This is a genomic window from Allobosea sp. Root670, assembly GCF_001429415.1.
GTDB lineage: Bacteria > Pseudomonadota > Alphaproteobacteria > Rhizobiales > Beijerinckiaceae > Allobosea > Allobosea robiniae.
This window is the reverse complement of the sequence record NZ_LMJU01000018.1, coordinates 167,977-270,779: the sequence shown is the minus strand read 5'-3', so window position 1 is coordinate 270,779 and position 102,803 is coordinate 167,977. Positions and strand designations below refer to the sequence as shown.

Sequence of the window (102,803 nt, the reverse complement as noted above, 5' to 3'; positions counted from 1 at the left end):
GACCGCAGATGAGGGCCGCGTGAAGGGCAAACGCCCCCGCAGGTAAATCACAGCTCGTGATCGCCTCGCTCGCAGGCCGACTTTTTCAACGGTATCGGCGCGGCGCGGCCGCATTGGCGCGCATGATCCGCCATTCGGCGGAGCGCGATGATGTAACGGACCTGCTCTCATGTGAGCCCGAGCTGCCGCCGCGGGCGCCCGTGTGAGCTTCCTGTCGACATTCATGGCTCCAACGGCCGAATGTTGGCGCCATCTGCTCGTCACTTTCGAGAAGCTCGCTACCGCGTACCGCCCTTGGATGGTGCAGCGCCCTACCCCGGCGGAGGCAGAAGCGGCTTATGTAGTAAATATAAAAAATTAGACCTTCCATCGCGACTATGCGATTGTGCTGCGCCAAATTCTGTAATTATTCTACATGGGACGAAAGAGGGTTTCGCGCCCTGCGTCTTGACGCAACGACTCTAGACGCAGCGAAATTCGAACAAACAAGGGAGGGGACAAATGCGTTTGACGAGACGGCATTTCTTCGCCGGGGCGGCGGCCGCCTATGCCGTGCCTTATGCGGCGGGTCAGGCGTTCGCGCAGGGCAAGCAACTGAATGTGTTTGCCCATCGCGTCCTGCAGAATGTGTCCAATGGCACCGCAGGCGGCGATGTCACGGCAGGTTTCACGGCGGCTAACGGTGTCGGCATCAATTGGGCCACGTTCGAGACCGGGCCGCTGCACGATCGCGTGTTTCGCGAAGCCTCGCTCGATCAGTCGACGATCGATGTCGCCTTCCTGCTCAACACCTATGCGACGCCGCGCGTCACGACCTTGTTCGAACCGCTCGACGCCTACATGAAGAGCGACCCGATCGAGAAATTCGACGACATCTTTCCCGGCCTTGTGAAGGCGGTGACTTTCGACGGGCAGCTTTTTGCCGTGCCGTTTCGCCATGCTTCGACCGGACTGCACTACAACGAGGAAATCTTCGCCGAATGCGGGGTTTCCGGCCCACCCAAGTCGATCGAGGAATTCATCGACATAGCCAAGAAGTGCACCAGGAAGCGGCCCGACGGCACGCCTGCCGTGGGCTTCATCCTGCCCGGTGTCGCCTATCCCGAGGTGATCGCCTTTGCCCGCGCCTGGGACGCCGACTTCATCACCCCCGACATGAAGGTCGTCGCCAATTCCGAGCCGATGGTAAAGGCGCTGACCGCCATTCGACAGCTCTTCGAGGCGGGCGCCGTGCCGCGCAATCTCACCGGCATGAAAGCGGAGGACGCGAACACCTGGATGCAGACCGGCCGTGCCGCAATGGCCATGAGTTCGATGAGCCGCAACGGGCTCTACAACGACCCCAAGAAGTCGCAGGCCGCCGGCAAGATCAAGACGACGTTCTTCCCGGTCGCGAAGGCATTGCTGGGAAAGTACGATGTCGCGCCTGCCAAGGTCGAGTTCTGGAGCATGGCGATCCCGAAGAATTCCCAAAATAAGGACCTCGCCTGGAAATTCGTTAAGTGGATGTCGTCTCCACAGGCGGCGCTGGGGGCAGCCCTCAACGGAAACGGGCCGGTCCGCAACTCGACCTATGATGACCCGCGCATCATCGAAGCGCTGCCCTATGCGCAGGACGAGCGGCGGGTCCTCGCCGTCTCGCGCGTGCCGCTGCCTGCCTTCAACGAAGCGGCACGCGCCGCCGACTTCTTCAAGGAAGAAGCCGAAGCTGCGGTGCTGGGCATGAAGACGCCGCAGCGGGCGATGGATGATCTGACCGTTCGCGTACAGGCACTTCTGAAATGAAGCGGAAGGGGAGGCCAAGGCCTCCCCTTCCCTCCCACCTAGGCAACGCCGAGCAGCTCGGCGCGGGTCGTATCCCGGCCAAGATGAAGAAGCACGTCGGCGGCGGAGCACATAGGCGGCACGCGGCGGCATACGACCACTCCATCGTCCGGTATCAGCAACGGCTCGGGCGCGCGGTCGGCGCGCTCGAAGTCCCACAGCCACCCGGCCGTTTCGCCAGTTCGCACCGTCTCGCCCAAAGCATGGGCAGGCTCGAAGGCCCCACGCCCCGGCGCACGCAGGAACCCTTGCGGCTCGATGGCCAGCAGGCGTGCCTTCGCGCGCGGTGTTGCGACAGCATCGATCATGCCGAGATGAGCGAGAACGTTCTCAATGCCGGCTCGCGCGATCTCGACGGTCCGGGGGGTTACGCATCCGCCGCCGCCCAGCTCCGTCGCCATGGCGGGGATGCCTTGCTCCAACGCCGCGGAGACCAGAGTCGCGCTGGCTTCGGGGTGACGCATCACCATCGCATGGGGCGCGCCGAAGGCCAGCATAAGATCCAGGACACGCCTTGCCAGGGCACTGTCTGCGGGCAGGCGCCCAAAAGCGCATGGCAGATAATCGAGCGTCCCGCCGCCGCTATGCAGGTCGACCACGCAATCTGCCAAGTGCAGCAGCAGCCGGAAGATGCCATCCGCGATCTGTTCCGTAGGCAGACCGTCCGGCCGGCCCGGAAAACAGCGAGCCAGATTGACGCCGTCGATGGGGGACGTGCGCTTGGCCGCCGTCGATGCGGCGGGATTGGCCACCGGCAGCAAGATGACACGCCCGCGCAGCCGATCCGGATCGAGTGTCCGGGCCAGACGCGACAGCGCAAACTGCCCTTCGTATTCGTCGCCATGCAGCCCGGCGGTGCACAGCAATGTCGGCCCGTCGCCGCCTTTGACCACGATCACCGGAAGCGTGATACGACCATAGGCGGAGCGGTCGTGCGAGTGCGGGACGAAGAGGGCGCCGACGTGGCGCCCCGGCCGATCGAGTTCGACCTCCAGCCGGGCGGGGCCGCCTGCTCCCGAGACGCCGCGTTTCATTGGCGGGCCGCGCGTTCAAAGGCGGATGCGTGCGTGAACAGCCCCGGCGTGCCACCGGAGTGCAGGAAGGCGATGGAGGACGCCTTGCCGAGCAGACCCTTCTCCGCTGCACCGATCAGGGCGGCCATGCCTTTGCCTGTATAGACGGGATCGAGCACCAGCCCTTCGAGCCGGCCAGCGGTCCTGACTGCGGCGACACTCGCGTCGGAGGGAATGCCGTAGCCCGGGCCGATCTCTCCGTCGACGATGTCGAAATCCTGCCCCGAGAGACGCGCCTCGATGCCCATCCACGCGGCGGCAATGTTGGCGGTCTCGACGATCCACTTGCGCAGTCGCGCCTCCGGTTGCTGGGCGCTGATGCCCATGACCCTGGTTGGAACGCCGAGATGCTTGAAGCCGAGCGCCAGCCCGGCAGCCGTCAGCCCGGAACCGCAAACCGCGACGACGCTGTCGGGGATCCGCCCGATCGCCTTGAAATCCTCGCGGAGCTCAGCGGCACCCGACATCCAGCCTGCGACACCGACATTGGCACTCACGCCCGTAAGCTGCACGACGAAGGGCGACCGGTCCTGCTTGCGGTAACGATCGGCGATCGCCTCGATTTCATCCTTGATGGCGGGGTGCCATGGGTCGGTCTCCTGGGTGAAGGTGACCTCCGCCCCGAAGATGTCGTCCAAGAGCAGATTGCCAACAAGCTCCGTGCCCATCCTGGCGCGCACATGCAGATGGCAACCGAGGCCCAGCTTGGCGGCTGCGCCGGCCAGCGACCGGCAGAAATTGGACTGGCTGCCGGCCGTCGCAATCAGCATGTCGGCTCCGGCTGCGATCGCCTCGGCGAGGATGAAGTCGAGCTGACGAAGCTTGTTGCCGCCGAGCGCATAGCCGGCCATGTCCTCGCGCTTGATGTGGACGGAGGCGACGCCGAGATGCTTGGCCAGCCGCGGTGCCGGCTCGAAAGGCGTCGGCAGGCGAGCCATGGCGAGGCGCGGGCGGCCGGACATCGGATCGATCGAAACAGCAGACGGGCAAGGTACGAGCATCGCGGCGTCCTGCAAGGGCATCGGCGCTCGCCGAGCGCGATGTAGATAAATTACGGAAATGGTCTCGTCAACGCATCCGGAACCGGTGTAGGAAGGGCTGAGGCCGTCAGATGACGGGCCGCTACCATGACGATCATGGCGTGGAGACGGGCGTTCTGGCCAGCATCTCTCGCATCGAAATTCGTTTGATCGGACTGCATGAAGGCACAGGATACTTTTGAATTAAAAGGGAATTATGTATCTGACAGTGTCATCGTAACCTTGCTGTACGGCTCCAGGCAGCTCTGCGTGGTCCCGGACGGGAAGCTACCCGAAGACCATAAAGGCATTTTAGGGAGTAAAGTTACGGAAGCAGGCAGGCATGCTGCGGCGCGCCTCTGCCGGCTGCTGCCCCTCGCCCATGGAAGGCTGGTGCTGGGGTTGTCCGACCGGATCGCGACATGCGTTCGTCGGGCGGCTTCGTCAACGCCGATCCGGACTTCGTCGCGCCCGGGACTGCGATGAGTGGTGCATCCGATATGATAGTGGAAGTCATGGGCGCGTTCGGCCGGCATAGCCGCACCACCATTGGTGTCGAGACCCTCCTGCTGGGAGCCTGCATCGAGGTGGAAGGCTTTCGCGTTCGAATAGGGGAAGGGCATGATGACAGGTGAAGCGCCGGGAAATGGTCACGCGGGAGGCGACGACCGCTTCCTCGACATATTGACCGCCCGCAGGGCCGAGCTTTCGCCATCCGAGCGCCGGGTGGCAGAGTTTGTGCTCGATGCGCCGGACAAGGTCATCCATATGTCGATCGCGACATTGGCCGAAGAGGTGGGCGTCAGCCAGCCGACCGTGCTTCGGTTCGTGCGTACGATGGGGTTGGCCAGCTATCCTGAACTCAAGCTGCGCACCGGACAGAGCATCGTCGCCGGGACGCCTTATGTTCACAGCGAAGTCACCTCCAGCGACCCGCTCGACCAGATCGTCGACAAGCTTGTCGATTCCTCGATCTACGCGTTGACGACGCTGCGACGTTCCATCGACCAGGCGGTGCTTGCGCGGGTCGTCGACATCCTCGCCGACGCGACCCGCATCGATTGCTACGGTGCCGGTGCGGCACGCATCCTGGCCATGGAGGCCCAGCACAAGCTGATGCGCTTCGGCATCCCGGTCGTGGCGTATGACGACACGCACTTGCAGCGCCTTGCCGCCGCCACGCTGCGTAAGGGCAACGTGGCGCTCTGCTTTTCCCATACCGGCATGGTGCGCGACATCGAGGCGATGGCGCTGAAGGCCCGCCAATGCGGCGCCACGGTCATCGCCATCACCCGGCCGGATACCGCGCTGTCGGCTGCGGCCGACATCGTCCTCGAGATCGACGCGCATGAGAACACCGAAATCTACACGCCGATGACGTCGCGCGTGGCCCATGCCGTGCTGATCGACATTATCGCGACAGCAATGGCTCTCCGTGGCGGGCCGGCGCTTTTCGAGCGCCTGCGCGAGGCGAAGAACAGCCTCGCCGATCTGCGCATTCCGCTGGCGGCGCCGGCAGGCCGCAGAAAGAGCAAGTCATGAGGGTCTTTGTCGCTTCGCTGGCGACTGAAACGAACACGTTCTCGCCAATTCGCATCGACCGCGGCGCCTTCGAAGATGCGTTCTACGCCCCGCCGGGCGAGCACCCCGAGATGCCCACTCTCTGTTCCGCCCCCCTTGTCGCGGCCCGCAAACGCGCCAGTGAGCAGGGGTTCACCTTGATCGAGGGGACGGCGGCCTGGGCCGAGCCTGCCGGCCTGGTTTCCCGGGAGGCCTATGAGGGGTTGCGGGACGAAATCCTGGACCAGCTTCACGCCGCGATGCCCGTCGACGTGGTGCTTCTCGGCCTGCATGGCGCGATGATCGCCGAGGGTTACGACGATTGCGAGGGCGATCTGCTTACTCAGGCCCGCGCCATCGCAGGAGGGGATGCGGTCATCGGGGTCGAACTCGATCCCCATTGCCATCTCACACAGGCGATGATCGACGCGGTCACGATCCTGGTCACCTTCAAGGAGGTGCCGCACAGCGATTTCTACGAGCGCGCGGAAGATATGGTGGATATTTCCTTGCGCGCCGCCCGCAAGGAAATCACGCCGGTTGTGAGTGTCCTCGACTGCCGTGCCATCGCCAACTTCCTGACCAGCCGCGAACCTGGCAGGTCCCTTGTCGACGACATGATCGCCCGTGAAGGCAGGGACGGCGTGCTGAGCATCTCCGTCGTGCACGGGTTTCCGGCGGCGGACGTCCATGACGTCGGCACCAAGGTCGTCGTCATCAGTGACGATGCGCCGGAAATGGGTCGATCCGTGGCGGCCGAATTTGGCGCCCGTATCGTTGCTTTCGGCGCCAACCGCATGCCGTATATGCCCGATCCGGCCGAGGCGATCGACATGGCCCTCGCTGTGGCCGGTCAACCTGTCGTGCTTGCCGACCGCTGGGACAATCCCGGTGGCGGCGTGGCTGGCGACAGCACGTTCCTTGTTCACGCGCTGCGCGAGCGCGCGAACATCGATGCCGCGGTCGGGGCTCTGTGGGATCCGGTCGCTGTCTCGTTCTGCCTGGCGGCGGGGCCCGGTGCGCGCCTACATCTGCGCTTCGGTGGCAAGGCGGCGCCGAGTTCGGGCATGCCCGTCGATGCTGAAATCGAGGTCGTCGCGACCACACGCGATCTTGTCATTCCGTTTCAAGAGAGCCGTGTCTCCCTGGGGGCTGCAGCCTCGGTCCGGCTCGGCAAGCTGGATGTGGTGCTGGCAAGCAAACGCGCCCAAACGTTCCACCCCGCTGTCTTCGAATTGCTCGGGATAGAACTCTCGAAGAAAAAGATCGTCGTGGTGAAATCCGCAAGCCATTTTCACACAGCCTTCGCGCCGATTGCCGCCGATGTGATTTTCGTGAATTGCGGCGGCCCCTATCCGCCCGATGCCGCCGCAATACCCTACCGCCGCATTCGCCGGCCTATCGCTCCACTCGATACGGATGTCTCTCCGGTGTGGATGACGTAAGTCAAACATCCGGCCCTTGCCGCAGCGACCCCGGGAGGCCGCAACGCCAATGTTCCGTCCCGTCGTCGCTGCACCTGGATGCCTGGCCGGATGGGTTCTTTGCGTCATGACGCCGCTCTATGTCCGCTTTCGGGCAAGGAGCCGGACTCTGCTCCCGGCGCCGCGATTGGTTACTGTCGTGCTCGCGCCTGCATGATGAATTCGACCTTCATGTCCGGATTGGTCAGTTCGGCGAAGAAGCAGGCGCGCGAGGGCGGGGTGATGTCGCTCACCCATGCGTCCCAGAGCTCGTTGAATTCAGCGAGATAGCGCTTGTCCGACAAAATGATGGTGACGAACAGGAGGTCGGCCTTGGTCGAGCCGACTTCCGCGAGCCGCTCCTCGACGCGCGCGAAGATCTGGCGCGCCTGCGTGACGACGCTTTCGGAGGTATCGAAGGGACGGTCCGGGGTGGCGGCGAAATAGGCGACGCCATTGTAGATCGAGATCTTGCTGTAGCGCTTCTCGATCAGCTTGCGCTGAATTTCCATTGGGAGTGCTCCTGTCAGAAACGGTGATGGCTGAACATGGCATGCTCCTCGCGGTGCCTGCCATGGAGGATGTCGTCGACGACGCGCGCCGTGCCGGGGGCGCCGCTCATGCCGTAATGGCTGTGCCCGAAAGCCATCACGACATCGCCATCGACGGTGGCCGGGCCGATCACGGGCAGGCTGTCCGGCAGCGACGGGCGGAAGCCCGACCAGAGCAGCGGCTCGTCGTGCTTGATGCCCGGAAAGAGCTCGGCGGCGTGCTTCACCAGCTTTTGCGCGCGCCGCATGTCCGGCGGGGTGTCGAGCCCCGAGAACTCGACCGTGCCGGCGACGCGCAACCCCTGGCGCATCGGCGTGACGGAGAAGCCGCGATCCTTGAAGCCGATCGAATGCTCGAGCCGCACATTGTGGTTCGGCAAGGTCGCGTGATAGCCGCGCTCCGCCTCGAGCGGGATGCGAATCCCGAGCGGGGCCAGGAGCCTGCCCGACCAGATGCCGGCTGCAACGACGACGCGCCGGCATGCGATGGGATGAAGATTGGTGGCGAGTAAGATGCGGCCCGGGGCTTCCCGATGGATACGCTCGACCGAGCGTTGGACGATCCGACCACCCAGGCGCATGAATTCTTCGACGAGATGCGCGGAGATTTCGGCCGGGTCGAGCGTATAGCCGCCGCCACGCACCAGCAGGCCTGTCTTCATCGCCGGCGTGACGTCGGGCACGAGTTCGCGCAGCCTGTCTCCGGACAGCGCCTCCGCTTCGATGCCATAGCGCTTGCGGATCTCGGCGCCGAGCGCCGCCGCCTTGGCGTTGCCCGGGCCCGACCAGAGCTGCAGCCCGCCATGGAAGCGCATGTTGCGGGCCACGAATTCCGAACCGAGCAGATGCTCCCAATCCGCCACGCAGTCGCGGTGCAGATAGTGCATCGCGGCCGCAATGCCGCGCACCCGCGCCGGCCGTCCGGCCATGATGTAGCGCAGCAGCCACGGCAGCGCGCGCGGGAAATGCCGCGGGGACACGAAGAGCGGCCCCAGCGGATCGCTCATCCAGCCCGGCACCTTGCGCAGGACGCCGGGTCCGGACATCGGCATCACGGTGGCGGGGCTGATGATTCCGGCATTGCCGAAGGAGGCCCGCCCTCCGGGCGGCAGCGGATCGAGCACGACCACCTGGGTTCCGGCGCGTGCCAGCCGCACAGCGATGGCCATGCCGACGACGCCTGCGCCGACGACGACCGTTTCGTCACGAAGTTGCATGGATTCTACCTGAAGTATTTCTCGCGGTACTTCTTCTCGAAGTATTCGGCGGCCAGGGTGAGCGGTACGATCGTTACGACGAACAGCACGGCGACGACGGTCAGCAGCTCGAGCGGCCTGAAGGTCCGCACGCTGATCTGCTGGCCCAAATAGAGGAGCTCGGGGACGGCGACGTAACCGGCCAGCGTCGTGTTCTTGAGCACCAGGATGCACTGGTTCACCAGCGGCGGGAAAATCCGTTGGAAAGCGAGCGGCGCGACGATCCGCTGAAAGACCTGTCCGCGGGTCATGCCGACCGACTGCGCGGCTTCGATATGGCCACGGTCGATCGACTGGATGCCGCCGCGGAAAATCTCGGCGAAGAAGGCCGAACTGTAGATGGACAGCGCAATCACCACGGTGGTGAAGCCCTCGAGCTTCAACCCGGTGATGATCGGCAGGCAGTAGTACATCCAGACCAGCAGAACGAGCACGGGCACCGCCCGGACAACCGAGATCATGGTCGAGATCACCGGATAGACGAACGGGACCTTGCTGCCGCGCAGCAGCGCCAGGGCGAGGCCCAGGATCATGCTGGTGACGATCGTGATCGCAGCGAGCATGACGGTGTAGAGCAACCCCCTCAGCAGGACGGCTCGGTAGTCCCAGACGATCGCGAAGTTCCAGTCGTATTCCATCTGTCCCGCCCGTCTTGCGGCCGCGGCAAAGCCGCCGGCGTCGCGTTCAGCCGTAGTAGTTGCGGACGAATTCTTGCGTTCGGGCATTCGCCGTCGCACCGAAGATGTGCGAGGGGGGCCCGATATCCGCGATCCTGCCCTTGTCGAGAAAGACGACAGGGTCGCAGACATCGCGGGCGAAGCGCATCTCGTGCGTCACGATGATCAACGTCATGCCGTCGTCGGCGAGCCCCTGGATCACAGCGAGGACCTCGTTGACGAGTTCCGGATCGAGCGCCGATGTCGGCTCGTCGAACAGGATGATCTGCGGCTCCAACGCCAGCGCGCGGGCGATGCCGACGCGCTGCTGCTGACCGCCCGACAGGCGGCTCGGATAGGAATCCGCCTTGTCCGCGAGGCCGACGCGGGCGAGTGCGGCAAGAGCCTTTGCCTTGGCCTTCTCGCGCTCGATCTTCTGGACGACGACAGGTCCCTCCATCACGTTCTCCAGCGCCGTCTTGTGCGGCCAGAGATTGAAGTGCTGAAACACCATCGCCATCTTGCGGCGCTGCTGACTGAGCTCGGCCGAGGAGCGCGGCACATGCCTGTCGCCGACCTTCTTCACGCCGACGGTCTCGCCCTCGAGCAGGACCTCGCCCCGCGTCGGCGCCTCCATGTGGTTGATGCAGCGCAGAAGCGTCGACTTGCCCGAGCCGCTGGCCCCGATGAAGCCGACGATCTCGCCGGCCTCCACGGTCAGGTCGATGCCCTTGAGAACCTCGAGCGCGCCATAGGACTTGTGAACGTCGCGGATCGCCAGCAGCGTCAAAGACCGATCTCCTCTTCACTGTCCCGGACGGCCGGGAGCAACCTCATTTCGAGGGGTTGAGGAACTTGGCGCGGATGCCGGGGATCGTGCCGTCAGCGATCAGCGCGCCGAGCGAGACGTTGAGCCATTCCTGGAAATCGTGCTCGCCCTTGCGCAGGGCGAATGTCGAGTTCTGGCCGATCTCGGGCTTGGGATAGCCGACATGCACATTCTTGCGGGCCTGGCCGTAGCGCGAGAGGCTCGACTCCGTGCTGGCGAAATAGTCGACCCGACCGCTTTCGAGTTCGAGGATCGCGGCATCTTCCGTCTTCACGGCGACATAGGTCGCCTTGGGGATCAGGCGCTGGACCATGCGCATCGTCGCCGAACCGTCGGCCAACGAGATCCGCACCTCCGGCTTGTTCAGGTCGGCCCAATTCGCGGCCGCGGCCTGTTTCTCGGCCGTCGCCGCCGCGAGTCCGACGCCGACGCGCGCGACCGGGATGGTAAAGCCGACGGCGAGCGCGCGCTCCGGCGTGGCCGAATAGCCGCCGATCAGATCGAACCGGCCGGACTGCAGCCCGGCAGCAGCGGTGCCCCATTCGGTCGGCACATACTCGACCTTGACGCCGATGGCTCCGAACAGAGCCTCGACCGTCTCGGGAAAGATGCCTTCCCATTTGCTGCTCGCCAGGTCCTGCCGATAGGACGGAAACGCCTCGACCGCGCCGACGCGCACGACCTTCTGCGAGAGGATGCGAGCCATGTCCTTGCCGCCATCCTGAGCGGCGGCTGGAAGGGCCAGCATCGAGACGGCCATGGTGGTCGCGACGGCAAGTTTCGTGATGAATCCGAACATTCCATCAATCCCCGATTTTTGCGCCGCCTTTGGCGGTCGATAGAATAGTGTACGGTGCATCGCGTCACCGCAGTGACGCGCCCGGCAGCGTTGCTTCGTTCACCCAGGCCGCAAGGCATGCCAAGGCGATCGCGAAGTCGTCAACTCGCGCACATCAAGGTATTTCCGTTTCCTATCCCGGATAAAACTTGAATTTGCTCGAGAATTTGACCTCAAGATCTCGATGAAACCGCCGAATTTCGATTTCGAGAGCCATGATATTCGATCAAGCGCGGCGCACTTGTCCATCGCGACGTTGGTTATGGATCATGGCCTCTGGTTATGGTCGAGGATCACCGCATCCCCCAAAGATCGCGGGCTGTTGCCTCGAGCTCTGCACAGCTAGGCGCCGCCGCCACCGAAGCGCTGCAACTGAGCGCGCATGGTCGCCCGCATCGCGGCAATAAGCGTCTGGACGTTGCGCCCTTGCGGTGCCCCATCGATCCAGATCGCATGGTACTCAAACCGGATTTCCGGCTCGAACGGGCGCAGCACGAGGCCTTGTCCGAGCCATGGCCGCGCGGAAAAACAGTCGGCAAATGTGATGCCGATGCCGGCCCGCGCCATGGCTGCCGCGCCGATGATCAGCGGCATCTCGGCCACTTCCTTCGGCTTCACGGATGCCGCCGCCAGCACCTGATCGATCTTCTGCTGCTGCCCTTCATGCCGCGAGATCGAAATAAAGCGTTCTCCCTGCAGATCCGCTGGGTTGATGATCGCCTTCGCTGCGAGCGGATGCTCGGCTGATATGGCGCACATAACGCGGCTTCGCGCGATGAGCTGGCTTCGTACGCCCGGCGTCCGGCGAAAGCTCATGGCGAAGCCGACATCGGCATTGCGGGAGGTCACCATGGCGAGAACGCCGCCGGCATCGCGCGTCGTGACGAAGAGCTGGGCATCGACACCCGCGAGCCAGTCGGCTGCGGCGAACGGCAGAATCTCCTGGGCGATCATCGGGATGGCGGCGACGACGGTACGTGGCGGGCCGTCGCTGCGCAGACGCCCCACCAGGCGATTGATTTCTTCCATGCCGACGAACAGCCGTTCCGCTTCCTCGAAAAGGCGGACGGCCCGTTCGGTCGGAACCAGGCGGTTCTGGACGCGGCTGAACAGAGGGAAGCCGCACAATTCCTCTCCCTGTGCGATGAGCTTGCTGGCTCCTGGCTGGGTCAGTCCGAGCAAATGCGCGGCGCCGGTGATGCTCCCGGCGCGCATGACAGCCCTGAACACCTCAAGATGCCGATGTTTCACGCTCCCTCCATCCGTAGACGGCGTGTCTAAGGCATCAACAGGCATATGAATCTACTAAGTTTTGCCGAATCCAGCGCGACAGACTGGAAGTTGTTCGAAACGCCCGTGAGACGCTGTATCTTGAGTTGGATACCCATGGCGCCGCTGACGGTGCCCCCCTGCTGCCTTGACCATCCGGCTTTATGCCGGCCCAGGCGTCGTGAGGGATCTGAACATTCTCTTCGTACCGCCAGCGGCCGCCACCCTGCAGCGGCGCCCTCCAGAGCTGGCTACGTCCGCTCATGGTCGTTCCTCGATCTCTGTCGGCTGAGCGGCGTGAACCTGCCCATCTGCGCCCGAGGTTCTTCTGAATCTCCTTCAACACCCATTCAAGGGTGCGAAAGATTCCATCGTTCCAGACAGTCTCGGAGATGGCGCAAGAAACTCTCGCGAACGGAGGAAGGAGGCTTCATCCGCGGACGCAGCAGTTTGATGTCCAGCACCACCTCGGGCCTGAAGGGTTTGATCACCAGATCACGATTGACGGAGGCCCGAGCCGTCATCGGCGCCACGACCGTCACCGCATTGCTGCATCGCACGAATTCACAGGCCGCCATCCCGAACTGGGTACTCGTCACCATCTTCCGCACGATGTTTTCCTGCTCGAAAGCGCGATCCACCAGCTGTCTCACCCGATCGGTCTCTCCAAGCGAGATGAAGGCCTCGCCTTCGAGATCCCGGGGGACGATCACATCCTTGCCGGCGAGCCGGTGTCCTGATGGCAGGACGCAGACGGCCCGGCACTGCATGAGCGTCTCGGTCTGAACGGCAGGGCTGTCGGAGGCCAGCATGCTGATCGCGATATCCAGTTGCTGGGTGTGAGCGAGATCGAGAAGCTTCGGCGAGGTCTGCACATGCAGATGCACGCTGGTCTCAGGGCTGGTCTTCTGAAAGCTCGCAATGATCTCCGGGAGCAGCGTAAGCCCGAATGTGGCGATAGTCCCGATGGTGAGATGACCGCGGCGGGTGTTCTTGAGGTCCGCGGATACGCGGCGCAGCCGCTCCATGCCGTTGAGGATCGCATCGACCTCCGCCAGGAAGATATGAGCCTCGGCCGTCGGCGAAAGCCGCTTCTTGTCACGCCTGAACAAGGGAAAGCCGACATCGCCCTCCAGCCCCGCGATGAGCTTGCTCACAGCCGGCTGTGAGAGGTGCAGCACCCGGCTCGCACGAGAGATGCCGCCGGCGCGCATGACAGCGGAGAAGGCCTGGAGCTGGCGGGGGTTCATCGACATCGAGCAGTTGCCCCTTTTGGAGACCCGATCTCCGAGCAAAATCATTCCCATTCGTTATCAACTCGGTCAAACAAATAATTTGACGCGATATTTTATCCCGTCCACGCTACAGCCCAACAGGGGATAAAGATGTCGGACACGGGGCCAAGCGCATCGTCGCTCGGATTGGCAGAAAAACTGGAATGGTTGGCGCGACCCGGAGCAACGGCTCTGGTTGTTTCCGGTCTAATTACAGTTTTCGCCCCCCTGATCTTGACGGTTTACGTCAGTTTTTTCGACGATAAGGTCATTATCTTCCCTCCTCAGGGATATTCATTGGCGTGGTATGGATCGAGCATTCCTCAATTCATTTCTCCGCTCCTGACCAGCCTGAAGCTCGCATTGCTGGCGGGCGGGCTGAGCCTGCTGTTCGGGGTCCCAGCCGGCATAGCCCTGTCGCGCTACCGGAATAGAGGCACGCAAGGGATCGGGACGCTGCTTCTGGCGCCGTTGACCATTCCCGGAATCGCGATCGGCCTCGCGATCTACGTGTTCGCGATCACCGTGGAGTTGCGCACGGAATTGCCTCTTGCCGGCAGCATGGCCCTGCTCGTCCTGGCCCATGTTCTGATCACGATCCCATGGGTCATCCGGATCTGCCTTGCCAGCCTGACGAACCATGATCGCGTGACCGAAGAGGCGGCCGCCAGCCTGGGAGCCTCGCCGCCCCGCGTGATCTGGCGCGTGACGCTTCCCGCCATGCGCAACGGCATCGTCGCCTCCGGCTTCTTCGCCTTCATCATCAGTTTCGAAAATCTGGAGATCAGCTTGTTTCTCGTCAGCCCCGGCATGTCGACCTTGCCGATCGCGATCCTGCAATATCTGGAATATCGGCTGGATCCGCTGATCGCGGCGATCTCCGTCCTGCAGATCGTCGGCATCGGTGCCATCCTGTTCACACTTGGCAATTTCGCCAATCTCGGGCGGGTTGCGCGATGAGCACGCTCGACATCGAAAACGTCTCGAAATTCTACGGCACGATGGCAGCCGTCGATCAGTTCTCGCTCAATGTGCGGGCGGGCGAGATGGTTGCGCTTCTGGGCCCGTCCGGGTGCGGCAAGACCACGACGCTGCGGATGATCGCCGGTTTCGTCGCGGCGAGCCGCGGCGACATCAAGGTGTCCGGCAGAAGCATCGTCGATCTGCCGCCGCATAAGCGGAATATGGGCATCGTCTTCCAGAACTACGCGCTGTTCCCGCATCTCACGGCAGCGGCCAATATCGGCTTCGGCCTCGAGATGCGCGGCATCGGGCGGGCGGAAGCGTCCAGGCGCGTCGACGAGATGCTCGCTCTGGTCAAGCTGGACGGGCTCGGCGGCCGCCTGCCGCGGCAATTGTCCGGCGGGCAGCAGCAGCGCGTGGCCCTGGCGCGGGCGCTCGCCATTCGCCCCGACATCGTCCTGCTCGACGAGCCGTTGTCGAACCTCGACGCCTCCCTCAGGTCGGAGGTCGCTCGCGATATCCGCATCCTGCAGCGCGAGCATGGGTTCACCACCATCATGGTCACCCATGATCAGGACGAGGCCATGGCCATGGGCGATCGGCTCGTCGTGATGAAGGACGGTCGCATCCAGCAGACTGGCGATCAGGAGGATCTCTACGAGCGACCGGAAACGGCCTTCGTCGCAAGCTTCATCGGGCGCAGCAACCTGATCGAAGGCCGTGTCGACGGGCAGCGCAACTTCGTCTTCGGAGGGGAAAAGCCGCTCCTCCTCTCGTCCGACCGTCGCTCCGGCCCGGCGACGATGGCGCTGCGCCCCGAACGGCTGGCCCTGCGCGCGGGCCGGGAGGCGGGCAAGCTCACGGGGACGGTCGTGGTCGGCGTCTATCTCGGCGCGGTCGTGGAGCATGCGGTGCAGATCGCACCCGACAAGCGCATCGTCGTTCGCCAGGCTTCGGAGTCCGGCAACCGCCTGTGCCTGCCACCGGGATCGGAAGTCTCGATCGATTGGGACGGCAGCGCGGAGCGCGTCTTCGAAGCCTCGTAAACTTCAAAAAGCAACCGTCGCGAGCAACTACAGGGGACTGCCATGATCAAGAATACGACGTTCGATCGCATCTCCCGGCGAAACTTCATCGCAGGCGCATCGGCAGGAGCGGTCGCCGTACCGTTCGCGGGCCAGAGTTTCGCGCAATCGGGCGGCTCAGTCACGGTCGGGACTTGGGGCGGCGACTATGGCAGGCTGCTGCGGGAGAATGTCGATCCGATTATGGCGGACAAAGCCGTCAGGGTCGTCCAGGATGTCGGCGATTCCGATACCCGCATGGCCAAGACGATCGCCCAGCGCATCCTGCCGCGCGGTGCGGTGGATGTTCAATGCTTCGACAACGTGAAGGCGCAGGCCCTGCGCAACGCCGATGCCCTGTTGCCGATCGATCCGGCCAAGCTGCCGAGCTGGAATGCGATCCGCCCCGAGGCACGAGACCCCTACATCGTTCCCCACATCGTCAGCGCACAGGTCATCATTTACGATCCCGAGCAGGTTGACGAGCCGCCGACGGATCTCGATGCGCTTCTGAACCCGAAATACAAGGGCAAGGTCGGCGCCATCATCGCCAACTATTATGCGTTCCTGATGGCCGGCGCCCTGTATCGCGGCGGCTCGCTCGATGATTACGAGGCCGGAAAGAGCTATCTCAAGGACGTCAACGCCAACGGGCTGCGCCTCTATGCCCAGCCGGAAGCATTTACCCAGGCCTTCAAGTCCAAGGAGATCGCCATCGCGGTCATCTGGCAGGCCCGCTCGATCATGTGGCAGAACGCCGGTGTCCGGATCGAGTCGGCCTGGCCGAAGAGCGGCGCGATGCTCTACGTCTCCGGCTTGGTCATCCCCAAGAATGCCCAGAACAAGGACGCGGCCTACGCCTATATCGAGGCCGCGCTGCAGCCCAAGGCGCAGCAGGGCTTTGCCGAGAACATGGGCTACATGCCCTCGATCGCGAACGCCAACCTGCCTCCCAATCTGGCCAAGCGGCTGGAACTGCCGCCGGATGCGCCGAAACTGGTCTCCCCGGATCTCGACAAGCTCGCCCGCGAGCTTCCGGCAATGAGCGACTGGTGGAAGAAGAACATCGAGTACAAGGGATGACCCTGGCCGCAGCCACGCCCTTGCCTTCCGACCGGCGCGAGAAGGGACATCTCGCGGCCGCCAGCGCATTGCTGACACCGGCCACGGCCGTCGTGGCAGTGATGCTGGTGGCGCCGCTGCTGTTGCTGCTCCGCATGAGCTTCAACCGCTTCGATCCGACAAAGCTCATGGTCGAGGCTGCGACCGCGGAGAACTACACGCGCTTCTTCGGCGACGCCTACTATACCGACGTCATGATCACCACCGTGGTCGTAGCGTTGAGCTCGACGGCGTTCTGTCTGCTCTTCGGCTTTCCGATCGCGTATCGGCTGGCCCGCTGGCAGAGCCGGTGGAAGAACGCGGTGATGCTTCTGATGGTGCTGCCGCTCTTCGTCAGCAGCACCGTCCGTTCCATCGGCTGGATGGTTCTGTTCTCGCATGGCGGCGTCATCAACCTTGCCGCCACCAGCCTGGGCCTGGGCACGATGACGCTGATGCAGACGACCACGGGCGTCATCATCGGCATCATCTCCATCAACCTGCCCTACATGATCCTGACGCTGCAGAGCGTCGTCGAGGGAATCGACGAGAACCTGGAGCAGGCCGCCGAGAGCCTCGGAGCCGCGCCGGCCCGCGCCTTCTGGCGGATCGTCTGGCCCATGGCGTTGCCGGGGACGATGATCGCCGCAGTGCTCTGCTTCATCCTCGCGATGAACGCATTCGCGACGCCGGTGCTGATCGGCGGGCCGCGCTTCCACATGATGGCGCCGCTGCTCTACTGGGAGTTTACGGCGAACAACAACTGGCCCTTCGCCTCGGCTCTCGCTTTGATCCTGATGACGACGACGCTCGTCATGACCGTTCTCGCCAACAAGCTGATCCTCGGACGCCAGGCGCGCGCATGAGCTCCGCCCGTGCCCGCGACCGAGCAGAGTTTCGAGCCATGATCTCGTGCCTCAGCAGCCATTGCCGCGCTCCTCCCGCCCGGTGCGATTGACGCCGAACCACTCCAGCAAAGCCCTCTATCACCCGGATTTTCGAAGCCTGCCGGCGCGGGATCGCGAGCCTGTGCCCGACGATGCTGCGGCAGCGATGTGCTCCGCCATCCCAATTCAGAAAGAGCCGATCCATGACCGACACCCTGTTCGACCCAAAAACCACCGCCCTCGTTTCCATCGACATGCAGACTTCCGTCGCGCATCACGCGGCCGCGCCGCACAGCGCGACCGAGGTCGTCGCCCGTATCGCGTCGATGATCGAACCTGCGCGGGCGGCGGGTGCCCTGCCCGTCTTCGTGCGCACGACCTTCCTGCCCGACGAGTCGGACAATCTGGGGCCCAACCTCGACGTCAAGCGGCCCCGCTACCCGCACCGCATCGAGAACTGGGATCAGCTCGTCCCGGAGATGGACAGGCGCATGAACGAGCCGGTCGTGAACAAGAAGAGCTTTAACGCCTTCTACGGCTCCGACCTCGACCTGCAGCTTCGGCGGCGTGGGATCAAGACGATCGTGCTGGCCGGGATCTCGACCAATTTCGGCGTCGAGGGCACCGGCCGGAATGCCTATGATCACGGCTACGACGTGATCTTCGTGCGCGACGCCATGGCCGCCGGCACTGCCGAGGCCCACGAGGCCTCCCTCAAATACGTCTTCCCCTATATCGGCCGCGTCCGCTCGACCGAAGAGATCATCGCCGCCTTCAAGGCGCAGGCCTGAGACGAAAGTCACCATCATGAGCAAGCCCGAGCAGCGGCTGGACGACCGCTACCGCACCGATGAGAAGTACACGACGCTTCGCGGCATCCATGCGCAGGCGCGGCGGCAGCTTTCGGAGATCGACTGGAACTATCTGAATTGTGGAACCGGCGACGAGGTCACGCGCGAGGAGAATACCAGCGTCTTCGACCGGATCAGGTTCGATACGCCGTTGTTCGCCGGGATATCCAACCCGGATACGCGAACGAGCCTGCTGGGGCACGACCTGAGCTTCCCGGCGCTGATCGCGCCTTTCGGCGGCGAAGCCGTGTTCCATCCCGACGGCCATTGCGCCATCGGGCGGGCGGCCGAGGCCGCCGGTATCAAGCAGATGGTGCCGGCAGCGTCCTCGTTTCACCTGGAAGAGGTGGCGCAGGCGTCAGGCGTGGCCAAGATTTTCCAGATGACCTTCGTCGGCGATCCGGAAGGCGTCCTGCAGATGATCGGCCGCGCCAGGGCGGCCGGCTACACCCATGTCTGCGCCACCTATTCGCCGATCCGTCAATGGCGCGAGCGCATGATGGAGGACCGTTTCTCCCCGCGCGGCGAGAAGGGGCCGTCGAATTTCGGCCCAGGCCTGTCCGATCCGGCAAATCTGGTCGAGTTGCTCGATTTTGCCGAGCCGCGCTGGGGTTGGAAGCAAGCTGCCGACGTCATCGCCCGCAGCCCGCTTCCCTGTATCGTCAAGGGCGTCCAGAGCGTCGCCGACGCGCAGGCGGCGCTCGATGCGGGAGCCGTCGCGCTCTATGTCTCCAACTACGGAGGCCGGTCCATCGATCGCACCCTGACGACACTGGAGATATTGCCTCATATTCGCGCCGCGGTCGGAGCCGAGGTTCCGATCATCTTCGACTCCGGAGTGCGCCGAGGCAGCGATATCGCCACCGCCATAGCGCTGGGTGCCAATGCCGTCGCTCTGGGACGCCTCGTCGCGTTCGGCCTGGCGGCAGATGGCGAGTACGGGGTGCGACGCACGCTGGAGCTCGTGAAACGCGAATTCTGGACGACCCTCGGCCATCTCGGCTGCTCCAGCGTCGCCGATCTGTCTCCCCGAATTTTCAGCAGGTCGCCATGAAAATCGTCGTCATCGGCGCTGGAGCGATCGGCGCGAACATCGCTTACAGGCTGGCCGTCGGCAAAGCCGACGTCGTGATCGTGGACGCTGCGCGTCCCGCATCCGGCACAAGCGCTGCCTCGATCGCCTATCTGTCGACCTTTCCGCAGGCGAGTTGGGACGAGGATCCCGGCCGCGCCCTCCTCAGGCTCCAGCTCAACGACACCTTCGACCAGCTCCAACAGGAAATCGGCCCGGGATGGCTGCACTGGACCGGCACCTTGACCTGGGGCCTGCCGGAGGAGCGGGCTAAGATCGCGCGCGACCTCGCCATCTGCCGCGAGCGCGGGCTCGACCTCAAAATGCTCGATGGTGGCAAGGCGCGCGGCATGGCGCCCGGCGTTCTGTTCGCTGACGACGACGAGGTCGTCTACGAGGCGCGCTCCGGCTGGGTCGATGCCCCCGCCATGGTAGCGACATTGCTCGATCATGTCCGAAAACTGGGTGGCTCGGTGCTGACCGACCAGCCAGTCTGCGCGGTCCTGCGGCAGGCAGGCAAGGTTACCGGCGTCCTGCTTCGCGACGGCTCCGAGATCGCTGCCGACGCGGTGATCAATGCCGCAGGCAGTTGGGGCAGCCACATCGCCGCACTGGCCGGCGCGACTCTGCCCCTCGAACTCGTTCCCGGCCTTGTGGTTTATACCGAAGCCATCCCTGGCCTACCCAGGCAGATCATCGGCGCACCGACCTGGATGAGCCGGCCGGATCCCGAAGGCGGATTGGCCATTCATTGGCGCGGAGAGGCCCTCACCAGCGTCCACGGTGCCAACGGCCCATCTCCACAGGGCATCCTGGAGGATGTTGCGGAACTCATACCCGCCCTGGCGGGCACCGCCGTCGCCGCCAGCCGCATCGGCATCCGTGCCATTCCTCACGGAGGCCCGGTCATCGGCGAACTGCCCTGGCTGCCGGGCTTCTACTTTGCCGTTTCCCATGGTGGGGTCGGCTGGGGGCCGATGTGGGGCCGGCTCGCCGCGCGTGAGCTTCTTGAGCGGGAGATCGTGCCGGAGTTGAACGCGATGCGGCCGGCTCGCTTCTATATCCAGAAGGCTTCGTTCGGACGCTTCGCCGATGATGCTGAGCAGCGCACGGACGCTTAGTATCGATCAAGTTCACTGGCCGTTGAGCAACCGCGCCTTTGAAGGCAATCACGTTGAAAGGGGTATGTCATGACGATCGGGGTAGGCGGATCATCCTTCGAAGAAGAGCTCGCCAGACTCAGTCCACCGACGAGCCGCAGCGTCGCGATCGGGCTGGACGAGTATCGCGCACGGATCGCAAAGGCCCAGGAACTGCTGCGAGACGGAGGGCATCAGGCGCTCTATCTCGATACCTCGACCAGCCTGCGTTACTTCACGGGCATCGACCTTGCCCTGACCGAACGCTTGCACGGGGCGATCGTCCCCGCCGAAGGCGAGATCGTCTACCTGAGCCCCGCTTTCGAGGAGCCCAAGACGCGGGAATACATGCTGTTCGGCGACGACGTGCGCTGCTGGGAAGAGCATGAGGACCCTGCAGCCCTGGTCGTCGATACGATTCGCAGCCTGGGCTACGAGAGCGGCTCGGTGGCGCTCGATCCGCAGACCCCCTTCTATATCGCTGAAGGCCTGCGCAAGGCGGGCAACCGCTTTTCCTTCACCAGCGGGCAGCCGATCACCGCCGCTTGCCGGCAGCTGAAATCGGCAGCCGAGATTGCCCTGATCCAGCAGGCCATGGACATCACCATGGAAGTTCACCGTGCGGTCGCCCGCGCCTTGAAGGTGGACGTGACGACGACCGAGACCCTGGACTTTCTGGCGCGCGCCCATCGCAAGCTGGGCCGGGACTGGTCCAGCAATCACGCGCAATTCGGCGAGGCTACGGCTTATCCCCACGGCGTACCCTACCCGCAGACGCTGAACGATGGCGACATGGTTCTCATCGACATGGGGACGAAGCTGGAAGGCTATCGTTCGGACATCACCAGAACCTATGTGTTCGGAGAGCCGACCGAACGGCAGCGCGAGATCTGGAACCTCGAAAAGGCAGCCCAGTTGGCGGGGTTTGCCGCGGCCCGCCTGGGCGCACCTTGCGAGGCGATCGACCAGGCGGCGCGCGGAGTGATCGAGGCGGCAGGTTACGGGCCCGGTTACAAGGTTCCCGGGTTGCCGCATCGCACCGGGCATGGGCTCGGGCTGGACGTTCACGAAGAGGCCTATATCGTGAAGGGCAACAGGACGCCGCTTCAGCCTGGCATGTGCTTCTCGATCGAGCCCATGATGTGCATCTACGGCGAGTTTGGAGTGAGGCTGGAGGATATCGTCTACATGTCTGATGATGGCGCGAAGTGGTTTACCCAGCCCTCGCATTCCGTCGACGACCCCTTCGGCTACGAGGCCTGACCGCCGCAGAACGCTCCATCGATTCGGGCCGAAATCAGCGTGATCGCTGCGTCGCGGGCTTTCGGCCCATGCCGTCAAGTTGCGCGCGAAGAGAGCCACCATGCGATAGCTTCCAGATGATATCTCAGCTCTCGCACAGCCGCCCGTCGACCAGGTGAACGCGCCGGCTCGCCTTCGCCGCCATCTCGGTATCGTGGGTCACGGCGATCACTGTCTTGCCGCGCTCGCGCACCAGCTCATCGAGGATCGCGAAGACCTGCGCGGAATTCCTGCTGTCGAGACTGCCGGTTGGCTCGTCGGCGAGGATCAGCGGCGGATCATTGGCGAGCGAACGGGCGACAGCGACGCGCTGTCGCTGGCCGCCCGAGAGCTGGTCGGGCCGCTTGTCGAGATGGTCGGCGAGACCGAGCGCCGTCAGCAGTTCCGTCGAACGGTCGCGCATGGCAGCAGCGCCGAGCTTGCCCAGCCGGCGCATCGGAATCTCCACGTTCTCGCGGACGGTGAATTCCGGCAGCAGGAAGTGGAACTGGAAGACGAAGCCGAGCGTCCCCAGACGGATCGCGGCGCGCTCGCGTTCGCTGAGCCCGGCAGTGTCCCTGCCCTCGATAGTGAGCGAGCCGCCGCTCGGCTTGTCGAGCAGCCCGAGCAGATAGAGCAATGAGGATTTGCCTGAACCGGAGGGGCCGGTGATGGCGACGAACTCGCCCTCCCCGATCGCGAGCGTGATGTCCTGGACCAGCGTCACCGGTACGGCGGCGGGCAGGACGCGGGTCAGCCCCTTCGTTTCGATCAGCGCGCTCACGTGGCGCCCCGGATGATGTCGACCGGATTGAGCCGTGCCGCCTGTCTTGCCGGCAGGTAGCCGGCGACACCGGCCGAGACCAGCGCGAAACCGGCCGCGATCAGATAGTGCCAGATACTCCAGGCCAGCGGCAGGCGCGTGATCTCCTGGGCGACGCTGGCACCTGACAATTCGAAGCGAACCAGCGAGAGCGCGAAGCAGAGCGAGAAACCGAACGCCCAGCCGATCAGCGAGCCGCCGGCGCCGAGCGCGACTCCTTCGAGGAGGAAGAGACGACGCATATCGGTCTCGGTGAAGCCGAGCGACTTCAGGATGGCGATGTCGCGCGCCTTCTCATGGGTAATGGTCGAGATGATGTTGAAGATGCCGAAGCCGGCTACCAGCAGGATCGCGCCGACGACCGTGTACATGATGACGTTGCGGATCACGAGCGCCTGCAACAGCGACTCGTTCGCCTCCTGCCATGCCATCGCCTTGTAGCCGATCTGCGCCTCGGCCCGCCGCGCCACCTGCGGCGCGGCGTTGGGGTCGTCGGGCTTCAACCTTATCTCGTTGATCGCATTCGGGCGCTCGCTGAGGATCTGGGCGTTCTTGAGCAGGACATAGCCCTCGCCCTCATCGCGCGCCGTGGTGCCGGTATGGAACAGGCCGACGATCTTGAAGGCGCGGCTCTGGCCAGTGGAGGAGACGACGGTGACGGTGGTGCCGAGTTCTGCGCCGAGGCGCTGCGCCAGCCTGTCGCCGACGACGATGGTGTTGCCGCCGGCGATCAGCGAGGTGAAGCTGCCTTGGCGGAAATCCTTGGCGAGCGAGGAGACCTTCATCTCCGCCTGCGGCTCGATGCCGATGATGGCGATGCCGACATCGCGGCCGGAATAGCGCACCACGCCTTGCGTCTTCAGGCTGAGCGCCAATCGCCCGGGCACCCAGGCCCGCAGCATTGCGACCGCCTCGGTGGGGTTGAGGATGCCGCGCCGATCGTCCTTCGGCCGCAAGCCGGCGATGTGGACAGCGGCAAAGGCGTCCTGCGCCGGCTGGCGGCGGGCGTTGCGATATTCATCCGTGATGTCGACATGCGGCATGGTGTCGACCAGCCTCGCGACGAAATCATCCTCGCCGCCCTGCATCAGCGAGGCCATGGCGATCGAAAAACCGACGCCGAGCGCGACCCCGATGATCGCGACCAGGGTCTGCCGGCCGCGGCCGCGGATATGCGTCAGGGCCAGAGCGAGGATCAGCCGCATGGCTCAGCCTCCTTGGAGCCTGACCCGGGCGCCATCGCCGAGCTTGTCCGGAAAGGGCGTGATCACGCGAGCCTGATCCGGCAACCCGGAGAGGACCTCGACATCGCCGGTGCCGCGAATGCCGATCGCCAGTTCGCGGCGGCGGGCGCGATCGCCATCGAGAACGAAGACGGCGTTGCCCTGCACGGCGGCGACCGGCAACAGCAGTGCCTGCTTCGCCACCCGCGCGATGATGTTGAGTTCGACCGTCATGCCGATCAGCAGGGACGTGTCGTCCGGCAAAGCGAGATAGACGCGATAGGTCTTGGCGACGGGATCGCCCTTGGGCGTGATGCTGTCGACGGTGGCTTCCAGCATCTTCCCCGGAAAGGCGTCGGCGCGTAGCAAAGCCCGCTGGCCGGGCTTGACCTGGGGAATGTCCTCTTCGTTGACTTCGGCAACGACGCGCAGCGGCCTGGCTTCGCCGATCCAGAACAGCACGCTGCCGGGCTCGGCGATCTCGCCGACCTCGCCGTCGCGGCGCAGCACGGTGCCGCGCATCGGGGCGCGCAGGACATAGCTCTCGAGGCGGGCGGTCTGGCCGGCGATCAGCGCCGAGGCCTGCCCCATCTCGCTGCGAGCGCGATCGAGCGCCTGCTGGCTCGTCACATTGCGCTCGACCAGAACCGCCAGCCGGTCGAGCTCGGCGGTGGCGAGCTTCTGGCGGGCCTTGAGCTCGGCCAAGGTCGCCTCGGCCTGGACGCTGTCGAGACGGGCGAGGACATGCCCCTGCTCCACGCGCTGGCCCTCGCAGTCGCAGCGCTCGACGATGCGCTCTCGCACGAGCGCTGTAACCTTGGCCCAGTTGCGCGGCTCGACCGTGCCGGTGGCGTAGACGATCTCGGCTGCATCGCCGCGCTTGGGTGCGATCGTCGCGACCGCGACCGGCTTGGTCAGGAGCCAGTAGGCGCCGCCGGCGACGATGATGGCCGTGGCGGCAAGGAGGAGACGAGAGAACTTCACGGCATCCCTCGCAGGAGGCATCCCGCTGACGCACCCCGCTCGCGATCATCGCAAGTCGGAAGCGTTGCGGCGGCAGTCTCTTACGCGCACAATCGCGAGAGACCGACCGTCGGTCATTCTACAGACCGACGGTCGGTCGTCAAGCAGAGGTAAGTCGCATATGCCCCGTATCGTGAAGTCCCCGGGTGATCGCAGGAACGAGATCCTCGACGGCGCGCAGGCGCTGTTTTTCGAACGCGGCTACGAGCGGACCACGGTCAACGACGTGATCGCAAAGGTCGGCATCTCGAAGGGCGGCTTCTACCACCACTTCACGGCGAAGGAGGATTTGCTCGAAGGGATCACCGCCAGGCTGGCGCAGGATGCGGTCGCGCGTGTCCGCGATATCCTCGACGATCCGGGTCTCAGCGCGCTTGAGCGGCTGAACGTTTTCATGGCGCGCTCACGCAGCATGAAGCTGGCGGATGCACCTAAATTCCGGGCCGCTTTCGACGTTGTCTTCCGGCCGGAGAACCTGCTGCTCTACCATCGGATCAATGCCGCCTCGATCGCGGTGATGCGACCGGTGCTGACCCGAATCATCGCACAGGGCACCGCCGAAGGCACCTTCACCGTGCCGGACCCCGAAGCCGCAGCGGAAATCGTCCTGCATCTCAACGCCAGCACCCACGATGCCGTCGCGCGAACGATTGATGCGATGGGGACCGCCGGGGAAGACGCTGCGATCGCGACGCTGGATCGACGCTTCCAATTCCAGGGTATCGCGATGGACCGTATCCTCGGACTGCCGGACGGTAGTCTGGTTATCGTCGAACCTGGCTTCACACGGGCGGTGATGACGGCACGCCAGGTCGATCGTCCCGACCACACATAGACTGGGCGACTGACGGATAGGCATGAATGCCCGCTTCCAGGCGATACCCGGATCTTCGTAACTGGCGCGGTGCGGTACAAACCGCACCGCGCCACAGCTTCACGGCCTTGCCTTCTTCCCGGCGATCTCTCGATCCCACTTCTCGAACATCGTCACCAGGGGCTTTGCGTCGAGCGGCGGTTCGGTCGGGTTGTTCGCGATCATATCGGCATATTCCGGCCGGCCGAACTTGGCGATCGTCTCCTGGCTGTCCTTCGGCGCCATGTCGATGGTCACGCCGTGGATGGACGGGCCGGGATACATGTAGCCGTGGTCATACATGTAGGCCTGCTGGGCCGGCTCCAGCAGATAGGCCATCAGCGCCAACGCGACATCGAGCTTCTCGCCGCTGACACCCTTCGGGATGGCCATGTAGTTGGCGTCGCCGACCCAGTGGAAGCCCTTCAGCGTCGCCACTTTGAAGTTCTCCGGCACGATGCCGAGATAGCGCGGATTGATGTCCCAGCCGGTGGTGGTGGCGATGATGTCGCGCGAGCCGTCGCCGAGCTCCTTCATCGTCGCGGTGGTGCCGGACGGGTAGTACTCGACGCAGTCGTTCATCTCCTTGAGATAGGCCCAGGTCTTGTCCCAGCCCTTGACCGGATCCTGCGGGTCCTTGTCACCGAGCAGATAGGGCAGGCCCATCACGAAGGTGCGCCCCGGCCCCGAATTCGCCGGGCGGGCATACATGAAGCGGTTCGGATGCGCCTTGCACCAGGCCAGCAGTTCCTCGGCCGTCTTCGGCATGTCCTTGACCTTGGCCGGGTCGTATTCGAGCAGCGGCCCTGACGGATACCAGTCGAGCACCATCGCCTGGCCGCGCGCCATCTTCTGCATCGCATAGGCGCCGGGGATGTAGAGCTTGTCGAGCGCGGGAAAGCGGTCGGCATATTTGGGGAAGATCTCGAGCCAGAGATTCTGCTCCATGCCGGCCGCGAGCGCGTCGTTGCCGGTCAGCACGAAGTCGATGTCGACGCGCCCGGCCTGCTGCTGCGCCTTGAGCTTCCCGGCGAGCTCCGGCGCCGTCGCCTTGGTGAAGATGAAGCGCGCGACGAGATCGGGATGCTCCTTCTGGAACTTCTCGATTGCGGGCTGGCTGATCTGCAGGTCGCCGGCGACGTCGATGACGCTGATCGTCAGCGGCGCCTTGGGCTTGGGCAGGGCCGGTTTCGGCTGGGCCTCGGCCGCAAGCGGGCCGAGCCCGATCAGCGCCGCCGCTGCGGCTAGGATTGACCATCGTGACATCACGTTCTCCCTCTTTGGTCGGTTGATCTGCGCCTGTTCCCGGCCGATGGGGATCGTCCGGGTATCGCCTCCCCGGTCGCGACCGGGCCGGTGCTTTCGCGCTGGACGAGGCGGGTTGGGATGATCTGGCAAGCGTCGCGCTTCTCGCCGGTCTCGATGATCTCCAGCAGCAGTTCGACGCCGGCCGCGCCGGCATCGGCGCAATGCGCATCGATCGTGGTCAATGGCGGATAGGTCGTGGCGGCCAGCACGTCGTCGAAGCCGACGATGCTGAGGTCGCGCGGGATGACGATGCCGCGCGCGCTCAAGCCGGCGACCAGCCCCTGCGCGACGATGTCGTCGAAGGCGATGGCGGCACTGACACCGGCTGCGAGCAGGCGTTCGACCGCCGCCTGGCCGGCCTCATAGGTCGGCCGGTAGGCCGGGATCGCCAGTTCCTCGATGCCGAAGCGCTGTGCTGCCGCCATCGCGGCCTGCTCGCGCTGCTGGTTCGCCCAGGACGCGGCCGGACCGCCGACATAGGCGATGCGGCGATGGCCGAGCCCGAAGAGATGGGTGATCGCCATCTCGATACCGCCGCGCACGTCGATGAGCACGCGCGGAACGCCGGCGATGTCGCGGTTGATCAGCACCGTCGGCTTCTGGCTGGCATGGAAGCGGATGCGCGCCTCGTCGAGGCGGGGCGACGCGACGACGAAGCCGTCGACCTGCGGCGCCAGCTTCGCCAGCAGGCGGTCCTCACGATCGGGCGTTTCGTCGGAATCGCCGAGGAACACCGCATAGCCCAGTGCGTCGGCTCGCGCCTGCGCGGCACGGATGAGCGGCGGGAAGAAGGGGTTGGCGATGTCCGGCACCAGGAGCGCGATGGTGCCGAAGCGCCCGGTGCTGAGCGCCCGCGCGATGCGGTTGGGGACGTAGCCCAGTTCGTCGGCGATCCGCCTGACCTGCTCGACGACGGCCGGTGTCAGGAGATTGGGCCGGGTGAAGGCGCGCGACACGGTCGCCCGCGACACGCCGGCCTTCGCCGCGACATCTCCGATCGTGATCGAGCCCCGTGTCATCGCTTCATGCAACCGGTTGCACGGCATCCTGTCAAGTGAGCGTCAATCATTGCGGCGCGCTGCTGGCATACGGCATGCTTGTTTTTGGACGCGCGCGCTCCAGCCTGCCTGACAGGGAACATCCGTCTCCCTGCAGGTCGTCCATGCCGGAAAATCAGGCCTCCCAGGCGAAAATCATGACATAAGATTCCGGAATCACGCTCGGAACCAAGGCCGGCGGCCAGGAGCAGACGTCGGAATGAGCCGAGTCATGGATGCGCGGAAATCCGCGGCGGGTGCCGGGCCGTTTGCGCCTCTCAGGAATGTCACGTTCCGGGCGATCTGGCTTGCCGGGCTGATCTCCGGCCTGGGGTGGCTGATCCAGACCATCGCCATGAGCTGGCTGATGGCGACCATCACCCCGTCCAGCGTCATGGTTGCGCTGGTCCAGGCCGCGACGAACCTGCCCGCCTTCATCCTGTCGATCTTCGCCGGCGCCATCGTCGACAATTTCAATCGCCGCAAGGTGATGCTGATGGCCCGGTCCCTGATGACCGTGACCGCCGTGGCGCTGACGATCCTCGTCGCGCTGGGCATGATCAATCCCTGGATCATCCTGTTCTTCAGTTTTCTCGCCGGCTGCGGCATCGCCTTCAACGACCCGGCCTGGCAGGCCTCGGTCGGCGATATCGTCGACCGCAAGGACCTTGCGGCGGCGGTGACGCTGACCTCCGTCGGCTTCAACACCGTGCGCAGCGTCGGGCCGGCGCTCGGCGGCATCATCCTGGCGAGCTTCGGCCCGCTGACGGCCTTCTGCCTCTATACGCTCGGCCATCTCGCGCCGCTGGCCGTCGTCTGGCGTTCGCGCTGGAAGGTGCCCGTCTCGCGGCTGCCGCCCGAAGCGATGCTGACGGCGATCTCCGACGGCATCCGCTTCACCTCCCTGTCCTCCGAGATCAAGACGGCGCTCGGGCGCGGCTTCCTGTTCGGCTTCGCAGGCATTGCCATCCTCGCCCTGCTGCCATTGGTGGTCCGCGACCAGCTCAAGCAGGGCGCCATCGCCTACGGCACCCTGATGGCGGGCTTCGGCGCAGGCGCGCTGCTGGCCGGCCTCGCCTCGACGACGCTCCGGCGCAAGCTCTCGGACGAGCAGATGCTGAAGCTGGCCTGCACGGCTTGCGCGACCTGCACGCTCTGTCTGTCGCTGACGCAGAGCCCGGCTCTCGCGGCTGTCGCGCTGATGCTCGGCGGCGCCGGGTGGGTCCTTGGCTGGTCTGGCCTCAGCATCAGCGTGCAATGGGCGAGCCCGCGCTGGGTCGTCGGCCGGACGATCTCGCTCTATTACGCCCTCACCTCGCTCGGGCTGGCCGGCGGGAGCTGGCTCTGGGGCATGGTCACCGAAAGCTATTCGCTGGGTTTCGCCCTGCAGGCCTCGACCGCGGCCTCCCTTGGGGTCGCGCTCCTCGGCTTTCTCCTGCCCATCCATCAGCGCAAGGACTCCGATGTCTCGACGCCCGACAGCTTCGAGGCCCCGACGCTCGGTCTTGACCTGAAGCCGCGCAGCGGGCCGATCGCCGTCAAGATCGAGTATCGGATCGCCCCCGATCAGGTCGAAGCCTTTCTCGCCCTGATGCAGCAGCGTCGGCCTGCGCAAGGGCGCAACGGCGCGCGCCGCTGGATTCTGACCCGCAACCTGCACGACGTCACCGTCTGGACCGAGACCTTCCGCACGCCGACATGGCACGACTATCTGCGCTTCAACTACCGCCGGACTGCGGTCGACACGACGCTGAATGACAGCCTTGTCGATCTGCATCAGGGGGATGGCGCACCGGAGGTGACCCTCTCGATCGAACGCCCCACCGCCGTGCCGCGAAAGCCCGGCATCTTCCGGTCCGACACACCTCACGGCTGAAGCCTGTGCGTCCGCAGGGCGCGCCGAATTCCTATAAAATTCCTATTCTGCGACGCCGCCGGCCGTCTCGAACGGCTATGCCGCCAGCACGATAATCCACGCCATGGTCGATGCGCTTGCGTCCCCGCCTTCCGCAGGGAGGCTGGCTCGCGCGCATCGGCCCATCGGTAACGCCCGGTCGAAAGGACCACGGCAATGGATATCGCCATGCTCGCGCTCGCGCTCGGCTTCTTCGCGGCAGCCCTCGCCTATGTCTCGGCCTGCAACGCGCTCTGAAGGAGGCTCCCATGTTCGTCGACTACATTCTCGGCGGCGCGGTGACCGCGCTCCTGCTCGTCTATCTCACTTATGCGCTGCTGCGCCCCGAGCGCTTCTGAGCGCCGGCGCGAGCTGAGAAAGCCCTCCCATGACACTTTATGGCTGGATTCAGATCCTGATCTTCTGCGCGATCGTGCTCGCTTTAGCGAAGCCGCTCGGCGGCTACATGACGCGCGTTTTCAGTGGCGAGCGCACCTTCCTCTCCCCCGTGCTCGCGCCGGTCGAGCGCGGGCTCTTTGCGCTCGCCGGCACGCATGAGCGCGAGGAGCAGCACTGGAGCGCCTATGCGGTCGCGCTGCTGCTGTTCAACCTCGCCGGCCTGCTGCTGCTCTACGGGCTGCAGCGCTTTCAGGGCCTGCTGCCGCTGAACCCGGACGGCATGGGCACTGTGGCACCCGACCTCGCCTTCAACACGGCGGTCAGCTTCGTCACCAACACCAACTGGCAGGGCTATGGCGGCGAAAGCACCATGTCCTACCTGACGCAGATGCTCGGCTTGACCGTGCAGAACTTCGTCTCGGGCGCGACCGGCATCGCCATCGCCGTCGCGCTGATCCGCGGCTTCGCCCGCGCCTCGGCCAAGTCGGTCGGCAGCTTCTGGGTCGACCTCACCCGCGCGACACTCTACGTCCTGCTGCCGCTCTGCATCCTGCTGACGCTGGCCTATGTCGCCTTGGGGGTCCCGCAGACGCTCGACCCGTCGGTGACGGCGACGACGCTCGAAGGCGCGCAGCAGACCATCGCGCGCGGCCCGGTCGCGTCCCAGCTCGCGATCAAGATGCTCGGCACCAATGGTGGCGGCTTCTTCAACGCCAACTCGGCCCACCCCTTCGAGAACCCTGACGCCATCACCAATCTCCTCCAGATGGTCTCGATCTTCGCGATCGGCGCCGCGCTGACCAATGTCTTCGGCCGGATGGTCGGCAACGAGCGCCAGGGCTGGGCGATCCTCTCGGCCATGGGTGTCTTGTTCATCGCCGGCATCGCCGTCTGCTACTGGGCGGAAGCTTCAGGCAATCCGCTGGTCCAGGCACTCGGCCTTCAGGGCGGCAATCTCGAGGGCAAGGAGATGCGCTTCGGCATTCCGCTCTCGGCCCTCTTCGCCGTCGTCACCACCGCCGCCTCCTGCGGCGCGGTCAACGCCATGCATGGCAGCTTCACCGCGCTCGGCGGCATGATCCCGCTGATCAACATGGAGCTTGGCGAGGTCATCGTCGGCGGTGTCGGCGCCGGCTTCTACGGCATCGTCCTCTTCGTCGTGCTGGCGATCTTCGTCGCCGGGCTGATGGTCGGCCGCACGCCGGAATATCTCGGCAAGAAGATCGAGGCCCGCGAGGTCAAGATGGCGATGCTCGCCATCCTCTGCTTGCCGGCCGGCATGCTGGTCTTCACCGCGATCGCCGTGGTGCTGCCCGGCGCCGTCGCCTCCGCTGGCAATAGCGGCCCGCACGGCTTCTCCGAGATCCTCTACGCCTATACCTCGGCGGCGGCGAATAACGGCTCGGCCTTCGCCAGCCTCTCGGCGAACACGCTCTGGTACAACGTGACGCTCGGCATCACAATGCTGGTCGGCCGCTTCCTGGTCATCATCCCGGCTCTCGCCATCGCCGGTTCACTCGCCGCGAAGAAATCCGTGCCCGCCTCGGCCGGCACCTTCCCGACGGACGGCCCGCTCTTCGTCGGCCTGCTCGTCGGCGTTATCCTGATCGTCGGCGGCCTGACCTTCTTCCCCGCCCTCGCAGTCGGCCCGATCGTCGAGCATCTCGCGATGCTCGCCGGCCAGAGCTTCTGAGGAGGCCATCATGGCAAGCTGCCTGCGCCAAATGCGCCGCGACGCCGTCCATCGTGACACCGCCTCGCGTGAAACGGACAGGGCACCCCCGCGCCCTGCCACCATCATCCTCGGCCTGACGGTCGCGCTGTTCCTCGTCCTGCTGCTCGTCCGGGCGCTCGCCGGCCTCGTCGCCGCCTGAGCCGGACCCGCCACCCCTCCGCTGGAGCCTCTTATGAGCCCATCCAAATCCGCGAGCCTGATCGACGCCCGGATCCTGCTGCCGGCCTTCGCCGACGCCTTCCGCAAGCTCGACCCGCGCAGCCTCGCCCGCAACCCGGTGATGTTCGTCGTCGCCGTGGTCTCCGCGCTCACCACCATCCTCTTCGTCAAGGACCTTGCCACGGGAGGCGCCAATCTCGGCTTCTCCTTCCAGATCGTGCTCTGGCTCTGGTTCACCGTGCTCTTCGCCAATTTCGCGGAAGCGGTGGCCGAAGGGCGCGGCAAAGCCCAGGCCGACTCGCTGCGCAAGACCCGCTCTGAGACCGAAGCCAAGCTGCTCTCGGGCGATGACCGCAGCCAGTTCCGGCTCGTTCCGGGTACCTCGCTCAAGGTCGGCGATATCGTGCTGGTCGAGGCCGGCGACATCATCCCCTCCGATGGCGAGGTGATCGAAGGCGTCGCCTCGGTCAACGAGGCCGCGATCACCGGCGAATCCGCCCCCGTGATCCGCGAATCCGGCGGCGACCGTTCGGCCGTGACCGGCGGCACGCAGGTTCTCTCCGACTGGATCCGCGTCCGCATCACCGCCGCGGCCGGCTCGACCTTCATCGACCGCATGATCGCGCTGGTCGAGGGCGCCGAACGCCAGAAGACGCCGAACGAGATCGCGCTCAACATCCTGCTCGCCGGCATGACGCTGATCTTCGTTCTCGCCACCGTGACGATCCCGAGCTTCGCCACCTATGCCGGCGGCTATATCCCTGTCGTCGTGCTGGTCGCGCTGTTCGTGACGTTGATCCCGACCACGATCGGCGCCCTGCTCTCGGCCATCGGGATCGCCGGCATGGACCGGCTTGTGCGCTTCAACGTGCTCGCCATGTCGGGCCGCGCCGTCGAGGCCGCCGGCGACGTCGATACGCTGCTGCTCGACAAGACCGGCACGATCACGCTCGGCAACCGCCAGGCGACCGAGTTCCGCCCCGTGCGCGGCGTCGGCGAGCAGGAACTGGCCGATGCCGCCCAGATCGCCTCACTCGCCGACGAGACGCCGGAAGGCCGCTCGATCGTCGTGCTCGCCAAGGAGAAATACGCCATCCGCGCCCGCGACATGGGAAGCCTGCACGCGACCTTCGTGCCCTTCACCGCGCAGAGCCGGATGAGCGGCGTCGATCTCGAGGGCTCGCAGATCCGCAAGGGTGCGGTCGATGCCGTCCTGAAATATGTCGAGCGCGCCAGCGCCAAATCCACGCCCGAGACGGTGCGCGAGGTCCAGGCCATCGCCGCCGAGATCGCGAAGGCCGGCGGCACGCCGCTCGCGGTCGCGCGTGACGGGCGCCTGCTCGGCGTCGTCCATCTCAAGGACATCGTGAAGGGCGGCATTCGCGAGCGCTTCACGGAACTCCGCCGCATGGGCATCCGCACGGTGATGATCACCGGCGACAACCCGATGACCGCCGCCGCCATCGCGGCCGAGGCCGGCGTCGACGATTTCCTCGCCCAGGCGACGCCCGAGAACAAGCTTGCGCTGATCCGCGAGGAACAGGCCAAGGGCAAGCTCGTCGCCATGTGCGGCGACGGCACCAACGATGCACCCGCCCTCGCCCAGGCCGATGTCGGCGTCGCCATGAACACCGGCACGGTCGCGGCCCGCGAGGCCGGCAACATGGTCGATCTCGACAGCGACCCGACCAAGCTCATCGAGATCGTCGAGATCGGCAAGCAGCTCCTGATGACGCGCGGCGCGCTGACGACCTTCTCGATCGCCAACGACGTCGCCAAGTATTTCGCGATCATCCCGGCGATGTTCCTGGCCTTCTATCCGCAGCTCGGCGCGCTCAACATCATGGGGCTGCAGACGCCGCAGAGCGCCATCCTCTCCGCGATCATCTTCAACGCGCTGATCATCGTCGCGCTGATCCCGCTCGCGCTGAAGGGCGTGAAGTATCGCGCCGTCGGCGCCGGCGCCCTGCTCAGCCGCAACCTGCTGGTCTACGGGCTCGGCGGCCTCGTCGTCCCCTTCATCGGCATCAAGGCCATCGACATGGCCATCACCGCCATCGGCCTCATCTGAGGAATTCGACCATGCTCAAGCAGATCCGCCCCGCCCTCGTGATGATCGTCGCGTTGACCGCCATCACCGGCCTCGCCTACCCGCTGGCGATGACCGGCATCGCCCAGGCCGTCTTCCCGCGCCAGGCCAATGGCAGCCTGATCGAGAAGGACGGCAAGATCATCGGCTCCAGCCTGATCGGCCAGAACTTCACCAGCGAGCGCTATTTCCATGGCCGCCCCTCGGCGACGGTGGGAACCGACCCGAACGACAGCACGAAGACGGTCGACGCGCCCTATAATGCCGCCAATTCCGGCGGCTCCAATCTCGGACCGACCAATCCGAAGCTGATCGAGCGCATCAAGGCCGAGGTGGAGAAACTCAAGGCCGAGAATCCCAACGCGCCGGTGCCGATGGAGCTGGTGACCACCTCCGGCAGCGGGCTCGACCCGCATATCTCGCCCGAGGCCGCCTATTTCCAGATCGCGCGCGTCGCCAAAGCGCGCAGTGCCGATCCGGCAACGCTCAAGGCGCTGGTCGACACTCTTATCGAGCGGCGCAAGCTCGGCTTCATCGGCGAGCCTGTCGTCAACGTGCTCGCGCTGAACCTTGCTCTCGACGGCGCCGCGCAGCGCTGACACAAAGGCCACGGCGGCGCGTCAGGCGCCGCCGCTTTCCGTGCGGACCCGCATGACCATCGCCGACAGCCATCGCGAGACCAGAGGCAGGCCCTCACCGGAGGCGCTGCTGGCCAGCGCCCAGCGCGAAGGTCGCGGGCGCCTGAAGATCTTCCTCGGCGCGGCGCCGGGCGTCGGCAAGACCTATGAGATGCTGACCTCCGGCCGCGCCCGCCGGGTCGAGGGGGTCGATGTCGTGATCGGCGTCGTCGAGACCCATGGCCGCAGCGAGACGCAGGCGCTGGTCGACGGCTTCGAGATCGTCCCGCGCCGGCTCGTCGACTACAAGGGCCGCGCCCTCGACGAGATGGACCTCGACGCCATCCTGGCCCGGCGTCCGGCCCTCGTCCTCGTCGACGAGCTCGCCCATACCAATGCACCGGGCAGCCGCCACCCCAAGCGCTATCTCGATGTCGAGGAATTGCTCGCGCGCGGCATCGACGTCTACACCACGCTGAACATCCAGCATGTCGAGAGCCTGAACGACGTCGTCGCGCAGATCACCCGCATCCGCGTGCGCGAGACCGTGCCGGATTCGATCGTCGACCGCGCCGACGATATCGAGATCATCGACCTGACGCCGGCCGACCTGATCAAGCGCCTCGAAGAAGGCAAGGTCTATCTCGGCAAGACCGCCAAGCGCGCCGTTGCGAACTACTTCTCGCCGGGCAACCTGACGGCGCTGCGCGAACTCGCACTGCGCCGCACTGCGCAGCGGGTCGATGACCAGCTCCTCAGCCATATGCAGGAACACGCGATCTCCGGGCCCTGGGCGGCGGGCGAGCGCCTCCTGGTCTGCATCGACGACAGCGCCGGGGCGCCGGCCCTCATCCGCCATGCCAAGCGGCAGGCCGACCGGCTGCGCGCGCCCTGGAGCGCGCTCCATGTCGAGACGCCGCAGGCCGCAGCCCTGCCCGAAGCAGCCAAGACGCGGATCGCCAATGCGCTCCGGCTCGCGGCTCAACTCGGCGCCGAGGCCGTCACCTTGCCGGGACAGGATGTGGCCGGCGAGATCCTCCGGCATGCCGCCGCCGGCAACGTCACCCAGATCATCGTCGGCAAGCCGGCCAAGCCGCGCTGGCGCGAATGGCTGAAGCCTTCCGTCTCGCATGAACTGATCGGTCGCGCCGGCGATATCGGCATTCATGTCGTCGCCTTGCGCGAGCAGACACCGGACGCGGATGCCGGCGTCTCGGCTATCGGCAAACCCGGCTTCTCGGCCAGGCCCTATCTCGCGGCGGCAGCCTATGTCGCGGTCGCGCTCGGAGCGGCCGAACTGCTCAGCCTGATCATGGACCTGCGCAATATCGCGCTGGTCTTCCTGACCGCCGTCCTCGCTTCGGCGGTGACAGCGGGTCTCTGGCCGGCTCTCTTCGCCTCGCTGCTCAGCGCGTTCGCACTGAATTTCTTCTTCATCGCACCGCTCTACACGCTCACGATCGCCGACCCCGAAAATGTCGTCGCGCTCGGCTTCTTCCTGCTCGTCGCCCTGATCGCCTCCAACCTCACCGCCCGCGTTCAGCGCCAGGCCAATGCCGCCCGCCAGCGCGCCCGCACCACCGAGGATCTCTATCTCTTCTCGAAGAAGCTCGCCGGCACCGGCACGCTCGACGACGTGCTCTGGGCCAGCGCCTTCCAGATCGCCTCGATGCTGCGCCTGCGCGTCGTCATCCTGATGCCCGAGGATGGAACGATCGCGGTCCGCGCCGGCTATCCGCCCGACGACACGCTGGTCGACGCCGATATCGCCGCCGCGCGCTGGGCCTGGGAGCATGACCGACCGGCCGGGCGCGGCGCCGACACCTTGCCCGGCGCCAGGCGGCTCTATTTGCCCCTGCGCACCGGCCGCACCGCCATCGGCGTGATCGGCCTCGACGACGACAAGGAAGGCCCGCTTCTGACCCCCGAGCAGCAGCGCCTGCTCGATGCGTTAGCCGATCAGGCCGCCGTCGCCATCGAGCGCATCCAGCTGGTCGCCGATGTCGACCGCGCGAAGCTCGCGGCCGAGGCCGACCGCCTGCGCTCGGCCCTGCTGACCTCGATCTCGCATGACCTGAAGACGCCGCTGGCCTCGATCATGGGCGCGGCCGGAACCTTGCGCGACTATCGTCAGGCCCTGCCGGAAGAGGATCGCACCGCCCTGCTCGCGACCGTGATCGACGAATCCGAGCGCCTCAACCGCTTCATCGCCAACCTGCTCGACATGACCCGGATCGAATCGGGCGCGATGGAGCCGAATGCGGCGCTGGTCGATGTCGCCGACGTGGTTGGCAGCGCGCTGCGCCGCGCCACGAAGATCACCGCAGGTCATCCTATCGAGACCGCCCTGCCCGGTGACCTGCCGATGCTCCGGCTCGACCCGGTCCTGTTCGAGCAGGTGCTGTTCAACCTCCTCGACAATGCCGCGAAATATGCGCCCGCCGGCAGCGCCATCGCCATCCGCGCCCGGCAGGAAGGCCGCGAAGTTCTGGTGACGGTGTCCGACGAAGGGCCGGGCCTGCCGCCCGCCGATCTTGAACGCGTCTTCGACAGCTTCTACCGCGTCCGCAAGGGCGACCAGGTCCGCGCTGGAACCGGCCTCGGCCTCGCCATCTGCCGCGGCTTCGTCGAGGCGATGGGCGGCACGATCACGGCGGCGAACCGGACGGATCGCAGCGGCGCGATCTTCACCATCCGCATGCCGGCTGACAGCCAGCCCAAGCCATTGGAACCACAGACATGACCGCAACGGACACCAAGGTGCTGGTCGTGGACGACGAGCCGGCGATCCGCCGCCTGCTCCGCGTCGGCCTCTCCACCGAGGGCTATGCTATCCGCGAGGCGGCCACCGCACGCGAGGCGATCGAGCGCATCGCCGAGGAATTACCTGATCTCGTCATCCTCGATCTCGGCCTGCCCGATCTGTCCGGGCAGGAGCTCTTGCAAAAATGGCGCGCCGAGGCGTTGGCCCTGCCGATCGTCATCCTGTCGAGCCGTACCGACGAGGCCGGCATCGTCGCGGCTCTCGAAAACGGCGCCGACGACTATGTCACCAAGCCTTTCGGCATGAAGGAGCTGGCGGCCCGCCTGCGGGTCGCCTTGCGCCACAAGCTCCAGCAGCAGGGCGAGAAGCCGATCTTCCAGACCGGCGAGCTCTCGGTCGATCTCGTCAAGCGCATCGTCAGGCTGGGCGAACAGGAGGTGAAGCTCTCGCCCAAGGAATACGACATCCTGCGCATCCTCGTGCAGCATGCCGGCAAGGTACTGACTCACCAGCACCTGATGAAGCAGGTCTGGGGTGCCTCGGCCGATGTCCAGTATCTGCGCGTCTATGTCCGGCAATTGCGCCAGAAGATCGAGCGCATCCCCGATCAGCCGCAATACATCACCACCGAGACCGGCGTCGGCTACCGCCTGCGCGAAGCCGAGTGAGCCCTGCACGGCCCTTCCGGGCGGCAGCATGCGACGAAATCACATGATCCCATCCGACATCATCCGCCCGCGTTCCATCGTCAGGCTCGCCGCTGCGAATAAGGCCGCTCTCTTCCGCGCCCTTGCGAAGAAGGCGGCCGAGCAGCTCGCATTGCCCGCGGCGGCTATTCTCGACGCGTTGAACCACCGCGAGGCGCTGGGCTCCACCGGTGTCGGCGGCGGGCTGGCGATGCCGCATGCGCCGGTCGAAGGCCTTACCGAGCCGTTCGGCCTGCTGGCGCGGCTGGAGAAACCCGTCGCCTATGAGGCGATCGACGGCGCACCGGTCGATCTCGTCTGCCTGGTTCTGACGCCCGTGAACGGCGGCAAGGGCCGTATCGACGCGCTGGCCTGCATCGCAAAACGCCTGCGTCCGGCCGAGATCCGCGAACGCATCCGCAATGCCGCGGGCGGCGAGGACATCTACGCACTGCTGCTCGAAGAGAGCTGATCGGCTTTCGCGGGGATCGGCATCGCTGGCAGAAGCGATGGCTTGCAACCGGCCGGGAAGCCCGCGCCGCGCGACAGTACGAACTCGTCGCGCGCGAACAGCTCCGCCAGCCAATCGACGAAGACGCGCACCTTGTTGCTGAGGTGCCGGTTCGGCGGATAGACGATGTGCAACGGCTTCGGCGCCGTGCACCAGTCCAGCAGCAGCGGCACGAGCCGCCCGTCCGCGATCGGCACCCGGGCCATGAAAGTCGGCAATTGCATGATGCCGTGGCTCGCGAGCCCGGCCGCGAGATAGCCCGTGCCGTCATTCAGCGCGATGGTGTAGCGCCCGCTGACCTCGATCGTCTCGCTGCGGTTCTGATAGACCATCGGCAGGATGCGCCCGCCGAGCGCCGGCCGATAGGCGACGATCTGGTGGCCGTCCTCGATATCGCGCGGATGGATCGGCGTGCCGAAGCGGGCAAGATAATCCGGCGTCGCGCAGGTGATGAGCTGCATCTCGCCGATCCGCCGCGCGATCAGGCTCTGGTCGGCGATCTCCCCCGCACGCACGGCGCAGTCGAGATTCTCTCCGATCAAGTCCGCAGCGCGGTCGCTCAGACCGAGATCGAGCTGGATATCGGGATAGCGCGCATGGAACTCATGCAGCGCCGGGATGATCACCGAGATCGCCAGCGACGAGCTGCAATCGACCCTGAGCCGCCCGCTCGGCCGCGCCTGCGCCAGCGTGAGGCTGGAATCGAGTTCGGAGAGTTCGTCGAGCAGACGCAATGCCCGCTCGTAATAGGCCGCGCCGTCCATGGTCACGGTCACCCGCCGCGTCGTCCGGTTCAGCAGCTTGGCGCGCAGATGCGCCTCCAGCTGCTGGATCAGCTTGGTGACGGTCGGCTTCGGCATGTCCAGAAGATCGGCGGCCCGCGTGAAGGTGCCGGTCTCGACGACCCGCACGAAGGCCCGCATCGCGGCAAGCTGGTCCATATGCCCTCGGATTGTTTCCGTACGTGAATAATGAATGAATGATTAGATCATTTATTCAGGAATGCCGAATCTCTATCTCATGCTGCAACGCAACAGCGAGGGTGCGTCAATGCCCGCGATCGCCGCGCAGAAACTGCAACCGGTCCTCTCCGTCTTCTGGCGGGAGGAAACCCTGAGCGCCCGTGGAGAGAGCTTCACAGGCCGCCTCTACGTTCCCGCCGAGGTTCCGGATAATGCCGGGCTCGTGCTGCATCTGCATGGCGGCCACTTCAACAGCGGCTCGCCGGCCGAAGGGCAGGCCGTCGCCACGGCCTTGACCGAGGCCGGCGCGGTCGTGTTCTCGCTCTCCTATCCGCTCGCCCCGATCAAGCGCTTCCCCGAGACGTTGGAGCGCATCTATGCAGCGCTCGAGGCTCTTGCCAGGGGGCGCAATCGTTGGGCGACGCGCGGCGCGCCGCTCTACATCGCCGGCGAGGAAGCCGGCGGCAACCTCGCCGCGGCGCTCGCCATGATGGCGCGCGATCGCGGCGGCCCGACGCTCGCTGGCCAGATCCTGTTCTCGCCGATGCTCGACGCCTGCCTCGGCACCGCCTCGCTGCGTGGCGTGCAGGCCGGCCCGGTCGGCTGCCGCTGGGCCGATGGCTGGGCCGACTATCTCGGCACGCCCGAGCGCGCCGCTCATCCCTACGCCGCCCCGCTCCAGGCGACACGTCTCGCCGGCCTGCCGCCGGCCCTGCTGATCAGCGGGCAGGACGACCCGATGCGCGACGAAGCCGCGCAATATGCCGACCGTCTCGGCCAGGCCGGCATCGCCGTCCGCCATGTCGAGTTCACCGCGCCGACGCGCTGGCCGCAGGCCTATGCGGATGCGGCCGAGGAAGGCTCCTGTCTCTGCCAAAGCTGCGGCGAGATCGCCGCCTTCTATGAACGGACCGCGCCCTCCTAGCGCTCCCCTCTTTCGAACACTCACAGCATTTCCAAGGAAGGACCGACCCATGATTCCGGGAACGAACCGTCGTGGCCTTTTGGCCCGCCTCACCGCCTCCGTCGCATTGACCGCCATCACGGTCTTTGCCCTGTCCGGCACACATGCCCAAGGCGATACCGCGCCCGCAGCGGCGCCCGCCATCCCCGTCTCCGTCGCAACCGTCGAGGCGCGCGAGGTCGTGCCCTGGGCCGAGTTCTCCGGCCGGCTGGAGGCGATCGAACGCGTCGAACTGCGCTCGCGCGTCGCCGGTGTCGTCGAGGCCGTGCATTTCCGCGAGGGCAACCTCGTGAAGCAGGGCGACCTGCTCGTCAGCATCGACCAGGCACCCTATCTCGCCGACCTCCAGCGAGCCGAGGCGCAGGTGCAGGGCGCGAAGGCGCGGGTCGCACTCGCCGAGAGCGAGAACGAGCGCGGCCAGCAGTTGCTGGCAACCCGCAACCTCTCCCAGCGCGACATCGATACCCGTGTCAACAACCTGCGGGAGGCGCAGGCCAATCTCCAGGCCGCCGAGGCCGCCCGCCGTACGGCGCAGCTCAACCTCGACTATACCCAGATCCGGGCCCCGATCAGCGGCCGCATCGGCCGGCTCGACGTCACCGTCGGCAACCTGATCGCGGCCGGCGGGCAGGTCCTGACCTCGCTGCTCTCGGTCGATCCGATCTATGCCGCCTTCAATGCCGACGAGCGCAGCGTGCTCGATGCTCTCGCCTCGCTGCCGGACGGCCCACGCGCGCTGGAGCAGATCCCGGTCAGGATCACGACGGCGACGGCGCAGGCCGCGCAGTTCAGCGGCAAGCTGCATTTCGTCGATAACGGCATCGACGGCGCCAGCGGCACGGTCAGGGTGCGCGCCAGGCTCGACAATCCCGACGGCAAGCTGATGCCCGGCCAGTTCGTCCGGGTCCAGCTCGGCCAGGCCAGGGCCGAGCAACAGCTCGTCATCAACGAGCGCGCGGTCGGCACCGACCAGAACAAGAAGTTCGTCTTCGTCGTCGGCGACGATGCCAAGGCCGCCTGGCGCGAAGTCTCGCTCGGTGCCGCCCATGACGGGCTGCGCGTCGTCACGGCCGGCCTGAAACCGGGCGAGCGCATCGTCGTCAACGGGCTGCAGCGCGTGCGGCCCGGCGCGACGGTCGCGCCCGAGCCGGTGCCGATGGCGCAGAAGAGCGAGCTGAAGAAGCCCGCAACCGAACTCGCGCAACGCTGACATCAACGATCGGCTGCGGGTGCCGCGAGGCGGGCCCGCAGCCGCAAGCATAAGCCGCTCGAAAGGGGGCGCTACCCATGAACCTCTCGAAATTCTTCATCGACCGGCCGATCTTCGCGGCGGTCCTCTCCATCCTGATCTTCCTGGCAGGGCTGCTCTCGATCAGGGCCCTGCCGATCTCGGAATACCCGGAAGTCGTCCCGCCGACGGTCGTCGTGCGGGCGCAATATCCGGGCGCGAGCCCGCGCGTGATCGCCGAGACGGTGGCGACGCCGATCGAGGAGCAGATCAACGGCGTCGAAGGCATGCTCTACATGTCGAGCCAGGCGACGACCGACGGCGTCATGACGCTGAACGTCACCTTCAGGCTCGGCACCGACCCGGACAAGGCCCAGCAGCTCGTCCAGAACCGCGTCAGCCAGGCCGAGCCGCGCCTGCCCGAGGAGGTGCGCCGGCTCGGTGTCACCACGGTCAAGAGCTCGCCCGACCTGACGATGGTGGTGCACATCACCTCGCCGAACGGCCGCTATGACATGACCTATCTGCGGAACTACGCGGTGCTGAACGTCAAGGATCGGCTCGCACGCATCGACGGCGTCGGCCAGGTCCAGCTCTTCGGCTCCGGCGACTACTCGATGCGCGTCTGGCTCGACCCGCAGAAGGTCGCCGAGCACGGGCTATCGCCCGGCGACGTCGTGCGCGAGATCCGCGCCCAGAACGTCCAGGCCGCAGCTGGCGTCATCGGCGCCTCGCCGAATGCGCCGGGCCTCGACCTCCAGCTTTCGGTGAATGCCCAGGGCCGCCTCCAGAACGAAGAGCAGTTCGGCGAGATCATCGTCAAGACCGCAGCCGACGGCGCGGTCGTCCGGCTGAAGGACGTCTCCCGCATCGAGCTGGGCGCCGCCGACTATGCGCTGCGCTCGCTGCTCAACGGCAAGTCGGCCGTCGCCGTGCCGGTCTTCCAGGCGCCGGGCTCGAACGCCATCGCGATCGCCGACCGCGTCCAGGAGACCATGCGCGAGATCAAGCAGAACATGCCCGAGGGCGTGGACTACTCGATCGTCTACGACACCACCCAGTTCGTGCGCGCCTCGATCAAGGCGGTGATCTCGACGCTGTTGGAGGCAGTGGCGCTCGTCGTGCTCGTCGTCATCGTCTTCCTGCAGACCTGGCGCGCTTCGATCATCCCGCTCGTCGCCGTACCGATCTCGGTCGTCGGCACCTTCGCGGTGATGTATCTCCTCGGCTTCTCGATCAATGCGCTGAGCCTGTTCGGCCTCGTGCTGGCCATCGGCATCGTCGTCGACGACGCCATCGTCGTGGTCGAGAATGTCGAGCGCAACATCGAGAACGGGCTCGCCCCACGCGAAGCGACCTACAAGGCGATGCGCGAGGTCTCCGGCCCGATCATCGCAATCGCGCTGGTGCTCGTCGCGGTCTTCGTGCCGCTCGCCTTCATCTCGGGCCTGACCGGCCAGTTCTACCGTCAGTTCGCGCTGACCATCGCGATCTCGACGGTGATCTCGGCTATCAACTCGCTTACCCTGTCGCCGGCTCTCGCTGCGCTCCTGCTGAAGGGCCACCACGCGCCCAAGGATGCGCTGACGCGGGCCATGGACAAGCTGTTCGGCTGGTTCTTCCGCGCCTTCAACCGCTTCTTCCATCGCTCGTCGGAAGCCTATGGCGGCGGCGTGCGCCGGGTGATCTCGCATCGCGCGGTGATGCTCGCGGTCTATGTCGTGCTGCTCGGCCTCACCGGCGTGCTGTTCAAGGCGGTGCCGTCGGGCTTCGTGCCGGGCCAGGACAAGCAGTATCTCGTCGGCTTCGCGCAGCTGCCTGATGCCGCGACCCTCGACCGCACGGAGGACGTCATCCGCCGCATGGACGAGATTGCGCTGAAGCACCCGGGCGTCGAGAACGCGATCTCCTTCCCCGGTCTCTCGATCAACGGTTTCACCAACTCCTCCAACTCCGGCATCGTCTTCGTCGCCCTGAAGCCCTTCGACCAGCGCAAGGACCCGGCGCTCAGCGGCAACGCCATCGCGATGCAGCTCAACAAGGAATTCGCAGGCATCAAGGAGGCCTTCATCGCGATGTTCCCGCCGCCGCCCGTGCAGGGCCTCGGTACGATCGGCGGCTTCAAGCTGCAGATCGAGGACCGCGCCGGCCTGGGCTATGCGGCGCTCGACGAGGCGACCAAGGCCTTCATGGCCAAGGCGGCGACCGCGCCCGAGATCGCCGGCCTGTTCTCGAGCTTCCAGGTCAACGTCCCGCAGCTCTATGCCGATATCGACCGCACCAAGGCCCGCCAGCTCGGCGTGCCCGTGACGGAAGTCTTCGACACGCTGCAGACCTATCTCGGCTCGACCTATGTCAACGACTTCAACCGCTTCGGCCGCACCTATACCGTGCGCGTCCAGGCCGATGCGCCCTTCCGCGCCCAGCCCGAGCATATCGGCCAGCTCAAGGTGCGCTCGACGACGGGAGAGATGATCCCGCTCAGCGCGGTGCTCAACGTGCGCACCGATTCCGGTCCGGAACGCGCCATGCGCTATAACGGCTTCCTCTCGGCCGACATCAATGCCGGCGCGGCTCCGGGCTTCTCGTCGGGTCAGGCGCAGGAAGCGGTGGAGCGCATCGCGAAGGAGACCCTGCCCAAGGGCTTCGCCTTCGAATGGACCGAGCTGACCTATCAGGAGATCCTGGCGGGCAATTCGGCGGTGATCGTCTTCCCCGTGGCCATCCTGCTCGTCCTGCTGGTGCTGGCCGCCCAGTACGAGAGCATGACCCTGCCGATCGCGATCCTGCTGATCATCCCGATGGGGCTGCTGGCGGCGCTGACCGGCGTCTGGCTCTCGGGCGGAGACAACAACGTCTTCACCCAGATCGGCCTCGTCGTGCTGGTCGGACTATCGGCCAAGAACGCCATCCTGATCGTCGAATTCGCGCGAGAGCTCGAATTCGAGGGCAGGACGCCGGTCGAGGCTGCGATCGAGGCCAGCCGCCTGCGTCTCCGTCCGATCCTGATGACCTCGCTCGCCTTCGTCATGGGCGTGGTGCCGCTGGTGATCTCGACCGGGGCCGGCGCCGAGATGCGGCAGGCGATGGGCATCGCGGTCTTCGCGGGCATGATCGGCGTCACCGCCTTCGGCATCTTCCTGACGCCGGTCTTCTACGTGCTGATGAGGAAGCTCGCGGGCAACCGCCCGCTCGCCCGGCATGATATCGAACAGCCGGTCTTGCAGGCTGCCGAGTAAGCCCAAGCAATGAGAGAAAACCGCCTCCGGCCACTGGTCGGAGGCGGTTTCGTTTCAGGCTGTCTCAGCGATAGCGCCGCTGCACGGTGAGATGGGCGATCATGGTGAGCAGGATCGTCGCGGTCATCAGGATGAACGAGATCGCGCCGCCGAAGGGCCAGTTGTTCTGCTGCGCGAACTGGCCATAGACCAGCGGCCCCATCATCTGGAATTTCGGCCCGCCCAGCAGCACCGGCGTGGCATAGGCGTTCATCGCCAGGATGAAGGTCAGGATCGTGCCGGCGAGGATGCCGGGCAGCGCGAGCGGCCAGAGCACACGACGGAACATCGCGGCAGGCCCGGCGCCGAGGCTGAAGGCGGCTTCCTCGACATTGCGCGGAATGCCCTCGATCACGCTCTGCAGCGTCAGCACCATGAAGGGCAGGTTGACCGCGATGATGCCGATCAGCACGGCATTCTCGGTATACATGATCTCGAGCGGCTCATCGATCAGGCCTAAGCCCATCAGCGAGGCATTGAACGCCCCCTTGCTGCCGAAGATGGTCATCCAGCCGGCGGCGCGCACGGCATTGCCGACGAAGAGCGGCAGCACCACCGCGATGACCATGAGATTCTTGAAGCGGCTCTGCGTGCGCGCCAGCACATAGGCGAGCGGGAAACCCATGACGAGGCAGATCAGCGTGCAGATCACCGCGACGCGCACGGTGCGGAGGAGCACGTTGAGATAATAGGCGTCGGTGAAGAACTTGACGTAGTTCTCGATCACCAGCGCGTCGACCATGAACTGGCCGGGCACGAACTTGTTGAGCGAGTAGCGGAACAGGATCGCCAGCGGCCCGATCAGCATGAGCGCGACGAAGAGCGTCGCCGGCACGACGAGCAGGCCGGCGAGCCTGGTGCGGGCGCCGGCGACGGCTTCGGGAGCGGCGCTCATGAACCACTCCCCAAGCTTATGTCGACGGCATGGTTTGACCGTTCGCCAGCGCGAGCCGGAAGCGCAGAAAGCCGCGTCAGGCGGCCGCGATGGTCGAACGGACGAGCCATGTCAGCCCTTGAAGACCTTGTCCCACCACTCCTTCATCGCCGAATCGTTCTTGGCGAGGAAGGCATAGTCGAGATCCTTCAGGGTCTTCTCCTCCTCCGGCGTGAAGCCGATGCGCTTGTGCAGCGCCGGATCGACATTGAGGCCGGTGACGGTGCCGTTATAGCCCATGTCGACGGCGAAGGCCTCCTGCGGCGCCTTGGCCAGCATCGCATCCATATAGGCGTAGGCGTTCTCCTTGTTCGGCGCGTTCTTCTGGATCACGAAGCCCGAAACATAGGTCGGGATGCCCTCGATCGGCGAGACCGCCTCGCACGGAATGCCGGCGTTCTGCCATTGCACGACGCGCGCCTTCCAGATCGCGCTGATGCCGACTTCCTCGTTCTTCATCGCCTGGGCGAAGGCCTCGTTGGTCGGGTAGACGCGCGCGCCCGCCTTCTTGACCGCGAGCAGGACCTCCTTGGCCTTCTCGATGTCGTTCATGTCCTTGCCGCCGGTCGCCGCCATCGAGGCCGCGATGAAGATCGACTGGTACTGGATGTCGATGAAGCCGATCTTCGAGCCCCATTTCGGATCGAGCCAGTCCTTGAACCCCTTCGGCGCCGGCGAGATGATCTTGGGATTGTAGATCACGACGTTGCCCGAATAGATATGCCCCATCCCGTAGGGGTATTTCATCGTCGGCAGCAGGTTCTTGGCATTTGGCAGCTTGGAATAGTCGATCTGCTCGAGCACGCCCGCTTCGTTCATCTCGAACATGTTGGCGGCCGAGAGACCCTGGATGTCGACGGTGCCACGCGGCAGGCGTTTCTCGGCGACCATCTTGGCGCGGCGCGGCGCGTCGCCGGCCTGGTCCTGCACCACCTCGATACCCTTGGGCTTGAGGATCGGGTCTTCGACGTTCTTGGTCAAAAGCCTCGCGTAGTCGCCGCCCCAGGTGCCGACGACGACGCGGCCGCCGGATTGGGCGAAGGCCGGCATGCCGGTGGCTGTCGCCAGCGCAGCCGCGCCTGCACCTTTCAGAATATCCCGCCTGTCGAATGAAGCCATGGTATTCCCCTCGTTTTTGGACGCCGAATGGGCTTTCACGCCCCTTGCGGATAGACGAGCCCGGCGTTTTCGGCCCAGCCTATCGTGATGCTCTCGCCGACATGCGGCTCGGCCAAACCGACCTTATTCGGGATCTGCAGCAGCATGCGGTCCTGCTCGTTGAGCGCGACCTGGACGTCGAGCAGCGCGCCGAGATAGGAGGCATGCTCGATCCGTGCCGGAAAGCGGTTGGGCAGCCCCTCCGCCTCAGCCCCGACCGCGATCCGCTCGGGTCTGAGCGCGAGCGTCGCCGCACCGGGCACCGATGCAGCGCTGCAGGCGATGTCGAGCCCGCCGCCGGTCCGGAAGCGGCCTTGCGCAGCGACCTCGCCATCGATGAAGGCGCTGCGCCCGATGAAGCCCGCGACGAAGCGATTGGCCGGCTTCTCGTAAAGCTCGCGCTGGGTGCCGATCTGGCGCACCTGCCCCTTTTCCATGACGACAAGGCGGTCCGCCATGGTCAGCGCCTCCTCCTGGTCATGGGTCACCATGACCGTGGTGAGGCCGAGCTTCTGCTGCAATTCGCGGATCTCGATCCGGACCTCGAGGCGCAGCTTGGCGTCGAGATTGGAGAGGGGTTCGTCGAGCAGCAGCACCTGCGGCTCCATCGCCAGCGCCCGAGCCAAGGCGACGCGCTGCTGTTGGCCGCCGGAGAGCTGGCGCGGATAGCGCTCGTCGAAGCCGCCGAGCCGGACCAGCCGTAGCGCCTCGGCGACGCGCGGGCCGCGCTCGGCCTGCGGCACCTTGTGCATCTCCAGGCCGAAAGCGACGTTCTGCGCGACGGTCATGTGCGGAAACAGCGCGTAGCTCTGGAAGACCAGGCCGCAATGGCGCTTCCACGGCGGCAGGTTGGTGACGTCCTGATCGCCGATCGTGATCGCGCCCGCGCTCGGCGGCACGAAGCCGGCGATCATGCGCAGCGTCGTCGTCTTGCCGCAGCCGGAGGGGCCGAGCAGCACCAGGAACTCGCCGTCGGCGACGGAGAGATCGACATCGTCAACGACCGTGAGGCCGCCATACGCCTTCTTCAGATGCGAGAGCGAGAGCTGTGCCATCGTTAGGATCTCGCCATCCGTTCACACCACCCGGCTCAGTTTGACATAGCGATCGGTCACGATCATCGCGACGGCGATCAGGACGATCTGGATGAGGGAGGCTGCCGCCACCGTCGGATCGATCTTCCATTCGAGATACTGGAGGATCGCGATCGGCAGCGTCGTCCGGCCCGGCCCGACTAGGAAGAGGCTCATCTCGAGATTGCCGAACGAGGTCACGAAGGCGAACAGCGAAGCCGCCACGATACCGGGCCGGATGCTGGGCAGCGTCACCCGCCAGAAGGTCGTGACCGGGCCGGCGCCCAGATTCTGCGCGGCTTCCTCGATCGAGCGGTCGAAACCGGCGAGGCTCGCCGTCACCAGCCGCACCACCCAGGGAATAACGACGAGGGTATGGGCCGCGACCAGGCCGCCGAGCGAGCCCAATACCGGCCATTCCGTGGCGATCTCGATCTCGATCTGGAAGACATAGGTCGCGGTGCCCAGCACGATGCCCGGCATCACCAGCGGCAGCAGCAGGAGCGTGCTGATGCCACCGCCCAGCGGGATGCGATGGCGCACCAGGGCGAGGCTTGCCGGCACGCCAAGGAGAAGGCCGATCAACGTCGAGGCGACGGCAACCTGAACGCTCAGCGTGAAACCGTCGATGAAGGACTTGTTGTTCGCCGCCCCGGCGAACCATTTCAGCGAATAGCCCTCCGGCGGAAAGGAGGGGATTTCCTGCCGGAAGAAGGCGAGCCAGGTCACGAAGATCAGGGGAAGCAGGATGAAGCCGAGCGACAGCGCGGCCGCACCGTTCAGCGCATAGCGCCCGAATCGCGGCGAACCGGCGCTCACCCAGCTTGTCCCTGATGGCAGGCCGTTCCCTGCCGTATGTCATCCACTCTGGAGGCCAAGACCGTTCCCTCGTTTGAGCGGCAGTTTGCGACGCCACTTACAAACAGTGAAGCCTGCATTTCCGTCATGCGCTGACCGGCGACTGGGCAGCGCTTCAATGCAGCGTGTTCTTGTGGAAGGCACCGCCCTTCATAATCGCCGCCAGGTGCTTGCCCTGTTCCTGGAACAGCGCGAGATCCTTCAGCGGGTCGCCGTCAACGAGGATCAAATCGGCGAAGGCGCCGGTCTGGACCGTGCCGAGCTTGCCTTCCATGCGCAGGATTTGGGCACCAACCGTGGTCGCCGAGCGGATGATCTCCAGCGGCGAGAGCACCTCGCGGCGCAGCAGGAACTCGCGCGACTGCTCGACCTGCAACTGCCCGAGCAGGTCCGAGCCGAAAGCAACCGGCACGCCGGCGCGCTTGCAGATTTCCAGCGACCGCAGACCGCCATCGATGACGAGATCGTTCTTGGCCAGCATGTCGCCGGTCATGCCGAACTCGGCCGCCCGCTCCTTCATCGCGTAATAGGCGACGAGATTGGCGGTGAGGAACATGTTGTTCTCGGCCATCAACTTGGCGGAGGCGTCGTCGATCAGGTTGCCGTGCTCGATCGCGCGCACGCCGCATTGCGCGGCCCGCGTGATCGCCTCCGGCGTATAGGCATGGGCGCAGACATAGCGGCCGAAGGCCTTCGCCTCCTCGACGGCGGCCTTCACCTCGTCGACGCTGAACTGCATCGAATCCAGCGGGTCGTAGGGGCTGGCGACGCCGCCGGACATCATGATCTTGATATGGTCGGCGCCGAGCCGCATCTGCTCGCGTACCGATTTCCGCACCGAGGAGACGCCGTCGGAGACGTTCATCGTATAGGCCATGGCGTTGCAGCAATGGCAGCGCGCGCCGAAATCGGTGCGCCGGCGCGGGTCGCTATGGCCGCCGGTCGGGCCGATCGCAGCGCCCGCGATGAATAGGCGGGGCCCCGCGACATCGCCCTTCTCGACCGCTTCCTTGATGCCCCAGTCGGCGCCGCCGGTGTCGCGCACGCTGGTAAAGCCGCGATCGAGCATGCCCTTCATCAAACGGACGGCACGTGCCGTCATCAGCGTCAGCGGCATGCTCTCCATCGTCCGGATATAGACCTCCGACAGGAACACATGGACATGGCTGTCGATCAGGCCCGGCATCAGCGTGCGGCCGCCACAATCGATCACGTCGGCCTTGGCGGGCTTCAGCGGCTTGTCGGAGAGTTCGCGGATCGTGTCGCCCTCGACGACGAGCTCATAGCCCCGGCGCAATTCACCGAAACCGGGTTCGAGCAAAGCGAAGTTCTTGAAATGCAGCATCGTCATTCCCGCCTCCGAACATGCCTGCCAGGGAGCACCGGGCTCCGAGCACCCACATGATATGCACGCAACATCCAAACTGTCGACAGCGTAAGGGCGGTTGATTGCCCCTCCGGCGGATACCCGTCGCCGGTCGCACATCGTGGGGTTATCCAGCCAGATCGGCGTTGCGCGGCTGATCGATGGCGGGTTCACTCAGGCCCCAACGGAGATTCGCAACCGCCATGCCGGGCCCACTGAACGGGATCAAGATCGTCGACCTGACCACGGTCATCGCCGGCCCCTATGCGACGCAGACGCTGGGCGACATGGGTGCCGATGTCCTGAAGGTCGAGCCGCCGGGCGGCGACATCATGCGCGCGCCCGGCCCGGCCCGCTCGCCGGGCATGGGTGCCGCCTTCCTCAACTGCAACCGCAACAAGCGCAGCGTCGCGCTCGACATGAAATCGGCCGAGGACCTCGCCCGCCTGCGGGAGCTGATCGCGGACGCCGACATCTTCATCCACAACATGCGGATGGAAGCGGCCCGCCGGAACGGGCTCGATCCGGAGACACTGCTCGCCCGCCATCCGCGCCTGATCTACTGCGCCATCGTCGGCTTCGGGCAGGACGGGCCCTATCGCGACCGGCCGGCCTATGACGACGTCATCCAGGCCGCCTCTGGTTGGGCCGCTCTGGCTGAGCGCTCGGGCGATGCGCCAGCCTACGCACCCACGATCGTCGCCGACAAGACGACCGCCCTCTTCGCCGTCGGCGCGATCAATGCGGCGCTCTATCACCGCGCGGTCTCGGGAGAAGGCCAGGCGATCGAGGTCCCGATGTTCGAGGCGATGGTCTCCTTCCTCGCGGTCGAGCATCTCGGCGGCCGCAGCTTCGAGCCGGCGCTTGGCGAGAGCGGCTATTCCCGGGTGCTGTCGCGGCATCGCCGGCCCTACCGGACCGCCGACGGCTTTATCGCGGTGATGCCTTATACGGCAGCGCATTGGCGTGCGTTGTTCCAGGCGGCAGGGCGCCAGGACTGGGCGACGGAACCGGCGCTCAATGACGGCGCGGCGCGCGCGGCGATGATCGATACGCTCTACGAGCGCCTGGCGGAATGCCTGCTGGACCGCGCTTCCGCCGAATGGCAGTCGATCCTCGACCGGATCGACGTGCCCTGCTCGGCCATCAACACGCTCGACGACCTCCTGGACGATCCGCATCTGAAGGCCACGGGCTTCTTCGAGGCTGTCGAGCATCCCACGGAAGGGCGACTGGTCACGACGAAGCCGCCGATCCGCTTCAGCAAGACGCCCTGCGCGATCACGCGGCAGGCGCCAAGCCGACCCCGCTGAACGCAGGACAGTCCAGGCCGCACGCGACGCTGCGATCTGGCCCGCGACATCATCGTGCCCTTGCTGTGGACGTGACGGAATGCGAGAACGCCGGGCAGTGCCAGCGACGCCCGACCCTGCCGGAATGGAAGCACTGTTTCTCCATTCATCCGCTTGCGAGCCGAACGGCAAATCTGCTCTTGATTTCAGACCGATGAGACATCGTTCACTCCTGGCAGCCGCTGCACCGCCATTGCCCGATCGCGAGATCGGCGGCGGGTCCCGGCTGGTTCACGGATCGTGAGGCCTCGCTTGCGCATTCTCCTGCTCAATCCCAACACCATGCCGGAGATGACGGCGCTGGTCGCGCGCGTGGTCCAGCCCTATCTGCCGGCGCAGGCCGAGCTTGTGCCGGTCACCGGTCGCTTCGGCGCGCATTACATCGCCAGCCGCAGCGCCGGCGTCATCGCCGCCCATGCCGCGCTCGAAGCCTTCGCCGAGCATGGCGGGGACTGCGACGGCGTCTACCTTGCCTGCTTCGGCGATCCCGGCCTGCTCGCCCTCAAGGAAATGGCCCGCATCCCGGTGATTGGCATGGCGGAGGCCAGCAGCCGCTATGCCGCGGAACAGGCCGAGCGCTTCGCCATCGTCACCGGCGGCGAGCGCTGGGGGCCGATCCTGCACGAATTCGTCAGCTCGATCGGGCTGGGCAACCGCCTCGCCGCCGTCGAGACCGTGGCTCCCACCGGCGCCGATATCGCCCGCGACCCGGACGGCTCGATCGCGATGCTCGCCGAAGCCTGCCGCCGGGTGGCCAAGCGTGATGGCGCCGGCGCGGTCATCCTCGGCGGCGCCGGGCTTGCAGGCCTTGCGCCGCGCGTCCAGCCGCTTGTCGACGTGCCCGTGATCTGCTCGGCCGAGGCCGGCATCCGGATGCTGCTGGCCGAACTCGACCAGCCGCAGCCGAAGCCGCGGGAAGGCGACCTCGCCCTGCCCGCTCCCGTCACCAGCACCGGGCTCTCGGACGGCCTCTCGCGGCTGCTGGCGCAGCCCTGAACGGGCGGTTTCAGCCCTTGCCGGCGATCGACGTGCCGTTCAGGCCCGCGATCCAGTCCGACAGCATCGGCACGTAATCCTCGCCCTTGCCGCTGGCGACGGCGGTGGCAAAGCTGTTCTTCACGGCATTGCCGATCGGGTTGGCGACGCCGGCCTCATTGGCGACGCTCTCCAGATAGCGCACATCCTTCAATGCGTTGCTCAGCGTGAACTTATGGGCGTCGCGGTCGCGCTCCAGCACGTACTGCATGAAGGTCTGGTAGAAGCCGCAATCCATGCGGCTGCCGCGAATGACGCTGTCGAAGGTCTGGGGCGTGATCCCGATCTTCTGGCCGAGCGTCAATGCCTCGGCATAGATCGCGGCGTAGCCGAGCGAGAGGAAGTTGTTGATCAGCTTCATCTTGTGGCCGTCGCCGACGGGGCCGAGATGCACGATCTTCTGCGCCCAGGCCTCGCAGGCCGGCTTGATCCGGGCGAAGACCTCTGGAGAGGCGCCGATCATCGCCGAGAGCTGGCCGAGCGCGGCCTGCGCCGGCGTGCCGCCGAGCGGCGCATCGGCGAGATGAAGCCCCTTCGCTTCGAGCTCGGCCGCCAGCTTCACCGTCACAGTCGGGTCCGAGGTCGAGCAATCGACGATCACCGTGCCCGGCTTCGCCCCGGCGACGATGCCGCTCTCGCCCTTCACCACCGCCTCGACCTGGGCCGAGCCGGTCACACACAGGAAGATGATGTCGGAGCGCGCCGCGAGCTCCTTCGCCGTCTTCGCTTCCACCGCCCCGGCCGCGACGAGCTCCTCGACCGGCTTGCGGTTGCGGTGTCCCATCACGGTCAGCGGAAAGCCCTTGTCCACAAGATTACGGGCCATGCCCTGCCCCATGAAGCCGACGCCGATGAAGCCGATGGACTCTTTGCGTGCGCTCATCTTCAAATTCTCCCGCTGATATGGTTGAGATGGACCCGGACGTCGGCGACATGGCCGGACCGGAAGCCGGCCGCGAGGCCTGCGCTCAGTGTGGACGAGTCATGACTGCGAGCGACCCGCCCGGGCTCCGCCAGCCCAAGAGCCCGCCGCCAGGCCGCGGCCGCGTGACCTTGCAGGTCATCGCCGAGCGACTCTCGGTCTCGACCGCGACGGTGTCTCTGGCCTTGCGCGGCTCGCAGCTCGTAGCGGAAGCGACGCGTAACCGCGTGCGCGAGATCGCCCGCGAGATGGGCTACAGCTACAATCGCAGCGCCGCCTCGCTGCGTACCGATCGCACCAACATCATCGGCGTCGGCTTCCACGACATCACCAACCCCTATTTCGCCGAATTGCTGGCCGCGATCGAGGAAACCGCGGCCCGCAACGACCGCTCGATCCTGCTCGGGACCTATGCCGAGAACCTGGACCGGCAGCAGCGCGTGCTGAGCACGCTCGCCGAATACCGGCCGGACGGCATGGTCCTCTGCCCGGCCGGCGCCAGCACGGCCGAGAACCTGCTCCCCCTCGTCGATGCCGGCATACCGATCGTCCAGCTTTCGCGCGAAATTCCTGAACTCGACCTCGATTTCGTCGGCTCCGACGACCGCCACGGCACCAATCTGGCGATGGAGCATCTGATCGGGCTCGGCCACCGTCGCATCGCCTTTCTCTGCGCCAACGAGAACATCTCGACCGGCCGCAACCGCTATGCCGGCTACCGCGAGGCGCTTGCGCGCCATGGCCTGCCCTTCGACCCGGCGCTGGTCCATTTCGACTACGGCACCCGCGAGAACGGGCTGAAGGGCATGCAGAAGGTCCTCGATGCGGAGAACCCGCCGACCGCCGCCGTCTGCATGAACGATCTCGCCGCCTTCGGCGCCATGCTCGGCCTGCGCCATCGCGGGCTGGAGGCCGGGGCCGATTTCTCGATCGTCGGCTGCGACGATGTGCAGGAAGCCGCGCAATGGTACCCGGCCCTGACCACCGTCCGCAATTTCCAGGACGAGATGGGGCGCAAATCCGCCGAATTCCTGCTGAACCGCATCGCCGATCCCCATGCCCCGACGCAGCGGCTCCTGCTGACGCCGGCCCTCATCGTCAGGGGTACGACCAGCCCGCCGCCGCGCTGAGTCTTCTTCAGGCATCGTTGGCGGGCTTGGCGTTGAGCGCGCGATAGGCCCGCACCACCTGCGAATCGTCGCGCCCGCCATGGCCCAGGCCCGACGCCGACAGGAACATCTGGTGCGCCGCCGCGGCCAGCGGCAGCGCCGTCTTCGCGGCGCGCCCGGCATCGAGCACGATGCCCAGATCCTTGACGAAGATATCGACGGCGCTCGCGACCACCGGATCAGGCTCGTGCATGCGCGGCCCGCGATCTCGCAGCATCCAGGACGAAGCGGCCGAGCCGCCCATGATCTCGAACAGCAGCCGCCCGTCGATCCCGGCCTTCTCGGCCAGCGACAAGGCCTCGGCCGCGACCGCGATATGCACGCCGCAGAGCAATTGATTGACGGTCTTCACCGTCGCGCCCTGCCCGGCCTTCTCGCCGACATGGAAGACCTTGTCACCGAGCGCGTCGAGCACGGGCTTCGCCCGCGCGAAGCTCTCGGAGGGCGCCCCGACCATGATCGTCAGCGTCGCGTTGCGCGCGCCGTTGACGCCGCCGGAGACCGGCGCGTCGATGAAATGCCGCCCGGTCTTCGTCACCTCGGCGGCGATCGCCTCGGCCTCGCCGGGCGGGCAGGTCGCCATCAGGATCACGGTCGCGCCCGGCGCCAGCGCGGCGAGCGCCCCGGCTTCGAACAGCACGGCGCGCGCCTGCGCCGCATTGACGACCATCAGCAGCAGTGCCTCGGCGCCCTCGGCCGCTTCCTTTGCGCTCGCCGCCGCATGCCCGCCGGCCGCGACCAGCGCCTCGCGCGCGGCTTCGCGCATGTCGAAGCCGGTGACACGGAACTGCTTCCTGACGAGGTTCTCGGCCATCGGCGCGCCCATGGCGCCGAGCCCGACGAAGGCAATGCTGGAGATCGATTGATGGGACATCGGGGCAGACACTCTCGGAACGAAAGCGGGCACAGCTTGCGCCATGCCCGCAAGACAGCCGGCGTCGAAGCCGGCTACTCCTTCACGGCACCGGTCATCGACGCCACGTAGTAGTCGACGAAGAAGGAGTAGAGGATCGCGACCGGGATCGAGCCGAGCAGCGCGCCGGCCATCAGCGAGCCCCAGTGATAGACGTCGCCCTCGACGAGCTGGGTCAGCACCGCGACCGGAACCGTCTTCTTCTCCGCCGACTGGATGAAGGCGAGCGCATAGATGAACTCGTTCCAGGACAGGGTGAAAGCGAAGATGCCGGCCGAGATCAGGCCGGGCATGGCGAGCGGCAAGGTGATCCGCCATAGCGTCTGCAAGCGCGTCGCCCCGTCGATCATCGCGCATTCCTCGAGCTCGTAGGGGATCGACTTGAAATAGCCGATCAGGAGCCAGGTGCAGAACGGGATCAGGAAGGTCGGATAGGTCAGGATCAGCGCCAGCGGCGAGTCGAACAGGCCGAACTGGAAGATCAGCGTCGCCAGCGGGATGAACAGGATCGAGGGCGGCACGAGATAGGCGAGATAGATCGCCAGACCGACATATTGCGAGCCCTTGAACCGCAGCCGCTGGATCGCATAGGCGGCGAGCACGCTGGAGAACAGCGACAGCGCCGTCGCCACGGCCGCGACCATCATCGTGGTCCACAACCATTGCGGATAATCGGTCTGGAAGAGCAGCTTGTTGATGTTCTCCAGCGTCGGCGACTTCACCCAGAACGGGTTGTTGTTCTTGTAGTCGAGCAGTTCGCCGTTCGGTTTGATCGCCGTGATCGCCATCCAGTAGAACGGGAACAGCAGCACGAGCAGGAAGACCGACAGCGGCAGGTAGAGCGTGATGAAGCGCCGCGGGCCGGACGACCAGTCGATGACGCCTTCGCGCTCCTTGTCGGTGAGCTGCGGGCGCGTGGCGAGGGTCTGGTCAGTCATTGTCTTCCCCCTGCTGCCACTTGCGGCGGGACAGGCCGTAATAGCTGAAAAGCGTCGCCATCACGAGGAACGGGATCATCGCCACCGCGATCGCCGCGCCCTCGCCGAGTTGCCCGCCCGGGATGCCGCGCTGGAAGGCAAGCGTCGCCATCAGATGCGTGGCATTGACTGGTCCGCCGCGGGTGATCGCGTAGACGAGCTGGAAATCGGTGAAGGTGAACAGCACCGAGAAGGTCAGCACGATCGCCAGGATCGGCATCAGCATCGGCAGCGTGACATGGCGGAAGCGCTGCCAGGAATTGGCACCGTCCAGCATCGCCGCCTCGTAGAGCGCCGGCGAGATCGTCTGCAGGCCGGCCAGCAGGCTGATCGCGACGAAGGGAATGCCGCGCCAGATATTGGCGGCGATCAGCGAGAATCGCGCCGGCCAGGGCTGGCCGAGGAAGTCGATATAGCTGTCGCGCCAGCCGAGCACGTCGACCAGCACATAGGAGATGATCGAGAACTGCGGATCGTAGATCCACCAGAAGGCGATCGCCGAGAGCACGGTCGGCACGATCCAGGGTATCAGGATGATCGCCCGGAGCAGCGACTTGAACGGCAGGTGGTTGTTGAGCAGGAGCGCCAGCCAGAGGCCGAGCGCGAATTTCCCGAAGGTCGCCACGCCGGTATAGAGCAACGTGTTCCAGACCGAGGTGATGAACACCCGGTCCTGCCAGAGCGACACGAAATTCTCGAAGCCGATGAAGATGCCGGGCCTGCCGATACGCGTATCGGTGAAGGCGAGCCAGATGCCCAGGCCCAGCGGATAGCTGAGGAAGACCAGCAGGAAGCCGGCCGCCGGGAGCAGGCAGAGGAAGATCAGGAATGGCTTGTTGTCGAACAGACGCACCAGCCAGCTGTGCTGCAGGCTGTGGACGGTTCGCGATTCGGCGGCAGCTACGGCCATGGCGCCCTCGCGTTCGGGTCTGCTGGGGCACCGGGACGAAAGGCTTGAAGCCACCTTTCAGGGATATCCGATGCGATCTCGCGTCGGCCGCCGGGCAAGCCGGCGGCCGCGTGTCCGGATCAGCGCGCGGAGCGCATCAGGTCCGGTAGTAGCGCTTGGCGCGCCGCTCGGCTTCCTTGGCCGCTTCTTCCGGCGTCGCCTGGCCGGCGCAGACGGATGCGACCATCTGCACGACCACATACTCGGCGTTCACGGTGCCCGCGGCCTCGTTGATCGAGCCCTTGTAGCCGCTCCAGAGCGCGCGTTCCCAGGTGTCGCGATAGATCAGGATCTTGGGATCGCTCGACCAGACCTTGCTGTCGGCATAGCCCTTGAGCGGCTGCGCCCAGTAGCCGGAGCTGCCGGTCAGCCATTTGTCGTAGTTCTCGCGCTCCATCATGAAGCGCAGATAGGCCAGCGCGGCTTTCGGGAACTTGGTGTGCTTGAACGCCATGGCGTTGATGATCAGCGCCGGCTCCGAGGGGCGCCCGAGCGGCCCGACCGGCATCATCGCATGGTTCAGGTCCTTGCCGATCGCCGCGGTCTTCTCGTCCTTCGAATTCTTGATCGAGAAATAGAGCGAGACGCCGTTCTGCGTGACCGAGACTTCACCGGCCGACAGCGCCTTGTTGTTGCTGATGTCGAGCCAGGAGAGCGTGCCGGGGATGAAGGTCTCGTAGAGCGCCTTGGCGTATTTCAGCGCCTCGATCGTCTCCTTGGAGTTGATCGTGACCTTGTTGTTCTCGTCGACCATATGGCCGCCATGGGTCCAGACGAGCCAGTTGCAGAAGGCGTTGCCGTCGCCGACCGCGTTGCCGAGCGCGAAGCCGGCCGGATGGTTCTGCTCCTTGAGCTTGCGGCAGAGCTTGAGGAAGCCGTCGAGATCCTTCGGGAAGGCGTCGAAGCCCGCTTCCTTGACATGGGATTCGCGATAGACCGCCGGCGCGCCGGAAGCGCCCATCGGGATCGAGACCCACTGGTTGGTCTTGTCCTTCTTGCCGTATTTCTCGGCAATCGGATACCAGCCACCGTTCTTCTTGCCGAGGTCATCGGCCAGCGCGGTGAGGTCGATCAGCTTGTCCGAGAAGATATGCGGATCGTCGGCCCAGCCGACGACGATATCGGGGCCGGCGCCGGTATTGGCGGTCACCGCCGTCTGCGGCCGCAGGTCTTCCCAGCCGGCATAGTCGACCTTGACCTGCACGCCCGTCGCCTTGGTGAAGGCGGCGGTGTTCTCGTCGAAGATCTGCTGGTCGAGATCGACGAACTTGGTCGGGCGCAGCACACGCAGCGTCGCGCCCTTCTCGACATCGGCCTGCGCGATGGCCGAAGACAGCGGCAGGGTTGCGCCCGCCGCGAGCCCGGCGCCGCCGATCAGAACGTCTCTTCTTGAAATGCTCATGGAAACCGTCTCCTCCGTTGGGGCGGCGGCGGCCTGCATGGGACCCCCGTCCTGCATGATGATGGGCGTTGACAGCGATCATCCGCCGCCCTGCCTTCGGGGCGGCGAATTTCTTGGAGCCGGGTCCGATCAGATTGAACCGACCCGATCGGAAAGCCGCCTCGGATACTCTGCATCAAGAACGCATGGCTCGATCGGATCGCATCGCAACCCGACCGGCGCGTGCCCTTAGATGCGCTTGCCGGTCGCGGCGTCGAACAGATGCGTCACGCTGGTATCGGGCGTGATGCCGATCGTCTCGCCGGGCTTCGCCGAGATGCGCTCGCGGAAGATGCAGGTCAGGTCCTGCCCGCCACAGTGGACGACCACCTGCGTCTCCGAGCCCATCGGCTCGACGACCGAGACTTCAGCCTTCAGGCCGTTCGGATCGAGACGGAAATGCTCGGGGCGGATGCCCAGCACCGCGGCAAGGCCGTCGGAGCCCACCGGATGCTTGCCGATCGGCCAGACGGTGCCGCCCTCGGTCTCGAAGCCGTTACCGACGATCTTGCCCTTGAGCAGGTTCATCGAGGGCGAGCCGATGAAGGCCGCGACGAAGAGGTTGGCGGGGTTGTCGTAGAGATCGAGCGGGGCGCCCATCTGCTCGACGATGCCGTCATGCATCACGACGATCTTGTCGGCCATGGTCATGGCCTCGATCTGGTCGTGCGTGACATAGACCGTGGTGGTCTTCAGGCGCTGGTGCAGCTCCTTGATCTCGGTGCGCATCTGCACGCGCAGCTTGGCGTCGAGATTGGAGAGCGGCTCGTCGAACAGGAAGACCTGCGGATCGCGCACGATCGCCCGGCCCATCGCGACGCGCTGACGCTGACCGCCCGAGAGCTGGCGCGGATAGCGATCGAGCAACTTGTCGAGGCCGAGAATGCCCGCGGCCTTGCCGACGCGGTCGTCGATCTCGGCCTTCGGCGCCTTCCGGAGCTTCATCGAGAAGGCCATGTTGTCGGCGACCGTCATATGCGGATAGAGCGCATAGTTCTGGAACACCATGGCGATGTCGCGTTCCTTCGGCGGAACGTCGTTCACCACGCGCGGGCCGATCTTGATCTCGCCGCCCGAGATGTTCTCGAGCCCGGCGATCATCCGCAGCAGCGTCGACTTCCCGCAGCCGGACGGACCGACCAGGATGACGAACTCGCCGTCGTCGATGTCGATGTCGACGCCGTGGATGACCTGCGTCGACCCGTAGGCCTTGCGCACATCGGCAATCTGGACTGAAGCCATGCCGTCCTTCCCTGTTTTCCGTTCCCTGATCACGCGCCCGCCTTGCAGCGGTCCGCGACCACAATCGGTTTCTTGTGACCGAATGATGAAAGCGGACACCGCCTGATCCCGACGATTGTGTCCGTTCCAATCTGCGATAAAGTCATACGATAGAAGCGGCCCTGTCAAGCGCCGCCACAACCTTCGGGATGCCGCAAATTTTGGCTGGCCGAAGGCGCCCGAGGGAGGGGCACCAGCGATGCGGGTACGCGACTTCTCGCGGCCGACGACGCTCAATCCGGACCGGCTTTTCGGCCAGGTCGCCCAGAAGCTTGCCGTCGCGATCATCACCGGTCGCGTCCGGGCGGGCGAGGTCCTACCGAACGAAGACGACCTGCGCTCCGAGATATCGGTCTCGCGCACCGCCTATCGCGAAGCCGTCAAGGTCCTCACCGCCAAGGGGCTGGTCGAGGCCCGCCCGAAAAGCGGCACCCGCGCGGCACCGCGCGAGCGCTGGAACCTGCTCGATCCGGACGTCCTGTCCTGGCAGTTCGAGGCCGACCCCAACGAGAAATTCATCCGCGATCTCTTCGAGTTGCGCCGCTTCGTCGAGCCGAGCGCCGCCCGTCTCGCCGCGCAGCGCCGGACCTCCGCCGACATTGCCCGGATCGAAGCCGCCTATCGCGGCATGGCCGACGGCGCGCCCTATGCCGAAGCGACGATCCGGGCCGATCTCGCCTTCCACGAGGCGATATTCTCCGCCGCCCAGAACGCCGCATTGCAATGCCTGTCGAGCGCGGTCATCGCCACCCTGCAATGGTCGTTGCTGCTCAAGACCGGCGACGAAGCAGCCTATATCGAATCATTGCCCGACCATGAGCATGTGCTGCTCGCCATCATCGACCGCGACGGCGACCTTGCCTCGGCCCGCATGGCCGGCCTCGTCATCGACAGCCTCAATACCACGCTGGCCTCGCTCGGCACGCATTTCGCGACGGAGGCTGGGAAAATCGCCAGAATAAAGCATACTAAATGAGCGCCCGCTTTCCCGGCGGAACGTGATCGGATAGCGCTCATGCGGCAGCGGGGCTATGCCGTTCCGGCAGGCCGCGTAGTTTCATTTTAATCGATTCAGACAAGCCGAATCAACGCCCTTCGCCACACCTCACGGACAGCCAGACAATGACAGCCTCCACCAAGCCCGAAATCGTCCAGACCGGCCCGCTGATGGCCTATGCCGCCGACCAGCTCAAGGCGCGCTTCACCGTCCATGAATTGTGGAAGGCGCCCGACCGCGCCGCCCTGCTGCGCGAGGTCGCGGACCGCGTGCGCGGCGTTGCCGCCGGCGGCGGGCACAACCGGGTCGACGGCGCGCTGTTCGACGCGCTTCCGAAGGTCGAGGTCATCTCGAGCTTCGGTGTCGGCTACGACCATGTCGACGCCGCCGAAGCCGGCCGGCGTGGGCTCGTCGTCACCAATACGCCCGATGTCCTGACCGACGAGGTCGCCGATCTCGCGCTGGGCCTGCTGATCGCCACGGTCCGCCAGCTCCCGCAGGTCGACCGCTACCTACGCGAGGGCAAGTGGCTGCAGGGCAATTATCCGCTCACCACCTCGCTGCGCGGCCGCAAGGTCGGCATCGTCGGCCTCGGCCGCATCGGCAAGGCGGTGGCTCAGCGCATCGAGGCCTTCGGCCTGCCGGTCGTCTACCACGGCCGCTCGCGCCAGGCGGACGTGGCCTATCGCTACTACCCGTCGCTGGTGGACATGGCCGCCGATGTCGACACGCTGATCTCGGTCGCGCCGGGCGGCGCCTCGACCCATCACATCATCAATGCCGAGGTGCTGAAGGCACTTGGTCCCAACGGCATCCTGGTCAATGTCGGCCGCGGCACCGTCGTCGACGAGCAGGCGCTGATCAAGGCGCTCAAGGACAAGACCATCCTCTCCGCCGGCCTCGACGTGTTCGAGGACGAGCCGCGCGTGCCGGCAGAACTGATCGCGATCGAGCATGCCGTGCTGCTGCCCCATGTCGGCTCGGCCTCGGTCCATACCCGCGAGGCGATGGGCCAGCTTCTGGTCGACAACCTGGTTTCATGGTTCGATGGCAAGGGCCCGCTATCGCCCGTGTCGGAGACCCCATGGAAAAAGGCCTGATCCGCCAGCTTCTGCCTCTGCTGATCCTGGCCGCCAGCTCCCTGCCGGCGGTCGCGCAGACGGCGCCGCTGCCGCGCGGCGCCGACAAGGCGCCCGACACGATCCGCCGCTGGCTCGGCGCCTGGGAACTCGAACTGGCGGGCGCGTCCCGAAGCTGCACGGTCACGCTCGGCGCGGAAGCCATCGGCAACCGACGGCAGTTGCGTTTCCCCGCCACGTGCCGGCGCGCATTGCCGGTCCTCGGCACCGCCGCCTCCTGGACCTTGGCGGCGGGCGGGCAACCCCAGTTTCTGGATACCGACGGCAAGGAGGTCATCGGCTTCCAGAAGGGAACGCCCGAGACCGGGCTCGACGGCAAGGGCAGCGATGGCAAGGCCTATCGGCTGACATCGCAGAACCACCCCCGCATCGCGCCCCGGGCGTCGCAGAATCAGGCAGCGACCGCAGCCCAACGCGTCACGGTCGTCGATCCGGCAACGGCGCCAGCGCCCGACACTCTGCCGGGGCGCTATGTCCTGATGCGCCAGCAGAACCGCGAGGCCTGCCGCCTCCTGCTCTCGCCCGCAGCCGCCGATGGCCACCAGCCCGCCGCCTTCGAGGGGACCTGCCCGGATACCGGACTGACGATCTTCGATCCCGTCGGCTGGCGCTATGCCGGCGGCCGGTTGACCCTCGTCGCCCGCCGCGGCCACGGCACCGACCTCGTCTTCGAGGGCGGCCAATGGCGCAAGGACCCGGCGGTCGGGGCGCCGCTTCTGATGCGCAAGCTCACGCCGTAGCACGCATGACCGGCTGAGCCGGCCATGCGGTTCGCTTGGCTACTCCGCCGCCACCGGACTCAACACGCCCCTACGGATCTGGTCTTCCTCGATCGATTCGAAGAGCGCGCGGAAATTGCCCTCGCCGAAGCCGTCATCGCCCTTGCGCTCGATGAACTCGAAGAAGATCGGCCCGACCACCGTGGCCGAGAAGATCTGCAGCAGCACCTTGCTCATCCGGCCGGCCTTCTCGCCGAGCGCGACCGCGCCCTCGCCGTCGATCAGGATGCCATTGGCCTTGAGCCGTTCGACCGGCTCGCCATGGTTCGGCACGCGGGCATCGACCTTCTCGTAATAGGTCGGGGGCGGCGACGGCATGAAGGGCAGGCCGTTGCCGCGCAGGGCCTCGACGCTGGCATAGATGTCCCGCGAGCCCATCGCGACATGCTGGATGCCCTCGCCCTTGTACTGGCGCAGGTACTCCTCGATCTGGCTCTTGTCGTCGAGCGACTCGTTGATCGGTATGCGGATCTTGCCGCAGGGCGACGTCAGCGCCCGCGAGATCAGGCCGGTCAGCTTGCCCTCGATATTGAAGAAGCGGATCTCGCGGAAATTGAACAGCTTGCCGTACCAGCCGGCCCAATGGTCCATGCGCCCGCGGATGACGTTATGGGTGAGGTGGTCGAGATAATACAGGCCAGCCTGCTCCGGATGCGGGTCGCGCTCGCCGATCCATTCGAAATCGACATCCCAGATCGAGCCCTTCTCGCCATAGCGATCGACGAAATAGAGCAGCGAGCCGCCGATGCCGCGCACGGCCGGGATCGCGAGCTCGCCCGGTCCGATCGCGCTCTCATAGGGCTCGGCTCCGAGCGACACGGCCCGCTCGAAGGCGTGCTTCGCATCGACGACGCGGAAGGCCATGGCGCAGGCGCAGGGGCCATGCGCGGCGGCGAAGGCCTGCGCGAAGGAATCGGGCTCGGCATTGACGACGAAATTCACGTCGCCCTGCCGGTAGAGCGTGACCTGCTTCGAGCGGTGGCGGGCGACCTTAGTGAAGCCCATCGTCTCGAACAGGGCGCCGAGCTTCTCCGGCTCGGGATGGGCGTATTCGACGAATTCGAATCCGTCCGTTCCCATCGGGTTGGCGGCCGAGATCGCGGGTGGGGCGGCATCGTGCGGAAACGGACCCATGGGCATTCCTCCTGTCGGCTCTTGCTGGATGCCCCATGATCGCGCAAAGATCAGGCAAATTCCGTGCAAAATGGCTTCATCAGGAAGATTGGATGCATGATACACGCATGAGAGATACTGAAGGCGCACGACATGGCCGCGCTTGACGCACTCGACTGGCGCCTGCTGGACGCTCTCCAGAATGATGCTTCCCTTACCAACGCCGCCCTGGCGGAGACAGTCGGGCTATCGGCGAGCCAGGTGTCGCGTCGACGGCAGCGGCTGGAGCAGGAGGGCGTCATCCGCGGCTACCGGGCGGCGCTGGAACCTTCCGCCGTCGGCCTCGGTGTCATCGTCTTCATCCATGTCGCGCTCGATACGCATTCGCGCGACAATGCCCGCCGCTTCCGCGACCTCGTGCGCCTGACGCCCGCGATCCTCGAGGCCCATGCCCTGACCGGCGAGGCGGATTACCTGCTGAAGGTCGCGGTCGGCGACCTCAAGGCGCTCGCCCGGCTCGTCAACGAAATCCTGATGCCGCATGAAAGCGTCGCCCGCGTCCGCTCCGAGATCGCGCTGGAAACGCTGAAGGAACCGGGGGTTCTGCCGCTGCCGATGACTTGAGCGCGCGGCTGTGCAAACTGCACCTTGGTCACGCCGTTTTCATGCGGCGGATCGACTGCGCGGCGCCTCAGCCGCCAACAGGAGAAACCAGATGTTCAATGCCAAATCCCTGCTCGACGCCTTGATCAGCGCCGGCAGCCAGGCCGGCACACAGGCCGGACAGCAGGGCGGCCTTGGCGGCATGCTCGGCGGGCTGGCCGGCCAGATCCAGGGGTCCGGCGGCCTCGGCGGGTTGGCTGGCCAGATCCTGACCCAGGCGACGCAAGGCCTCGGCGACGCGGCGCGCCAGACCGGCGTGCAGCAGGGCGCCGGCGATGCGCTCGGCCGGGTTACCGGCGGCCGGACGCCGGATCAGCTCATCGAGCAGGCCAAGGGCGTGTTCAGCAATAATCCGGCGCTGGCAACCGCGGTGCTCGGCGGCCTCGGCGCGCTCGTCTTCGGCACCAGCACCGGCCGCTCGGTCGCAGGCTCGGCGGCCAAGCTCGGCGGCCTCGCCCTGATCGGCGGCCTCGCCTACAAGGCCTACCAGAACTACCAGGCCGGCAAGCCGCTGCTCAACGCCAGCCAGCAGGAGGTGCTGCCCGCCCCCGCTGGCACCGGCTTCGAACCGCAGGCCGCGACCGAAGCCACCGCGCTGGTCTTCATCCGCGCGATGATCGCAGCAGCCGCCGCCGACGGCCATATCGATGCGGAAGAGCAGAGCGCCATCCTCGGCGGCCTGAAGGAGGCCGGCCTCGAACGGGAGGCGCATGAGTGGCTGGCGCAGGAGATGGCGAAGCCGGCTTCGATCGACGCGCTGGTCGAGGCGGCCGAAAGCCCCGAGCTCGCCGCGCAAATCTATACGGCGGCGCGCATCGCCATCAATCCGGACAATGCCGCCGAGAAGGACTTCCTGGCGGGTCTCGCCGGCTCGCTCGGCCTCGATGCCGAGCTCGTCGCCAATATCGACGCCGCCGCCAGCGCCGCCAAGGTCTGACCGCTTCGGCCGGCGCCCGAGCACGGCGCCGGCCGTCTCCGGCTTTCGCGGAACGCGGAAGCCCGATGTTAAGCATGGCGTTGAAATCACTGCTCGTTTCGACGCCATGTGCACCTGCGCTTAGGAGTTTCCCGCCGATAACGCCCGCGCCGGCTGAGCCGGCAGTCGGGTTCCGCGATGCGGAGGCCGACCCATGTCTTGGGGGAGACGGGCCGAACCATGTCTGTGACCGCGATGATCAGGGCGATGCGGCCGCATCACTGGCTCAAGAACGGCCTGGTCTTCGTCCCCATCCTGCTCAACCACGACGCCTTCGATCCGCACGCGCTCTGGCTCGGCCTGATCGCCTTCGTCGCCTTCAGCCTGATCGCCTCCGCGGTCTATCTCCTCAACGACATCAAGGATGTCGAGGCGGACCGGCGCCATCCCACCAAGTGCAAGCGCCCGCTCGCAGCGGGCGAGATCACGGCGGCGCAGGCCTATGCCGCCGTGCCGGTGCTGCTCGCGGCTGCCTTTTCGACGGCTCTTCTGGTGCCGCAGCCGAAGAACTTCCTCCTCGCGCTGCTGACCTATCTGTTCCTGGCGCTCGCCTACCTGCTCTTCCTCAAGCGCAAGCTCCTTGTCGATGTCCTCGGGCTCGCCGCCATGCACACGCTGCGCATCCTCGCCGGCAATGCCGCTGCCGCCATCCCGATATCCTCCTGGCTGCTGGCCTTCGCGATGTTCCTGTTCCTCAGCCTGGCGCTGGTGAAGCGCTATGCCGAATTGCGCCTGACCCAGGACCAGTCCGGGCTGAAGAAGGCGGGGCGTGGCTATCACGCCGAGGATATCGAGGCGCTGTCGCAGCTCGGCATGGCCTCGGGCTGCACCTGCGCCCTGATCATGGCGCTCTATGTCGACAGCGCCAACGTCAAGCAGCTCTACAGCCAGCCCAAGCTGATCTGGCTGATCTGCCCGATCATCCTCTACCAGATGGCGCGGATCTGGTTCCTGGCCCGTCGCGGCCAGATGCCGGACGATCCGCTGGTCTTCATGATCCGCGACTGGCGCAGCCAACTCATGGGGCTCGTGGTGGCCCTGATCATGGTCGCCGCGACCTTCCTGCCGTGAGCGCCCCGCTCTCGGACTATCGCTCCTGGGGTGGGCTCGCAGCCCGCGAAAGCCGGATCGTCGATGCGCGCGACTGGCTCGAAGCGCCCGCCCGCCACCGCCCCGCCCTCGCCTATGGTAACGGACGCTCCTATGGCGATTCCTGCCTGAACGACGGCGGCACGCTGATCGATGCGCGCGATCTCGACGAGATCCTCGCCTTCGACCGCGAGACCGGCCTCATCACATGCGGCGCCGGCCTCCTGCTCGACCGGCTGCTCGATATCACCGTGCCGGCCGGCTGGTTTCCGCCGGTCACGCCCGGCACCGCCTTCGTCACCATTGGCGGCGCACTCGCCAACGACGTCCACGGCAAGAACCATCACAGCGCCGGCACCTTCGGCTGCCATGTCCGGGCCTTCGAACTGGTACGCTCGGACGGGCAGCGCGTGATCTGCGCGCCCGACCTCAACAGCGAGCTTTTCGCGGCCACGATCGGCGGCTTCGGCCTGACTGGGTTGGTGACGCAGGTGACGCTCCAGCTCATGCCGATCGCCTCGGCCGAGATGGCGCAGGAGATCCTGCCCTTCGGCGATCTCGACCGCTTCTTCGAGATCGCCGCCGCATCCGATGCCACGCATGACTACACCGTCGCCTGGATCGACTCGCTCGCCGGCGGGCGTGATCTCGGCCGCGGCGTCTTCTTCCGGGCCAACCATGCCCCCGCTTCCGGCATCCCGGCGCCACGTCCGGCGCGCTCCCTGTCGTTTCCGCTGAAGCCGCCCTTCCCGCTGATCAACCGCATGACGCTGAGCGCGTTCAACTGGCTCTATCGCAGCAGTCAGCCAAGCGACGGCCTCACCCGCCGGGTGCCCTATCGCCCATTCTTCTACCCGCTCGACCGCGTCCGCGACTGGAACCGCGCCTATGGTCCAAAGGGCCTGCGGCAATTCCAATGCGCCGTCCCGCTCGACAAGGCCCCCGACACTGTCGCCGAGATGCTGCGACAGACGCTCGCCGCGGGCGAGGCTTCCTTCCTGACGGTGCTGAAGCTCTTCGGCGACAAGCCTTCGCCCGGCCTAATGTCCTTCCCCATGCCGGGTGCCACGCTGACGCTGGATTTCCCCAATCGCGGCGAGCGGACCGAGCAGCTGCTGTCTCGGCTCGACGGCCTCGCGATCGCCGCCGGCGGGCGGGTCAACCCATACAAGGACGCGCGCATGTCATCAGCGACCTTCGCGGCATCCTTCCCGCGCTGGCGCGACTTCGCTGCGCATATCGACCCCGGCTTCTCCTCCGATTTCTGGCGGCGGGTCACGGCGCAGTAGAGCGGACTGCGACATCACAGCCCGGTGAGGTCAGCACTGCGACGGTTCCCCGACAGGCGGCCGGCTGCTAGCTGCGGCGCATGACTACGTCCGTGAACGATCAGCCGACACCGGGCCGGAACACCGCCCATTCGCCGACGCGCCGCGAAGCTCTCGCCCTCACCCTGCTCTCGCCCTTGGCCGCGACGCCCGTCGCGGCTCGGCAGCCTCCGCGCTTTGCCGGGCCGAGCTCGCAATTCGTGCAAATCGATCCGCCGGAAGAGGCAGGTTCCCTCGTTCTCACCGATCTCTCCGGCAAGACCCGGCCGCTTTCCACCTATCGCGGCAAGGCTGTCCTCCTCAATTTCTGGGCGAGTTGGTGCCCGCCCTGCCGGCGCGAACTGCCGATCCTGCGGCGGCTCCAGGCGAAAGCCGCCCGCGAACCCTTCGTCGTCCTACCCGTCTCGCTCGACAAGTCGGCCGCGACCGTGAGGACCTATCTCGACCGGCTCGGCCTCGCCGACCTCACGACCTTCATCGATGCCGAGGGAATAGTGGCCTCCGGTCCGAAATCGGCAAAGCCGACCCCCTTCCCGCTCTATGGCATGCCGATGACCTATCTGCTCGATCGCGAGGCACGCAGCGTCGGCTACCTCGTTGGCGAAGCGGACTGGACCAGCCCGGAAGGGCTTGAGCTGCTGCGCTTCTACGGGCGGGCAGCGAGCTGATCGCACCGGCCGGCAGGCGGCCTGAAACGCCCCCGAAAAAACTTCTCATCGCCTTTGAACCTGCCCGCCGCCCCCTGCGACCAATGAGCATGGAGAGCGAGACCTTCGCCCTCGCAGCAATCGGGAGACGAGCATGACGACGTTCCGCAAGACCGTGACCGCGACCCTCGCGGCCCTGACCCTGGCCACCACCATGATCGCGTCCGGCGCCGAAGCGCGCCCGCGCTGGGGCTATGGCTACGGCCACCGGGGCTGGGGTGTCGGAGCTGGTGTGGTCGGCGCGCTCGCTGCGGGGGCCATCATCGCCGGCGCCACCCGACCCTCCTATGGCTACGGCTACTACGCCGCCCCCGTCCGCTCCTGCGACATGGTCGAGCGCTTCGACCGCTGGGGCAACGTCATCGGCTACCGCCGGGTCTGCGGCTACTACTGAGCTTTCCTGGAAGACCCCTGTTTCGAGACCCCTGACTCAAAAGGCCGGCTTACGCCGGCCTCTTTTTTGTTGTTGCTGATCGAACCGGTCAGCCCTTGCCGACCGCGACCTTGCGCAGGTAGCCGGTAACGATGCCGGTGACGCCGCCCGACAGGACAGCCTCGAAAGCCGCGAGAAACTCGTCGCACTGCTCGCGCGTGACAATCAATGGCGGCTCCAGCCGGATGACGTTGCGATTGTACTCGGTGAAGGCGACGAGCACGTCGTGCTCCTTCAGGAGCAGCGCCCCGACGAAGCCGCAGAGCGAGCCCTTCAGCTTGTCGTCGAGCAGCGCCACCATGTGCTTCAGCCCGAAGGGCATGGTCTCGCTGATGTCCTGGAACTCGACGCCGATCATCAGGCCGCGCCCGCGGATTTCCTTGAGCAGGCTCGGATATTTGGCGCGCAGGCCGTTCAGCTTCTCGATCAGGTAGTCGCCCTGGCGCTGGGCATTGCCCATCAGGTCCTCGTCATAGAGGACGTTGAGGGCCTCGATCGACGAGACGCAGGCCTCGCCCATGCCCCCGAAGGTCGCCTGCGCATGGATCAGCGCGCTCTTCGGCTTGCCATAGGCCTTCATGTAGATCTCGCGACGCGCGATCATCGCGCCCATCGCCGCCTTGGAGCCGCCCAGCGCCTTGGCGAGCGCAGTCACGTCCGGCACCACCCCGTCCCGCTCGAACGCGAAGAACTGGCCGGTGCGGCCGAGCCCGCACTGCACCTCGTCCGCCACCCAGAGCACGCCATGCTTGTCGCAAAGCGCGCGCAGTTCGCGCCAGAACCCCTCGGGCGCCTCGACGATGCCGCCGCCGCCCTGGATCGTCTCCATCACGACGATGCCGATCGAGGGATCGCTCTCCAGCGCCTGCCGGACGGCGTTGATGTCGCCGAACGGCACCTTGACCCGGTTCTCGACCAGCTTGAACTGCGACTGGTAGAGCGTCGAATCCGTGACCGAGAGCACGCCCTTGGTCTTGCCGTGGAACGAGTTCGCGGCGTGCAGGATCTTGGACTTCTCCGGCCCCTGCGCCTGCTCGGCGACCTTCAGCGCTGCCTCCATCGCCTCCGAGCCGGTCGAGCCGAGGAAGACCATGTCGAGATCGCCTGGCGCGATGGTGGCGAGGTTCTTCGCCAGCGCCGAGGCATATTGCGACATGAAGGCCATGCAGATCTCATGGCGATTCTCGTCCTGGAACTTCTGCCGGGCCGCAACGATGCGCGGATGGTTGTGCCCGAAAGCGACCGAGCAGAAGCCGCCGAAGAAATCGAGGATCTTGCGGCCGTCCCTGGTGATGTAATGCATGCCCTCGGCACGATCGACGAGGATCTTGTCGAAGCCGAGCAGCTTCAGGAAATGGAGCTGGCCGGGATTGATATGGTTGGCGAAGAGCTCCTTCACCTGTGCGGCGTCGAGCTGCTTGGCGGCTTCCACGCTGATGAGCTGCGGCCGGGCATGGGTCACGGCTATGTCCTCGTTCTTGAAAGCGGGCATGCTCATGCGGCGAGGCTCCTCTCGGCCTGTTTCGGGCCATCCTTGGCCTTGCGGTATTCGGTATAGGCGGCGAGCAGCATGTCCTCGTCGCGATGTTGCGGCGCCCAGCCGAGCTCGCGCTTGGCCTTGGAGGTGTCAAGGATACAGATCTCGTCGGCGATCTTGTACTGCTCGGGATCCATGATCGGCAGGTTGATCGCGTCGAGCGTATCCAGCGTCAGCTTCACCAGCGAGGCCGGCGTCGGCAGCAGGATCGATTTCGAGCCGGCATGCTTGATCAGGTCGCCGAGCAGCTTGCGCACCGGCGGCGGATCGTCGGAGCCGAGATTATAGGCCTCGTTCGGGAAGCCCGCCTTCCAGGCCGCGACGCAGGCGCTGGCGCAGTCGAAGACCGAGATGAACTGGTAGGGGTTCTTGCCCGAACCGATCATCGGCACCGGCAGGTTCATGTCGATCAGCTTGAACAGCTTGACGAGAATGCCGAGGCGGCCTGGCCCGATGATCAGGCGTGGCCGGAAGATCGGGATGCGGAAGCCCTTGGCGCGGTACTCGTCGGCGAGCCGCTCGGTCGCGAGCTTGCTCTCGCCGTATTCGCCGAGCGGATGGGCCGGATGCGTCTCGTCCTGCGGCACGCTCACCGAATGGCCGTAGATCATGTCGGTGGTGAAATGGACCAGCCGGTTGGCGCCGTTCTTCTCCATCCAGGCGAGGATGTTCTGCGTGCCGTGATAGTTCACCGGCCAGAAGAAGTCGTGCCGCTCCGCCCGCGTCACGATCGGCGAGAGCATCTTGGCAGAGAGATTATAGACGAGGTCATCCGGCGCCAGCGGGATTGCGTCCACGCTCTCGGCCTTGGTGACGTCGATCTTCAGGAACGGCACCTTGGCGTAATGCGCATGGCCGCTCTGGTGGATGTCGGCGACCAGAACCTCCTCGCCCATGGCGGAGAGATCGGCCGCCAGATGCGAGCCGACGAAGCCGTCGCCGCCGATGATGATGTGCTTCATCGGCTCAGCCTCGGTGGTCGACAGGCAGGCGCGGGCGATTGCGCACCGGTACCGGGATCGGCTGCGGCACCACCGGTGGCTCGAACAGGGCGCCGAGGCGCAGGAACAGGCGTACGATCAGGTCCATGATCTCCCTCAGCTTTGTGCAATGAAGATGGTGCCCAGCACGATGAAGCCGATGCCGGCGATGCGCATCGCGCTCAGGTCTTCGTGGAAGACGAAATAGGCGTAGGCCGCGACCACGACATAGGCGAGGCTCAGGAACGGGTAGGCGTAGCTGATCTGCACCTTCGAGAGCACGATCAGGTGCGAGGCCATGCTGACGACGAAGGTGCACAGGCCCGCGAAGACGAACGGATTGAAGACGATGCGGAAAACCGTCGCGATCAGCCCATCACCGGCAACGTTCAGCGAGCCGACACCGGTCATGCCGCGCTTCAGCATCAGTTGCGCGGCGGCGTTGGTCAGCACCGTGAACAAGATCAGGGGAAGATAGGCGTTCATGGTGGCGCTTGCCGGCTCCGCATGGCTTTTGTCGCCCACCGGAATGCAGCCGAAAACACTTCAAATACCTTAGGGGCAGGGATCGACTTGATCGTAGCGTTAAGCGGACCCTGACGCGATCGATGAAAATCGCAGGCGATCCTTCCTGCCAGCAATGGACCGGCGGCAGGCTAGGCTCGCACGCGATCCACTCAGCGGATGCCGATCATGCCCCTTCCCAATCGCGTCAGGCCCGATGGCTCGCTCTTCGCCGATCCGGCGCGCGGCACCTTCTACGGCAACCGCGGCGGCCGCTTTCACGACCCGACGGCGCATGAGGTTCCGACGCGCATCCAGGCGACACGGCAGTGGCTTTGCTGCGTCCTCTCGTTCAAGGGGCGCAAGCGCAAGGTCTGGGGCCGCGGCTATACCGAATTATTCTTCTGCGACGAGGTGACGGCGCTCGCGGCCGGGCACCGCCCCTGCATGGAATGCCGGCGCCAGGACGCGCTCGCCTATCGCGCGGCGCTGGTGCAGGGCCTCGGCCTTCCAGAGACGCCGCTCTTCCCCGAGATCGACCGCATCCTCGATGCCGATCGCCTCGACGGCCGGACGAAGCGCACGCACCGCCTGCCGGCCGAGCCATTGCCTGCTGGCGCGATGCTGCTCTCCGGCGACGGAACCGGTTTCCTGGCATTGCGCAGCGCGTCCGCGCTGCTCTGGTCCCCCAGCGGTTATGTCGACCAGCGCGAGCGTCCGACCGGCCTCGTCACCGTGCTCACCCCGCCTGCCACGCTCGCCGCCATGCAGCACGGCTACCGCCCAGAATGGCACCCGAGCGCCGAAGCTTTTGGCGAAGCCTGACGCCAGGCCGGCAGGAACTTTCCCCCTCGGAAGAGCGTTGCCGCAGCATCATCGTTCCAAACGGGGGCTGAGAAAATGCGTTCCATCGTCCTGTGGCTTGTAGGCGTTCCGATCCCGATCATCATCCTGTTGTGGTTCTTCATGAAGTAGCGTGCGGTTGCGTCGCGTGGAGAAGGCCGGGCCCTGCGCCCGGCCTTTTCGTTTCGCGGTGCTTCCCGCCATGAACTGACAGGCGATCATGCTTTCCCCGCATGACCCTGCCATCGTAACCACGCAACGGCTCCCCTATATGCCGCCCATGTCAGACACGTCCTCGCCGATCATCTCGGTCTCCGGCCTCTCGAAAACCTACGATTCCGGCTTCAGCGCGCTGAAATCGATCGATCTCGCCATCAGGCGTGGCGAGATTTTCGCCCTGCTCGGCCCCAACGGCGCCGGCAAGACGACGCTGATCAGCATCATCTGCGGCCTGGTCCGGCCGAGCACCGGCACGGTCACGGCCGATGGCAACGACATCGTCAGCGACTACCGCTCCGCCCGTTCGGCCATCGGCCTGGTGCCGCAGGAACTGACGACGGACGCTTTCGAGACGGTGTGGTCGACGGTCAACTTCAGCCGCGGCCTCTTCGGCAAGCCGCGCGACCCGGCCCTGATCGAGCGCATCCTCAAGGACCTCTCGCTCTGGGAGAAGAAGGACAGCCAGATCCGCATGCTCTCGGGCGGCATGAAGCGGCGCGTCATGATCGCCAAGGCGCTCTCGCACGAGCCGCGCATCCTCTTCTTGGACGAGCCGACCGCGGGCGTCGATGTCGAGCTGCGGCAGGACATGTGGCGGATGGTCCGCCGCCTCCGCGACGAGGGCGTCACCATCATCCTGACAACGCATTACATCGAGGAGGCCGAGGAGATGGCCGACCGCGTCGGCGTCATCTCCAAGGGCGAGATCATCCTGGTCGAGGAAAAGGCCGAGCTGATGCGCAAGCTCGGCAAGAAGCAGCTCTCCCTCCAGCTCCAGCAGCCGATCACCGCCGTGCCGGAGGCGCTCGCGAGCTTCGATCTCAGGCTCTCGGCCGCGGGCGACGAGATCGTCTACACCTACGATACCCAGGCCGAGCGCACCGGCATCACCACCTTGCTGCAGGGCCTGGCCGAGGCCGGAATCCGCTTCCGAGACCTCAGCACGAGCCAGAGTTCGCTCGAGGATATCTTCGTCAGCCTGGTCAAGGAGCGCCGCTGATGACCGGCCTGAATCTTCACGCGATCGCCGCGATCTACCGCTTCGAGATGAACCGCACCTGGCGCACCCCGCTCCAGAGCATCGTCTCGCCGGTGCTCTCGACCTCGCTTTATTTCATCGTCTTCGGTGGGGCGATCGGCTCGCGCATGCAATCGGTCGAAGGCGTGCCCTATGGCGCCTTCATCGTGCCCGGCCTGATCATGCTCTCGCTGCTGACGCAGAGCATCGCCAACGCCTCCTTCGCGATCTATTTCCCGAAATTCACCGGCACGATCTACGAACTGCTTTCGGCCCCCGTCGCCTGGTGGGAGGCCGTGATCGCCTATGTCGGCGCCGCCGCGACAAAATCGATCCTGCTCGGGCTGATCATCCTGCTGACCGCCGCTTTCTTCGTGCCGCTCCGGATCGAGCATCCCGCGATGATGCTGCTCTTCCTCGTGCTGACGGCGACGACCTTCAGCCTGTTCGGCTTCATTATCGGCATCTGGGCCGACGGTTTCGAGAAACTGCAGGTCATCCCGCTCTTGATCGTGACGCCGCTCGCCTTCCTCGGCGGCTCCTTCTACTCGATCTCGATGCTGCCGCCCTTCTGGCAGACGGTGACGCTGTTCAACCCGGTGGTCTACCTGATCAGCGGCTTCCGCTGGAGCTTCTACGGCCTCGCCGATGTCAGCCTCGGCATCAGCCTGGGCATGACCCTGTTCTTCCTCGCCGCCTGCATCGCCACCGTCGGCTGGATCTTCAAGACGGGCTACCGGCTGAAGAACTGAACGCGGATCACAATTGACTTCCGCCCCCCTTCCGTCTTCATGCGCGCCATGACCGATCTTTCGACAATTGAAGCGTCCGCGGCCTCCGCCGCGCCGCATGCGCGCCGGCGCACCTTCGCCATCATCTCGCACCCGGACGCGGGCAAGACGACGCTGACCGAGAAGCTGCTCTATTTCGGCGGCGCCATTCAGCTCGCCGGTGAAGTGCGCGCCAAGCAGGGCCGCCGCCAGACCTCCTCGGACTGGATGAAAATCGAACGCCAGCGCGGCATCTCGGTCGTCACCTCGGTGATGACCTTCGAATATGGCGGGCACGTCTTCAACCTGCTCGACACGCCGGGCCACGAGGACTTCTCGGAAGACACCTACCGGACGCTGACCGCCGTCGACGCCGCCGTCATGGTGATCGACGCCGCCAAGGGCATCGAGGACCGCACCAAGAAGCTGTTCGAGGTCTGCCGGCTGCGCGACATCCCGATCGTCACCTTCATCAACAAGGTCGATCGCGAGACGCGCGATCCCTTCGACCTGATCAACGAGATCGAGACGACGCTGGCGCTCGACGTCGCGCCGATGACCTGGCCGGTCGGCCGCGGCCGCGAATTCGTCGGCACCTACGACCTCAAGGCTAATACCTTCCGCCGCAATCAGAAGGGCGACGAGCGCGCCGAGGACCGCCAGGTCTCCGGCTGGGACGATCCGCTCTTCGACGAGTTGCTGCCGCATGGCGCCGCCGAGACCTGGCGTGAAGAGGTCTTCCTCGCCGCCGAGGGGTTGAAGCCTTTCGACCTCCAAGCCTTCCGCGAGGGCCATCTGACGCCGCTCTATTTCGGCGCGGCGCTCCGCGACTACGGCGTGCGCGACCTGATCGATGCGCTGGGCCGCTATGCCCCGAGCCCGCGCGCGCAACCTTCCGACAAGCGCCTGATCGAGGCGGGCGAGCCGAAGATGACCGGCTTCGTCTTCAAGATCCAGGCGAACATGGACCCGAACCATCGCGACCGCATCGCCTTCATGCGCATCTGCTCGGGCAAGCTCTCCCGCGGCATGAAGGCCAAGCTCGTCCGCACCGGCAAGCCGATGCCGCTCAACGCGCCGCAATTCTTCTTCGCCCGCGACCGCTCGATCGCCGAGGAAGCCTTCGCCGGCGACATCGTCGGCCTGCCGAACCATGGCACCTTGCGCATCGGCGACACGCTGACCGAGGGCGAGGATATCGTCTTCAAGGGCGTGCCGAGCTTCGCCCCGGAAATCCTGCGCCGCGTCAAGCTCAAGGACGCGATGAAGGCCAAGAAGCTGCGCGAGGCCCTGCAGCAGATGGCCGAGGAAGGCGTCGTGCAGCTCTTCCTGCCGCATGACGGCGCGCCCGCCATCGTCGGTGTCGTCGGCGCCCTCCAGCTCGACGTGCTCAAGGAGCGCATGGACGTCGAATACTCGCTCCCGGTCGATTTCGAGCCCTGCCAGTTCTCGATCGCGCGCTGGGTCTCCGCGGACGACAAGGCGGCACTGGAGAAATTCGTCGGCCTCAAGCCCTCCTCGATGGCCGACGATCTCGACGGCGATCCGGTCTTCATGGCGTCCAGCCAGTTCACGCTGAAATACGATGCCGAGCGCGCGCCCGGCATCACCTTCTCGGACGTGAAGGACTACCAGAAGGTCACGAAGGGCTGAGGCCACCACTCGGGCGTCATGCTCGCCCTCGTGGCGAGCATCCACGTCTTGAACGCAGCCCTCGCCAATGAAGACGTGGATGGTCGGGACAAGCCCGACCATGACCGAGCAGATGCGGCCGCTGTGACAGCCGCCTCACCCCTCCCCCGCGAATCCCAGCGGGATCGCCGAGGTCGATTTCAGCTCCTCCATCGCGAACATCGAGGTCACGTCGCTGAGATCGATGCGCGAGATCAGCTTCTTGTAGAGCGCGTCATAGGCCGCGATATCCGAGACGCAGGCCTTGAGCAGGTAGTCGATCTCGCCGCTCATCCGGTAGAAATCGACGATCTCCGGAAGGTCCTGCACGGCGGCATGGAAGCGCTCCAGCCATTCCATCGAATGCCTGGCCGTTCGGACCGCGATGAAGACGGTGACGCCGGCCTTGAGCTTGTCGCGGTCGAGCAGGGCGACGCGGCGCTTGATATAGCCGCCCTCCTCCAGCTTCTGCACCCGCCGCCAGCAGGGCGAGGATGAGAGCCCCACCGCCTCCGCGAGTTCAGCCAGCGGCAGGCTCGCATCCTCCTGCAATCGCGCCAGGATGCGCAGGTCGAACGCGTCGAGCTTGGCCATGATACCTCGGGGAATCCGGAATCAACTTCCTTCCGGGGAAGTGAAGCCGAGAGGAATTTCCACATATAATTCCATACTGGGCATTATTTTCCAATCGAGGATAAATATTCTCCATCTCCGCAAACCTCTGCCTCCGCCTGTCCCGTATCATTCCCAAACTGATCGAAAGGGAATGGCATGCAGGGTTTTCTCAGCGAAGAGCGGCGCGGCGCCGTGTTGCGCAATCTGCGGACCGATGCCGGCACGCAGACGCGCGACTACCTGAGCGCCGCCCGCGAGGTGCTGCAGGAGCTCGTCGCCATGCCCGACCTGGTCCAGCGCCTGCCGCTGGAGCGCAAGCCCGGCTGCTACAGCCGCAACCTGCTCGCGGGCAACGACGCCGTCAGCGTCTGGGCGATCGTCTGGGGCGAAGGCTCGGCGACCTCGATCCACGACCACCATTGCTCCTGCTGCTTCGGCGTCGTCTCCGGCACGGTCACCGAGACCTGGTATCGCGCCATCGACACCAACCGCGCCGTCCAGACCGAGGAGCAGGAGCGCCAGCCGGGCTATGTCGCCTGCATGCTGCCTTCAGGCCCGAACATCCACCGCATGCGCAATTTCGGGCCGGGCGAGGCGATCTCGATCCATATCTACGGCTTCGACCACGAGGTCCACGCCTCCTCGATCGAGACCGAATACACCGCCGTCAGCGGCTGAGCTTTTCGCGCCGGGCAATCTTATCCCCGGCTTCGCGGCAGCGGCGATGATGCCCTCCTCATCGGGAGGGCATTTTCATGTCGATGCGCGCGATCGGAACCTGGATCGGTCTGAACCACACGGCCGAGCCAAGCCTGGCCGTAACCCGCGAACGCCTGCTGCGCCTCGCGCCTTCCGCCAATACGGCGATCGTTGCCGGCATTGCCGAGCGCTTCGATGACCTGGCCGCTGACCACGCGCTTACGACGCGATTGCGCATCTGCCATTTTCTGGCGCAGGCAGCGCACGAAACTGACGGCTTCCGCACGCTCGAGGAATATGGCGGGCCCGCCTATTTCATCCGCTACGAAGGCCGACGCGACCTCGGCAACACGCAGGCCGGCGACGGCATCCGCTACCACGGCCGCGGCATCTTCCAGCTCACCGGCCGGGCGAATTATCGTCGCTTCGGTCAGTTGCTCGGCATCGACCTGGAGGCCGAGCCCGAGCGGGCGAAGGAGCCCGAGACTTCGCTGCGCGTCGCCTTCGCCTATTGGACCGAGCGCGCCATCAACGCAGCCGCCGATGCCGACGATAGCGAGCGCGTGACGAAGCTGATCAATGGCGGTCGCAACGGACTGGCGGAGCGCGCGCGCTACCTCGCAAAGGCGAAAGAGATCTGGCTGTGAGGGCGTTATCTCCGCAGCCAGAATGAGCGAGCCGACGCTCGTCACGCCCTGCCCCGGAAAAGTTCCATGAGAAGCGGGAATGCCCGCTGGTGCAGACCGCATGTCTGAAGCAGGCACACCGCCTTGCGAGGCGTCCGGCAGCGCCCCATCATCAAATCATGACGACGCTGCCCCAGACCTCGACCGATCATCGCCCGCCTCTCTGGGCGGCGCTGGCCATCACGATCCTCCCGGTGGTGGCGGCGTCGATCGCCGGCAGCGCCGCGACCGTGCCGCAAATCCCGACCTGGTATGCCGGCCTCGTCAAACCGCCTTTCAACCCGCCGAACTGGATTTTCGCGCCGGTCTGGACAGCGCTCTATGCGCTGATGGCGCTGGCCGTATTCCGCATCCTGCGCCTGCCGGTCGGCACGCCCGGGCGCCGGCGCGCGCTGCTGGTCTATCACCTGCAGCTTCTGTTCAATATCGGCTGGTCCTTCGCCTTCTTCGGCGCCAACAGCCCGGTGGCCGGCTTGGCCGTCATCCTGCCGTTACTCGTCCTGATCGTGGCGACGATCGCAGCCTTCCGCCCGCTCGACCGCTTGGCCTCCAACCTGCTCTGGCCCTATCTGGCCTGGGTCGCTTTTGCGACGCTGCTCAACGCCTCGATCTGGTGGCTCAACCGCTAGAGACTGAACTCAACCGATCGAGCGCTCGATCACCTTCAGCACGGTCGCGCGCAATTCGGCGATGGTGAAGGGCTTGGCCATCACCTCGGCGACGATCGATTCCAGGCTTTTCGCGCGCTCGCGCTGCTCGGCATAGCCGGTCATCAGCATGATCGTCAGGTCCGGAAACTGCTGCTTGGCCGCGAGCGCCAGGGCGATACCGTCCATCAGCGGCATGCGGATATCGGTCAGGAGCAGGTCGAAACGGCCCTGCTCGGCAACAAGGATATCGAGCGCCTCGGCTCCGTCCGACGCCGTCAGGCAGCTATGTCCATCGAGACCAAGGCCGCGCGCGACAAGCATGCGCAGCGGCTCCTCGTCATCGACGACCAGAATACGCGACATGAAGACTCCTCAGATCCCCGGAAACCCGGCCTGGTCCTCGGTCTCGACCACGCCGACGAAGGGCAGCTGCCGATAGGAATGGGCAACGTCCATGCCGTAGCCGACCACGAAATAATCCGGGCATTCGAAGCCGACATAATCCGCCTGGATGTTGACCGCCCGCTTGTGCGGCTTCTCCAGCAGCACCGCGGTCGACACCTTCGCGGCGCCGCGCGCCGCCAGCAGATCCTTGGCGAAGGCCAGCGTCCGGCCGGATTCGAGGATGTCGTCGACCAAGAGCACGTCGCGGTCGCGCACTTCGCTCTGGACGTCGCGCAGGATCTCGACCTGGCCGGAGGAAACGGTTCCCGAGAGATAGCTCGACAGATGGATGAACTCGACCTGGGGCGAGAGCCCGACGCGATGCATCGCCCGGATCAGGTCGGCGGCGAACATGAAGCTGCCCTTCAGGACGGCGACGACGAGCAGGTCCTTCGGCGCGCTGGCTGCGATGGCCTCGGCCATTTCCTCGTTGCGCCGCGCGATCGCCGCTTCGTCGTAGAGAACCCTGATACGCCGTTCCGGCATGATGACTCCGTTTCGATATCCGGCCGCAACCGGCCTCGCATAACGCCGATGCGCCGAAGGCCTGATGAGGCGATGATGTGTGGACACCTCCGGCTGCTGGGCCGGCCCGGTCGACAGGCCTGTCCTAGCAGCCTCAGGGCTTGCTGGCGAGATTGGCCATAGTTGCAGCCGAGGTGAAGCGCACCCTGACCGACTGTCCCTGCTCAGGCGGCGAGGCCAGCCGCGCCCGGAAGCGGATGAGTTCGGCCGGCTCCAGATTCGCGCGCGGCGGTTCGGTCGTCCAGGTGTAGAGCGTCGCGCCGCCGGCATCCTTGACCGCAACCTCGATCAGCGGCACCGCCGTCTTGCTCCTGGTGATATTGGTGACATCGCCCTCGACCACGAGAAAGCGGTTCTGCCCGTCCTCGACGAGGCCGCTTTCGATGGAGCTGAGGCTGAGGCCCCGGACGTTGACGGGCATCCCGATCGTCTCGAACAGGCCCGCAAGCTGCGGCGCGACGCGGACCGCGGCCTGGCGCTGCCAGACCACGGTACCGAGCAGGGCCAGCCCCGCGAGCGCCGCGGCAGCCGGCAGCCCGGCTCCCCCGCGACGCAGGAAAGGGCCCGATATCCTGCGCGGCTTGCCGGAGGACCTGGCCCGGCGCATCGGCGCTGCGACCGGCAACTCCTCTACGGAAGAGGGATGCTCCGAGCCATGCTCCCCGCCAGCCTCGGCGGCGAGGGCTGTGATTTCGGCATCGATCGCGGCGGCACGCTCCAGCTCCTCGGCGAGCAGAGCCTGGGTCTCGGCCTCGCTGGGAGGCTCCGGGAAGGCACCGGGCTCGACATGCCACGAGGTCCTGCAGCCGGCGCAGCGCACCTTGCGCCCTTCCGGCCCCAGTTTGGCCGCGTCGAGTTCATACTGGCTCGCGCAGGATGGGCAGACGATCAGCATGAGTGCGAGCCTACTCCTTCAAGGGCGCCGCATGACGGCAGCCGTTGCGCGCAATTCAGTTGGCGGGATTCATGGTTAACGCCCCGTGAAGAATCTCTGGGGCAATCTGTCCGCATCACGACCTTTCCGCGCGCGACGGCTTGCGGTGTAGGATCGGATGCGGATTCGCAAAAGACAGGTTCAGCGAGGAAGACCGTTTGGTTCGGTTCGAGAATGTCGGCCTGCGTTACGGCATGGGCCCGGAGGTGCTGAAGGACATCAACTTCAGCATCGAGCCGCGCTCGTTCCAGTATCTGACCGGCCCCTCCGGCGCCGGCAAGACGACACTGATGCGCCTCATCCTGATGGCGCTGAAGCCGACGCGCGGGCTGGTCAACCTGTTCGGCCAGGACGTCTCGCGGCTCGATCCGGACACGCTCACCGCCTTCCGCCGCCGCATGGGCGTGGTCTTCCAGGATTTCCGCCTGCTCGACCACCTGACCGTCTACGAGAACGTCGCGCTGCCGCTGCGCGTCCTCGGCAAGGAGGAAGCGAGCTATCGCGCCGAGGTCGTCGAGCTGCTGCGCTGGGTCGGCCTCGGCGAGCGCATGCATGCCGTCCCGCCTGTTCTCTCAGGCGGCGAGAAGCAGCGCGCCGCCATCGCGCGCGCCCTGATCAGCCGGCCCGAACTCCTGCTCGCCGACGAGCCGACCGGCAATGTCGATCCCGGTCTCGGCCGGCGCCTGCTGCGGCTGTTCATGGAGCTCCAGTCGCTGGGCACCGCCGTCATCATCGCGACCCACGATCTCAACCTGATGGAGATCTACGACGCGCCGCGCCTCGTGCTGGCCGATGGACATCTCCATGTCGACGCCTGAAGCCAGCGACCGGGAGCCCGGACGGCGGCCGCGCGGCCTGCCTGCCAATCTCCGGCGGGACCAGCCACTCGTCCCGATCGACAATGTCGCCGGCCGCGCGCTGATGGCCGTGATCGCCATCCTCACCTTCCTGGCCGCGCTGAGCGCCGGTGCCGCCGTCCTCGCCGCGCGCGCTTCCGACCAGTGGCGCGGCGCCATCTCCAACGAGATGACCATCCAGGTCCGCCCCGATTCGCACCGCAAGATCGACGACGACGTGGCGCGCGCCGTCATGCTGGCGAGCGGGCTGAAGGAGGTCGAAAGCGTCCGCGCCGTGCCGAAGGCCGAATCGGACAAGCTGCTCGAACCCTGGCTCGGCACCGGGCTCGATCTCGTCGAGTTGCCGGTCCCGCGTCTCATCGTGCTGAAGCTGAAGGCCGACGCCGCTTCCGATCTCGCCGGCTTCGGCGCGGAGCTGCGCCGCGAGGTACCGACCGCGACGCTGGACGACCACCGGCTCTGGGTCAGGCGCCTCTCTGCCATGGCCGGAACCATCATCGCCACGGGCTTCGCGATCGTCCTGCTCGTCCTGACGGCGGCGGCGCTGGCCGTCGCCTTCGCCACGCGCGGCGCCATGGCCGGCAGCCGCGACAGCGTCGAGGTCCTGCATTTCGTCGGGGCCAATGATGATTTCATCGCGCGGGAATTCCAGAGCCGCTTCATCCGGCTTGGCCTCAGGGGCGGGCTCTTCGGCGGCCTCGCCGCCATCGTCACGATCGGCGTGCTCGGCTTCATCGCCTCGCGCTGGAGTGCCACGCCGGAAGCGGAGCAGCTGCAGGCCCTCTTCGGCGCCTTCGAGATCGGCTGGACCGGCTACGGAGCGGTCATCCTCGTCGCGCTGGTCGTCGCGGTGATCGCCGGGCTGGTCTCGCGCTTCACCGTGCGCCGCCACCTGAGGATGCTGGCATGAGCATCCCGCTGGCTTCATGGCGGCAACCAGGTCTTAACGCATGCGGCAAGACCGGACAGGGGCCTGCCGCTGTTATGCCCGATTGGCGCGCTAGGACGGCGACGTCATGGCCATGATCGGCAGCACAAACGACCATCTCGCGATGGCGCCTTCCGATTCCGCGCCCCGGAGGGACATGCCCGCGCGATCGACCTCGCTCCGCCGCGTTCTCGGGTTGACGGCGGCTGCCATCGCTTGCGCCGGCGCCCTGCTCTTGGGCATCGGCTATATCCGCTTCGCCGCGATGATCGATGCGCGCGAGCCGGCAAGCACACCGCGCACCGATGCGATCGTCGTCGTCACCGGCGGCGCCCAGCGCATCGGCGATGCCATCGGCCTGCTCGGCGCCGAGCGCGGGGAACGCCTGTTGATCAGCGGCGTCAACGAGAAAACCGGCCGTGAGGAGCTCGCCAAACTGAACCCCGCCTCGCGCGACCTGCTCTCCTGCTGCGTCGACCTCGACTATCGCGCCCGCAATACCATCGGCAACGCCATCGAGGCCCGGCGCTGGGTCCGCCGCCACGGCTTCCGCTCGCTGCTCGTGGTGACCTCGAATTATCACATGCCGCGCACCCTCGTCGAATTCGCTCATGCGATGCCGGGCGTCCAGCTCGTTGCCCACCCGGTCGTGACCGAACATGTCGACACCTCCGGCTGGTGGAACCGCTGGTCGGTCGTCAGGATGCTCGCGCCGGAATATGCGAAATACCTCGTCGCGCGCCTGCGCAGCCTCGTCGAAAGCGATCCGGAGACCTCGCGTCTCTCGGTGATCATCGGCGGCCGCAAGCCGGTTTCGCCGAAGCCCGCCGATACGCTCGGCCCCGCCGCCGAGAAGCGCTCCCGCCTTCTGGAGCAGCATCGCCACGAAGGTTGAGGCCGAACCGATAGCCAGAGCTTGACCGGAAGCGCGTCTCAGGCTCATTGCGCAGCATGCTCGTCCTGCGCTCCCTCGCCTTCAACATCCTGTTCTATGCCAATCTCACCCTCTGGCTGATCTTTGGTGTCCTGCCTGCCCTGCTTCTGCCGAAGCGCGCGATTCTGGCGGTTGCGATCGGCTGGGCCCACTCGGCGCTGTGGCTGATGCGCGTCGTCGCCGGCACGCGCTGCGAGATCACCGGCATCGAGAACGTTCCGCAGGGCGGCCTGATGGTCGGCGCCAAGCACCAGTCCTTCCTGGAGACCTTCGCGCTGGTCACGGTCTTCCGCAATCCGGTCTTCATCCTCAAGCGCGAACTGACCTGGATCCCGGTCTTCGGCTGGGCCCTGACGAAGATGCGGATGATCCCGGTCAACCGCGGAGCGCGGGCCCGCGCCCTGTCCGACGTCACGCGCCGCGCCAAGATCGAACTCGGCCAGAACGGCCGTCAGCTGCTGATCTTTCCGGAAGGCACCCGCCGGGCGCCCGGTGCCCCGCCGGACTACAAATTCGGCGTCGCCCATCTCTATGGCGAGCTCGGCGTGCCCTGCGTGCCGGTCGCTCTGAACACCGGTCTCTACTGGCCCCGCCGCAAGTTCCTGCGCCGCCCCGGCACCGTCCGCATCGAGATCCTGCCGCCGATCGAACCGGGGCTCAACAAGGCGACCTTCCAGCGCACCCTGCAGGAACGCGTCGAGACGGCGAGCGACCGGCTCCTCGCCCAAGGCCGCGCCGAGCTTGCGGCGCGCGGGATGGACCCGCTCGCCAACTCCTGACACTCCCTGACAGCATCCCGCAGGCCGAAACGCGGTTTCGCTTCCGGCAGCGCTTGACTTATCCCCATGGTGTTCCCATTTTGTTCCTATCACAGGAGGAACGGACATGGCCGCTCTCGCCTATCGCTACACACCCGATCTGTTCGACGAGGCGCCCGCCGCCCGCGAAATGCCCCTGCGCAGCACCGCTGCGCTGAGCGAACGACGCTTCACCGCCTGGCGCGGCCGCTCTGGCCGCCGCTATGTCGCCTCGGTCTTCGCCGTCGACGACACGCATGCGCTGGGCTTCACCGATGCGGTCCTGCTCGCGGTCTCCAGCGATCGGCGTGTCATCGCCGCCCGCGACTCCGGCCCCTTCGGCATCGAAGCCGCGCTCGGCCGCTGGCAGCGCTCGATCATGGCCGCCGGCGCCTGCGAGATCCATGTCCACCTGCTCGCCGAGGACGGGATGAGCCGCCGTGCCGCCCTGCTTGACCTGATGCCGGAAGCGAACCCGGAAGGCTGAAGCCTTCCGGACCAAGCCGCCGGAATCGTCATTGCGAGCGCAGCGAAGCAATCCAGGGGGACTGGGTTCTAACGCGTCAGCCCCATCCCCCTGGATTGCTTCGTCGCTTCGCTCCTCGCAATGACGGCGCAAACCTTTTCGACGAACGTTCCTCAACCCGCCAGCGGCGGATGCGGCGCGCCGAGGCCTGGCGCCAATTGCTGGGCCAATCCGGCCAGGACCGGATCGAAAATGCCCATCTTGCGCAGATGCTCATGCGTCTGCAGCACGTAGTCGGGGTTCTCACCGGACTGGCCCCTGCCCTCGCGAACGAGCTTGAGCAACTGCGCCGGCGGCAGCTTGCCGGCATATTGCAGGTGCTTGCGGTCGGCGACATAGACGATCCCGCGCACCTGCCGGCCATCCTCCAGTTTGAGCTGGACGTGGCGCTCGAGATAGACCGCCGTCGCCTGCTCGCGCGCCCGGAGATAGTCCACGGTCTCCTGCGCCTGCCCGGCCGCGACGCGGAAGGCGAGACCGCGGCAGACCCCGCCGCGATCGAGCCCCAGCACCAGCCCCGGCCGCTCCGGCGTGCCGCGATGCACATGCGAGAACACGCAAAGCGAGCGGTGATAGCCGTGGAGGCGGGCCTGCACGCTCTCCTCGAAAGCGAAGCCCGGCCGCCAGATCAGCGAGCCGTAACCGAAGACCCAGAGATCGGTCGCGCCGAATTCGGTCGTCATCCTCGTCCCATAATTTGGCCGCGTCGGCCTGCTTGCTGAGCTTGCCGTTTCGGTCGGGTCGCTTGCTCTGGCGCCTTCCCGTCCGGCGAGCTAAACCATCGGGCCGAAGAGCGTCATCCGCTTTTCGAGCAAATCCGGTGCCACGCCAACGTGATAGACCGCCCGGCAAAGCCGTCCGGGCGATCTAGCGATCCGCCCGCCTCCGCGCAAGGAATGCCTGCCGCATGACCGATCCCCTCCCGACGCGCCGCCGCAGCCGCTTCTGGCTCTACGGGCCTTTCATGCTGCTTGTCGTCCTCGCCGCCGCCTGGTCCGCCTTCTGGTTCTATGCGCGTGGCCGCATCGCGACCGAGATCGACGTCGCGCTGGCGCGCGAGGCCGAGCGCGGCCGCACCTGGACCTGTGCCGACCGCAGCATCGGCGGCTTCCCCTTCCGCATCGAATTGCGCTGCAACGCGCTGACCCTGACCTCGACCCGCTGGGGCGATGCGGTGCGCGTCGAGACGGGGCCGACCGTCGCAGTCGGCCAGATCTATTCGCCCGGCCTCGTGATCCTCGAAGTGTCGAGCCCGGCGAAGGCGCTCCTGCCGGAAGGCCGCGCGCTCGACCTGACCTGGAAGAGCCTCGATGCCAGCTTTGCCTGGCGCAGCCCGGAGCGCTTCGCGCTCGTCGCCAGCGAGCCGCGCGGCGTGCTGACGACGCCCGGCCTCACCGCCGAGAACTGGGGCGCCGCCACGCTCGAAGCGCATCTGCGCCGGAACCCGGCCCGGCCCGCAACCGATCAGGCCGTCGACATCGCCATCACCGCCAAGGGCACGATCCTGCCGCCGATCGATGCCCTGCTCGGCAACACGGAAGCCGGCGAGATCGACCTGCAGGCGACGCTCACCCAGGCCGAGAGCTTCCGCAACGGCTTCAACCCCGATGCGCTCGAGAGCTGGCGCGCCGCCAACGGGACGTTCGATTTGACCCGCCTGGTCTCGACCAAGGGCAAGGCCCGCGTCGACGGCAGCGGGCAGTTGCTGCTCGATCCGTTGCACCGCGTCGCCGGCGACCTCCAGTTGGCGGCGGCCGGCATAGAGCAGATCGGCGGCTTTCGCATCGGCAACCTTCTGGGCGGCCTCGGTGGCTTCCTCGGCGGGCGCGGCGGCAACACTGCCACGGCGCCGGGCCTGACCACCCTGCCTCCGGTCTCGCTGCGCGAAGGCCGGGTCTTCATCGGCCCGTTCCGCCTGCCGCTCCAGCCGCTACCGCCGTTGTACTGACAAAAAGGGGCGCCTCGCGGCGCCCCTTCAAACTCTCGCTAGCGAAACCGGTCAGGCCGCTGGCAGGGCCGCGCGCGGCGCCTCGATGCGGGTGATCGCCTTCTTCACGGCCTCCTGCACCTTCTCGAAGGCGCGGACCTCGATCTGGCGCACGCGCTCGCGCGACACGCCGAACTCCTCGGAGAGCTGCTCCAGGGTGATCGGGTCCTCGGCCAGGCGGCGCGCCTCGAAGATGCGCCGCTCGCGCGGATTGAGCACCTCAAGCGCCTCGCGCAAAGCCGAGTGGCGGTTGTCAGCCTCCTCGGAATCGGCGAGGCGGCGCTCCTGGCTTTCCGAATCGTCGACGAGCCAGTCCTGCCACTCGCCCTCGCCATCCTCGCGCAGCGGCGTGTTCAGCGAAGCGTCGCCGCCGAGGCGGCGGTTCATGTCGACGACATCCTGCTCGTTGACGCCGAGCTTGGTCGCGATCTGCTTGACCTGATCCGGGCGAAGATCGCCTTCACCCAGCGCCGAGATCTTGCTCTTGGCCTTGCGCAGGTTGAAGAACAGCTTCTTCTGGTTGGCGGTCGTGCCCATCTTCACCAGCGACCACGAGCGCAGGATGTATTCCTGGATCGAGGCCTTGATCCACCACATCGCATAGGTGGCCAGCCGAAAGCCCTTCTCGGGCTCGAAGCGCTTCACCGCCTGCATCAGGCCGACATTGCCTTCCGACACGACCTCGCCGATCGGCAGGCCGTAGCCGCGATAGCCCATGGCGATCTTGGCGACGAGGCGCAGGTGCGAAGTCACGAGCTGGTGCGCCGCATCGCGGTCGCCATGCTCGCGCCAGCGTTTGGCCAGCATGTATTCCTGGCTCGGTTCCAGCATCGGGAACTTGCGGATTTCATCGAGATAACGTGACAGTCCGCCTTCGGCGGACAGGACGGGCAGCGAAGCACTCGCCATGCTCGTTCTCCTCATCGAGGCCCCCGCTTGGCGGCAGGCCCTCCGCGCGATCAACCTTCGCGCAGGCTTCGGATTCGGCAATACGATCCAACGCGGGAACCTGTCATCGGTTCGGTCGGAACGCTCGCTTGCGGCGCCCCCTTGGCCATCCGCATCCGAACAGCCCCAGTATATGCGAACTCACTCTGGCGGAAAGGTGGCAAAACCGCCGGATTCGCTCACAGCCTCGCGAGTGCTGCTTGCAGATTCGCAAAATCCTCGGGCGGCTCGGATTCGAACAGCATCTCTTCGCCGCTGGCGGGATGCTCGAAACCGAGGATCGCCGCATGCAAAGCCTGCCGGCCGAGCGCGGCCAGCGCTGCCTGCGCATCTGCAGGCAGACGAACCGCCTTGGTGGCGAAACCCGAACCGTAGAGCTGGTCGCCCAGCAGGGGATGGCCGATATGGCTCATATGCACGCGGATCTGATGCGTGCGCCCGGTTTCCAGACGGCATTCGATCAGGCTCGCCAGCGGTTCGGTCTCGTCGAGGCCTTTCAGCAGGGGCGGATAGCGCTCGACCAGTTCGATATGGGTGATCGCCTCGCGCCCACGCCCCTCCTTCACCACGGTCATCTTCTCGCGGTTGCGGGTCGAGCGCTCGATCGGCGCGTCGATCGTGCCCTCGCGCAGGCGCGGCACGCCCCAGGCGATGGCGAGATAGGCGCGCTGGAGCGGCCCGGTGCGGCCATGATCGGCGAATTGCTTGGCGAGCTTGTGATGCGCCCGGTCGTTCTTGGCGACGACGAGCAGGCCGCTGGTGTCCTTGTCGAGCCGGTGCACGATGCCCGGCCGCCTGACGCCGCCGATGCCGGAGAGGCTCTCGCCGCAATGGGCAATCAACGCGTTGACCAGCGTGCCGTCCTCATGCCCGCCGGCCGGGTGGACGACGAGCCCCGCCGGCTTGTCGATGACGATCAGGTGCTCGTCCTCGTAGACGACATCGAGCGGGATATCCTGCCCGATCGGGTCGGCCGGCTTCGCCGCCGGCATGACCAAGGCGATCGTGTCGCCTTCGACCACCTTGCGGCTGCCGTCGCTGAAGACGGCGCCGTTGAGGCTGACCCCGCCTTCCTTGATGACCTGCTGCAATCGGGCGCGCGAAATCTCGCCGGCGAGCAGGGTGAGCGCCTTGTCCAGCCGCTGGCCGGCCTGCTCGGCGCCGACCGTCAGAGTCACAGTGGCATTCGGATCGAGAACGGATGTCATTGCGCCGCTATAAGGCGCATGGCTGCCCGCCGCACGCCTTTTCCGCTCAGCCGAACAGCCTGAAGCCGCTCTTCTTTGGCTCTGGCGGCGGCTCCTCCTCCGGTCCCGGATCGTCGGGCGCGTGCGAAACCGGGAAGATCACCGGCTTGGGCGGCGTTGTCTCGCGCGCAGCGGCTGGCTTGGCCTCGGCCGGTTTGGCTTCGACGGGCTTCACAGGTTCCGCAACCGCTTCCAACGGCTTCGGCTCGACAACCGGCTTCGGCTCCTCCTTCGGAACCGGCGGCGCAGCGGCCACGACCGGCTCCGGCTTGGGCTCTTCCTTCGGCACAGGCGGAGGCGGCGGTGCAACGGCCGTGGGCTCGATCGTCGTGACGCTCTCGGCCTTCACCTCGATCAGCTTGGTCGAATCGTCGAGATCGGCCAGCACGTCGTCGACGGCTTGCGCCTTGTTGCCGAGCGTCGCCGGCGGGACCGTCCAGACGAAGGCGTCGAGCCGGCCGGTGATCGGTGAGACCGGCATCCAGTGGTCGGAAACCAGTCCGTCCGCCACCCAGGCAGCGTCGCGCGGCGCCCGTGTCGCCCGCGCCAGCCATTCGCGCACGCGGCCGGCCGCACCATGCTCGGCATCCTCCAGCTCGGCCATCAGCAGGCAGGCACGCACCGAGGCACCGCCAGCCAGCAAAGGCTTCAGCGTCTCGCGCGCCTTCTGGAACTCGCGCGCCTGGATCGCGGCGCCGGTCAGTGCCAGCACGCTTTCCGGATCGGAGGGACGCAGCTTCGTCAGTGTCGTCGCTCGGGCAAGGCGGTCGAGCGCGCTGTCTCCCGGCCGCGCATCGAGATAGGCGGCGGCGATATCGGGATGCGGCGCATCCTTCCAGGCCGCCTCCAGCAGCTTCGAGGCCTTGCGGACATCGCCGCGCTCGGCGAGCATCCGGCCGGCCAGGGCAGCGGCCGGCGTCAGGGCCGGCGAGAGCTTGACCGCCTCGAGCGCCGCGGCGAGCGCCTTCTCGGGCTCATGCTCACGCGCCTGCAAGGCCTCGGCCGCCAGCAGCACGGCGCGCTGGCGACGGGCCTCTGCCTTGTCGGCGAGCCTCAGCGCAGCGCGGCGCTCGACCGCGGTGCGGGCCGCCTGCCAGTCGCCGGCCTGCGTGTGAAAATCCAGCAGCGCGTCATTGGCCCAGGCCAGCGAGGGCGAGCGGCGCACCGCATCATCGGCGAAGGCGCGCGCGGCGGTGACGTCACCGCGCCGCTTCGCCTCGACGAAGAGCCCGCGCAGGCCCAGCACCCGCGTCTCGGATTTCTCCAGCATCGCCTTGAAGGCGGCCTCGGCCTGCGCCCGGTCGCCGCTCAACTGGGCGGTCTGCGCCTCCAGTAGCAGAGTCAGCGGCTCGCCCGGAACGAAACGGCGCGCCTCGCCGGTATAGCGCCCGGCGGCGATCGGATCGCCCGCGCCGATCGCGACCATGCCGCGCGACACCGCCTCGAAGCCGCGTGCCCGGCGCCGTGACCGCGAAGAGAGACTGAAGGCCGAAGGCAAACCGAAGACGAAGCGAAAGATCGCCCAGACCAGCAGGACGAGAAAGGCAAGCGCGACGACGCCGATCGCGGCCAGCGCGACGCTGGTCTCGACCCGGTAGCCCTGCCAGAGGACGGAAACCTCTCCCGGCCGGTCGGCGAGCCAGACGGCGCCGAAGGCAAGGCAGGCGAAGACGGCGAGGTAGACGAGAACGCGAACCATGGACTCCTCAACCCTCCGTCAACCGGCCGCGCCGAGCGCCGCGACCGCATCCTGCGCGATTTTGGCGATCGCCGCATCCGCCGCGGCACGCTTCTGCAGATCGGCGCCGAATTCCGCACTGGCACGGCGCGCCGGCTCCGGCAACTGGCCCCACAACGCCGAAGCCTTGACGATGTCGCCGGCGGCGATGGCACCTTCGATCCGGAGCGGCAGCGTCGCGGGATCGGTCGAGCCGCTGTCGCCGACCGGGCGGACCGTGACGACGCGGCTCGCCAGGGCGAGCAGCTTGTCGGTCCAGCTATCGGACGCCGGCATCACCTCGCGCTGGAACATCGCGCCATGCTTGCGGAAGCCCGCCTGCAGGGCCTCGCGCGTCGGCGCACCGCCTGAAGAAACAGCCGCCAGGGCGGCGACATCCGCCTGCGCCACGCCGCTTTTCGTCAACGCCGCGATATCGCCGGCGAAGGGGCGCCCGCCGGCGAGAGCGCGCTGTACCCGTTCGGCCAGCACGATCCGCGCCGCCGCCATCGCCTCCGGACTGGCGCCCGATGCCGCCTTGGCCTGCGTCTCGACGCTGCCGAGCCGCCCCGCGATCTGGTCGAGGCGCTGGCCGACGGCCGCAGCCGCCGCTTCGGCCCTCTGGGCCTGAGCGCTGAAGGCGCTGGTATCCGGGGCCTGTACATTGCCGAGCGAAGCGAGCTTCGCCGTCACTGCCTGGAGTTCGGAGCCGGCCTTGGCCGCCGCTTCCGTCGCAGAGGCCGCCTTGCGGTCGGCTGCCGCCGCACTCGCTTGCGTGGCCTCCAGCCGGTTGCGCAATTCAGCGATAGCCTCGACGTTACCGGAAGGAGCGGGCTTGGTCAGCGCATAGCTGACGAGTGCCCCGCCGATCACGCCACCGACGAGTCCGGCCGCGATCACAGCGAGCCAGGGCGTGCGGGCCGGCGCCTCGCGTTCGGCAGGCGCACGCGTCGGCTCGACCGGTGGCGGCGCGAATTCCTGCGGCAGAGCTTCGGTCGGCGCCACCGCTTCCGGCGACGGCTTCGCGGGCTCCGCCGCCTCGGCCGGTTCGTCCGACGACGAGACCACCTTGAGATCGACGGTCGGCGGCGTGCGCTGCAGGCTGCCGCGCGGCTCCGGCCGGGCGGCATCGATCAGATGCTCGCGCGCCGAGACCTGCTCCAGCGCCGCCAGCATCCCGGCTTCCTCCGGATGCTCCGCGACCAGCACCGTGCTGGCACCGGCCGAGATCAGGGGCGAGGCGACATCGGCCGACAGCGTGACATGGGTGAGTTCGAGCGCCTCGTCGGCAACGCCGGCCGCCTGGGCCAGCGCAATGAAGGTCCGCGCGCCGCGCGCCGAATAATGCAGGGCCGCGCCTCCGCCGCCATGCCGCAGCGCGGCTTGCATATCCTCGGGCAGGACGGAGACGGGCTCGGCCGCATAGGCGGTCCAGAGCGTCACCTCGTAGCCGGCCTCGCGCAGACGGTCGGGCACGTCCTCCTTGCGGTCGCGACCGACGATCATGAGGAGCTTCGCCGGCACCGGCAGCGTCCGCCGAATCAGCTCGATCAGGTCGTTGCGGTCGCCATCGGCGCTACGGGTATCGTCCAGCCCGGCCTCGCGCACCTTCGCGGCCGTACGGCTTCCAACGGTGAAGACCGGCAGGTCCCGCCAGGCGATCGATCCATCCGCCAGCGCCGGCACGCCATTGCCGCTGGTCAGCACGATCGCATCGAACGCCCCCTCGGGCGCGGCATCGGTCAGGCGGACGACCTCGAAGAGCGGCGCGACGACCGGCTCGAAGCCGTGCTCGGCGATGGCGCGGGCGGTCCGTTCGGCATCGGGGCGGGGACGAAAGACGAAGACGCGCATTCACAGCTCCTGACAAAACCGGCGGCGCCCGCAGGACGATCCGCGAACCGTGCAGCAATTTGCGATCATGCCGCATTGAGGCGGAACGATGATCCTGCCCATGCCGTCTCCTTTTCCTCGTCTCGTCGCCCTGACCGCAGAACCGCCTCTTGTGACGGGCCTCTTGGCCTTGCGCCCCCTCGCGCACTATACGAAGGAATTGCCGGCACGGAACCGTCGGGCGCCGTTGCTTGATCCTGATCCCTCATTCCGCGAGACAAGTCGACCGATCATGCGTGTACTGGGGATAGAGACGACCTGCGACGAAACGGCAGCCGCGATCGTCTCCGTCGAGCGTTCCGGCGAAAGCAAGATCCTGTCGAACGAGGTGCTGAGCCAGATCGCCGCACATGCGGCCTATGGCGGCGTGGTGCCGGAAATCGCGGCGCGCGCCCATGTCGAGGCGATCGACCGCATCATCGCACGCGCCTTCGCCAATGCCGAATTGAAGCCGGATGAGATCGACGCCGTCGCGGCGGCTGCCGGCCCCGGTCTGGTCGGCGGCGTCATGGTGGGCTTGACCGCCGGCAAGGCGATCGCGCTCGCGACCGGCAAACCCTTCATCGCGATCAACCATCTCGAAGCGCATGCGCTGACGGCCCGCCTCACCGACGATCTCGCCTTCCCCTATCTGCTGCTGCTCGTCTCCGGCGGCCACACCCAATTGCTCGCCGTGCGCGGCGTCGGCGACTATCTCAAGCTCGGCGGCACGATCGACGACGCCGTCGGCGAGGCCTTCGACAAGATCGCCAAGATGCTCGCCCTGCCCTATCCCGGCGGTCCCTCGGTCGAGCGCGAGGCGGCCAAGGGCGATCCCGAGCGCTTCGATTTCCCGCGCCCGATGCAGGGTCGGCCGAGCCCGGATTTCTCGCTCTCCGGCCTGAAGACCGCCGTGCGCCTCGTCGCCGAGCGGATCGCGCCGCTCTCCGACAATGACGTCGCCGATCTCTGCGCCTCCTTCCAGGCGGCCGTCGTCGACGTGATGGTGGACCGCACCCGCGCCGGCCTGCGCGCCTGCCGCGAAGCCGGCATCACGCCCTCGACGCTGGTCGTCGCCGGCGGCGTCGCCGCCAACCAGGCGATCCGCAGCGGGCTCAATCGTCTTGCGACCGAAGCCGGCCTGCCGATGGTCGCCCCACCGCTGGCGCTCTGCGGCGACAATGGTGCGATGATCGCCTGGGCGGGGTTGGAACGGCTGCGGCTCGGCCTCGTCGACGACATGGCCGCGGTCGCCCGTCCGCGCTGGCCGCTGGACGAACTCTCGGCCACCCCGTCGACCGCCGCATGAGCTCTCGCGCTCGCTATCGCAGCATCGGCGTGGTCGGCGCCGGCGCCTACGGCACCGCGCTGGCGCTCGCCGCCGCCCGTGCCGGTCACGATGTCCGGCTCTGGGCCCGCGATGGCGTGACCATCGAGGCCATCGAGCGAACACGGCAGGCGCCGCGACTGCCCGGGATCGACCTGCCCGAGAGCATCCACGCGACCGACCTGCTCGCAGCCCTTACCGATTGCGACGCCCTGATCGTCGCGGTGCCGACGCAAGCCTTGCGGTCGGCCTGCGAGCATCTGGCGGAAGCCCTGCCGCCGCGCGTGCCGGTGATCTCCGCCGCCAAGGGCATCGAGCAGGCGAGCGGCCGTTTCGCGACCGAGATCATCGAGCAGGCGTGGCCCGGTGCTACGGCAGCGATCCTCTCCGGCCCGAGCTTCGCCGCCGATATCGGGCGCGGGCTGCCGACGGCCGTGACGCTCGCGGCCGGCGATTCCGATCTGGCGCAGGCGCTGGCCGAAGCGCTGAGTTCGCCCGCCTTCCGCATCTACCATTCCGCCGACATCCGCGGCGTCGAGATCGGCGGCGCAGCCAAGAACGTGCTCGCGATCGCGGCCGGCATCACGATCGGACTGGGCTATGGCGAGAGCGCCCGCGCCGCTCTGGTGGCGCGCGGCTTCGCCGAACTGCGCCGCTTCGGCGAGGCCTATGGCGCCGATCCGGAAACGCTGATGGGCCTGTCCGGTCTCGGCGATGTCGTGCTGAGCTGCGCCTCGCCGCAATCGCGCAACTTTTCTTATGGATTGGCCCTGGGCCAGGGCAAGAGCCCGGTGGAAGCGGCCGGCGGTAAATTGGCCGAGGGCGCCTTCACCGCCCCGGCGCTGGTCGAAATGGCGCGGGCGAAACAGGTCGAGACCCCGATCGCCGCGGCCGTGGCCGCGATCATCGCCGGCGATGTCGGCGTCCGCGACGCGGTCGCTGCCTTGCTGGCGCGACCGATCCGGGCGGAATGACGGAGGAAAGCATGGCGGGAGACTGGTCCGACCTGACGAAGCGCGTCGCGCGCGGCATCGCCGAGGTCAAGAAGACGACAGGTTCCGAGCTCGTCGCCGAGAGCGAGCCCGTGCCGCTGGCCGGCCGGATCGCGGGCCCGGTGATCCAGCACCGTCGACGCAAGGCCGAAGGCACGCACCGCTTCGTGCTGATCCTGCCCTTCGGCGAGGGCGAGGTCCGCGTCGAGCTCGACCCCAAGGATTACGCCGCGCTGACCCGCGAGATGGTGCGATTCTGGAACGAACAGGGCGAGGCGGCCTCGCAGCCGCCGGTGCCGCTCAAGGAGGACGAAGCCTGATGGCTCACTGGCTGATCAAATCCGAACCATCCGTCTGGTCCTGGGACGACCAGGTCAAGGCCGGCGCCAAGGGCACGCATTGGGATGGCGTGAAGAACCACACCGCCAAGCTCAACCTGATGGCGATGAAGCAGGGCGACCAGGTCTTCTTCTACCATTCCAACGAGGGGCTCGAGGTCGTCGGCATCGTCGAGGTCATCAAGGAAGCCTATAACTGGATTCCCGGCGAGCCCTGGGTCCTGGTCGACTTCAAGGCGGTGAAGCCGCTGCCGAAGCCGGTGACCCTCGTCGCGGTCAAGGCCGAGCCGAAGCTCGCCAAGATGGCGCTGGTCACCTCCTTCCGCCTCTCGGTCCAGCCGGTGACGGACGCGGAATGGGACATCGTCTGCAAGATGGGCGGGCTCTGAATAATAATCACCGGCAAAAAGCGGGTCCAAAAGTCGATTCGACCATCGGATAAGACGGTTGGAAGGCTTTTCGGCCCGCTTTCATGCATTCGCGGCCTGCCCCTGCCACGAAAGTGCGATGCACAATGGGTTGCCGCGCCGCGTGCGCATCCTATGATGCGTCGAAATCGAAGAAGCGATGTCCGCCGTGCCCATCCCTGAGGCGGACCAGCGCAACACAGACGGCCCAAGTCTGGGGAGACGCCCGAATGTCCGAGATCATCTACGACGTCCCGACCTCCTGGTCGAAGAAGGCCTGGGCGACCGACGCCAAGTACAAGAAGATGTACGCGGCCTCGATCAAGGACCCCGACAAGTTCTGGGGCGAGCAGGGCCAGCGCATCGACTGGTTCAAGCCCTACACCAAGGTCAGGAACGCCAGCTACAAGCCGGGCAAGGTCTCGATCAAATGGTATGAGGACGGCACCACCAACGTCGCCCATAATTGCATCGACCGGCATCTCGCGACCCGCGCCAAGCAGACGGCGATCATCTGGGAAGGCGACGATCCGAGCGAGTCGAAGAAGATCACCTACGGCCAGCTCTATACCGAAGTCTGCAAGTTCGCGAACGTCCTCAAGGCCAACGGCGTCAAGAAGGGCGACCGCGTCACCATCTACCTGCCGATGATCCCCGAGGCGGCCTATGCGATGCTCGCCTGCGCCCGCATCGGTGCCGTCCATTCGGTGGTGTTCGGCGGCTTCTCGCCGGATTCGCTGGCGAGCCGCATCGAAGATTCCGATTCGAAGATCGTGATCACCGCCGATGAAGGCCTGCGCGGGGGCCGGGCCGTCCCGCTCAAGAAGAACGTCGACACTGCCGACGACAAGGTGAAGGGCGGCATCGAGACCGTCATCGTCGTCAAGCGCACCGGCGGCAACATCACGATGAAGGAAGGCCGCGACCGCTGGTACCATGACGAGGCCGCCAAGGTCTCCGGTCACTGCCCGGCGGTCGAGATGAAGGCGGAGGACCCGCTCTTCCTGCTCTATACCTCGGGCTCGACCGGCAAGCCGAAGGGCGTGCTGCACACCACCGCCGGCTATCTCGTCTACACCGCGATCACCCACCAATACGTCTTCGACTACCATGACGGCGACATCTACTGGTGCACCGCCGACGTGGGCTGGGTGACCGGCCACAGCTACATCCTCTACGGACCGCTCGCGAACGGCGCGACCACGCTGATGTTCGAGGGCATCCCGACCTATCCGACGATCTCGCGCTTCTGGGAGGTCATCGACAAGCACAAGGTCAACACCTTCTACACCGCGCCCACCGCGATCCGCTCGCTGATGGGCGCCGGCGAGGAGCCGGTGAAGAAGACCAAGCGCAAGTCGCTGCGCCTGCTCGGCTCGGTCGGCGAGCCGATCAATCCGGAAGCCTGGGAGTGGTATCACCGCGTCGTCGGCGAGCGCCGCTGCCCGATCGTCGACACCTGGTGGCAGACCGAGACCGGCGGCATCCTGATCTCGCCGCTGCCTGGCGCCACCCAGCTCAAGCCAGGCTCGGCGACGCGGCCGTTCTTCGGCATCAAGCCGGAGATCGTCGATCCCGAGGGCAAGGTCCTGGAAGGCGCCTGCGAGGGCAATCTCGTCATCGCCGAGAGCTGGCCCGGCCAGATGCGCACGGTCTATGGCGACCACAAGCGCTTCGAAGAAACCTATTTCGCGACCTACCCGAACAAGTACTTCACCGGCGACGGCTGCCGGCGCGATGCCGACGGCTATTACTGGATCACCGGCCGCGTCGACGACGTCATCAACGTCTCCGGCCACCGCATGGGCACGGCCGAGGTCGAATCGGCGCTGGTCGCGCATCCGTCGGTCTCGGAGGCCGCGGTCGTCGGCTATCCCCACGACATCAAGGGACAGGGCATCTACGCCTATGTCACGCTGATGGCCGGCGAGGCGCCGACCGACACCTTGCGCAAGGACCTCGTCGCCTATGTCCGCAAGGAGATCGGCCCGATCGCCTCGCCCGACCTGATCCAGTTCGCGCCCGGCCTGCCCAAGACCCGCTCCGGCAAGATCATGCGCCGCATCCTGCGCAAGATCGCCGAGGACGAGTACGGCGCGCTCGGCGATACCTCGACGCTGGCCGATCCCGCCGTCGTCGACGATCTCGTCGAGAACCGCCAGAACAAGCGCAAGGCGGGCTGATTCGCGAGCCGCTGTTCTCCCGGCACCACACTGAAAATGGCCTGCACCTCCCGGGGCGGGCCATTTTCGTAAAGTTCCGGCCCAACGCGCAGGAACCCGGGTCGACATCAAGGGTTCGCAATGTGGCAGGCCTGCGCTAGACCATGCTCATGCCGCGTTCATCGCGTTTCCTGATAATGACGCAACGTTCGGCTGACCGAGATCGGAACCCGCGCCGCATGACGACGATCAAGATCGCATCGACCGCCACCCTGACCCGCGCGGCCGCCCTGCTCCCCTTGTTGGCGCTGACGGCCTGCGCCGGCTCGCAGCGCTTCACCGGGCCGGTGATGAACCCGCCCTCCTACAGCCAGCCCGTGCTGCCTTCGGCTCCGCCGGTGAGCTCTGCTCCGATCACGTCGGAGCCGCTGCCGCCGCCGGGTGGCTATCCCGCGGCGGCCCAGCCAGGCGGCTACCCCGTTGCAGGCGGTCCGCAGGGCGGCGGGGCCTTGCCTGCGCCCCAGGACCCGTTCTTCGACCCCAATGCCGGCGGCGCGCCGCAAGGCCAGCCCCTGCCCCCGACCGGCCAGCCGACGCAGGATCCGGGCCTGCGCGGCAGCGACAATCAGGTCGCCGGCCTCGGCCAGAGCCCGACGGCGGCGCCGCGCCCATCCGCCAGCCGCAACAGCATGGTCGGCGGCTGGACGGCCCGCGAGGCGACGGGCGGCTCCTGCCGCGTGCAATTGTCGAGCACGCCGACGCTCGATCTCTACCGTGCCTCCTCGTCCGGCTGCGCCAACAAGGATCTTCAGAAGATCTCGGCCTGGGATTTCCGGGATGGCGAGGTCTATCTCTACCAGCAGGGCGGCGCGGTCGCCGCCCGGCTGCGCAGCTCCGGCTCCGGCGCGCTCGACGGCGCCGTCACCAAATCCGGCGCCTCGCTGTCGCTGAACCGGTAATCACCAAACCAATCACGTCATGGTCGGGCTTGTCCCGACCATCCGCGCCTTCATCGATGAAGGTCGCTGTTCAAGACGTGGATGCTCGCCACGAGGGCGAGCACGACGATCATTGGATCGTCGCCTCCGCCGCAGATCTGTCCCTCAGACACCGAAGGTCCGCGCGAGCAATGTGCTCGGCCAGAAGCTCTTCTGGATCGACAGCGCCATCGTCGCGAAGCCCTTCGCATTGTCGAGCGCCTCGTCGAGGATCGTGAAGGGCGTCGGTGCTCCGGTCGCGATCACGCCCTCGACATCGGCATAGCCGCCGACGAGATCGGCCTCGAACTTCGCCGCAAGCCGTCGCATCGCCAGATTTTCCGGCAGGCAGGTCAGGTAGAGCGTCCGGACCCCGCGATTGCGCGCCGCCGTGATCAGCCGCCCGAACAACTGCCCACCGACGCCGCGACGCCGCCACGACGTCTCGACGCTGAAGGCAGCCTCACCGGTCAGCGCGATGATCTCGTCGAGACCGCGCAACTCGGCCGCGCCGCGCACTACACCGTCGACGACATAGGCATAGACCAGGCCGCCGACGCCGAAGGTCGTCCTGGCATAGTTCTCGAGAAACGCGTCATTCACCGCCGTGCCGAAGCGTTGCTGGCGCGTGACGGGATCGAGCCTGAGCAGATGCTCTCTGAAAAGATCGCGCTCCGTCGGCCATAGCCGCCGGATCACGCCATCGCCGGCCTTCCTGCCGGATTGTCGCGAACGAACCAATTGTCATCTCCTGAGCAGCGCATGTGTCGCGCTTACCGACCAGGAGGCGTGTCTTCCCTAACTCGCATGTCACATCGTACCGGCAGCCCCCATTGGCAAGAGCGCTACCTGCGGCATTTTCGCCGGCTTGCCCGAAGAATCTGGCCAGAAATGGACCAACGCATGCAGAGGAAGCATAACGAAAGCCGAATACCGACCTTGGGGACGGGGGTAGAAAACCGCTGTAACCGCGTCATACGACGTGCAATAATTTCGCGGTGACCCCGATGACGGCGCGCCCGGCATGAGCTAAGTTGCGTGCTCCCGGTCACTCATATTTGAAGATCCATGTTCGATCGTCGCAAGCCTCCCGCTGCCCAGCCCTTCGTCACGCACGAAAACATCGAAGCCAAGGTCAAGTGGTTCGACCCCGAGAAGGGGTTCGGTTTCGCATCGCCCTCCGATGGTTCGGGCGATGTCTTCCTGCATGTCTCGGCCATCGGCCCGCTGGACCAGCAAGACCTGCTGCCCGGCGCCACCATCGTCGCCGATCTCGGCGAAGGTCGCCGCGGCCTTCAGGTCGTCGCGATCCATGAGATCGACGCCTCCACGGCGACGCAGACCGCGCCGGCTCCCCGCGCCTTCTCGCCCCGTCCTCCGCGCGATGATTTCGGCGGTGGCGGCTATGGCGACCGGGATCGCGGCGGCTACGGTGGCGACCGCGGCGGCTATAACGATCGCGGCGGCTTCGGCGGCGGCGATCGCGGCCCGCGTGGCGGCGGCTTCCAGGATCGCGACAGCGGCCCGGTCGAAGGCCCCTATGATGGCGCCGTGAAGTTCTTCAACTCGGATCGCGGCTTCGGCTTCATCGCGCCGGACAAGGGCGGCCCGGACGTGTTCCTGCACGTCTCCTCGCTCGGCCGCAGCGGCTTGCAGCCGCCGATGGACGGGCAGCGCGTGCGCTTCTCGATCCGCACCGGCCGCAAGGGTCCGGAAGCCGCCGACGTCAGCTTCATCTGACGAAAGCGCAGCTTCGCTGAAATATCAAAGGCCCGCCTATGGCGGGCCTTTTCTTTTGGCGCCGGCCGAATCGTATGAAGCGCGCCACCGAGGTGGCGCGCCCCGGCACGACTCAATGATCGTGGTCGTCGCCTTCCAGGCCGCCGATATGCTTCTGGGTGTAGAGCTCGATGCCGACGCGCGAGATCAGGTCGAGCTGGGTCTCCAGGAAGTCGATATGGCCTTCCTCGTCCTTCATCAGGGCCTTGAAGAGGTCCTCGGACGGGAAATCGCCGACCTCGCGGCAGTATTTCGCCGCTTCCTGATAGAGCGTGCGCGCCTCGAGCTCGGCCTTGAGGTCGCACTCGATCACTTCCGTGACGGTCTCGCCGATGCGGAGCTGGTCGAGCGTCTGCAGGTTCGGGAAGCCTTCGAGGAAGAGGATGCGGTCGACGAAGCGGTCGGCATGGACCATCTCCTCGATCGATTCCTTCTTCCAGGTCTTGGCCATCTCCTTCAGGCCCCAGTTGTCCAGCATGCGGTAATGCAGCCAGTACTGGTTGATGGCGGTGAGCTCCGAGCGCAGCCCCTTGTTGAGATACTCGATGACCTTCTTGTCGCCCTTCATGGCGTGCACTCCGCGATCCACATTAGAATGATCCTAATGTAGACACGGCCCATGCAGAAGGGAAGAGGCAAAAAGCGATCTCGGCGCTTTTGATCGAAGCCCGTGCGCGCCGCCGGCCTCAGGCCGCGACGCTCTCCTGGGCGAGTTCGATCCCGTCGAACATGTGCCCG

General features: G+C 66.3%; 100 protein-coding genes (1 of these 100 running past the window's edge). 57 read left to right on the top strand and 43 right to left on the bottom strand.

The genetic code is table 11. The features are described 5' to 3' along the window. Positions 1-501: 501 nt before the first annotated feature. Complete coding sequence (locus ASE61_RS22415; RefSeq protein ID WP_061970700.1) at positions 502-1,785, top strand: ABC transporter substrate-binding protein; 1,284 nt, start codon at positions 502-504, stop codon at positions 1,783-1,785. Positions 1,786-1,823: 38 nt separating this feature from the next. Here ASE61_RS22415 and ASE61_RS22410 read toward each other — a convergent pair whose 3' ends face one another. Continuing rightward, positions 1,824-2,858: a succinylglutamate desuccinylase/aspartoacylase family protein gene (locus ASE61_RS22410; RefSeq protein ID WP_061970698.1), complete on the bottom strand. Its 1,035-nt coding sequence runs from the start codon at positions 2,856-2,858 to the stop codon at positions 1,824-1,826. Next, a complete protein-coding gene (locus ASE61_RS22405; RefSeq protein WP_082617644.1) occupies positions 2,855-3,919 on the bottom strand; it encodes a 1-aminocyclopropane-1-carboxylate deaminase/D-cysteine desulfhydrase in 1,065 nt (354 codons plus the stop codon). Before ASE61_RS22405 ends, ASE61_RS22410 begins: the two co-directional genes overlap by 4 nt. Before the next feature lie 419 nt (positions 3,920-4,338). On the opposite strand from ASE61_RS22405, the gene ASE61_RS22400 reads away from it, so the two are divergent. Genes ASE61_RS22400 through ASE61_RS22390 form a run of 3 tightly spaced genes read left to right on the top strand, consistent with a single transcriptional unit; the run spans position 4,339 to position 6,921 of the window. Next, positions 4,339-4,551: a hypothetical protein gene (locus tag ASE61_RS22400; RefSeq protein ID WP_061970695.1), complete on the top strand. Its 213-nt coding sequence runs from the start codon at positions 4,339-4,341 to the stop codon at positions 4,549-4,551. Next, on the top strand, positions 4,541-5,458 hold the full coding sequence (locus ASE61_RS22395; protein WP_162260136.1) for an SIS domain-containing protein: 918 nt from the start codon (positions 4,541-4,543) through the stop codon (positions 5,456-5,458). Before ASE61_RS22400 ends, ASE61_RS22395 begins: the two co-directional genes overlap by 11 nt. Next, entirely contained in the window at positions 5,455-6,921 is a 1,467-nt protein-coding gene (locus ASE61_RS22390; RefSeq protein WP_061970692.1) for a M81 family metallopeptidase, read from the top strand. The genes ASE61_RS22395 and ASE61_RS22390 overlap by 4 nt, the downstream gene beginning before the upstream one ends. A gap of 170 nt (positions 6,922-7,091) precedes the next feature. On the opposite strand, the gene ASE61_RS22385 is transcribed toward ASE61_RS22390, so the two are convergent. The 7 genes from ASE61_RS22385 to ASE61_RS22355 form a co-directional block, all read right to left on the bottom strand. After that, complete coding sequence (locus ASE61_RS22385; RefSeq protein WP_061970690.1) at positions 7,092-7,451, bottom strand: RidA family protein; 360 nt, start codon at positions 7,449-7,451, stop codon at positions 7,092-7,094. Between the two features lie 14 nt (positions 7,452-7,465). Then, a complete protein-coding gene (locus ASE61_RS22380; protein ID WP_061970688.1) occupies positions 7,466-8,707 on the bottom strand; it encodes an NAD(P)/FAD-dependent oxidoreductase in 1,242 nt (413 codons plus the stop codon). 5 nt (positions 8,708-8,712) lie between these two features. Then, a complete protein-coding gene (locus ASE61_RS22375; RefSeq protein ID WP_082617642.1) occupies positions 8,713-9,471 on the bottom strand; it encodes an amino acid ABC transporter permease in 759 nt (252 codons plus the stop codon). Next, complete coding sequence (locus tag ASE61_RS22370) at positions 9,431-10,192, bottom strand: amino acid ABC transporter ATP-binding protein (protein ID WP_061970685.1); 762 nt, start codon at positions 10,190-10,192, stop codon at positions 9,431-9,433. Before ASE61_RS22370 ends, ASE61_RS22375 begins: the two co-directional genes overlap by 41 nt. A gap of 43 nt (positions 10,193-10,235) precedes the next feature. Beyond that, positions 10,236-11,030: a transporter substrate-binding domain-containing protein gene (locus tag ASE61_RS22365; RefSeq protein WP_061970683.1), complete on the bottom strand. Its 795-nt coding sequence runs from the start codon at positions 11,028-11,030 to the stop codon at positions 10,236-10,238. 381 nt (positions 11,031-11,411) lie between these two features. Beyond that, positions 11,412-12,320 carry a LysR substrate-binding domain-containing protein gene (locus tag ASE61_RS22360; RefSeq protein ID WP_210171892.1) on the bottom strand — a complete coding sequence of 303 codons (909 nt, stop codon included), beginning with the start codon at positions 12,318-12,320 and terminating at the stop codon, positions 11,412-11,414. Positions 12,321-12,688: 368 nt separating this feature from the next. Then, positions 12,689-13,594 carry a LysR substrate-binding domain-containing protein gene (locus ASE61_RS22355; RefSeq protein WP_061970680.1) on the bottom strand — a complete coding sequence of 302 codons (906 nt, stop codon included), beginning with the start codon at positions 13,592-13,594 and terminating at the stop codon, positions 12,689-12,691. Between the two features lie 129 nt (positions 13,595-13,723). Between ASE61_RS22355 and ASE61_RS22350 the strand changes: the two genes are divergently transcribed. The 8 genes from ASE61_RS22350 to ASE61_RS22315 all read left to right on the top strand — a co-directional run bounded on the left by ASE61_RS22350 (position 13,724) and on the right by ASE61_RS22315 (position 21,952). Then, entirely contained in the window at positions 13,724-14,572 is an 849-nt protein-coding gene (locus ASE61_RS22350; RefSeq protein WP_082617638.1) for an ABC transporter permease, read from the top strand. After that, positions 14,569-15,621: an ABC transporter ATP-binding protein gene (locus ASE61_RS22345; RefSeq protein WP_061970676.1), complete on the top strand. Its 1,053-nt coding sequence runs from the start codon at positions 14,569-14,571 to the stop codon at positions 15,619-15,621. The genes ASE61_RS22350 and ASE61_RS22345 overlap by 4 nt, the downstream gene beginning before the upstream one ends. Positions 15,622-15,663: 42 nt before the next feature. Next, entirely contained in the window at positions 15,664-16,722 is a 1,059-nt protein-coding gene (locus tag ASE61_RS22340; protein ID WP_061970675.1) for an ABC transporter substrate-binding protein, read from the top strand. Continuing rightward, positions 16,719-17,606, top strand: coding sequence for an ABC transporter permease (locus tag ASE61_RS22335; RefSeq protein ID WP_082617637.1), 888 nt, complete (start codon positions 16,719-16,721; stop codon positions 17,604-17,606). Before ASE61_RS22340 ends, ASE61_RS22335 begins: the two co-directional genes overlap by 4 nt. Before the next feature lie 224 nt (positions 17,607-17,830). Further along, entirely contained in the window at positions 17,831-18,418 is a 588-nt protein-coding gene (locus ASE61_RS22330; protein WP_061970673.1) for an isochorismatase family protein, read from the top strand. A 16-nt stretch (positions 18,419-18,434) separates the two neighbouring features. Beyond that, entirely contained in the window at positions 18,435-19,532 is a 1,098-nt protein-coding gene (locus ASE61_RS22325) for an alpha-hydroxy acid oxidase (RefSeq protein WP_061970671.1), read from the top strand. After that, positions 19,529-20,671 carry an NAD(P)/FAD-dependent oxidoreductase gene (locus ASE61_RS22320; protein WP_061970670.1) on the top strand — a complete coding sequence of 381 codons (1,143 nt, stop codon included), beginning with the start codon at positions 19,529-19,531 and terminating at the stop codon, positions 20,669-20,671. Before ASE61_RS22325 ends, ASE61_RS22320 begins: the two co-directional genes overlap by 4 nt. A gap of 69 nt (positions 20,672-20,740) precedes the next feature. After that, a complete protein-coding gene (locus ASE61_RS22315; protein ID WP_061970669.1) occupies positions 20,741-21,952 on the top strand; it encodes a M24 family metallopeptidase in 1,212 nt (403 codons plus the stop codon). Positions 21,953-22,076: 124 nt separating this feature from the next. On the opposite strand, the gene ASE61_RS22310 is transcribed toward ASE61_RS22315, so the two are convergent. From ASE61_RS22310 to ASE61_RS22300, 3 genes are read right to left on the bottom strand one after another with little or no spacing between them, the layout of a single operon-like run. Further along, the gene (locus ASE61_RS22310; protein WP_061970668.1) at positions 22,077-22,754 is read right to left on the bottom strand and encodes an ABC transporter ATP-binding protein; all 678 of its coding nucleotides are present in this window, start codon (positions 22,752-22,754) and stop codon (positions 22,077-22,079) included. Further along, on the bottom strand, positions 22,751-23,998 hold the full coding sequence (locus tag ASE61_RS22305; protein WP_061970667.1) for an ABC transporter permease: 1,248 nt from the start codon (positions 23,996-23,998) through the stop codon (positions 22,751-22,753). The genes ASE61_RS22310 and ASE61_RS22305 overlap by 4 nt, the downstream gene beginning before the upstream one ends. Before the next feature lie 3 nt (positions 23,999-24,001). Further along, the gene (locus ASE61_RS22300; RefSeq protein ID WP_061970665.1) at positions 24,002-25,021 is read right to left on the bottom strand and encodes an efflux RND transporter periplasmic adaptor subunit; all 1,020 of its coding nucleotides are present in this window, start codon (positions 25,019-25,021) and stop codon (positions 24,002-24,004) included. On the opposite strand from ASE61_RS22300, the gene ASE61_RS22295 reads away from it, so the two are divergent. Next, complete coding sequence (locus ASE61_RS22295; RefSeq protein WP_244492981.1) at positions 24,963-25,874, top strand: TetR/AcrR family transcriptional regulator; 912 nt, start codon at positions 24,963-24,965, stop codon at positions 25,872-25,874. The two genes, ASE61_RS22300 and ASE61_RS22295, sit on opposite strands and share 59 nt — an antisense overlap. A 99-nt stretch (positions 25,875-25,973) precedes the next feature. Here ASE61_RS22295 and ASE61_RS22290 read toward each other — a convergent pair whose 3' ends face one another. Together ASE61_RS22290 and ASE61_RS22285 are read right to left on the bottom strand one after the other, a co-directional pair. Further along, positions 25,974-27,158 carry an extracellular solute-binding protein gene (locus tag ASE61_RS22290; protein WP_061970662.1) on the bottom strand — a complete coding sequence of 395 codons (1,185 nt, stop codon included), beginning with the start codon at positions 27,156-27,158 and terminating at the stop codon, positions 25,974-25,976. After that, the gene (locus tag ASE61_RS22285) at positions 27,158-28,219 is read right to left on the bottom strand and encodes a LacI family DNA-binding transcriptional regulator (protein ID WP_061970660.1); all 1,062 of its coding nucleotides are present in this window, start codon (positions 28,217-28,219) and stop codon (positions 27,158-27,160) included. Before ASE61_RS22285 ends, ASE61_RS22290 begins: the two co-directional genes overlap by 1 nt. Positions 28,220-28,457: 238 nt before the next feature. On the opposite strand from ASE61_RS22285, the gene ASE61_RS22280 reads away from it, so the two are divergent. The 9 genes from ASE61_RS22280 (at position 28,458) to ASE61_RS22245 (ending at position 39,052) form a co-directional block, all read left to right on the top strand. Next, positions 28,458-30,113: an MFS transporter gene (locus tag ASE61_RS22280; protein WP_244492980.1), complete on the top strand. Its 1,656-nt coding sequence runs from the start codon at positions 28,458-28,460 to the stop codon at positions 30,111-30,113. A 287-nt stretch (positions 30,114-30,400) separates the two neighbouring features. After that, positions 30,401-30,490, top strand: a complete 90-nt coding sequence (locus ASE61_RS26680) for a K(+)-transporting ATPase subunit F (protein ID WP_061970656.1) — start codon at positions 30,401-30,403, stop codon at positions 30,488-30,490. A 29-nt stretch (positions 30,491-30,519) separates the two neighbouring features. Further along, entirely contained in the window at positions 30,520-32,223 is a 1,704-nt protein-coding gene (gene kdpA, locus ASE61_RS22270; RefSeq protein WP_061970655.1) for a potassium-transporting ATPase subunit KdpA, read from the top strand. 10 nt (positions 32,224-32,233) lie between these two features. Further along, positions 32,234-32,404, top strand: coding sequence for a hypothetical protein (locus ASE61_RS26675; protein WP_156407190.1), 171 nt, complete (start codon positions 32,234-32,236; stop codon positions 32,402-32,404). A gap of 33 nt (positions 32,405-32,437) precedes the next feature. After that, positions 32,438-34,495 carry a potassium-transporting ATPase subunit KdpB gene (kdpB, locus tag ASE61_RS22265; protein WP_061970653.1) on the top strand — a complete coding sequence of 686 codons (2,058 nt, stop codon included), beginning with the start codon at positions 32,438-32,440 and terminating at the stop codon, positions 34,493-34,495. A gap of 11 nt (positions 34,496-34,506) precedes the next feature. Then, a complete protein-coding gene (locus tag ASE61_RS22260) occupies positions 34,507-35,112 on the top strand; it encodes a K(+)-transporting ATPase subunit C (RefSeq protein WP_061970651.1) in 606 nt (201 codons plus the stop codon). Between the two features lie 52 nt (positions 35,113-35,164). Further along, entirely contained in the window at positions 35,165-37,873 is a 2,709-nt protein-coding gene (locus ASE61_RS22255; protein WP_061970743.1) for a sensor histidine kinase, read from the top strand. Continuing rightward, the gene (locus ASE61_RS22250; protein WP_061970649.1) at positions 37,870-38,562 is read left to right on the top strand and encodes a response regulator; all 693 of its coding nucleotides are present in this window, start codon (positions 37,870-37,872) and stop codon (positions 38,560-38,562) included. The genes ASE61_RS22255 and ASE61_RS22250 overlap by 4 nt, the downstream gene beginning before the upstream one ends. A 43-nt stretch (positions 38,563-38,605) precedes the next feature. After that, on the top strand, positions 38,606-39,052 hold the full coding sequence (locus tag ASE61_RS22245; protein WP_061970647.1) for a PTS sugar transporter subunit IIA: 447 nt from the start codon (positions 38,606-38,608) through the stop codon (positions 39,050-39,052). On the opposite strand, the gene ASE61_RS22240 is transcribed toward ASE61_RS22245, so the two are convergent. Next, positions 39,025-40,032: a LysR family transcriptional regulator gene (locus tag ASE61_RS22240; protein WP_082617633.1), complete on the bottom strand. Its 1,008-nt coding sequence runs from the start codon at positions 40,030-40,032 to the stop codon at positions 39,025-39,027. The genes ASE61_RS22245 and ASE61_RS22240 overlap by 28 nt on opposite strands. 109 nt (positions 40,033-40,141) lie before the next feature. Here ASE61_RS22240 and ASE61_RS22235 point away from each other — a divergent pair, with 109 nt between their 5' ends. From ASE61_RS22235 to ASE61_RS22225, 3 genes are all read left to right on the top strand, one after another. Further along, positions 40,142-40,978: an alpha/beta hydrolase fold domain-containing protein gene (locus tag ASE61_RS22235; protein ID WP_082617650.1), complete on the top strand. Its 837-nt coding sequence runs from the start codon at positions 40,142-40,144 to the stop codon at positions 40,976-40,978. 49 nt (positions 40,979-41,027) lie between these two features. Continuing rightward, positions 41,028-42,227, top strand: a complete 1,200-nt coding sequence (locus tag ASE61_RS22230; RefSeq protein WP_061970643.1) for an efflux RND transporter periplasmic adaptor subunit — start codon at positions 41,028-41,030, stop codon at positions 42,225-42,227. Positions 42,228-42,304: 77 nt separating this feature from the next. Then, positions 42,305-45,484 (top strand): efflux RND transporter permease subunit, encoded by a 3,180-nt coding sequence (locus ASE61_RS22225; RefSeq protein ID WP_061970641.1) that lies wholly within the window; start codon positions 42,305-42,307, stop codon positions 45,482-45,484. A gap of 64 nt (positions 45,485-45,548) precedes the next feature. Here the strand turns inward: ASE61_RS22225 and ASE61_RS22220 are convergent, their stop codons facing one another. The 5 genes from ASE61_RS22220 to ASE61_RS22200 all read right to left on the bottom strand — a co-directional run bounded on the left by ASE61_RS22220 (position 45,549) and on the right by ASE61_RS22200 (position 50,897). Beyond that, positions 45,549-46,418: an ABC transporter permease gene (locus tag ASE61_RS22220; protein ID WP_061970639.1), complete on the bottom strand. Its 870-nt coding sequence runs from the start codon at positions 46,416-46,418 to the stop codon at positions 45,549-45,551. Positions 46,419-46,529: 111 nt separating this feature from the next. Next, a complete protein-coding gene (locus ASE61_RS22215; RefSeq protein WP_061970637.1) occupies positions 46,530-47,576 on the bottom strand; it encodes an ABC transporter substrate-binding protein in 1,047 nt (348 codons plus the stop codon). Between the two features lie 35 nt (positions 47,577-47,611). Then, a complete protein-coding gene (locus ASE61_RS22210) occupies positions 47,612-48,670 on the bottom strand; it encodes an ABC transporter ATP-binding protein (protein ID WP_061970635.1) in 1,059 nt (352 codons plus the stop codon). A 21-nt stretch (positions 48,671-48,691) separates the two neighbouring features. After that, on the bottom strand, positions 48,692-49,507 hold the full coding sequence (locus ASE61_RS22205; RefSeq protein ID WP_200959675.1) for an ABC transporter permease: 816 nt from the start codon (positions 49,505-49,507) through the stop codon (positions 48,692-48,694). A 154-nt stretch (positions 49,508-49,661) separates the two neighbouring features. Then, a complete protein-coding gene (locus ASE61_RS22200) occupies positions 49,662-50,897 on the bottom strand; it encodes a metal-dependent hydrolase family protein (protein WP_061970632.1) in 1,236 nt (411 codons plus the stop codon). 218 nt (positions 50,898-51,115) lie between these two features. Between ASE61_RS22200 and ASE61_RS22195 the strand changes: the two genes are divergently transcribed. Both ASE61_RS22195 and ASE61_RS22190 read left to right on the top strand, forming a co-directional pair. After that, a complete protein-coding gene (locus ASE61_RS22195; RefSeq protein WP_061970630.1) occupies positions 51,116-52,225 on the top strand; it encodes a CaiB/BaiF CoA transferase family protein in 1,110 nt (369 codons plus the stop codon). 291 nt (positions 52,226-52,516) lie between these two features. Beyond that, the gene (locus ASE61_RS22190) at positions 52,517-53,260 is read left to right on the top strand and encodes an aspartate/glutamate racemase family protein (RefSeq protein WP_061970629.1); all 744 of its coding nucleotides are present in this window, start codon (positions 52,517-52,519) and stop codon (positions 53,258-53,260) included. Between the two features lie 10 nt (positions 53,261-53,270). On the opposite strand, the gene ASE61_RS22185 is transcribed toward ASE61_RS22190, so the two are convergent. Continuing rightward, complete coding sequence (locus ASE61_RS22185) at positions 53,271-54,182, bottom strand: NAD(P)-dependent oxidoreductase (RefSeq protein WP_061970627.1); 912 nt, start codon at positions 54,180-54,182, stop codon at positions 53,271-53,273. 101 nt (positions 54,183-54,283) lie between these two features. Here ASE61_RS22185 and ASE61_RS22180 point away from each other — a divergent pair, with 101 nt between their 5' ends. After that, positions 54,284-55,351 (top strand): LacI family DNA-binding transcriptional regulator, encoded by a 1,068-nt coding sequence (locus ASE61_RS22180; RefSeq protein ID WP_061970742.1) that lies wholly within the window; start codon positions 54,284-54,286, stop codon positions 55,349-55,351. 7 nt (positions 55,352-55,358) lie between these two features. On the opposite strand, the gene ASE61_RS22175 is transcribed toward ASE61_RS22180, so the two are convergent. From ASE61_RS22175 to ASE61_RS22155, 5 genes are all read right to left on the bottom strand, one after another. Beyond that, positions 55,359-56,264, bottom strand: coding sequence for an NAD(P)-dependent oxidoreductase (locus ASE61_RS22175; RefSeq protein ID WP_061970625.1), 906 nt, complete (start codon positions 56,262-56,264; stop codon positions 55,359-55,361). A gap of 74 nt (positions 56,265-56,338) precedes the next feature. After that, complete coding sequence (locus ASE61_RS22170; RefSeq protein WP_061970623.1) at positions 56,339-57,241, bottom strand: carbohydrate ABC transporter permease; 903 nt, start codon at positions 57,239-57,241, stop codon at positions 56,339-56,341. Then, the gene (locus tag ASE61_RS22165) at positions 57,234-58,190 is read right to left on the bottom strand and encodes a carbohydrate ABC transporter permease (RefSeq protein ID WP_061970622.1); all 957 of its coding nucleotides are present in this window, start codon (positions 58,188-58,190) and stop codon (positions 57,234-57,236) included. The genes ASE61_RS22170 and ASE61_RS22165 overlap by 8 nt, the downstream gene beginning before the upstream one ends. A gap of 136 nt (positions 58,191-58,326) precedes the next feature. Further along, on the bottom strand, positions 58,327-59,631 hold the full coding sequence (locus ASE61_RS22160) for an ABC transporter substrate-binding protein (protein ID WP_061970620.1): 1,305 nt from the start codon (positions 59,629-59,631) through the stop codon (positions 58,327-58,329). 228 nt (positions 59,632-59,859) lie between these two features. After that, positions 59,860-60,912, bottom strand: coding sequence for an ABC transporter ATP-binding protein (locus ASE61_RS22155; RefSeq protein ID WP_061970618.1), 1,053 nt, complete (start codon positions 60,910-60,912; stop codon positions 59,860-59,862). A 238-nt stretch (positions 60,913-61,150) separates the two neighbouring features. On the opposite strand from ASE61_RS22155, the gene ASE61_RS22150 reads away from it, so the two are divergent. The 3 genes from ASE61_RS22150 (at position 61,151) to ASE61_RS22140 (ending at position 63,827) form a co-directional block, all read left to right on the top strand. Beyond that, on the top strand, positions 61,151-61,927 hold the full coding sequence (locus ASE61_RS22150; protein WP_061970616.1) for a FadR/GntR family transcriptional regulator: 777 nt from the start codon (positions 61,151-61,153) through the stop codon (positions 61,925-61,927). A 146-nt stretch (positions 61,928-62,073) separates the two neighbouring features. Further along, entirely contained in the window at positions 62,074-63,048 is a 975-nt protein-coding gene (locus ASE61_RS22145; RefSeq protein ID WP_061970615.1) for a 2-hydroxyacid dehydrogenase, read from the top strand. Beyond that, positions 63,033-63,827, top strand: a complete 795-nt coding sequence (locus ASE61_RS22140) for an AprI/Inh family metalloprotease inhibitor (RefSeq protein WP_061970613.1) — start codon at positions 63,033-63,035, stop codon at positions 63,825-63,827. Before ASE61_RS22145 ends, ASE61_RS22140 begins: the two co-directional genes overlap by 16 nt. A gap of 39 nt (positions 63,828-63,866) precedes the next feature. Here the strand turns inward: ASE61_RS22140 and hppD are convergent, their stop codons facing one another. After that, a complete protein-coding gene (gene hppD, locus ASE61_RS22135; protein WP_061970611.1) occupies positions 63,867-65,000 on the bottom strand; it encodes a 4-hydroxyphenylpyruvate dioxygenase in 1,134 nt (377 codons plus the stop codon). Positions 65,001-65,132: 132 nt separating this feature from the next. On the opposite strand from hppD, the gene ASE61_RS22130 reads away from it, so the two are divergent. The 6 genes from ASE61_RS22130 to ASE61_RS22105 all read left to right on the top strand — a co-directional run bounded on the left by ASE61_RS22130 (position 65,133) and on the right by ASE61_RS22105 (position 70,136). Further along, complete coding sequence (locus ASE61_RS22130; protein ID WP_061970610.1) at positions 65,133-65,603, top strand: Lrp/AsnC family transcriptional regulator; 471 nt, start codon at positions 65,133-65,135, stop codon at positions 65,601-65,603. Positions 65,604-65,694: 91 nt separating this feature from the next. After that, complete coding sequence (locus ASE61_RS22125) at positions 65,695-66,579, top strand: tellurite resistance TerB family protein (protein ID WP_061970607.1); 885 nt, start codon at positions 65,695-65,697, stop codon at positions 66,577-66,579. A gap of 219 nt (positions 66,580-66,798) precedes the next feature. Further along, positions 66,799-67,689 (top strand): UbiA family prenyltransferase, encoded by an 891-nt coding sequence (locus tag ASE61_RS22120; protein ID WP_061970606.1) that lies wholly within the window; start codon positions 66,799-66,801, stop codon positions 67,687-67,689. Then, positions 67,686-68,996, top strand: coding sequence for an FAD-binding oxidoreductase (locus ASE61_RS22115; RefSeq protein WP_061970604.1), 1,311 nt, complete (start codon positions 67,686-67,688; stop codon positions 68,994-68,996). The genes ASE61_RS22120 and ASE61_RS22115 overlap by 4 nt, the downstream gene beginning before the upstream one ends. A gap of 92 nt (positions 68,997-69,088) precedes the next feature. Then, positions 69,089-69,703 (top strand): TlpA family protein disulfide reductase, encoded by a 615-nt coding sequence (locus tag ASE61_RS22110; RefSeq protein WP_061970602.1) that lies wholly within the window; start codon positions 69,089-69,091, stop codon positions 69,701-69,703. Between the two features lie 133 nt (positions 69,704-69,836). Further along, the gene (locus tag ASE61_RS22105; protein ID WP_061970601.1) at positions 69,837-70,136 is read left to right on the top strand and encodes a hypothetical protein; all 300 of its coding nucleotides are present in this window, start codon (positions 69,837-69,839) and stop codon (positions 70,134-70,136) included. Positions 70,137-70,224: 88 nt separating this feature from the next. Here ASE61_RS22105 and ASE61_RS22100 read toward each other — a convergent pair whose 3' ends face one another. Genes ASE61_RS22100 through ASE61_RS22090 form a run of 4 tightly spaced genes read right to left on the bottom strand, consistent with a single transcriptional unit; the run spans position 70,225 to position 73,178 of the window. Beyond that, a complete protein-coding gene (locus ASE61_RS22100; RefSeq protein ID WP_082617629.1) occupies positions 70,225-71,673 on the bottom strand; it encodes an aspartate aminotransferase family protein in 1,449 nt (482 codons plus the stop codon). Further along, positions 71,670-72,674: an NAD-dependent epimerase/dehydratase family protein gene (locus ASE61_RS22095; protein ID WP_061970599.1), complete on the bottom strand. Its 1,005-nt coding sequence runs from the start codon at positions 72,672-72,674 to the stop codon at positions 71,670-71,672. The genes ASE61_RS22100 and ASE61_RS22095 overlap by 4 nt, the downstream gene beginning before the upstream one ends. A 4-nt stretch (positions 72,675-72,678) precedes the next feature. Beyond that, positions 72,679-72,801, bottom strand: a complete 123-nt coding sequence (locus ASE61_RS27445; protein WP_274532899.1) for a hypothetical protein — start codon at positions 72,799-72,801, stop codon at positions 72,679-72,681. An 8-nt stretch (positions 72,802-72,809) separates the two neighbouring features. After that, positions 72,810-73,178, bottom strand: a complete 369-nt coding sequence (locus ASE61_RS22090; protein ID WP_061970740.1) for a transporter — start codon at positions 73,176-73,178, stop codon at positions 72,810-72,812. Positions 73,179-73,385: 207 nt separating this feature from the next. Between ASE61_RS22090 and ASE61_RS22085 the strand changes: the two genes are divergently transcribed. From ASE61_RS22085 to ASE61_RS22070, 4 genes are all read left to right on the top strand, one after another. Next, positions 73,386-74,021, top strand: a complete 636-nt coding sequence (locus tag ASE61_RS22085) for a hypothetical protein (RefSeq protein ID WP_082617649.1) — start codon at positions 73,386-73,388, stop codon at positions 74,019-74,021. 289 nt (positions 74,022-74,310) lie between these two features. Continuing rightward, positions 74,311-75,258: an ABC transporter ATP-binding protein gene (locus tag ASE61_RS22080; RefSeq protein WP_244492978.1), complete on the top strand. Its 948-nt coding sequence runs from the start codon at positions 74,311-74,313 to the stop codon at positions 75,256-75,258. A gap of 8 nt (positions 75,259-75,266) precedes the next feature. After that, positions 75,267-76,028 (top strand): ABC transporter permease, encoded by a 762-nt coding sequence (locus tag ASE61_RS22075; RefSeq protein WP_061970738.1) that lies wholly within the window; start codon positions 75,267-75,269, stop codon positions 76,026-76,028. Positions 76,029-76,076: 48 nt separating this feature from the next. Continuing rightward, the gene (locus ASE61_RS22070; protein ID WP_061970737.1) at positions 76,077-77,699 is read left to right on the top strand and encodes a peptide chain release factor 3; all 1,623 of its coding nucleotides are present in this window, start codon (positions 76,077-76,079) and stop codon (positions 77,697-77,699) included. 135 nt (positions 77,700-77,834) lie between these two features. Here ASE61_RS22070 and ASE61_RS22065 read toward each other — a convergent pair whose 3' ends face one another. Further along, on the bottom strand, positions 77,835-78,311 hold the full coding sequence (locus tag ASE61_RS22065; protein ID WP_061970596.1) for an Lrp/AsnC family transcriptional regulator: 477 nt from the start codon (positions 78,309-78,311) through the stop codon (positions 77,835-77,837). Between the two features lie 177 nt (positions 78,312-78,488). On the opposite strand from ASE61_RS22065, the gene ASE61_RS22060 reads away from it, so the two are divergent. The 3 genes from ASE61_RS22060 (at position 78,489) to ASE61_RS22050 (ending at position 80,346) form a co-directional block, all read left to right on the top strand. Further along, positions 78,489-79,010 carry a cysteine dioxygenase gene (locus ASE61_RS22060; RefSeq protein ID WP_061970595.1) on the top strand — a complete coding sequence of 174 codons (522 nt, stop codon included), beginning with the start codon at positions 78,489-78,491 and terminating at the stop codon, positions 79,008-79,010. 77 nt (positions 79,011-79,087) lie between these two features. Further along, positions 79,088-79,678 (top strand): glycoside hydrolase family 19 protein, encoded by a 591-nt coding sequence (locus ASE61_RS22055; RefSeq protein ID WP_061970593.1) that lies wholly within the window; start codon positions 79,088-79,090, stop codon positions 79,676-79,678. A gap of 158 nt (positions 79,679-79,836) precedes the next feature. Next, positions 79,837-80,346, top strand: coding sequence for a TspO/MBR family protein (locus ASE61_RS22050; protein ID WP_061970591.1), 510 nt, complete (start codon positions 79,837-79,839; stop codon positions 80,344-80,346). A gap of 9 nt (positions 80,347-80,355) precedes the next feature. Here ASE61_RS22050 and ASE61_RS22045 read toward each other — a convergent pair whose 3' ends face one another. From ASE61_RS22045 to ASE61_RS22035, 3 genes are all read right to left on the bottom strand, one after another. Beyond that, positions 80,356-80,730, bottom strand: a complete 375-nt coding sequence (locus tag ASE61_RS22045; RefSeq protein ID WP_061970590.1) for a response regulator — start codon at positions 80,728-80,730, stop codon at positions 80,356-80,358. 9 nt (positions 80,731-80,739) lie between these two features. Continuing rightward, entirely contained in the window at positions 80,740-81,297 is a 558-nt protein-coding gene (gene hpt, locus ASE61_RS22040) for a hypoxanthine phosphoribosyltransferase (protein WP_061970588.1), read from the bottom strand. A gap of 133 nt (positions 81,298-81,430) precedes the next feature. Next, positions 81,431-82,231 carry a zinc-ribbon domain-containing protein gene (locus ASE61_RS22035; RefSeq protein ID WP_061970586.1) on the bottom strand — a complete coding sequence of 267 codons (801 nt, stop codon included), beginning with the start codon at positions 82,229-82,231 and terminating at the stop codon, positions 81,431-81,433. Between the two features lie 233 nt (positions 82,232-82,464). Between ASE61_RS22035 and ftsE the strand changes: the two genes are divergently transcribed. The 5 genes from ftsE to ASE61_RS22010 all read left to right on the top strand — a co-directional run bounded on the left by ftsE (position 82,465) and on the right by ASE61_RS22010 (position 86,273). Continuing rightward, entirely contained in the window at positions 82,465-83,088 is a 624-nt protein-coding gene (gene ftsE / locus ASE61_RS22030) for a cell division ATP-binding protein FtsE (RefSeq protein ID WP_082617647.1), read from the top strand. Then, entirely contained in the window at positions 83,075-84,037 is a 963-nt protein-coding gene (locus tag ASE61_RS22025) for a cell division protein FtsX (RefSeq protein ID WP_061970734.1), read from the top strand. Before ftsE ends, ASE61_RS22025 begins: the two co-directional genes overlap by 14 nt. A gap of 175 nt (positions 84,038-84,212) precedes the next feature. Then, complete coding sequence (locus ASE61_RS22020) at positions 84,213-84,950, top strand: YdcF family protein (RefSeq protein WP_082617646.1); 738 nt, start codon at positions 84,213-84,215, stop codon at positions 84,948-84,950. Positions 84,951-85,006: 56 nt separating this feature from the next. Beyond that, positions 85,007-85,768: a lysophospholipid acyltransferase family protein gene (locus ASE61_RS22015; RefSeq protein ID WP_061970585.1), complete on the top strand. Its 762-nt coding sequence runs from the start codon at positions 85,007-85,009 to the stop codon at positions 85,766-85,768. Positions 85,769-85,874: 106 nt separating this feature from the next. Then, complete coding sequence (locus tag ASE61_RS22010) at positions 85,875-86,273, top strand: hypothetical protein (protein WP_061970583.1); 399 nt, start codon at positions 85,875-85,877, stop codon at positions 86,271-86,273. A 152-nt stretch (positions 86,274-86,425) separates the two neighbouring features. Here ASE61_RS22010 and ASE61_RS22005 read toward each other — a convergent pair whose 3' ends face one another. Then, on the bottom strand, positions 86,426-86,995 hold the full coding sequence (locus ASE61_RS22005; protein ID WP_061970581.1) for a gamma-glutamylcyclotransferase: 570 nt from the start codon (positions 86,993-86,995) through the stop codon (positions 86,426-86,428). 224 nt (positions 86,996-87,219) lie between these two features. Here ASE61_RS22005 and ASE61_RS22000 point away from each other — a divergent pair, with 224 nt between their 5' ends. Further along, positions 87,220-88,260, top strand: coding sequence for a DUF2125 domain-containing protein (locus tag ASE61_RS22000; protein WP_061970580.1), 1,041 nt, complete (start codon positions 87,220-87,222; stop codon positions 88,258-88,260). Between the two features lie 51 nt (positions 88,261-88,311). Here ASE61_RS22000 and rpoH read toward each other — a convergent pair whose 3' ends face one another. The 4 genes from rpoH to ASE61_RS21980 form a co-directional block, all read right to left on the bottom strand. Further along, on the bottom strand, positions 88,312-89,208 hold the full coding sequence (gene rpoH / locus ASE61_RS21995; protein WP_061970578.1) for an RNA polymerase sigma factor RpoH: 897 nt from the start codon (positions 89,206-89,208) through the stop codon (positions 88,312-88,314). 218 nt (positions 89,209-89,426) lie between these two features. Next, the gene (locus ASE61_RS21990; RefSeq protein WP_061970576.1) at positions 89,427-90,455 is read right to left on the bottom strand and encodes an RluA family pseudouridine synthase; all 1,029 of its coding nucleotides are present in this window, start codon (positions 90,453-90,455) and stop codon (positions 89,427-89,429) included. A 46-nt stretch (positions 90,456-90,501) separates the two neighbouring features. Further along, positions 90,502-92,193: a heme biosynthesis protein HemY gene (locus ASE61_RS21985; RefSeq protein ID WP_061970574.1), complete on the bottom strand. Its 1,692-nt coding sequence runs from the start codon at positions 92,191-92,193 to the stop codon at positions 90,502-90,504. Between the two features lie 18 nt (positions 92,194-92,211). Next, complete coding sequence (locus ASE61_RS21980) at positions 92,212-94,065, bottom strand: uroporphyrinogen-III synthase (protein WP_061970573.1); 1,854 nt, start codon at positions 94,063-94,065, stop codon at positions 92,212-92,214. Between the two features lie 271 nt (positions 94,066-94,336). Between ASE61_RS21980 and tsaD the strand changes: the two genes are divergently transcribed. The 6 genes from tsaD (at position 94,337) to ASE61_RS21950 (ending at position 100,268) form a co-directional block, all read left to right on the top strand. Beyond that, a complete protein-coding gene (gene tsaD, locus ASE61_RS21975; RefSeq protein ID WP_061970571.1) occupies positions 94,337-95,392 on the top strand; it encodes a tRNA (adenosine(37)-N6)-threonylcarbamoyltransferase complex transferase subunit TsaD in 1,056 nt (351 codons plus the stop codon). Beyond that, positions 95,389-96,384 (top strand): NAD(P)H-dependent glycerol-3-phosphate dehydrogenase, encoded by a 996-nt coding sequence (locus ASE61_RS21970; protein WP_061970569.1) that lies wholly within the window; start codon positions 95,389-95,391, stop codon positions 96,382-96,384. Before tsaD ends, ASE61_RS21970 begins: the two co-directional genes overlap by 4 nt. A gap of 11 nt (positions 96,385-96,395) precedes the next feature. Next, positions 96,396-96,722: a hypothetical protein gene (locus ASE61_RS21965; RefSeq protein ID WP_061970568.1), complete on the top strand. Its 327-nt coding sequence runs from the start codon at positions 96,396-96,398 to the stop codon at positions 96,720-96,722. Beyond that, a complete protein-coding gene (locus tag ASE61_RS21960) occupies positions 96,722-97,129 on the top strand; it encodes an EVE domain-containing protein (protein ID WP_061970566.1) in 408 nt (135 codons plus the stop codon). The genes ASE61_RS21965 and ASE61_RS21960 overlap by 1 nt, the downstream gene beginning before the upstream one ends. Positions 97,130-97,377: 248 nt before the next feature. Beyond that, positions 97,378-99,330 carry an acetate--CoA ligase gene (gene acs / locus ASE61_RS21955; protein ID WP_061970564.1) on the top strand — a complete coding sequence of 651 codons (1,953 nt, stop codon included), beginning with the start codon at positions 97,378-97,380 and terminating at the stop codon, positions 99,328-99,330. A gap of 218 nt (positions 99,331-99,548) precedes the next feature. Then, on the top strand, positions 99,549-100,268 hold the full coding sequence (locus ASE61_RS21950; RefSeq protein WP_061970562.1) for an AprI/Inh family metalloprotease inhibitor: 720 nt from the start codon (positions 99,549-99,551) through the stop codon (positions 100,266-100,268). Positions 100,269-100,412: 144 nt separating this feature from the next. Here the strand turns inward: ASE61_RS21950 and ASE61_RS21945 are convergent, their stop codons facing one another. Beyond that, positions 100,413-101,027, bottom strand: coding sequence for a GNAT family N-acetyltransferase (locus ASE61_RS21945; protein WP_061970561.1), 615 nt, complete (start codon positions 101,025-101,027; stop codon positions 100,413-100,415). A gap of 327 nt (positions 101,028-101,354) precedes the next feature. Here ASE61_RS21945 and ASE61_RS27440 point away from each other — a divergent pair, with 327 nt between their 5' ends. Further along, positions 101,355-102,026, top strand: coding sequence for a cold-shock protein (locus ASE61_RS27440; protein ID WP_061970559.1), 672 nt, complete (start codon positions 101,355-101,357; stop codon positions 102,024-102,026). Between the two features lie 112 nt (positions 102,027-102,138). On the opposite strand, the gene bfr is transcribed toward ASE61_RS27440, so the two are convergent. Together bfr and ASE61_RS21930 are read right to left on the bottom strand one after the other, a co-directional pair. Further along, positions 102,139-102,633, bottom strand: a complete 495-nt coding sequence (gene bfr, locus ASE61_RS21935; protein WP_061970557.1) for a bacterioferritin — start codon at positions 102,631-102,633, stop codon at positions 102,139-102,141. 118 nt (positions 102,634-102,751) lie between these two features. Continuing rightward, positions 102,752-102,803, bottom strand: partial view of a bacterioferritin-associated ferredoxin gene (locus tag ASE61_RS21930; protein WP_061970554.1) — the 3' end only. 236 nt of this gene lie beyond the right edge of the window; the window shows 52 of its 288 coding nt (coding positions 237-288); its start codon lies off the right edge, out of view — the gene reads right to left on this strand; it ends in the stop codon at positions 102,752-102,754.

Coding starts and splice junctions, on each gene's coding strand:
- ASE61_RS22415 (WP_061970700.1), top strand. CDS start 502: ATGCGTTTGACGAGACGGCATTTCTTCGCCGGGGCGGCGGCCGCCTAT.
- ASE61_RS22410 (WP_061970698.1), bottom strand. CDS start 2,858: ATGAAACGCGGCGTCTCGGGAGCAGGCGGCCCCGCCCGGCTGGAGGTC.
- ASE61_RS22405 (WP_082617644.1), bottom strand. CDS start 3,919: ATGCCCTTGCAGGACGCCGCGATGCTCGTACCTTGCCCGTCTGCTGTT.
- ASE61_RS22400 (WP_061970695.1), top strand. CDS start 4,339: ATGCGTTCGTCGGGCGGCTTCGTCAACGCCGATCCGGACTTCGTCGCG.
- ASE61_RS22395 (WP_162260136.1), top strand. CDS start 4,541: ATGACAGGTGAAGCGCCGGGAAATGGTCACGCGGGAGGCGACGACCGC.
- ASE61_RS22390 (WP_061970692.1), top strand. CDS start 5,455: ATGAGGGTCTTTGTCGCTTCGCTGGCGACTGAAACGAACACGTTCTCG.
- ASE61_RS22385 (WP_061970690.1), bottom strand. CDS start 7,451: ATGGAAATTCAGCGCAAGCTGATCGAGAAGCGCTACAGCAAGATCTCG.
- ASE61_RS22380 (WP_061970688.1), bottom strand. CDS start 8,707: ATGCAACTTCGTGACGAAACGGTCGTCGTCGGCGCAGGCGTCGTCGGC.
- ASE61_RS22375 (WP_082617642.1), bottom strand. CDS start 9,471: ATGCCCGAACGCAAGAATTCGTCCGCAACTACTACGGCTGAACGCGAC.
- ASE61_RS22365 (WP_061970683.1), bottom strand. CDS start 11,030: ATGTTCGGATTCATCACGAAACTTGCCGTCGCGACCACCATGGCCGTC.
- ASE61_RS22355 (WP_061970680.1), bottom strand. CDS start 13,594: ATGTCGATGAACCCCCGCCAGCTCCAGGCCTTCTCCGCTGTCATGCGC.
- ASE61_RS22350 (WP_082617638.1), top strand. CDS start 13,724: ATGTCGGACACGGGGCCAAGCGCATCGTCGCTCGGATTGGCAGAAAAA.
- ASE61_RS22345 (WP_061970676.1), top strand. CDS start 14,569: ATGAGCACGCTCGACATCGAAAACGTCTCGAAATTCTACGGCACGATG.
- ASE61_RS22340 (WP_061970675.1), top strand. CDS start 15,664: ATGATCAAGAATACGACGTTCGATCGCATCTCCCGGCGAAACTTCATC.
- ASE61_RS22335 (WP_082617637.1), top strand. CDS start 16,719: ATGACCCTGGCCGCAGCCACGCCCTTGCCTTCCGACCGGCGCGAGAAG.
- ASE61_RS22330 (WP_061970673.1), top strand. CDS start 17,831: ATGACCGACACCCTGTTCGACCCAAAAACCACCGCCCTCGTTTCCATC.
- ASE61_RS22325 (WP_061970671.1), top strand. CDS start 18,435: ATGAGCAAGCCCGAGCAGCGGCTGGACGACCGCTACCGCACCGATGAG.
- ASE61_RS22320 (WP_061970670.1), top strand. CDS start 19,529: ATGAAAATCGTCGTCATCGGCGCTGGAGCGATCGGCGCGAACATCGCT.
- ASE61_RS22315 (WP_061970669.1), top strand. CDS start 20,741: ATGACGATCGGGGTAGGCGGATCATCCTTCGAAGAAGAGCTCGCCAGA.
- ASE61_RS22305 (WP_061970667.1), bottom strand. CDS start 23,998: ATGCGGCTGATCCTCGCTCTGGCCCTGACGCATATCCGCGGCCGCGGC.
- ASE61_RS22295 (WP_244492981.1), top strand. CDS start 24,963: ATGGCCGTGGCGGCAAGGAGGAGACGAGAGAACTTCACGGCATCCCTC.
- ASE61_RS22300 (WP_061970665.1), bottom strand. CDS start 25,021: ATGCCTCCTGCGAGGGATGCCGTGAAGTTCTCTCGTCTCCTCCTTGCC.
- ASE61_RS22290 (WP_061970662.1), bottom strand. CDS start 27,158: ATGTCACGATGGTCAATCCTAGCCGCAGCGGCGGCGCTGATCGGGCTC.
- ASE61_RS22285 (WP_061970660.1), bottom strand. CDS start 28,219: ATGACACGGGGCTCGATCACGATCGGAGATGTCGCGGCGAAGGCCGGC.
- ASE61_RS22280 (WP_244492980.1), top strand. CDS start 28,458: ATGAGCCGAGTCATGGATGCGCGGAAATCCGCGGCGGGTGCCGGGCCG.
- ASE61_RS26680 (WP_061970656.1), top strand. CDS start 30,401: ATGTTCGTCGACTACATTCTCGGCGGCGCGGTGACCGCGCTCCTGCTC.
- kdpA (WP_061970655.1), top strand. CDS start 30,520: ATGACACTTTATGGCTGGATTCAGATCCTGATCTTCTGCGCGATCGTG.
- ASE61_RS26675 (WP_156407190.1), top strand. CDS start 32,234: ATGGCAAGCTGCCTGCGCCAAATGCGCCGCGACGCCGTCCATCGTGAC.
- kdpB (WP_061970653.1), top strand. CDS start 32,438: ATGAGCCCATCCAAATCCGCGAGCCTGATCGACGCCCGGATCCTGCTG.
- ASE61_RS22260 (WP_061970651.1), top strand. CDS start 34,507: ATGCTCAAGCAGATCCGCCCCGCCCTCGTGATGATCGTCGCGTTGACC.
- ASE61_RS22255 (WP_061970743.1), top strand. CDS start 35,165: ATGACCATCGCCGACAGCCATCGCGAGACCAGAGGCAGGCCCTCACCG.
- ASE61_RS22250 (WP_061970649.1), top strand. CDS start 37,870: ATGACCGCAACGGACACCAAGGTGCTGGTCGTGGACGACGAGCCGGCG.
- ASE61_RS22245 (WP_061970647.1), top strand. CDS start 38,606: ATGATCCCATCCGACATCATCCGCCCGCGTTCCATCGTCAGGCTCGCC.
- ASE61_RS22240 (WP_082617633.1), bottom strand. CDS start 40,032: ATGGACCAGCTTGCCGCGATGCGGGCCTTCGTGCGGGTCGTCGAGACC.
- ASE61_RS22235 (WP_082617650.1), top strand. CDS start 40,142: ATGCCCGCGATCGCCGCGCAGAAACTGCAACCGGTCCTCTCCGTCTTC.
- ASE61_RS22230 (WP_061970643.1), top strand. CDS start 41,028: ATGATTCCGGGAACGAACCGTCGTGGCCTTTTGGCCCGCCTCACCGCC.
- ASE61_RS22225 (WP_061970641.1), top strand. CDS start 42,305: ATGAACCTCTCGAAATTCTTCATCGACCGGCCGATCTTCGCGGCGGTC.
- ASE61_RS22220 (WP_061970639.1), bottom strand. CDS start 46,418: ATGAGCGCCGCTCCCGAAGCCGTCGCCGGCGCCCGCACCAGGCTCGCC.
- ASE61_RS22215 (WP_061970637.1), bottom strand. CDS start 47,576: ATGGCTTCATTCGACAGGCGGGATATTCTGAAAGGTGCAGGCGCGGCT.
- ASE61_RS22210 (WP_061970635.1), bottom strand. CDS start 48,670: ATGGCACAGCTCTCGCTCTCGCATCTGAAGAAGGCGTATGGCGGCCTC.
- ASE61_RS22200 (WP_061970632.1), bottom strand. CDS start 50,897: ATGACGATGCTGCATTTCAAGAACTTCGCTTTGCTCGAACCCGGTTTC.
- ASE61_RS22195 (WP_061970630.1), top strand. CDS start 51,116: ATGCCGGGCCCACTGAACGGGATCAAGATCGTCGACCTGACCACGGTC.
- ASE61_RS22185 (WP_061970627.1), bottom strand. CDS start 54,182: ATGAGCGCACGCAAAGAGTCCATCGGCTTCATCGGCGTCGGCTTCATG.
- ASE61_RS22180 (WP_061970742.1), top strand. CDS start 54,284: ATGACTGCGAGCGACCCGCCCGGGCTCCGCCAGCCCAAGAGCCCGCCG.
- ASE61_RS22175 (WP_061970625.1), bottom strand. CDS start 56,264: ATGTCCCATCAATCGATCTCCAGCATTGCCTTCGTCGGGCTCGGCGCC.
- ASE61_RS22170 (WP_061970623.1), bottom strand. CDS start 57,241: ATGACTGACCAGACCCTCGCCACGCGCCCGCAGCTCACCGACAAGGAG.
- ASE61_RS22165 (WP_061970622.1), bottom strand. CDS start 58,190: ATGGCCGTAGCTGCCGCCGAATCGCGAACCGTCCACAGCCTGCAGCAC.
- ASE61_RS22160 (WP_061970620.1), bottom strand. CDS start 59,631: ATGAGCATTTCAAGAAGAGACGTTCTGATCGGCGGCGCCGGGCTCGCG.
- ASE61_RS22155 (WP_061970618.1), bottom strand. CDS start 60,912: ATGGCTTCAGTCCAGATTGCCGATGTGCGCAAGGCCTACGGGTCGACG.
- ASE61_RS22150 (WP_061970616.1), top strand. CDS start 61,151: ATGCGGGTACGCGACTTCTCGCGGCCGACGACGCTCAATCCGGACCGG.
- ASE61_RS22145 (WP_061970615.1), top strand. CDS start 62,074: ATGACAGCCTCCACCAAGCCCGAAATCGTCCAGACCGGCCCGCTGATG.
- ASE61_RS22140 (WP_061970613.1), top strand. CDS start 63,033: ATGGAAAAAGGCCTGATCCGCCAGCTTCTGCCTCTGCTGATCCTGGCC.
- hppD (WP_061970611.1), bottom strand. CDS start 65,000: ATGGGTCCGTTTCCGCACGATGCCGCCCCACCCGCGATCTCGGCCGCC.
- ASE61_RS22130 (WP_061970610.1), top strand. CDS start 65,133: ATGGCCGCGCTTGACGCACTCGACTGGCGCCTGCTGGACGCTCTCCAG.
- ASE61_RS22125 (WP_061970607.1), top strand. CDS start 65,695: ATGTTCAATGCCAAATCCCTGCTCGACGCCTTGATCAGCGCCGGCAGC.
- ASE61_RS22120 (WP_061970606.1), top strand. CDS start 66,799: ATGTCTGTGACCGCGATGATCAGGGCGATGCGGCCGCATCACTGGCTC.
- ASE61_RS22105 (WP_061970601.1), top strand. CDS start 69,837: ATGACGACGTTCCGCAAGACCGTGACCGCGACCCTCGCGGCCCTGACC.
- ASE61_RS22100 (WP_082617629.1), bottom strand. CDS start 71,673: ATGAGCATGCCCGCTTTCAAGAACGAGGACATAGCCGTGACCCATGCC.
- ASE61_RS22095 (WP_061970599.1), bottom strand. CDS start 72,674: ATGAAGCACATCATCATCGGCGGCGACGGCTTCGTCGGCTCGCATCTG.
- ASE61_RS27445 (WP_274532899.1), bottom strand. CDS start 72,801: ATGGACCTGATCGTACGCCTGTTCCTGCGCCTCGGCGCCCTGTTCGAG.
- ASE61_RS22090 (WP_061970740.1), bottom strand. CDS start 73,178: ATGAACGCCTATCTTCCCCTGATCTTGTTCACGGTGCTGACCAACGCC.
- ASE61_RS22085 (WP_082617649.1), top strand. CDS start 73,386: ATGCCCCTTCCCAATCGCGTCAGGCCCGATGGCTCGCTCTTCGCCGAT.
- ASE61_RS22080 (WP_244492978.1), top strand. CDS start 74,311: ATGCCGCCCATGTCAGACACGTCCTCGCCGATCATCTCGGTCTCCGGC.
- ASE61_RS22070 (WP_061970737.1), top strand. CDS start 76,077: ATGACCGATCTTTCGACAATTGAAGCGTCCGCGGCCTCCGCCGCGCCG.
- ASE61_RS22065 (WP_061970596.1), bottom strand. CDS start 78,311: ATGGCCAAGCTCGACGCGTTCGACCTGCGCATCCTGGCGCGATTGCAG.
- ASE61_RS22060 (WP_061970595.1), top strand. CDS start 78,489: ATGCAGGGTTTTCTCAGCGAAGAGCGGCGCGGCGCCGTGTTGCGCAAT.
- ASE61_RS22055 (WP_061970593.1), top strand. CDS start 79,088: ATGTCGATGCGCGCGATCGGAACCTGGATCGGTCTGAACCACACGGCC.
- ASE61_RS22050 (WP_061970591.1), top strand. CDS start 79,837: ATGACGACGCTGCCCCAGACCTCGACCGATCATCGCCCGCCTCTCTGG.
- ASE61_RS22045 (WP_061970590.1), bottom strand. CDS start 80,730: ATGTCGCGTATTCTGGTCGTCGATGACGAGGAGCCGCTGCGCATGCTT.
- hpt (WP_061970588.1), bottom strand. CDS start 81,297: ATGCCGGAACGGCGTATCAGGGTTCTCTACGACGAAGCGGCGATCGCG.
- ASE61_RS22035 (WP_061970586.1), bottom strand. CDS start 82,231: ATGCTGATCGTCTGCCCATCCTGCGCGAGCCAGTATGAACTCGACGCG.
- ftsE (WP_082617647.1), top strand. CDS start 82,465: ATGGGCCCGGAGGTGCTGAAGGACATCAACTTCAGCATCGAGCCGCGC.
- ASE61_RS22025 (WP_061970734.1), top strand. CDS start 83,075: ATGTCGACGCCTGAAGCCAGCGACCGGGAGCCCGGACGGCGGCCGCGC.
- ASE61_RS22020 (WP_082617646.1), top strand. CDS start 84,213: ATGCCCGCGCGATCGACCTCGCTCCGCCGCGTTCTCGGGTTGACGGCG.
- ASE61_RS22015 (WP_061970585.1), top strand. CDS start 85,007: ATGCTCGTCCTGCGCTCCCTCGCCTTCAACATCCTGTTCTATGCCAAT.
- ASE61_RS22010 (WP_061970583.1), top strand. CDS start 85,875: ATGGCCGCTCTCGCCTATCGCTACACACCCGATCTGTTCGACGAGGCG.
- ASE61_RS22005 (WP_061970581.1), bottom strand. CDS start 86,995: ATGACGACCGAATTCGGCGCGACCGATCTCTGGGTCTTCGGTTACGGC.
- ASE61_RS22000 (WP_061970580.1), top strand. CDS start 87,220: ATGACCGATCCCCTCCCGACGCGCCGCCGCAGCCGCTTCTGGCTCTAC.
- rpoH (WP_061970578.1), bottom strand. CDS start 89,208: ATGGCGAGTGCTTCGCTGCCCGTCCTGTCCGCCGAAGGCGGACTGTCA.
- ASE61_RS21990 (WP_061970576.1), bottom strand. CDS start 90,455: ATGACATCCGTTCTCGATCCGAATGCCACTGTGACTCTGACGGTCGGC.
- ASE61_RS21985 (WP_061970574.1), bottom strand. CDS start 92,193: ATGGTTCGCGTTCTCGTCTACCTCGCCGTCTTCGCCTGCCTTGCCTTC.
- ASE61_RS21980 (WP_061970573.1), bottom strand. CDS start 94,065: ATGCGCGTCTTCGTCTTTCGTCCCCGCCCCGATGCCGAACGGACCGCC.
- tsaD (WP_061970571.1), top strand. CDS start 94,337: ATGCGTGTACTGGGGATAGAGACGACCTGCGACGAAACGGCAGCCGCG.
- ASE61_RS21970 (WP_061970569.1), top strand. CDS start 95,389: ATGAGCTCTCGCGCTCGCTATCGCAGCATCGGCGTGGTCGGCGCCGGC.
- ASE61_RS21965 (WP_061970568.1), top strand. CDS start 96,396: ATGGCGGGAGACTGGTCCGACCTGACGAAGCGCGTCGCGCGCGGCATC.
- ASE61_RS21960 (WP_061970566.1), top strand. CDS start 96,722: ATGGCTCACTGGCTGATCAAATCCGAACCATCCGTCTGGTCCTGGGAC.
- acs (WP_061970564.1), top strand. CDS start 97,378: ATGTCCGAGATCATCTACGACGTCCCGACCTCCTGGTCGAAGAAGGCC.
- ASE61_RS21950 (WP_061970562.1), top strand. CDS start 99,549: ATGACGACGATCAAGATCGCATCGACCGCCACCCTGACCCGCGCGGCC.
- ASE61_RS27440 (WP_061970559.1), top strand. CDS start 101,355: ATGTTCGATCGTCGCAAGCCTCCCGCTGCCCAGCCCTTCGTCACGCAC.
- bfr (WP_061970557.1), bottom strand. CDS start 102,633: ATGAAGGGCGACAAGAAGGTCATCGAGTATCTCAACAAGGGGCTGCGC.